101 protein-coding genes, 2 tRNA genes and 2 pseudogenes (1 of these 105 only partly in view) are annotated in these 115,343 nt (G+C 67.3%); 48 read left to right on the top strand and 57 right to left on the bottom strand.

All coding sequences use genetic code 11. The features are described from left to right. Positions 1-45 precede the first annotated feature (45 nt). The 6 genes from NS1_RS11430 to ctaD all read right to left on the bottom strand — a co-directional run bounded on the left by NS1_RS11430 (position 46) and on the right by ctaD (position 5,610). Positions 46-882 carry an ABC transporter ATP-binding protein gene (locus NS1_RS11430; RefSeq protein ID WP_056812283.1) on the bottom strand — a complete coding sequence of 279 codons (837 nt, stop codon included), beginning with the start codon at positions 880-882 and terminating at the stop codon, positions 46-48. Between the two features lie 18 nt (positions 883-900). Next, positions 901-1,059, bottom strand: a complete 159-nt coding sequence (locus NS1_RS39980; RefSeq protein ID WP_157125178.1) for a hypothetical protein — start codon at positions 1,057-1,059, stop codon at positions 901-903. Positions 1,060-1,197: 138 nt separating this feature from the next. Further along, positions 1,198-1,980 (bottom strand): aminoacyl-tRNA hydrolase, encoded by a 783-nt coding sequence (locus NS1_RS11425; RefSeq protein ID WP_062983986.1) that lies wholly within the window; start codon positions 1,978-1,980, stop codon positions 1,198-1,200. A 71-nt stretch (positions 1,981-2,051) separates the two neighbouring features. Further along, positions 2,052-2,477 (bottom strand): protease inhibitor I42 family protein, encoded by a 426-nt coding sequence (locus tag NS1_RS11420; RefSeq protein ID WP_062983984.1) that lies wholly within the window; start codon positions 2,475-2,477, stop codon positions 2,052-2,054. Between the two features lie 79 nt (positions 2,478-2,556). Then, on the bottom strand, positions 2,557-3,786 hold the full coding sequence (gene serB, locus NS1_RS11415) for a phosphoserine phosphatase SerB (protein ID WP_131816594.1): 1,230 nt from the start codon (positions 3,784-3,786) through the stop codon (positions 2,557-2,559). Positions 3,787-3,867: 81 nt separating this feature from the next. Beyond that, positions 3,868-5,610: an aa3-type cytochrome oxidase subunit I gene (ctaD, locus tag NS1_RS11410; protein WP_062983982.1), complete on the bottom strand. Its 1,743-nt coding sequence runs from the start codon at positions 5,608-5,610 to the stop codon at positions 3,868-3,870. A gap of 298 nt (positions 5,611-5,908) precedes the next feature. Between ctaD and NS1_RS11405 the strand changes: the two genes are divergently transcribed. The 9 genes from NS1_RS11405 (at position 5,909) to NS1_RS11365 (ending at position 27,181) form a co-directional block, all read left to right on the top strand. Further along, a complete protein-coding gene (locus NS1_RS11405) occupies positions 5,909-6,712 on the top strand; it encodes a VOC family protein (protein ID WP_062983980.1) in 804 nt (267 codons plus the stop codon). 144 nt (positions 6,713-6,856) lie between these two features. After that, positions 6,857-7,267: an AMP-binding protein gene (locus NS1_RS11400; protein WP_062983978.1), complete on the top strand. Its 411-nt coding sequence runs from the start codon at positions 6,857-6,859 to the stop codon at positions 7,265-7,267. Positions 7,268-7,410: 143 nt separating this feature from the next. Next, positions 7,411-20,628, top strand: a complete 13,218-nt coding sequence (locus tag NS1_RS11395; protein ID WP_062983976.1) for a non-ribosomal peptide synthetase — start codon at positions 7,411-7,413, stop codon at positions 20,626-20,628. Continuing rightward, positions 20,625-21,635, top strand: a complete 1,011-nt coding sequence (locus tag NS1_RS11390) for a daunorubicin/doxorubicin resistance ABC transporter ATP-binding protein DrrA (protein ID WP_062983975.1) — start codon at positions 20,625-20,627, stop codon at positions 21,633-21,635. The genes NS1_RS11395 and NS1_RS11390 overlap by 4 nt, the downstream gene beginning before the upstream one ends. Then, a complete protein-coding gene (locus NS1_RS11385) occupies positions 21,632-22,450 on the top strand; it encodes an ABC transporter permease (RefSeq protein ID WP_056812303.1) in 819 nt (272 codons plus the stop codon). The genes NS1_RS11390 and NS1_RS11385 overlap by 4 nt, the downstream gene beginning before the upstream one ends. Further along, positions 22,450-23,238, top strand: a complete 789-nt coding sequence (locus NS1_RS11380; protein ID WP_062983973.1) for an ABC transporter permease — start codon at positions 22,450-22,452, stop codon at positions 23,236-23,238. Before NS1_RS11385 ends, NS1_RS11380 begins: the two co-directional genes overlap by 1 nt. A gap of 56 nt (positions 23,239-23,294) precedes the next feature. After that, positions 23,295-24,380, top strand: a complete 1,086-nt coding sequence (locus NS1_RS11375; protein ID WP_062983971.1) for an ABC transporter substrate-binding protein — start codon at positions 23,295-23,297, stop codon at positions 24,378-24,380. 89 nt (positions 24,381-24,469) lie between these two features. Further along, a complete protein-coding gene (locus tag NS1_RS11370; protein WP_062983969.1) occupies positions 24,470-25,360 on the top strand; it encodes a dioxygenase family protein in 891 nt (296 codons plus the stop codon). A gap of 93 nt (positions 25,361-25,453) precedes the next feature. Beyond that, positions 25,454-27,181 (top strand): outer membrane protein assembly factor BamB family protein, encoded by a 1,728-nt coding sequence (locus NS1_RS11365; protein WP_084503650.1) that lies wholly within the window; start codon positions 25,454-25,456, stop codon positions 27,179-27,181. A gap of 20 nt (positions 27,182-27,201) precedes the next feature. Here NS1_RS11365 and NS1_RS11360 read toward each other — a convergent pair whose 3' ends face one another. The 3 genes from NS1_RS11360 to NS1_RS11350 all read right to left on the bottom strand — a co-directional run bounded on the left by NS1_RS11360 (position 27,202) and on the right by NS1_RS11350 (position 29,553). Further along, the gene (locus NS1_RS11360) at positions 27,202-28,485 is read right to left on the bottom strand and encodes a type II toxin-antitoxin system HipA family toxin (RefSeq protein WP_062983965.1); all 1,284 of its coding nucleotides are present in this window, start codon (positions 28,483-28,485) and stop codon (positions 27,202-27,204) included. Next, positions 28,482-28,775: a helix-turn-helix domain-containing protein gene (locus tag NS1_RS11355; RefSeq protein WP_056812320.1), complete on the bottom strand. Its 294-nt coding sequence runs from the start codon at positions 28,773-28,775 to the stop codon at positions 28,482-28,484. The genes NS1_RS11360 and NS1_RS11355 overlap by 4 nt, the downstream gene beginning before the upstream one ends. A 100-nt stretch (positions 28,776-28,875) precedes the next feature. Beyond that, complete coding sequence (locus tag NS1_RS11350) at positions 28,876-29,553, bottom strand: TetR/AcrR family transcriptional regulator (RefSeq protein WP_062983963.1); 678 nt, start codon at positions 29,551-29,553, stop codon at positions 28,876-28,878. Between the two features lie 95 nt (positions 29,554-29,648). Here NS1_RS11350 and NS1_RS11345 point away from each other — a divergent pair, with 95 nt between their 5' ends. Beyond that, positions 29,649-30,941 carry a lipase family protein gene (locus tag NS1_RS11345; RefSeq protein WP_062983961.1) on the top strand — a complete coding sequence of 431 codons (1,293 nt, stop codon included), beginning with the start codon at positions 29,649-29,651 and terminating at the stop codon, positions 30,939-30,941. After that, entirely contained in the window at positions 30,935-32,488 is a 1,554-nt protein-coding gene (locus NS1_RS11340) for an AMP-binding protein (protein WP_062983959.1), read from the top strand. The genes NS1_RS11345 and NS1_RS11340 overlap by 7 nt, the downstream gene beginning before the upstream one ends. A 78-nt stretch (positions 32,489-32,566) precedes the next feature. Here the strand turns inward: NS1_RS11340 and NS1_RS11335 are convergent, their stop codons facing one another. Further along, on the bottom strand, positions 32,567-33,724 hold the full coding sequence (locus tag NS1_RS11335; RefSeq protein ID WP_062983957.1) for an epoxide hydrolase family protein: 1,158 nt from the start codon (positions 33,722-33,724) through the stop codon (positions 32,567-32,569). Positions 33,725-33,787: 63 nt separating this feature from the next. On the opposite strand from NS1_RS11335, the pseudogene NS1_RS11330 reads away from it, so the two are divergent. After that, positions 33,788-34,761, top strand: a pseudogene (locus NS1_RS11330) (helix-turn-helix transcriptional regulator). Between the two features lie 29 nt (positions 34,762-34,790). Here NS1_RS11330 and nrdF read toward each other — a convergent pair. Further along, positions 34,791-35,753: a class 1b ribonucleoside-diphosphate reductase subunit beta gene (gene nrdF, locus NS1_RS11325; RefSeq protein WP_056812336.1), complete on the bottom strand. Its 963-nt coding sequence runs from the start codon at positions 35,751-35,753 to the stop codon at positions 34,791-34,793. A 493-nt stretch (positions 35,754-36,246) separates the two neighbouring features. Here nrdF and NS1_RS11320 point away from each other — a divergent pair, with 493 nt between their 5' ends. Beyond that, on the top strand, positions 36,247-37,191 hold the full coding sequence (locus tag NS1_RS11320; protein WP_062983955.1) for a hypothetical protein: 945 nt from the start codon (positions 36,247-36,249) through the stop codon (positions 37,189-37,191). Between the two features lie 114 nt (positions 37,192-37,305). Continuing rightward, entirely contained in the window at positions 37,306-38,286 is a 981-nt protein-coding gene (locus tag NS1_RS11315) for a hypothetical protein (protein ID WP_062983954.1), read from the top strand. On the opposite strand, the gene mgtE is transcribed toward NS1_RS11315, so the two are convergent. Both mgtE and NS1_RS11305 read right to left on the bottom strand, forming a co-directional pair. Next, positions 38,283-39,731, bottom strand: a complete 1,449-nt coding sequence (mgtE, locus tag NS1_RS11310; RefSeq protein WP_255284491.1) for a magnesium transporter — start codon at positions 39,729-39,731, stop codon at positions 38,283-38,285. The two genes, NS1_RS11315 and mgtE, sit on opposite strands and share 4 nt — an antisense overlap. Positions 39,732-40,088: 357 nt before the next feature. Beyond that, complete coding sequence (locus tag NS1_RS11305) at positions 40,089-40,664, bottom strand: TetR/AcrR family transcriptional regulator (protein WP_062983952.1); 576 nt, start codon at positions 40,662-40,664, stop codon at positions 40,089-40,091. An 80-nt stretch (positions 40,665-40,744) separates the two neighbouring features. Between NS1_RS11305 and NS1_RS11300 the strand changes: the two genes are divergently transcribed. Then, on the top strand, positions 40,745-41,431 hold the full coding sequence (locus tag NS1_RS11300) for a DUF899 family protein (RefSeq protein ID WP_062983950.1): 687 nt from the start codon (positions 40,745-40,747) through the stop codon (positions 41,429-41,431). Here NS1_RS11300 and NS1_RS11295 read toward each other — a convergent pair. Then, entirely contained in the window at positions 41,410-41,937 is a 528-nt protein-coding gene (locus NS1_RS11295) for a hypothetical protein (RefSeq protein WP_062983948.1), read from the bottom strand. The two genes, NS1_RS11300 and NS1_RS11295, sit on opposite strands and share 22 nt — an antisense overlap. A gap of 183 nt (positions 41,938-42,120) precedes the next feature. Between NS1_RS11295 and NS1_RS11290 the strand changes: the two genes are divergently transcribed. After that, a complete protein-coding gene (locus NS1_RS11290; protein WP_062983946.1) occupies positions 42,121-43,113 on the top strand; it encodes an LLM class F420-dependent oxidoreductase in 993 nt (330 codons plus the stop codon). Positions 43,114-43,145: 32 nt separating this feature from the next. Here NS1_RS11290 and NS1_RS11285 read toward each other — a convergent pair whose 3' ends face one another. The 3 genes from NS1_RS11285 to pnuC form a co-directional block, all read right to left on the bottom strand. After that, on the bottom strand, positions 43,146-43,640 hold the full coding sequence (locus tag NS1_RS11285) for a DUF3558 family protein (RefSeq protein WP_062983944.1): 495 nt from the start codon (positions 43,638-43,640) through the stop codon (positions 43,146-43,148). Positions 43,641-43,790: 150 nt separating this feature from the next. After that, positions 43,791-44,855, bottom strand: a complete 1,065-nt coding sequence (locus NS1_RS11280; protein ID WP_062983942.1) for an AAA family ATPase — start codon at positions 44,853-44,855, stop codon at positions 43,791-43,793. Then, a complete protein-coding gene (pnuC, locus tag NS1_RS11275) occupies positions 44,852-45,493 on the bottom strand; it encodes a nicotinamide riboside transporter PnuC (RefSeq protein ID WP_062983940.1) in 642 nt (213 codons plus the stop codon). The genes NS1_RS11280 and pnuC overlap by 4 nt, the downstream gene beginning before the upstream one ends. A 127-nt stretch (positions 45,494-45,620) precedes the next feature. Between pnuC and NS1_RS11270 the strand changes: the two genes are divergently transcribed. Then, the gene (locus tag NS1_RS11270; protein WP_062983938.1) at positions 45,621-46,067 is read left to right on the top strand and encodes an RDD family protein; all 447 of its coding nucleotides are present in this window, start codon (positions 45,621-45,623) and stop codon (positions 46,065-46,067) included. A gap of 50 nt (positions 46,068-46,117) precedes the next feature. Here NS1_RS11270 and nrdE read toward each other — a convergent pair whose 3' ends face one another. The 4 genes from nrdE to NS1_RS11250 all read right to left on the bottom strand — a co-directional run bounded on the left by nrdE (position 46,118) and on the right by NS1_RS11250 (position 49,953). After that, positions 46,118-48,199 carry a class 1b ribonucleoside-diphosphate reductase subunit alpha gene (gene nrdE, locus NS1_RS11265; RefSeq protein ID WP_235569462.1) on the bottom strand — a complete coding sequence of 694 codons (2,082 nt, stop codon included), beginning with the start codon at positions 48,197-48,199 and terminating at the stop codon, positions 46,118-46,120. A 59-nt stretch (positions 48,200-48,258) separates the two neighbouring features. Next, positions 48,259-48,732 (bottom strand): class Ib ribonucleoside-diphosphate reductase assembly flavoprotein NrdI, encoded by a 474-nt coding sequence (gene nrdI, locus NS1_RS11260; protein WP_082843882.1) that lies wholly within the window; start codon positions 48,730-48,732, stop codon positions 48,259-48,261. Positions 48,733-48,762: 30 nt separating this feature from the next. Then, positions 48,763-48,996, bottom strand: a complete 234-nt coding sequence (gene nrdH, locus NS1_RS11255; RefSeq protein ID WP_062983937.1) for a glutaredoxin-like protein NrdH — start codon at positions 48,994-48,996, stop codon at positions 48,763-48,765. Positions 48,997-49,383: 387 nt separating this feature from the next. After that, positions 49,384-49,953, bottom strand: coding sequence for an NAD(P)H-dependent oxidoreductase (locus NS1_RS11250; protein ID WP_056812368.1), 570 nt, complete (start codon positions 49,951-49,953; stop codon positions 49,384-49,386). 96 nt (positions 49,954-50,049) lie between these two features. On the opposite strand from NS1_RS11250, the gene NS1_RS11245 reads away from it, so the two are divergent. Together NS1_RS11245 and nadE are read left to right on the top strand one after the other, a co-directional pair. After that, on the top strand, positions 50,050-50,697 hold the full coding sequence (locus NS1_RS11245) for a TetR/AcrR family transcriptional regulator (protein WP_371852075.1): 648 nt from the start codon (positions 50,050-50,052) through the stop codon (positions 50,695-50,697). Positions 50,698-50,703: 6 nt separating this feature from the next. After that, positions 50,704-51,528 (top strand): NAD(+) synthase, encoded by an 825-nt coding sequence (gene nadE / locus NS1_RS11240; protein ID WP_056812371.1) that lies wholly within the window; start codon positions 50,704-50,706, stop codon positions 51,526-51,528. A 29-nt stretch (positions 51,529-51,557) separates the two neighbouring features. Here the strand turns inward: nadE and NS1_RS11235 are convergent, their stop codons facing one another. Genes NS1_RS11235 through moaA form a run of 3 tightly spaced genes read right to left on the bottom strand, consistent with a single transcriptional unit; the run spans position 51,558 to position 53,219 of the window. Then, positions 51,558-51,896 carry an iron chaperone gene (locus tag NS1_RS11235; RefSeq protein ID WP_062983936.1) on the bottom strand — a complete coding sequence of 113 codons (339 nt, stop codon included), beginning with the start codon at positions 51,894-51,896 and terminating at the stop codon, positions 51,558-51,560. Positions 51,897-51,925: 29 nt separating this feature from the next. Next, positions 51,926-52,168 (bottom strand): MoaD/ThiS family protein, encoded by a 243-nt coding sequence (locus tag NS1_RS11230; protein ID WP_062983935.1) that lies wholly within the window; start codon positions 52,166-52,168, stop codon positions 51,926-51,928. Next, positions 52,161-53,219 (bottom strand): GTP 3',8-cyclase MoaA, encoded by a 1,059-nt coding sequence (gene moaA / locus NS1_RS11225; RefSeq protein WP_062983934.1) that lies wholly within the window; start codon positions 53,217-53,219, stop codon positions 52,161-52,163. The genes NS1_RS11230 and moaA overlap by 8 nt, the downstream gene beginning before the upstream one ends. A 142-nt stretch (positions 53,220-53,361) precedes the next feature. Here moaA and NS1_RS11220 point away from each other — a divergent pair, with 142 nt between their 5' ends. Genes NS1_RS11220 through NS1_RS11210 form a run of 3 tightly spaced genes read left to right on the top strand, consistent with a single transcriptional unit; the run spans position 53,362 to position 56,052 of the window. Then, on the top strand, positions 53,362-54,567 hold the full coding sequence (locus NS1_RS11220) for a molybdopterin molybdotransferase MoeA (RefSeq protein ID WP_062983933.1): 1,206 nt from the start codon (positions 53,362-53,364) through the stop codon (positions 54,565-54,567). After that, positions 54,564-55,628 carry a bifunctional molybdenum cofactor biosynthesis protein MoaC/MoaB gene (moaCB, locus tag NS1_RS11215; RefSeq protein ID WP_062983932.1) on the top strand — a complete coding sequence of 355 codons (1,065 nt, stop codon included), beginning with the start codon at positions 54,564-54,566 and terminating at the stop codon, positions 55,626-55,628. The genes NS1_RS11220 and moaCB overlap by 4 nt, the downstream gene beginning before the upstream one ends. Further along, the gene (locus NS1_RS11210; RefSeq protein WP_062983926.1) at positions 55,621-56,052 is read left to right on the top strand and encodes a molybdenum cofactor biosynthesis protein MoaE; all 432 of its coding nucleotides are present in this window, start codon (positions 55,621-55,623) and stop codon (positions 56,050-56,052) included. The genes moaCB and NS1_RS11210 overlap by 8 nt, the downstream gene beginning before the upstream one ends. A gap of 3 nt (positions 56,053-56,055) precedes the next feature. On the opposite strand, the gene NS1_RS11205 is transcribed toward NS1_RS11210, so the two are convergent. From NS1_RS11205 to NS1_RS11195, 3 genes are all read right to left on the bottom strand, one after another. Continuing rightward, a complete protein-coding gene (locus NS1_RS11205) occupies positions 56,056-57,087 on the bottom strand; it encodes a CobW family GTP-binding protein (protein ID WP_062983924.1) in 1,032 nt (343 codons plus the stop codon). Between the two features lie 77 nt (positions 57,088-57,164). Next, the gene (locus NS1_RS42390; RefSeq protein ID WP_062983922.1) at positions 57,165-58,730 is read right to left on the bottom strand and encodes an N-acetylmuramoyl-L-alanine amidase; all 1,566 of its coding nucleotides are present in this window, start codon (positions 58,728-58,730) and stop codon (positions 57,165-57,167) included. A 187-nt stretch (positions 58,731-58,917) separates the two neighbouring features. After that, on the bottom strand, positions 58,918-59,454 hold the full coding sequence (locus NS1_RS11195) for a sigma-70 family RNA polymerase sigma factor (RefSeq protein ID WP_062983921.1): 537 nt from the start codon (positions 59,452-59,454) through the stop codon (positions 58,918-58,920). Between the two features lie 229 nt (positions 59,455-59,683). On the opposite strand from NS1_RS11195, the gene NS1_RS11190 reads away from it, so the two are divergent. Then, positions 59,684-60,019, top strand: a complete 336-nt coding sequence (locus tag NS1_RS11190; RefSeq protein ID WP_062983919.1) for an SUKH-4 family immunity protein — start codon at positions 59,684-59,686, stop codon at positions 60,017-60,019. Here NS1_RS11190 and NS1_RS11185 read toward each other — a convergent pair. From NS1_RS11185 to NS1_RS11175, 3 genes are all read right to left on the bottom strand, one after another. Continuing rightward, positions 60,010-61,512 carry a nitrilase-related carbon-nitrogen hydrolase gene (locus tag NS1_RS11185; protein WP_169812765.1) on the bottom strand — a complete coding sequence of 501 codons (1,503 nt, stop codon included), beginning with the start codon at positions 61,510-61,512 and terminating at the stop codon, positions 60,010-60,012. The genes NS1_RS11190 and NS1_RS11185 overlap by 10 nt on opposite strands. 76 nt (positions 61,513-61,588) lie before the next feature. Further along, a complete protein-coding gene (locus NS1_RS11180; protein ID WP_062983915.1) occupies positions 61,589-62,269 on the bottom strand; it encodes a response regulator in 681 nt (226 codons plus the stop codon). Then, complete coding sequence (locus tag NS1_RS11175) at positions 62,266-63,363, bottom strand: sensor histidine kinase (RefSeq protein WP_218019916.1); 1,098 nt, start codon at positions 63,361-63,363, stop codon at positions 62,266-62,268. The genes NS1_RS11180 and NS1_RS11175 overlap by 4 nt, the downstream gene beginning before the upstream one ends. 214 nt (positions 63,364-63,577) lie before the next feature. Here NS1_RS11175 and NS1_RS11170 point away from each other — a divergent pair, with 214 nt between their 5' ends. Then, a complete protein-coding gene (locus NS1_RS11170) occupies positions 63,578-64,546 on the top strand; it encodes a cation diffusion facilitator family transporter (protein ID WP_062983911.1) in 969 nt (322 codons plus the stop codon). A gap of 511 nt (positions 64,547-65,057) precedes the next feature. Here NS1_RS11170 and NS1_RS11165 read toward each other — a convergent pair. Next, positions 65,058-68,417, bottom strand: a complete 3,360-nt coding sequence (locus NS1_RS11165) for a WD40 repeat domain-containing protein (RefSeq protein ID WP_062983909.1) — start codon at positions 68,415-68,417, stop codon at positions 65,058-65,060. A 98-nt stretch (positions 68,418-68,515) separates the two neighbouring features. Here NS1_RS11165 and NS1_RS11160 point away from each other — a divergent pair, with 98 nt between their 5' ends. The 4 genes from NS1_RS11160 (at position 68,516) to NS1_RS11145 (ending at position 71,412) form a co-directional block, all read left to right on the top strand. Then, entirely contained in the window at positions 68,516-69,013 is a 498-nt protein-coding gene (locus tag NS1_RS11160) for an MTB12 C-terminal domain-containing protein (protein ID WP_062983907.1), read from the top strand. 219 nt (positions 69,014-69,232) lie between these two features. Then, complete coding sequence (locus NS1_RS11155) at positions 69,233-69,883, top strand: hypothetical protein (RefSeq protein WP_157125176.1); 651 nt, start codon at positions 69,233-69,235, stop codon at positions 69,881-69,883. Beyond that, positions 69,883-70,533 carry a hypothetical protein gene (locus NS1_RS11150; protein ID WP_062983903.1) on the top strand — a complete coding sequence of 217 codons (651 nt, stop codon included), beginning with the start codon at positions 69,883-69,885 and terminating at the stop codon, positions 70,531-70,533. Before NS1_RS11155 ends, NS1_RS11150 begins: the two co-directional genes overlap by 1 nt. 315 nt (positions 70,534-70,848) lie before the next feature. Next, positions 70,849-71,412, top strand: coding sequence for a hypothetical protein (locus NS1_RS11145; RefSeq protein WP_157125175.1), 564 nt, complete (start codon positions 70,849-70,851; stop codon positions 71,410-71,412). A gap of 83 nt (positions 71,413-71,495) precedes the next feature. On the opposite strand, the gene NS1_RS11140 is transcribed toward NS1_RS11145, so the two are convergent. Both NS1_RS11140 and NS1_RS11135 read right to left on the bottom strand, forming a co-directional pair. Further along, entirely contained in the window at positions 71,496-72,866 is a 1,371-nt protein-coding gene (locus NS1_RS11140) for a lipase family protein (protein WP_084503648.1), read from the bottom strand. Then, a complete protein-coding gene (locus NS1_RS11135; protein ID WP_062983899.1) occupies positions 72,863-74,011 on the bottom strand; it encodes an esterase/lipase family protein in 1,149 nt (382 codons plus the stop codon). Before NS1_RS11135 ends, NS1_RS11140 begins: the two co-directional genes overlap by 4 nt. A gap of 192 nt (positions 74,012-74,203) precedes the next feature. Between NS1_RS11135 and NS1_RS11130 the strand changes: the two genes are divergently transcribed. Further along, positions 74,204-75,478 carry a PucR family transcriptional regulator gene (locus tag NS1_RS11130; protein ID WP_062983897.1) on the top strand — a complete coding sequence of 425 codons (1,275 nt, stop codon included), beginning with the start codon at positions 74,204-74,206 and terminating at the stop codon, positions 75,476-75,478. A gap of 43 nt (positions 75,479-75,521) precedes the next feature. On the opposite strand, the pseudogene NS1_RS11125 reads toward NS1_RS11130, so the two are convergent. Beyond that, positions 75,522-75,848, bottom strand: a pseudogene (locus NS1_RS11125) (transglycosylase family protein); the annotation flags it as partial. 396 nt (positions 75,849-76,244) lie between these two features. Between NS1_RS11125 and NS1_RS11120 the strand changes: the two are divergent. Beyond that, a complete protein-coding gene (locus NS1_RS11120) occupies positions 76,245-76,739 on the top strand; it encodes a DM13 domain-containing protein (RefSeq protein ID WP_062983893.1) in 495 nt (164 codons plus the stop codon). Positions 76,740-76,753: 14 nt separating this feature from the next. On the opposite strand, the gene NS1_RS11115 is transcribed toward NS1_RS11120, so the two are convergent. Beyond that, positions 76,754-77,386 (bottom strand): response regulator, encoded by a 633-nt coding sequence (locus NS1_RS11115; protein WP_056812442.1) that lies wholly within the window; start codon positions 77,384-77,386, stop codon positions 76,754-76,756. A gap of 20 nt (positions 77,387-77,406) precedes the next feature. After that, positions 77,407-78,582: a sensor histidine kinase gene (locus NS1_RS11110; RefSeq protein WP_062984118.1), complete on the bottom strand. Its 1,176-nt coding sequence runs from the start codon at positions 78,580-78,582 to the stop codon at positions 77,407-77,409. A 316-nt stretch (positions 78,583-78,898) separates the two neighbouring features. Between NS1_RS11110 and NS1_RS11105 the strand changes: the two genes are divergently transcribed. Next, positions 78,899-79,459, top strand: coding sequence for a GlcG/HbpS family heme-binding protein (locus NS1_RS11105; protein WP_062984115.1), 561 nt, complete (start codon positions 78,899-78,901; stop codon positions 79,457-79,459). Between the two features lie 17 nt (positions 79,460-79,476). Here the strand turns inward: NS1_RS11105 and NS1_RS11100 are convergent, their stop codons facing one another. Beyond that, on the bottom strand, positions 79,477-80,430 hold the full coding sequence (locus NS1_RS11100; protein ID WP_062983891.1) for a DNA polymerase domain-containing protein: 954 nt from the start codon (positions 80,428-80,430) through the stop codon (positions 79,477-79,479). A 120-nt stretch (positions 80,431-80,550) separates the two neighbouring features. Here NS1_RS11100 and NS1_RS11095 point away from each other — a divergent pair. The 3 genes from NS1_RS11095 (at position 80,551) to NS1_RS11085 (ending at position 82,517) form a co-directional block, all read left to right on the top strand. After that, positions 80,551-80,623, top strand: a tRNA-Glu gene (locus NS1_RS11095). A 125-nt stretch (positions 80,624-80,748) separates the two neighbouring features. Continuing rightward, entirely contained in the window at positions 80,749-81,354 is a 606-nt protein-coding gene (locus NS1_RS11090) for a QsdR family transcriptional regulator (RefSeq protein WP_082843886.1), read from the top strand. A 17-nt stretch (positions 81,355-81,371) separates the two neighbouring features. Further along, positions 81,372-82,517, top strand: a complete 1,146-nt coding sequence (locus NS1_RS11085; protein WP_062983889.1) for an acyl-CoA dehydrogenase family protein — start codon at positions 81,372-81,374, stop codon at positions 82,515-82,517. A 55-nt stretch (positions 82,518-82,572) separates the two neighbouring features. On the opposite strand, the gene NS1_RS11080 is transcribed toward NS1_RS11085, so the two are convergent. The 8 genes from NS1_RS11080 to NS1_RS11045 all read right to left on the bottom strand — a co-directional run bounded on the left by NS1_RS11080 (position 82,573) and on the right by NS1_RS11045 (position 90,179). Continuing rightward, positions 82,573-83,793 carry a cytochrome P450 family protein gene (locus NS1_RS11080; RefSeq protein WP_062983887.1) on the bottom strand — a complete coding sequence of 407 codons (1,221 nt, stop codon included), beginning with the start codon at positions 83,791-83,793 and terminating at the stop codon, positions 82,573-82,575. Further along, a complete protein-coding gene (locus NS1_RS11075) occupies positions 83,790-85,043 on the bottom strand; it encodes a cytochrome P450 family protein (RefSeq protein WP_062983886.1) in 1,254 nt (417 codons plus the stop codon). The genes NS1_RS11080 and NS1_RS11075 overlap by 4 nt, the downstream gene beginning before the upstream one ends. Beyond that, positions 85,040-85,591 (bottom strand): GTP-binding protein, encoded by a 552-nt coding sequence (locus NS1_RS11070; protein ID WP_056815801.1) that lies wholly within the window; start codon positions 85,589-85,591, stop codon positions 85,040-85,042. The genes NS1_RS11075 and NS1_RS11070 overlap by 4 nt, the downstream gene beginning before the upstream one ends. 43 nt (positions 85,592-85,634) lie before the next feature. Continuing rightward, positions 85,635-85,979 (bottom strand): DUF742 domain-containing protein, encoded by a 345-nt coding sequence (locus NS1_RS11065; protein WP_056812456.1) that lies wholly within the window; start codon positions 85,977-85,979, stop codon positions 85,635-85,637. Further along, a complete protein-coding gene (locus tag NS1_RS11060) occupies positions 85,976-86,386 on the bottom strand; it encodes a roadblock/LC7 domain-containing protein (protein ID WP_056812459.1) in 411 nt (136 codons plus the stop codon). The genes NS1_RS11065 and NS1_RS11060 overlap by 4 nt, the downstream gene beginning before the upstream one ends. Beyond that, positions 86,383-87,777 (bottom strand): sensor histidine kinase, encoded by a 1,395-nt coding sequence (locus NS1_RS11055; RefSeq protein WP_062984113.1) that lies wholly within the window; start codon positions 87,775-87,777, stop codon positions 86,383-86,385. Before NS1_RS11055 ends, NS1_RS11060 begins: the two co-directional genes overlap by 4 nt. Positions 87,778-87,975: 198 nt before the next feature. Further along, a complete protein-coding gene (locus tag NS1_RS11050) occupies positions 87,976-89,181 on the bottom strand; it encodes an SGNH/GDSL hydrolase family protein (protein WP_255284499.1) in 1,206 nt (401 codons plus the stop codon). A gap of 2 nt (positions 89,182-89,183) precedes the next feature. Continuing rightward, the gene (locus tag NS1_RS11045; protein WP_062983884.1) at positions 89,184-90,179 is read right to left on the bottom strand and encodes a saccharopine dehydrogenase NADP-binding domain-containing protein; all 996 of its coding nucleotides are present in this window, start codon (positions 90,177-90,179) and stop codon (positions 89,184-89,186) included. Between the two features lie 118 nt (positions 90,180-90,297). Here NS1_RS11045 and NS1_RS11040 point away from each other — a divergent pair, with 118 nt between their 5' ends. Next, positions 90,298-91,212, top strand: coding sequence for an AraC family transcriptional regulator (locus tag NS1_RS11040; protein WP_062983882.1), 915 nt, complete (start codon positions 90,298-90,300; stop codon positions 91,210-91,212). Positions 91,213-91,215: 3 nt separating this feature from the next. Here the strand turns inward: NS1_RS11040 and NS1_RS11035 are convergent, their stop codons facing one another. Further along, a complete protein-coding gene (locus tag NS1_RS11035) occupies positions 91,216-91,467 on the bottom strand; it encodes a RidA family protein (protein WP_255284490.1) in 252 nt (83 codons plus the stop codon). A gap of 158 nt (positions 91,468-91,625) precedes the next feature. Here NS1_RS11035 and NS1_RS11030 point away from each other — a divergent pair, with 158 nt between their 5' ends. Continuing rightward, positions 91,626-91,958 (top strand): type II toxin-antitoxin system RelE/ParE family toxin, encoded by a 333-nt coding sequence (locus tag NS1_RS11030; RefSeq protein ID WP_062983880.1) that lies wholly within the window; start codon positions 91,626-91,628, stop codon positions 91,956-91,958. Positions 91,959-91,964: 6 nt separating this feature from the next. After that, positions 91,965-92,246 carry a helix-turn-helix domain-containing protein gene (locus NS1_RS11025; protein WP_063816115.1) on the top strand — a complete coding sequence of 94 codons (282 nt, stop codon included), beginning with the start codon at positions 91,965-91,967 and terminating at the stop codon, positions 92,244-92,246. Positions 92,247-92,271: 25 nt separating this feature from the next. On the opposite strand, the gene bla is transcribed toward NS1_RS11025, so the two are convergent. After that, complete coding sequence (bla, locus tag NS1_RS11020; RefSeq protein ID WP_062983879.1) at positions 92,272-93,189, bottom strand: class A beta-lactamase; 918 nt, start codon at positions 93,187-93,189, stop codon at positions 92,272-92,274. A gap of 168 nt (positions 93,190-93,357) precedes the next feature. Between bla and NS1_RS11015 the strand changes: the two genes are divergently transcribed. From NS1_RS11015 to NS1_RS41590, 3 genes are read left to right on the top strand one after another with little or no spacing between them, the layout of a single operon-like run. After that, positions 93,358-94,233 (top strand): LysR family transcriptional regulator, encoded by an 876-nt coding sequence (locus NS1_RS11015; RefSeq protein WP_174562643.1) that lies wholly within the window; start codon positions 93,358-93,360, stop codon positions 94,231-94,233. Continuing rightward, the gene (locus tag NS1_RS11010; protein WP_062983877.1) at positions 94,230-95,165 is read left to right on the top strand and encodes a serine hydrolase; all 936 of its coding nucleotides are present in this window, start codon (positions 94,230-94,232) and stop codon (positions 95,163-95,165) included. Before NS1_RS11015 ends, NS1_RS11010 begins: the two co-directional genes overlap by 4 nt. A gap of 11 nt (positions 95,166-95,176) precedes the next feature. Beyond that, the gene (locus NS1_RS41590) at positions 95,177-99,034 is read left to right on the top strand and encodes an arabinosyltransferase domain-containing protein (RefSeq protein ID WP_255284489.1); all 3,858 of its coding nucleotides are present in this window, start codon (positions 95,177-95,179) and stop codon (positions 99,032-99,034) included. Between the two features lie 88 nt (positions 99,035-99,122). Here the strand turns inward: NS1_RS41590 and NS1_RS11000 are convergent, their stop codons facing one another. Further along, positions 99,123-100,244, bottom strand: coding sequence for an alpha/beta hydrolase (locus tag NS1_RS11000; RefSeq protein ID WP_062983875.1), 1,122 nt, complete (start codon positions 100,242-100,244; stop codon positions 99,123-99,125). 267 nt (positions 100,245-100,511) lie between these two features. On the opposite strand from NS1_RS11000, the gene NS1_RS10995 reads away from it, so the two are divergent. After that, positions 100,512-101,636 (top strand): metallophosphoesterase, encoded by a 1,125-nt coding sequence (locus NS1_RS10995; protein WP_307618838.1) that lies wholly within the window; start codon positions 100,512-100,514, stop codon positions 101,634-101,636. Between the two features lie 39 nt (positions 101,637-101,675). Here NS1_RS10995 and NS1_RS10990 read toward each other — a convergent pair whose 3' ends face one another. Beyond that, positions 101,676-102,383 carry an LppP/LprE family lipoprotein gene (locus NS1_RS10990; protein ID WP_084503646.1) on the bottom strand — a complete coding sequence of 236 codons (708 nt, stop codon included), beginning with the start codon at positions 102,381-102,383 and terminating at the stop codon, positions 101,676-101,678. Between the two features lie 175 nt (positions 102,384-102,558). On the opposite strand from NS1_RS10990, the gene NS1_RS10985 reads away from it, so the two are divergent. The 3 genes from NS1_RS10985 to NS1_RS10975 all read left to right on the top strand — a co-directional run bounded on the left by NS1_RS10985 (position 102,559) and on the right by NS1_RS10975 (position 105,922). Further along, positions 102,559-102,915: a PadR family transcriptional regulator gene (locus tag NS1_RS10985; protein ID WP_062983871.1), complete on the top strand. Its 357-nt coding sequence runs from the start codon at positions 102,559-102,561 to the stop codon at positions 102,913-102,915. Next, entirely contained in the window at positions 102,906-104,249 is a 1,344-nt protein-coding gene (locus tag NS1_RS10980; RefSeq protein WP_062983869.1) for a permease prefix domain 1-containing protein, read from the top strand. Before NS1_RS10985 ends, NS1_RS10980 begins: the two co-directional genes overlap by 10 nt. 182 nt (positions 104,250-104,431) lie before the next feature. Beyond that, the gene (locus NS1_RS10975) at positions 104,432-105,922 is read left to right on the top strand and encodes a DUF4246 domain-containing protein (protein ID WP_062983867.1); all 1,491 of its coding nucleotides are present in this window, start codon (positions 104,432-104,434) and stop codon (positions 105,920-105,922) included. A gap of 19 nt (positions 105,923-105,941) precedes the next feature. On the opposite strand, the gene NS1_RS10970 is transcribed toward NS1_RS10975, so the two are convergent. Together NS1_RS10970 and NS1_RS10965 are read right to left on the bottom strand one after the other, a co-directional pair. After that, positions 105,942-106,631 carry a class I SAM-dependent methyltransferase gene (locus NS1_RS10970; protein ID WP_255284488.1) on the bottom strand — a complete coding sequence of 230 codons (690 nt, stop codon included), beginning with the start codon at positions 106,629-106,631 and terminating at the stop codon, positions 105,942-105,944. A gap of 36 nt (positions 106,632-106,667) precedes the next feature. Beyond that, complete coding sequence (locus NS1_RS10965; RefSeq protein ID WP_062983865.1) at positions 106,668-107,312, bottom strand: dihydrofolate reductase family protein; 645 nt, start codon at positions 107,310-107,312, stop codon at positions 106,668-106,670. 60 nt (positions 107,313-107,372) lie between these two features. Between NS1_RS10965 and NS1_RS10960 the strand changes: the two genes are divergently transcribed. After that, positions 107,373-107,891, top strand: coding sequence for a winged helix-turn-helix transcriptional regulator (locus tag NS1_RS10960; RefSeq protein ID WP_062983863.1), 519 nt, complete (start codon positions 107,373-107,375; stop codon positions 107,889-107,891). Positions 107,892-107,894: 3 nt separating this feature from the next. On the opposite strand, the gene NS1_RS10955 is transcribed toward NS1_RS10960, so the two are convergent. Together NS1_RS10955 and NS1_RS39975 are read right to left on the bottom strand one after the other, a co-directional pair. Then, entirely contained in the window at positions 107,895-108,911 is a 1,017-nt protein-coding gene (locus NS1_RS10955; protein ID WP_255284487.1) for a fatty acid desaturase family protein, read from the bottom strand. A gap of 89 nt (positions 108,912-109,000) precedes the next feature. After that, positions 109,001-109,915 carry a hypothetical protein gene (locus NS1_RS39975; protein ID WP_157125173.1) on the bottom strand — a complete coding sequence of 305 codons (915 nt, stop codon included), beginning with the start codon at positions 109,913-109,915 and terminating at the stop codon, positions 109,001-109,003. 200 nt (positions 109,916-110,115) lie between these two features. Here NS1_RS39975 and NS1_RS10945 point away from each other — a divergent pair, with 200 nt between their 5' ends. Genes NS1_RS10945 through NS1_RS10935 form a run of 3 tightly spaced genes read left to right on the top strand, consistent with a single transcriptional unit; the run spans position 110,116 to position 112,084 of the window. Continuing rightward, positions 110,116-110,454 carry a WXG100 family type VII secretion target gene (locus NS1_RS10945; protein ID WP_157125172.1) on the top strand — a complete coding sequence of 113 codons (339 nt, stop codon included), beginning with the start codon at positions 110,116-110,118 and terminating at the stop codon, positions 110,452-110,454. Further along, positions 110,454-110,756 (top strand): WXG100 family type VII secretion target, encoded by a 303-nt coding sequence (locus NS1_RS10940; RefSeq protein ID WP_062983857.1) that lies wholly within the window; start codon positions 110,454-110,456, stop codon positions 110,754-110,756. Before NS1_RS10945 ends, NS1_RS10940 begins: the two co-directional genes overlap by 1 nt. 5 nt (positions 110,757-110,761) lie before the next feature. Continuing rightward, entirely contained in the window at positions 110,762-112,084 is a 1,323-nt protein-coding gene (locus NS1_RS10935; RefSeq protein WP_062983855.1) for a hypothetical protein, read from the top strand. 818 nt (positions 112,085-112,902) lie between these two features. On the opposite strand, the gene NS1_RS39970 is transcribed toward NS1_RS10935, so the two are convergent. The 4 genes from NS1_RS39970 to NS1_RS10920 all read right to left on the bottom strand — a co-directional run. Further along, the gene (locus tag NS1_RS39970; protein WP_157125171.1) at positions 112,903-113,268 is read right to left on the bottom strand and encodes a hypothetical protein; all 366 of its coding nucleotides are present in this window, start codon (positions 113,266-113,268) and stop codon (positions 112,903-112,905) included. Positions 113,269-113,900: 632 nt separating this feature from the next. Beyond that, a tRNA-Ala gene (locus tag NS1_RS10930) sits at positions 113,901-113,973 on the bottom strand. Between the two features lie 181 nt (positions 113,974-114,154). Beyond that, positions 114,155-114,895 carry a DsbA family protein gene (locus tag NS1_RS10925; protein ID WP_062983853.1) on the bottom strand — a complete coding sequence of 247 codons (741 nt, stop codon included), beginning with the start codon at positions 114,893-114,895 and terminating at the stop codon, positions 114,155-114,157. Positions 114,896-114,960: 65 nt separating this feature from the next. Beyond that, positions 114,961-115,343, bottom strand: the 3' portion of a protein-coding gene (locus NS1_RS10920; protein ID WP_062983851.1) for an MFS transporter. It continues 949 nt past the right edge of the window; the window shows 383 of its 1,332 coding nt (coding positions 950-1,332); its start codon lies off the right edge, out of view; its stop codon occupies positions 114,961-114,963.

The following is a 115,343-nucleotide window of genomic DNA, read 5'->3' as shown; positions in this document are numbered from 1 at the left end:
CTAACGCCCGCTTGGTCGACGGTGCGGAGAGATTCCCCTCAGCGGTCAGTTCCGGCGCCGATGCCCACCCGAACGGCGCGCCCGCCGCGCGAACCAGCGACCGTCGATCCGGTCGAGGGCGATCGACTGACTGAAGGCTCTGCTCAGATTCTCGGCGGTGACCACGTCGCCCAGGAGCCCCTGGCCGACCACCTCACCCTCCTTGAGGAGCAGCGCATGGGTGAAGCCGGGCGGGATCTCCTCGACGTGATGGGTCACCAACACCATCGCGGGCGCGTCGGGGTCGGCGGCGAGATCGCCGAGACGCTCGACGAGTTCCTCGCGCCCACCCAGGTCGAGGCCCGCGGCCGGTTCGTCGAGCAGCAGCAGTTCCGGATCGGTCATCAGTGCGCGCGCGATCAGCACCCGCTTGCGTTCGCCTTCGGACAGGGTGCCGTAGGTGCGGTCGGAAAGATGTTCGGCGCCCAGGGTTTCCAGCATGTCGACGGCGCGTTCGGTATCGATGTCCTCGTAGCGCTCGCGCCAGCGGCCGAGCACCGCGTAGCCGGCCGAGACCACGAGGTCGCTGACCTTCTCGTCCACCGGGATCCGGCTGGCCACCGCCGCCGAGGACAAGCCGATGCGTGGTCGCAGTTCGCTGACGTCGACGCGACCGAGCGTCTCCCCCAACAGATTCGCGTTACCAGAGGTCGGGTGGAGTTCGGCGGCGGCCATTCTCAACAGCGAGGTCTTGCCCGCGCCGTTCGGGCCGAGCACCACCCAGCGTTCGTCGAGCTCTACTTGCCAAGAGACAGGGCCGACCAGGGTTCGGCCCGAGCGGCGGATGGTCACGTCGGAGAAGTCGATGAGCAAATCGGGATCGGGTTGCGACACGCGCTCCATCTTGGCCCACGCGGGCTCTCAGCGCAGCGACCGGCCCGTACGAGATTCGTCGATCCTGGTCGTCAACGGGTCATTCGCATTGCGAACTTCGCTACGCAACATCCGCGCGGCGACAAAAGAGACAGGCACCGACAGCGCGACCCAGACGATCAGGATCACCACAATTGTCGTCATCATCGCGGAACCTCCCTGTACCTCGACGTGCCAAGCTGTCCGTTACGTATACCCCCGGGGCACCCACGCCACACCGCGTTATCGCGGCGAGTCGCGAAAACCGCAACGTAGCTGTCGGATTCGTCTGGTATGCGGCTGCGATCACTCCCGTGAGGGCACCGCGATCACCGTCATCGAGCCCGGCGCCACCTCGGTGAAACCGGCGTCGCGCACAGGCACCGCACGACCCGCCGCCACCTCGGCCACCAAACCCGCCCACTGCTGTTCGTCCGCGTCGCGCACAGCGCACCGGAACCCGCGCCCTGCCCACGCGGCCACCTCGTGCAGCGGCAACGCACCCGCCAGCAACATGCTCGCATGCCCGACCTGCGCGGCCGCCTTGCCCACCGACATCTTCAACGCCGCGTTCACCCACAGAACCGGCAACGTCGGATCCACCGGGCCGGGCTCGTCGTGTTCGAGATCGGTTCCGCCGATCTGGAGTTTGCGGACACGCTGATCGATCTCCCCGACCGGACCGGGGACGAACGCACGAGCCTGCGCGCCGTCCACATCGACAGTCACCCCGTCGACGTCACCCGCGGCCACCCACTGGGCGCCACGCGCGCGCCGGGCGACCTTCCTGATCCGCGACCGCTTCCACGCGAGATACCGCGGCTCCCACTCCCCACCCGGCCCCGACCGTGGGTCGAGGCACACCGCGACGGCCGCGGCGGCCGCGGCTTCCAGCAGGGCGCTGCGGGCGGGCGGATCGACCTTGGGAATGTGCAACACCATCTGCATCGCCTGCACCATCGCCGGATCGTCGGGGTCGCCGATGCCACCGTAGCCCTGTGCCAATTCCGCATGCGCAGCGGCGAATTCGGCCGCCTCGTCGCGAACCGTCGCCTCGGCCTGCTCCTCGGTTTCCAACCCACTACTCATGCCACAACACCCGTTCGATCGACACCGGTCCGCCCGCCAGCCTAATCGCGGGGGGCGTGGCCTTACCGCGTTCAGCTCACCCGGACATCCACCATGAAGGTCGGCTCGGGGCCGATCGACGGTTCGCTGGACGGCCCGTAGGTGAACTGCAGCGCGGTCACGCCCCGCTCGATCGCCCGGAACGGCCACACCGTGGCGTTGCCCTCACTGGTCGGCCCACCGTCGGGGATCAGAATGCCCTTCTCGACGTTGACCAGGCCCCACTCACCGGTCGACGCGGGATCTCGCGGCAGACGCACCAGCAGGCGCTGGCCCACCGTGGCCACGACCGTGCTGCCGTTGGCGGCCAGCTCGATCATCAGCGGTTCGACCGCGGACTGCGGAACGGCGGTCGGCTGGAGGGTGACGTCATAGGGTTCGGTCTCGTCGCCACCGCATCCGGCCGTCAATCCGCCGAGACCCGCCAGGGCGACCAGGACGAGAAATGACCTGCGCACAACAACCTCCCGATGACGAGCGGTGACGACGTGCCTGTGCGGTCACTCTACGTCGGTGAGGTCGCGATTCCGCGTGACGCTACCGGCCGAGCAGTGGAACCCGGCGTACGCCACCGTCACGCGCGTCGGCCGCTTCCACCTCGTCGCGGGTGACGCCGAGGATGAACAGCACCGCGTCCAGGTACGGATGCGACAGCGCCGTGTCGGCCACCTCGCGCAGCGCGGGCTTGGCGTTGAACGCCACGCCTAGCCCGGCCGCGTTGAGCATGTCGATGTCGTTGGCGCCGTCACCGACCGCGACGGTCTGCTCCATCGGCACCCCCGCCTCGGCGGCGAACTTGCGTAGCGCGGTCGCCTTGAACGCCCGGTCGACGATCTCGCCGACGACCCGCCCGGTGAGCTTGCCGTCGATGATCTCCAGGGTGTTGGCCTGCACGAAATCGAGTTCCAGCTCGTGCGCGAGCGGCTCGATCACCTGCCGGAACCCACCGGAGACCACGCCGCAGCGGAAGCCGAGCCTGCGCAGGGTGCGAATCGTGGTGCGCGCGCCCGGGGTGAGCTCGATCCGGTCGGCGACCTCCTCGATCACCGACTCGTCGAGACCTTCGAGGGTGGCCACTCGCTGACGCAGCGATTCGGCGAAGTCGAGCTCGCCGCGCATCGCGGCCTCGGTGACCTCGCGGACCTGGTCCTCCACACCGGCGTGCGCGGCCAGCATCTCGATCACTTCGCCCGTGATCAGGGTGGAGTCGACGTCGAACACGATGAGGCGCTTGGCCCGGCGGGCCAGGCCCGCCCGTTCCACTGCGATGTCGACCCGCTCGGCGACCGCGACCTCGGCCAGGGCCGTGCGCAGCCGCGCGTCGCCTTCGTCGCTGGTGTCGGTCGCGGTGACCATCAGTTCCATGCCGGTCACCGGGTAGTCGGCGATGCCACGGATGGAGTCGATATTGGCGCCGCCGGTGGCCAGTTCCCGCGAGATCGCGCTGAAGGCCTTCGCGGTGACCGGGGCGCCGAGCACCACAACCGCGTGGGTCGACATCGGCGGCTTGCCGATCTGCGCGTCCACGGACACGTCGACCTGCATGCCGACGGTGTTCATGGCCTCTTCGAGCTCGTCCTGCAACGCCTCGGGGTCGTTGGGGCACGACACCAGCACCCCGAGGGTGAGCCGTCCCCTGATGACCACCTGCTCCACGTCCAGCAAACTCACCTGGTGCCGCGACAACGTCGCCAGCAGCACCGATGTGACGCCCGGTCGGTCGGGGCCGGTGACGGTCACGAGAACTGTGGTGTCGGCCAAGTCGATCTGCTCCGTTCGATTACCCACAAAAAGAGTGTGCACCCGCTGGTCACCCAGCAGGTGCACACCCTGTCGTTCGGTGGTGTCCTACTTCTTCGCGAGCGCGCCTTCTGACACGTGCGTGCTGTGCTTACCCGAGCCCCAGCCGACGTGCGCCTCGGACTTCATCCGCTCGACCATGTGCGGGTAGTGCAGCTCGAACGCGGGACGCTCGGACCGGATGCGCGGCAGCTCGTAGAAGTTGTGGCGCGGCGGCGGGCAAGTGGTGGCCCACTCGAGGGAGTTGCCGTAGCCCCACGGATCGTCGACCGTGACGACCTCGCCGTAGCGGAAGCTCTTGAAGACGTTCCAGATGAACGGCAGCATCGACGAGCCCAGGATGAACGCACCGATCGTGGAGATCGTGTTCAGCGTGGTGAAACCGTCGGACGGCAGGTAGTCGGCGTAGCGACGCGGCATGCCCTCGGCGCCCAGCCAGTGCTGGACCAGGAAGGTGGTGTGGAAGCCGACGAAGGTGGTCCAGAAGTGCCACTTGCCCAGACGCTCGTCCATCATGCGGCCGGTGATCTTCGGGAACCAGAAGTAGATACCCGCGAAGGTCGCGAACACGATGGTGCCGAAGAGCACGTAGTGGAAGTGCGCGACGACGAAGTACGAGTCGGTGACCTGGAAGTCCAGCGGCGGCGAGGCCAGGATGACGCCCGACAGACCACCGAAGAGGAAGGTCACCAGGAAGCCGATCGACCACAGCATCGGTGTCTCGAACGTCAACTGACCGCGCCACATGGTGCCGATCCAGTTGAAGAACTTCACACCGGTCGGGACCGCGATGAGGAAGGTCATGAAGGAGAAGTACGGCAGCAGCACCGCGCCGGTGGCGTACATGTGGTGCGCCCACACCGCGATCGACAGCGCCGCGATACCCAGCGTCGCGTAGACCAGCGTGGTGTAACCGAAGATCGGCTTACGGCTGAACACCGGGAAGATCTCCGACACGATGCCGAAGAACGGCAGCGCGATGATGTAGACCTCGGGATGGCCGAAGAACCAGAACAGGTGCTGGTAGAGCAGGATGCCGCCGGTGGCCGGGTCGTAGATGTGACCGCCCAGGTGGCGGTCGTAGGCCAGACCGAACAGCGCCGCGGTGAGCAGCGGGAACGCGAGCAGCACCAGCACGGAGGTGACCGCGATGTTCCAGGTGAAGATCGGCATGCGGAACATGGTCATACCGGGTGCGCGCAGGCAGACCACGGTGGTGAGCATGTTGACGCCACCGAGGATGGTGCCCAGACCCGACACGGCCAGACCCAGGATCCACAGGTCGGTGCCGACACCGGGCGAGTGCAGGATGTCGCTCAGCGGCACGTAGGCCGTCCAGCCGAAGTCCGCCGCGCCGCCGGGGGTCACGAAGCCCGCGGTCGCCATGGAGGCGCCGAACAGGTACAGCCAGTAGCTGAACGCGTTCAGTCGCGGGAAGGCGACATCGGGGGCGCCGATCTGCAGCGGCAGGACGATGTTGGCGAAGCCGAACACGATCGCCGTCGCGTAGAACAGCAGCATGATCGTGCCGTGCATGGTGAACAGCTGGTTGAACTGTTCGGGCGAGAGGAACTGCAGACCCGGACGTGCGAGCTCACCACGCATGAGCAGCGCCATGAGGCCGCCGATCATGAAGAAGCTGATCGCCGTCACCAGGTACATGGTGCCGAGCACCTTGGGGTCGGTGGTGGTGACCGCCTTGTAGAGGAACGAGCCCTTCGGCCCGGTCCGGGCCGGATACGGTCGAGTCGCTTCCAACTGAGGGACTGGCCTGGGCTCTACCGCAGTCACTGATCCTCCTGAAGATGCCTGTACGTCACTCGCAGCGTCGGCCGTGCCTGAAAGGACGGACAGCAGCAGACATGCGTTGGAGTGAATCGTAAACCGTGCTGCCGCAGCATTCCGCGCGGGTCCTACTCTGTGTCGTATTCGGCGCGCCGTAGTTCGCGATCCCGATCTTCCTCCGCAGGTCGCGTGGGTGCAATGGTTGTCGGCGATGACTTTTCGGCGGTCGGCGCGTCATGATCGATGCCGACACACGAACGTGCCAGCGTCTCGATCGAGCTCCCCCTTCAGCCGAGGAGAAGTCATGTCGTTGACCCCGAAACCCGGTGATCCCACCTGGGTCGATCTGTACACCACCGATCTCGACCGCGCGATCGCCTTCTACGGCGAACTGTTCGGTTGGACCGCCGATCGCGGCGGCGAGGAATTCGGCGGCTACACCACCCTGCGCAAGGACGGCCGGGCGGTGGCGGGCGCGATGGGCCGCCACGACGATCCCGGCGACCCCTATCCCGACCGCTGGACCGTCTATCTGAACTCCCCCGATGCGCTGGCGACGACGGCGAAGACGAGCGCGGCGGGCGGCACTGTGATCGTCGAGCCGATGGCGGTCGCCGATCTCGGATCGATGGCGGTGCTCGCCGATGTCGGCGGCATCGGTGTCGGGGTCTGGCAGGCCGACACCTTCGCCGGCTTCGAAGCGGTCGGCATCGTCGCCGACGGCACCTGGACCGACCATGTCGGCGTCCCGTCCTGGTTCGAGCTGACGACCCGCGCCTACGACGAGTCCCTGGTCTTCTACCGCGACGTCTTCGGCTGGGCCGACACCCTGACGATCGCCGACACCGCGGACTTCCGCTACACCACCATTCACGCCGTCCCGCCCATGGGCGGCGGCGTCCTCGACGCGGGCGGCCACCTCGCCGAGGGCATCCCCGGCTCGTGGACGGTCTATTTCGGCGCCGACGACGTCGACAAGTCCGCCGAGCACGCGGTGGCCCTCGGCGGCACCGTCGCCTTCGAACCCATGAACACCCCCTACGGCCGCCTCGCCGGCCTGATCGACCCCACGGGCGCGCATTTCAGCATCGGCGGAAACGCCCGCTGACCGAGGTTCGACCCCCTAGGGGTGGTAATCGGTCCCCCTTGGAGTCGGCCCACCAACGCTGGGGTTGCTGTCGGGTTCCCCTCTCGAAGACGAGATTAGAGGTGTAGCAAAAACACCCGCCGACAAGCCTTCAAGGGGAATCCGATGAGCACCGTGGTCACCGCACCCGCCGACAACGTCATCCAGCTGCGTCGCCGTTCCGACGCGCCGATCGTCGCGGGGCAGCTCGCCGACGCCGATCTGGATCGTTGGGCGAACCGCCTGGCCCGCGTGCTGCTCGGTCGCGGCGCCGAGGCGGGCGACCGGATCTCCGTCGCGGTCGGTCCCCGGATCGAGGCGGTCGTCGCCGAGGCCGCGGTGCGCAAGATCGGTGCGATCCCGGTGTCGCCTGCCCAGGGTGCCGCGACCGGTTTCGGGATCACCACCAAGGCCGATCGGGCCCAGTTCGCCGACAGCGGCAACTGGCTGGTGCTCGACGATCGCTCGACCCTGCAGCGCTATCTGGTCAGTTCCGACGCGCCGCTGGCGGCCACCGAACTGGCCGCAGTCTCCTGAACCCATTCCGATGTGGTCCGCGCTGGTTCAGAATGAACATAGAGCGCAGTACGCAACGGCGAGTACTACCACCCAGGTAGCTACGCGACGGTCGGGACACATCGTGAACACCGAGCTCGAGACATGAGAACGCAGGTTCGCTCATGATCGCACCAGAAGGCCCTTTTCCGCTGTCCGCCGCCCAGCGCGGCATCTGGTTCGCCCAGCACATCGCGGGCGATACGCCCATCTCCATCGCCCAATACGTCGAATTGTCCGGCGAGATCGACCACACGCTGCTCACCGAGGCGGTCCGGCAGACCGGCCGTGAGTTCGGCACCGGCTACCTGCGACTGGTCGACGTCGACGGCCGGCCACATCAGATCGTCGACCTGTCCCTCGACGACGAGATCGCCCGAGTGGATCTGCGCGACCGCCCCGACCCGGAAGCCGCCGCGCACGCCTGGATGCGGGCCGAGTACACCGCACCGCTGGACGTGATGCGCGACCGATTGGTCCGCCTCGCCATGCTGCGGGTCGCCGAGGACCGCTGGTTCTGGTACGCGCGCATGCACCACATCGTGTTGGACGGGATGGGCGCGCTCGCCCTCGTCCAGCGCACCGGCGAGCTCTACAACGCCGCCTTCGACGGCCGCGAGCCGCCGCCGACCAAAGCCGAGCCGTTGCAGAAGATCGTCGAAGCCGATCTGGCCTACCGGACCTCGACCCGCTTCGCGACCGACCGCGAGTACTGGCGCGACCACCTGGCCGACCTGGCCGATCCGGTTACCCTCGCCGGCCGTGACGCCGAGGTCGACGGCCACCCCAACCGGGTCTCGGGCGCCCTGCCCGCGGAGACGACCGCCCTGCTGGATTCCGTTGCCGCCGCGGTGAACTCGGGCGTCGCGCCCACGGTGGTCGCCGCGTTCGGCGCCTATCTCGCCGCGATGACCGGCGCACCGGAGGTGGTCTTGAGCCTGCCGGTGTCCGCGCGGACCTCGGCGACCCTGCGCCGTTCGGGCGGCATGCTCGCCAATGTCGTGCCGCTGCGGGTCACCCTCGATCCCACGACGACCGTCGGCGCGGCGATCCTGGCGGTGCAGGCCGAACTGACCGGCGCGTTGCGGCGTCAGCGATATCGCCAGGAGGACATCGTCCGCGATCTCGGCTGGGCGATGGACGAGGCGGCGTCGTTCGGTCCTGCCGTGAATCTGATGATGGTGGACACCAGGATCGCGCTCGGCCCGGTGGTCGGACGGCTCAATGTGCTCACCTCGGGCCTGATCGACGACCTGTTCGTCAACCTGTACCCCGGCGTGGGCGGCGAGAGCACCCACATCGATCTACAGGGCAACGGCAATCTCTACAGCGACGCCGAGCTGGCGGCCCACCACGCTCGCTTCCTGATGTTCCTGCACCGATTTCTCGTCGCGGGACCCGATGCCCCACTGTCGACGGTGCCGGTCCTCTCGGCCGCCGAGCAGGCGGCCTCGGTGCCCGCGCGTGGCCCGGCCGGGGTCGAGCCGAAGACCCTGCCCGAGATCCTCGCCGCGGGCGCCGCGATCGATCCGGACGCTGTCGCCCTGCGCTGGGGTGCCGACGACACCCTGAGCTACCGCGAAGTAGACGAGTACACGAATCGCCTGGCCCGCCTGCTGATCGCCGCGGGCGCCGGCCCCGAACACGGTGTCGCGCTGTCTATTCCGCGCTCCGCGGAATCGGTGCTCGCCACGATCGCGGTGGCCAAGACGGGCGCGCCGTTCGTCCCGATCGATCCGACCTATCCCGATGACCGGATCGAGCACATGATCGACGACAGCGGTGTCGTCACCGGCTTGACCGTCACCCAGGTCCGTAAGTCCCTGCCCGACAAGGTCGATTGGCTCGCACTCGACGCCGAAACCACTGTCGCGGACCTCGCCGCACAGGACGTCGCCCCGATCACCGATGCCGAGCGAACCGCCGCGATCGGGCTCGATCAGGTCGCCTACATCATCTACACCTCCGGGTCGACCGGGCTGCCCAAGGGCGTCCTGGTCTCGCATCGCGGCCTGGCGAATCTCGCCGCGAGTTCGGGGGCCGGATTCGGCGTCGACGCCGACTCCGTCGTCGCCCACGCGGTGTCGCCGAGCTTCGATATCTCCGTCGAGGAGATCCTGGTGACCCTGGCGGCCGGTGCCACCCTCGCGGTGGTCCCGCCGTCGGCGTACGCGGGTGAGGACATGGCGCAGGTGTTGCGCACGCATCGCGTCACCCATCTCAATGTCACCCCGGCCGTCGTCGGTTCCCTGGACCCGGCGACCCTGCCCGATCTGCGCACGATCGTCGTCGGCGGCGACGCCTGCCCGCCGGAGCTGGTGTCGAAGTGGGCAGGGCGCGCCCTGATCAACGGCTACGGCCCCACCGAAACCACCGTCACCACGACCCTGACCGAACCGCTGGTCCCCGGCGCCCCGGTGACGATCGGCAGCCTCGTCCGTGGCGTGTCGGGTCTGGTGCTCGACTCCTGGCTGCGACCGGTCCCCGCGGGAACCGTGGGCGAGCTGTATCTCGCCGGGCCGGGCGTCGCGCGTGGCTACCACCGGCGCAGCGGCTTGGCCGCGAGCCGGTTCGTCGCGAACCCGCACGCGCCCGGCGAGCGGATGTATCGCACCGGCGATCTGGTGCGGTGGACCGACCGCGACCGGCGATTCACCCTGGAATACCAGGGCCGCAGCGACTTCCAGGTGAAGGTGCGCGGCTACCGGATCGAGCTGGGCGAGATCGACGCCGCGTTGCAGCGACTTCCCGAGATCGATTTCGCGATCACCCTCGGCGTCGAGACCGCCACCGGCGCGACCGCGCTCGTCTCCTACCTCACGACCGAGCCGGGCGCCGAGGTCCATCCCGAAGCGGTGAAAGCCGCTGTCGGTGAACGTCTTCCGGCCTACATGGTGCCCGCCGTGGTGATGGTTCTCGACGAGGTTCCGCTCACCCCCCTCGGCAAGGTGGACCGAAAGGCCTTGCCCGCACCGGATTTCACCGCCCGCACCGTCACGAGCCGCGCGCCGTCCACGCCGCGCGAGCAGACTCTGGCAGCCCTGTTCGCCGAAGTACTCGGACTCGACACCGTCGGGGTCGACGAGAGTTTCTTCGCCCTCGGTGGCGACAGCATCGTTTCCATCCAGCTGGTCTCGCGCGCGAAGGCCGCCGGTATCTCGTTCAGCGCCCGCGATGTCTTCGAACGCAAGACGGTCGCCGCGCTGGCCGCGGTCGCGGACGAGACCGAGGTCGTGGTGGTGGACGAACTGCCGGGTGGCGGCGTCGGCGCGGTGGAGCTCACCCCGATCGTGCACGCGATGGTCGAGCACGGCGACACCTGGGGTCGCTACGGGCAGGCCGTGCTCATCGGGCTGCCCGCCGACTTCGACCGCCCGAGGCTCGCCGCGGCGCTACAGGTCCTGCTCGAACACCACGATCTGCTCCGTTCGTCGCTGCGCCGAACGTCTGATGGCTGGGAATGGATTGTCGCCGAACGTGGTTCGGTCGACGCCGCGACGCTGATCGACGTGGTCCGAGCCGACACCGACGACAGGGTCGACCGGGCCCTCCAGGATGCCGCGGATCGCCTGGATCCCACCGTGGGCGCTGTTGCCCGATTCGTCATGATCGAACGCGCCGACGCCGACCCACTGTGCTGGCTGGTCCTGCACCACCTGGTCACCGATGGCGTCTCGTGGCGAATCCTGCTGCCGGACTTGGCCACCGCGGCCTTCGGCGGCGCACTCGACCCCGTCGGCACCTCCTTCCGCCGCTGGGCGCACGGCCAGGTCGAGAACGCCGCCTCGCGCATCGACGAACTGCCGATCTGGCAGCGAATCCTGGCCACACCCGATCCGTCCTTCGCCCTCGCCTCACAGCCCGCCACCTTCGATCCGGCCGTCGACGTGGTCACCACCATGGCGCAATGGCAGACGACGGTGCCGGCCGACCTCGCACACACCGTGCTGCACGCGGTGCCCGAGCAATTCCATTGCGGCGCGGACGAAGTGCTCCTCGCGGCGCTCGCCATGGCCGTGTGCCGGTGGCGCGAACGCACCGGCGCCCTGCTGACGCTGGAGGGCCACGGCCGCAGTGAATCCCTGCTGCCCGGCGCCGATGTCGCGCGCACCGTCGGCTGGTTCACCAGCGTGTATCCGGTCGCGCTCGACCTGACCGAGATCGATCTCGGCGACGCGTTCGCCGGTGGACGCGCGGCGGGTTCGGCGATCAAGGTGACCAAGGAGCAGTTGCGGTCGGTCCCCGATCGCGGTGTCGGCTTCGGCCTGCTGCGCTATCTCGACGACGAGACCGCCGCGGCGCTGGCGGACGCGCCGACACCCCAGCTGAGCTTCAACTATCTCGGTAGGGCGGTGACCGGCAGCGATCCCTGGGTACCGCAACGCTTCGCCGCGACCAACGACGACCGCGCGCCGCTGGCCGCTGTCGTCGATATCAACGCGGTGCTCACCGATGCCGGATTGGAGGTCACCTGGGCCTACGCGAGCAGGTTGCTCGATGAGGCCGAGGTGCGCGAGTTGGCCGAGCTGTGGTCGCAGGCCCTGCGCGCGCTGGTCACCCACGCCGGATCCGGCGACGCGGGCGGCCGTACCCCCTCGGACTTCGAGCTCGTCATGGTCGATCAGCCACAGATCGAACGCTGGGAGCACACCTACCCGAAGCTCACCGATGTCTGGCCGCTGTCACCGCTGCAATACGGCCTACTCTTCCACGCGCTCTACGACTCCGACACCGCCGACGGCTACACGGTCCAATCGCTGCTCACCCTGGCTGGCACGGTCGACGCCACCCGGCTGCGCGGCGCGGCACAGGCGCTGATCGATCGGCACGAGAATCTGCGCGTGGCCTTCGTCGAGACCGACGACGGACCCCGCCAACTGGTCCTGTCTTCGGCCGAGATCCGCTGGCACGACATCGATCTCACCGAGATCGCCGACGACGAGCAGCGAGCGCGCGAACTCGACCGGGTGATCGAACTCGACGCGCTGACCCGCTTCGACCTGACCAATCCCCCGCTGCTGCGCTTCACGCTGATCAGGACCGCCCCGGAGCACTTCCGGCTCGTGATGACCAATCACCATCTGGTGCTCGACGGTTGGTCGACACCGCTGCTGGTTCGGGAACTGCTCACCCTGTATGTCACCGCGGGCGACGCGTCGATGTTGCCGCCCGCCCGGTCCTACCGCGAATTCCTGTCCTGGCTCGAAGACCAGGACGCCCAAGCCTCGCTGGACGCGTGGAAACTGGCCCTCTCCGGGATCGACACGCCGACCCGAGCCGTCCCCACGCTCGCGGGGATCGAGTCGACCGAGACCGGGATGCTCTCGCACGATCTGTCCGCCGACACGGTCGCGGTCCTCGAGTCGGCCGCCAGGGCAGCGGGTGCGACCGTGAACACCCTGGTCCAGGCCGGCTGGTCGATGCTGCTGGCCATGCTCACCGGCCGCACCGATGTGGTCTTCGGCGCCACGGTGTCCGGTCGGCCGCCGGAACTGCCCGGGGTCGAGGAGATGGTCGGGCTGTTCATCAACACCGTGCCGGTGCGGGTGACACTGGATCCGTCGGAGAGGGTTTCCGATCTGCTCGCACGCGTGCAGGCTGAACAAGCGCGGCTCATGGACCACCAGCACGTCGGCCTCGCCGCCATCCACCGCGCCGTCGGTCTGGCCGAATTGTTCGACACCCTTACCGTTTTCGAGTCCTACCCCATCGATCGCGAGGCGCTGTCCCAAGCCCTGGATATCGCGGGCATGCGAGTGCTCGATATCGAGGGCACCGACGCGACGCCGTACCCGTTGAACCTCATGGTGATTCCGCTGCGCGGCGAGGCCGGTGCCGGCGATGCCCTGCGCATCACGGTGAAGTTCATGGCCGATCAGCTGGAACACACTGCGGCGCAGTCACTCCTCGACCGCTTCATCCGACTCCTCGCCCAACTCGGCGAGAACCCACATGCGATGGTGTCGCAGCTGCGGTCCTGCAGCGATGCCGAAACGGCCACGCTCGCACCGGTTCACGGCCCACCGCCGCTGCCGATGCGCACACTGGCCGACGTCCTCACGGCGGGCGCGCGCATCGACCCCGACGCGATCGCGGTCAGCGCGGGAGAGCTGCGGATGAGCTACGGCGAACTCGACGCCTGGTCCAATCGGTTCGCCCGGGTCCTGCTCCGGCGCGGGATCGGCCCCGAGGTGTTCGTGGTGCTCGCGCTGACCCGGTCACTGGAATCGGTAGTCGCCGTGTGGGCGCTGGCCAAGACCGGTGCGGCGTTCGTTCCGCTGGATCCGAGCTATCCGGTGGAACGGATCGAGCACATGCTCACCGATTCGAAGGCCCCGATCGGCGTCACAGTGACGGCCACCGGCGACGACCTGCCCGGGTCCATCGACTGGCTGCTGCTCGACGACCTGAACACTATGCGCCGCGCCATGCTGGTCTCCGACGCGCCGATCACCGACGACGAACGCGGCGGCGCAATCGATATCGATCACACCGCCTACCTGATCTACACCTCCGGTTCCACCGGCAAGCCCAAGGCGGTGTTGCTCAGCCACCGCGGTATCGCCAATCTCGTCACCGCCCAGCGGGAAACCCTGGCACTCGACCCGTCTGCCAGCGCGTTGCAGGTCGCCTCCCCCAGTTTCGACGCCTCCGTCTTCGAAATGCTGACCGCGCACGCGGCGGGTGGACGCCTGGTCGTGTCGCCGCCGGAGGTCTACGGCGGCGCCGAACTCGAGACGCTGCTGCGCACCGAGCGGGTCACCCACGCGGTGATCACCCCGTCGGCGCTGGCAACGATGGAACCCACCGATCTCACCGATCTGCGGGTGCTGTCGGTGGCCGGCGAGGCGGCCACCCCCGAGCTCATCGAGAAGTGGGCCGAGGGCAGGCGGATGGTGAACCTCTACGGCCCCACCGAGTTCAGCATCTGGGCGACCGGCCCCGCCGAGCTGGTCGCGGGCGAGCCGGTGACCATCGGCGGACCGATTCGTGGTGCGGCGCTGGTGGTCCTGGACAGCTGGTTGCGGCCGGTGCCGATCGGCATCGCGGGCGAGCTGTATCTGGCCGGTCCCGCGCTGGCACGTGGCTACTTCAACCGGTTCGAGATGACCGCGAGCCGGTTTGTCGCCAACCCCTTCGGCATCGCCGGGGAACGCATGTACCGGACCGGTGACATGGTGCGCTGGGTCGCGGGCGACAATGACGTGCTCACCCTGGAATACTTGGGCCGCAGCGACTTCCAGGTCAAGATTCGCGGCCTGCGGATCGAACTCGGTGAGATCGACGCGGTGCTCTCGCGCGTCGACGAGGTGGACTACGCGGTGACGATCGGGCGCGAAGGACCGGCGGGCGCCACCGTGCTCGTGTCCTACGTGCTTCCCGTGCCGACTGTCGAACTCGACACCGAGCGACTGCGCGCGCAGGTGGCGGCGGAACTGCCCGGGTACATGGTGCCCGCCTATGTCGTTGTCCTGGAGGACATCCCGCTCACCCCCGTCGGCAAGCTGGACCGCAAAGCCCTTCCGATACCGGACTTCTCGGTGACCCAGCAGTCCTATCTCGCGCCGCGCACACCGATCGAACAGGCCGTCGCCGAGGTGTTCGCCGAGGTACTCGGCAGCGAGCGGGTGAGCGTCGACCAGTCCTTCTTCGAGCTCGGCGGCAACTCGCTGAGTGCGACAAAGGTGGTGGCCCGGGTCAATTCGGCACTCGGGTCCGGCATCGCCCTGCGTGATCTGTTCGACGCACCGAGCGTCGCCCAGCTGTCCTCGCGGGTCGTCCCCACCGCCGAGGGCAGCGCGGGTCGCCCGGCCCTCGCCCCGCGCCCGCGCCCCGACCGCATCCCGCTGTCCCCCGCCCAGCAGCGGATGTGGGTGCTCAACCAGCTCGACCCGGAGTCGTCGGCCTACAACATCGCGATCGCCCTTCGCCTCACCGGATCACTGGACGTGGAGGCCATGCGCCGAGCACTCGCCGACGTGGTCGAACGCCAGGAAAGCCTGCGCACGCGCTATCCCGCCGACTCCGAAGGCCCACGCCAGGTCGTCGTCGGCATCGACGGCTCCACCCCCGCGATGCCGCTGATCGATACCGAAGACGGTGCGCCACTGCGGGATCGGATCAACGAACTGGCGGGAACCGGATTCGATCTCACCCGTGAGCCCCCGTTGCGGGTCGGCCTGTACCGCCTCACCGGTGCGGCCTCCGCCGGCTCCGCCAACGGCTCCCATGCCGCCCAGCAGCATGTTGTCGTCCTCGTGGTGCACCACATCAGCGCCGACGGCGCGTCGATGGCGCCGTTGGCCACCGACCTGGTGGCCGCGTACTCGGCGCGGGTATCGGGCGCGGCACCCAGCCGACCTGCGCTCGCCGTGCAGTACGCCGACTTCGCCCTGTGGCATCGCGAACTGCTCGGCACCGGCACGGAAGCGGACTCCGTCGCCGCACAGCAGATCCAGTATTGGCGCGAGAACCTCGCCGACGCCCCGGACGCCCTGGAACTGCCCAGCGATCGCCCCCGCCCCGCGGTGCAGTCGATGCGCAGTGACGACGTCGACTTCACCGTCGACGCACCGACCCATCGCGCGTTGATCGACTTCGCCGCCGCGAACAACGTCAGCGTGTTCATGGTGGTCCACGCCGCACTCGCGGTCCTGCTGGCCCGGCTCGGCGGCACCGGCGACGTCGTCATCGGCACCCCGATCGCGGGTCGCGGCGAAGCCGCCCTCGACGACCTCGTCGGCATGTTCGTGAACACCCTGGCCCTGCGCACGCCGGTCGATCCCGGCACCGGCTTCCGGCAACTGCTCGCGACGGTCCGCTCCACCGATCTCGACGCCTTTGCCCACGCCGACGTGCCGTTCGAGCAGCTCGTCGGGGCACTCGACCCCACCCGGTCGACCGCCCACCACCCGCTGTTCCAGGTATCGCTGTCGCTGCAGAACTTCATCGAGCCGGTGCTCGAACTGCCCGGACTCCGCTTCGAAGTCGAGGACTTCGACCGCCGCTCCTCGGCCTTCGACCTCACGCTCGACCTGCGCGAACGGTTCGGCGAAACAGGACCCGAAGGCATCGACGGCGTCCTGACCTACGCGACGGACCTGTTCGACGCGAGCACGGTCGCCGCGTTCGCGACACGATGGCGGCAAGTCCTGTCCACCGTCCTCGCCGACATCGACATCCGCCTCGCCGATATCGACATCCTCGCCGAAGCCGAACGCGCGGAGCTGATTCCGGTCCGCGGTCCCGCCACCGCGGGAACGACCACCCTGGCCGAGCTGCTCACCGCCACCGCCAGCGCGTTCCCCGACCGGCCCGCGCTGGTCACCGGCGCCACCGCGCGGATACCCGGCACCACCACCTACCGCGCGCTGCACGCCCGGTCGAACCAGCTGGCCAGGCTGCTGATCGAGGCGGGGGCCCATACCGAAACCGTGGTAGCGCTCGGCCTGCCCCGCTGCGCCGAGCTGCACACCGGCATCTGGGCAGCGGCGAAGGTGGGCGCGGCCTTCCTGCCGGTCGACCCGAAGCATCCGGCGGACCGCATCGACCACATGCTCACCGATTCCGGTGCCCAGGTCGGGATCACCCTCGCCGAATACCGACCACAGCTTTCCGACACCACCCGCTGGTTGATCCTCGACGACGCCGAGTTCGCCGCGCGCCTGGACGCCACCGATGACGCCGACCTCACCACCGAGGACCTGCCGGTCCCGATCAGGGTCGAGAACCCGGCCTGGATGATCTACACCTCCGGCTCCACCGGCACTCCCAAGGGCGTCACCGTCACCCATCGCGGCCTGGCCGACCTGGTCGCCGCCCAGCGCGCCGACCTCACCCTCGACGAACACGCCCGGGTATTGCAGGTCGCCTCACCGAGTTTCGACGCGTCGATCTTCGAGGCGCTCATGGCATTCGGCGGCGGCGGGGCCTCGGTGATCGCCCCGCCGGAGGTCTTCGGCGGCGCGCCGCTCGCGGAACTGATCGCCGCCGAGTCGGTCACCCACATGGTGATCACGCCGTCGGCACTGGCCACCATCGATTCCGCCGAGGTGTCGAGCCTTCGGGTCCTCGCGGTCGCGGGTGAGGCGGTCGGCCCCGATCTGGTCGCCCGCTGGTGCGACGCGGGCGGTCGCACGATGGTGAACCTGTACGGCCCGACCGAATACACCATCTGGGCAACAGGATCCGAGCCGCTCTCCGCCACCGCACCGGTCACCATCGGCACTCCCGTTCGCGGTGCGGCGGTACTGGTCCTCGACGACCGACTGCGCCCCGTACCGGTCGGCGTCGCGGGCGAGCTGTACCTCGCGGGCACCGCCCTCGCGCGGTGCTACCACGCCCGGCCGAGCTTGACCGCAGCGCGATTCGTCGCCGACCCGTTCGGCGGCTCCGGTGAACTCCTTTATCGCACAGGCGATCTGGTGCGGTGGATTCGCAGGCCCGCCGGATTGGCGCTGGAATACCTCGGTCGCACCGACTTCCAGGTGAAGGTACGTGGCCAGCGCATCGAACTCGGCGAGATCGACGCGGTGCTCGGCGCCATCGATGGTGTCGATCTCGCTGTGACACTGGGCATTCCGGGTCCGACCGGTTCCACCACCCTCGCCGCCTACCTGGTGCGGATGCCCGGCGCCGAGCTCGATATCGCGCACATCCGTGCCACGGCGGCCGACGCCCTGCCCGCCTATATGCTCCCCGCCGCCTTTGTCGTCCTGGACGAGATCCCCATCAACGCGGTCGGCAAGCTCGATCGAAAAGCACTGCCGGAACCGGTGTTCGTCACCGACGACACCCCGTACCGCGCCCCGGAGACGCCGACCGAACTGGTGCTCGCCGAGGTCTTCGCCGAACTGCTCGGCCGCGCGCAGGTCGGCATCGACGACTCCTTCTTCGCCCTCGGCGGCGACAGCATCCTCGCCATCCAGCTGGTCACCCAGGCGAAGCTGCGCGGGGTGCACTGCACACCGCTGCAGGTGTTCGAACACCGCACGGTCGCGGCGCTGGGCGCGGTTGTCGATTCCGCCGAGACGTTCGAGGCACTCGAGGAACTGCCCGGCGGCGGCACCGGCGACCTGCCACTCACCCCGATCGTCCGGTACATGATCGAACGCGGCGGCGATTTCGACCGGTTCGCCCAAACAGCGGTCTTGGAACTGCCGATCGGCATCGACCGCGCGCAACTCGTCACCACACTCACCGCCGCGATCGACCGACACGACATGCTGCGGGCACGCCTGTGGGCAGACGACGACGGCTGGCGGCTACAGGTGGCCGACCCCGGCTCGGTGGACGTCGACGCACTCGTGCACCGCACGGCCTTCGACGCCACCGACTCGATCGACCTGCGCGAATACGCGCAGACCGAACTCGACTCCGCGATGAACCGCCTGCGTCCCGCCGACGGCGTCGTACTCCAATTCGTCTGGCTCGATCCCGTCGGCGACGCCGGTTCACACACCCGACCGGGACGCCTGATCGTCGTCGCACACCACCTCGCGATCGACAGCGTCTCCTGGCGGATTCTGGTGCAGGACTTGATCACCGTCTGGGCCCAGGTAGCGGCGGGCGCCACCCCGGCACTGCCCGAGATCGGCACCTCGATGCGGCGCTGGTCGCATGCGCTGACCGAGCAGGCCCGGTCCGAGGGGCGCCTGGCCGAACTCCCGTACTGGCAACAGGTGGTGAACGGCCCCGACCCGCTGCTCGGTGCCCGCCACCTCGATCCGGCCATCGACCAGGGGCGGACGGTCCGCCGCCTCGACATCGAGGTCGACGAGAACACCACCACAGCTCTGCTCACCACCCTGCCCCGCCTGTTCCACGGCAGCGTCACCGACGCGCTGTTGGCCACTCTGGCACTGGCGCTGGTGCGATGGCGTGCGCGCAGAGGCGTGGACGAACCCTCGGCGCTGCTGCGCCTGGAAGGACATGGCAGGCAGGAGGAAGTCGTGCCCGGCGCCGACCTGTCCCGGACCATCGGCTGGTTCACGAACCTGTACCCGGTACGTCTCGACCTCGCCGACATCGACGTCGAGGACGCCCTGTCCGGCGGACCCGCCATGGGCACGGCCATCCGCCGAGCCAAGCACGACCTCGCCGCGGTTCCGGACAAGGGCATCGGATTCGGTCTGCTGCGCTATCTGAATCCCGAAGCAGCCGAACAACTCCCGGCGCGGCTCCCCGGTCAGATCTGCGTGAACTATCTCGGCAGGCACACCTCGGTCGACACACCCGCCGGACTGGAGGGCTTGGGCTGGCTACCCACCGACGCGCTCGGCGATCTCGAGGCGGCCGAACACCCAGAGGTACCGATCATGTCGGCGATCGATATCAACGCGATGGTGGTCGGCGACCGCCTCCAGGCCGACTTCGGTTACGCGGCTCGGCTTCTGGCCCGCGAAGATGTCGCCGACCTCGCGAATCTGTGGGTCGAGGCGCTCGGCGCGGCAGCACGATTCGCCGAAACCCCTGCTGCCCAGGCCGCTTCGGCCGACGAAGCCGCCGCCATGACCGCGCACACGGCGGCGATCGCGGAGCCGGGGCCGAGCGGCCTCGGCCTCGATGTGCTGCTTCCGATCCGACCGGGCGGGGATCGACCCGCACTGTTCTGCGTCCACTCCTCCTCCGGAATGTCCTGGAGCTACCTGGGATTGGCCGAACAGCTACGGCCGGGGCGACCGATCTACGGACTCCAGGCCCCCGACCTCAGCGGTCGCGAGCCGTCGGCACGCTCGATCGAGGAATTCGCCCAGCGCTACGTGCGCGAGATCCGCGCGGTGCAGCCGAGGGGCCCCTATCACCTGCTCGGTTGGTCGTTCGGCGGTCTCATCGCCCAGGCGATGGCGGTGGAACTGTCCGCCGCGGGCGAGCAGGTGGGGGTCGTCGCGCTCCTGGACACCGACACCGCCGATATCGACGGCGACACCATCGAGCGGTTGTCGGCGGGCGCGTTCATCAACACCTTCGGCGCCGTCTTCGGCATCGACGACGTCCCCGCCGAGTCGAGCGCCGAGGAGGCGGCCGAGCTCATCACCGCCCGGCTCGGCGGGGTCGAACTCGTCGACGCGGCGACGATCGAGCGAATGGCGGGCTCCTACAACGCCTCCGCGGGCACGCGGACCGGATATCAGCGGCCGGTCTACCACGGTGACGTCGTCTATTTCAGCGCCACGGTGGACCCCGCCGAATGGATGGGGCCCGACGGTTGGCGGGCCTACGTCACCGGCGACATCACCAACCACGACGTCGATGTGACCCACGACGAACTGACCAATCCCTATGCACTGTCGGTGATCTCACCATTGCTCGACGACCACTTGGAAGCAGGAGACCGGATATGAGCGTCGAAAACACTCTCGTGCAGAGCAACCCGCGCACCGGTGGTGTCGTGGTCGAAGGGATCGAGAAGTCCTTCGGCGACGTCCACGCCCTACGCGGTGTCGATTTCGAGGCCGCCCCCGGTGAGGTGCTCGGCATCCTCGGTCCCAACGGCGCGGGCAAGACGACCATGGTGAACATCCTGTCCACCCTCGTCACGCCCGACAGCGGTCGGGCGGTGGTGGCCGGCCACGATGTCGTCGACGACCCGGCCGCGGTCCGCAAACGCATCATGCTGACCGGGCAGTACGCCGCGCTCGACGACATGCTCAGCGGCTACGAGAACCTGGTCATGTTCGGCAGACTGATGGGGCTGCGCAAACCGGCGGCGCAGGCCAGGGCCAGAGAACTGCTCGGCGAATTCGACCTGGAGAAGGCGGCGAACCGGCGCGTCGGCACCTACTCGGGCGGCATGCGCCGCCGCATCGACATCGCCTGCGGGCTGGTGGTGCGACCCGATGTCGTCTTCCTCGACGAGCCGACCACCGGACTCGACCCCCGCAGCAGGCAGGGCGTCTGGGACCTGGTGCGCGGCTTCAAGACCGCGGGCATCACCACCCTGCTCACCACCCAGTATCTGGAGGAAGCCGATGCGCTCAGCGATCAGATCATCGTGATCGATCACGGCGTGGTGATCGCCTCCGGCACCGCGGACGAGTTGAAACATCGCACCGGCGGCAGCTACTGCGAGATCGTGCCGCTGGACCTGGAAGGGTTGCCGACCATCGTCGCCGCGCTCGGCTCGCTGCTTCCCGCGGAGAACCTGGCCGCGCTCACTCCCGAATCGGACCGCATCACCATCCCCGCGCCCGACGGTGCCAAAACGCTCGCCGAGGCCCTGCGCCGACTCGACAGCGCCTCGGTCGAACTCGTCGACATCGCCCTGCGCAGGCCCTCGCTCGACGATGTGTTCCTGCAGCTCACCGGTCATCTGGCCTCGAACGAGGACGATTCGAAGGCCACGGCATGACCGCCGCCACCTGGAACACCTCCGCGCGCGCGACACCGGAGACGGTGCAGCAGTGGTGGGTCCTGAGCACCCGGCTGATCGTGCCCTCGATCAAATCCGGCGAGTTCCTCGCCTCGGTACTCGCACCCGCGGCCTTCACGGCCAGCTTCTATATCCCGCTGAAAACCGTGATGACGTTCTCCGGCAACGGTTTCAGCAGCTACGCCCAGTACATGATGCCGCTGGTGATCCTGCAGGCCGCCGCGTTCACCGCCATCTCGGCGGCGTTCCGTTCGGCCACCGATTCCGTGGCCGGCCTCAACCGCCGCTTCGGCGCGATGCCGCTGCGCCCGCTGGTTCCGGTCGCAGCACGGATGTCGGCCAACCTGTTCCGGCTGCTCATCTCGTTGGCCGCGGGGATCGCCGCGGGCTATGTGATCGGTTTCCGGTTCCGGCTCGACGCCATGCACACTCTCGGGTATCTGGCGTTCTCGGTCCTCATCGGACTCGCGTTCACCCTCGGCGCGGATGTGATCGGCACGCTGTCCAAGAGCCCCGAAGCCACCTCGCAGGCACTGCTGCTACCCCCGCTGATCTTCGGTATGCTCTCGACCGGGCTCGCCCCCGCCAGCCAGTTCCCGGAGTGGATCCAGTGGTTCGTCCGCAATCAACCGGTCTCCCAGTTCGCGATCGTGTTGCGCGCGCTGGCCGGTGACACCCTGGGCAATGCCGGGACGGTGACCTGGTCGCTGGTGACCCCGTCGCTGCTGTGGCTTGCCGGGATGCTGGCGATCTGCACGCCGGTGGCCATCCGGCTGAGTTCGAGGAGGGCCTGATGGCGGAACAACTCGAGACCTCGGCGGTGTCGCTGCTGCGGCACACGCTGATCCAGACCGAACGGCTGCTGGTGCGCTGGGCACGCAACCCGGTCACGCTACTGGAGACCCTGTTCATCCCGTGTCTGCTGCTGATGATGCTCAACATCGTGGTGGGCGGACAGATCGAGAAGTTCACCGGTGACGATGCCCTCTACGGCTCGGTCCCGATGGTCGCCCTTGTCGGCGCGCTGTCCGGCGCCGTGGCCAGTGGCGTGCTGCTCGGCCGGGAACGCGACGCCGGCCTGCTGGCCAAATTCTGGGTGCTGCCCGTGCATCGTGCCTCGGGCCTGATCTCGCGCATCCTCGCCGAGGGCTGCCGCATCCTGCTGGGCACCGTGACGGTGCTGATCGTCGGCTATCTGCTGGGCTTCCGCTTCCACCACGGTCCACTGGCCGCCTTGGTATTCCTGGCGATCCCCGTGGTGTTCGGACTCGCCTTCGCCACCATGGTCACCGCCGTCGCCGTCTACAGCGCGAAGGCCTCACTGGTCGAGGGCATCACGATCCTCGCCTCGCTGATGATGTTCTTCAGCACCGGATTCGTGCCGCTCGTCGCCTTCCCGACCTGGATTCAGCCGGTGGTCGCCAACCAGCCGATGTCGGTGGCCGTCGACGCGATGCGCGGCCTGGCCGATGAGGGTCCCATCGCCCGGCCCCTGCTGCTCACCCTCGCCTGGTCCGGCGCGGCCCTGCTGTTGTTCGCCGTGCCCGCGGCCATCGGCTTCCGGCGCGCGAGCCGCCGGTAGTCCGGCCCGCGAACCCGCGGCACTCGCACCTGGAGCAACGCAGTACCCTCGTGCGCATGCCGGTGAGCGCCCGAGACCGCACCCGATTGAGTCGCACCGCCGAGGCTGTCCGCTCGCGCGGTGTCGTCGCGGCTGCCGCGTTGCTGTGTGCCGCACTGCTCGCCACGGGTTGCGCGGACAAGCACGACGACGCGAGCACGATCATCCGCACCACTACGAATATCGCGGGTGCGGGGGTGGTCGGCACCGATCGCGACACCGCGACCGCGTGCCCGCTGCCCAGCGCGCCCGATGCGGGCTCCGGCGCGACCCGCACGGTCACCCATACCGCCGGGGTCTCGCAGGTTCCCGCAGACCCGAAGCGCATCGTCGTCCTCACCACCTCGGCACTCGACGCGGCCTGCGCGCTGGGCCTGTGGGAGCGGGTCGCGGGCGCGGTCACCCTCGACGGCGATCGTTCGCAGCCGATGTACCTGGGCTACGGCGTGGTGAAGGTGCCGAGCGTCGGCCCGATCGGTCAGCCCGATCCGGCGCGGATCGCCGAACTGAAGCCCGACCTGATCCTCGGCGACGTCGCCCCGGCCGCCGGCGGTTACGAGGCACTGAGCAAGATCGCCCCCACCGTCCTGATCGGCGCGGGCGGTAGCTGGCAGTCCGATTTCGCCGCCTACTCCGCGGGCATGAACCGCGACGACGCCGCCGACACCGCCCTGCGGAACTACCTCACCGAGGCCCACGACCTCGGCCCCGCCCTCAACGCGACCCAGTCGCAGGCCTCGGTGCTGCGCTTCACCGCCGACGCCACCCAGGTCCAGGGCTCGGAAACCTTTGCCGCCCAGGTCCTTTCCGATGTCGGGGTGCAACGCCCGACCGCTCAGCGCGGCCGGTCCTTCGACATCACCGAAGCCGACCTCGCCACCAAAGCCGAAGGCGATGTCATCTACGTGATGTTCGACGGCCCCGACGGCGAGGAGCACGGCAAACAGGTCCTGCGCTCGACTCCCTTCGAGGAACTCAGCGCTTCCACCGACAAGCGTGTCTTCGCGGTGGACAACAACGTCTGGCACACGACAGGTCTCACGGCGGCCCGCGCGGTCCTCACCGACCTCCGCAACAGCCTCAACGGCTACGTCACCGATTGACTCGCAGCTAACTCCCAGCGTATTCGCAGTCGCGGCGCGGTCCACGTACTCAGCGTGGTCGACAACACGACAGCGGCGAAGGAGCAGCGATGGGTGAGCACGATCTGGGACTCGGGCACGATCTCCGAGTGATGTCACGCCGACGGGCGTTGAGTTTTCTCGGCGTCGCCGGGGTCGCGGCAGCGGCGGCGGGCTGCGCGACCTCGACCGACAGCAAGGGCTCGAGCTCGGCCGAGGCCACCACCTCCGCGTCTGCGGCGGCGCCGCAGGAAACGGCGGGCCCCTATCCCGGTGACGGTTCCAACGGACCCAATGTCCTGATCGAATCCGGCGTGGTGCGCTCCGACATCACCACCAGCTTCGGCGCGTATTCCGGTACCGCCCAGGGTGTTCCGATGACGCTCACCCTGAACCTGCGCGACCTCGTGAAGAACGCGGCAGGCGCCGGAATGGCGGTGTACGTGTGGCATTGCGACCGCGAGGGCCGCTACTCGCTCTACACCGAGGGAGCCACCGAACAGAACTACCTGCGCGGCGTCCAAGTGGCCGACGACAACGGCACCGTACGGTTCACCTCGATCTTCCCCGCCTGCTACGCCGGCCGCTGGCCCCACATCCACTTCGAGGTCTACGACTCCCTTTCCACCGCGGTCGTCGGCGACAACGCCCGCCTCACCTCCCAGATCGCCCTCCCCCAGGACGCGTGCACCGCGGGCTTCGACGCCGACCCCGGCTACGTGAACAGCACCCGCAACCTGTCCGGCGTCACCCTGTCCTCCGACGGCGTCTTCGGCGACGGCTGGGACGCCGAACTGGCCACGATCACCGGCACACCCACCACCACCATGTCCGTCTCCCTCACCGTCGGCGTAGCAGCGAAATCCCAGAACACCCAGTCCGACAACGGTTTCCCGGGCTCGCCGCCCTCGAGCAACGGCGCACCGGGCGGCCCACCCCCCGGCGGCCCAGCACCCCGCTGAAGAGCCCGCGGGTACTGCCTCCCGAACGGTCGGTAGCCGTGAGCCCGCTATCCTCAGGACGCGACTCTGTCGCGCCATCGCTGGGGAGGGTCGATGAACAACAGCCGGACTACGTCTTTGCCACGGCTACCGGACTATTCGCGGCTGGCAACGATTACCGCAGCCCTCGGTACCGCGGTACTGATCGGTGGTGTCGCTCTCGGCCTCTACAGTCGGTTCCTCGCCGTCGCGAATCCGGCCACGCCACGAGACGATGCTCGAGCCGAGCTACCCGATGCCGTGGGAATGTCCGCCATCGTGGTCGGCGTCGTGGCACTGCTCATCATTGCTGCCGTTCTGCTGTCGGCGCGACGACTGCGCGCAGCGGGTTTCGGCAACCCCGGCACGACGATATATCTGGTCCTGGCCGCCGCCATCGTGCGCACGATGCAACTACACGTCCCGTCCGTCGCTGAGCAGATATTCGAGCACTACGCGGCCTTTCCCCAGCTGCCCACCGCGCTCGCCGCCTGGGTTCTCGTGTGCCTCGGCATCCTTGTCGTCAGCTATCCCCTCACCGCCGCACAACGTTTCACACCGACGGCGCGCACGATCGCGGTGCCTGCCACGATCGGCCTGCTGCTGTGCGCGCTTACCACCGGTGGAGCACTGTGGGTCGGTGACGACGACCGGTTCATCGACCATCGCATCGCCGCCTCGGTAGTCGCGCCGCCGATCCCGAATCGACTCGGGCAGGAGCGATTTCGCATCGCTCTACCGAAGGAGAGCAGGGTGGTCGTCGGCGGACCCGGCTTCATCATCGGCACGCCGACCGGCATCACCGCCTACGACGGAGCAACCGGCAGCGCCCGCTGGCACTACCTACGACCGGACGCAGCCGAAGACGGCGTGCACCACGAGGAAAGCAACTTGCTCTCCATCCCCTCCGAGAACACCGTCCTCACCAGCTGGAACCACCTCGGGTGGATCGCATTCGACGCCACCACTGGCGAAAAGCTCTGGACCGAATCCGAATTCGCCGACGACAGCAGATCCGCGATGCGAGTCGCAAGCGGCTTCGGCGCCTCGAGCGAACCGATGCTGGCCTTGGTCGACGACGAACTCTTCGGCGGTTCGTACGGCAACTTCGCCCGGTATGACGCGCGCACCGGGCGACACATGTGGTCCGAGCCCGCCACACCGGATGGCTGCGACAACATGACGTCGCGGATCGCGATCACCTCCCCTGCGGTCTACCAGGTGCGGGTATGCCGAAACAAGGAGTCCGCGTGGACTACCGTCCTCGCGCTAGATCCAGCCACGGGCGCGGAGACGGCGAAGCGTGATCTCCCTGATCCCGACCCCGATCGCGCACCGAAGGTTTCTGTACAGGAGGACGCGCTGTCGGTTGACTGGGCCTACCGGAACGCACCACTCGACCACCTGGTCGTCTCGGCTCCTGGACTGCTCGGTACTGCCCCCGTCGCAGCCGACTATGTCAAGGTGATCGCCAACGATCCGGCGACCGGCACCCTCGTCACCAACTCCTGGAGTACTGGGATCACGCTGTCGCAGGGCGGAGCGCCAGACCGGTCGCTCACCGACCCCGATGCCAGGCTGGGCGGTGTCTCACCGTTCGACTCGGTACTGCTCACCGACGAATTGATCGCTGTCGGTGATGCGCAATTGCGTACGTGGCGACGCGCCGACCTCGTCGAGAACACGCCCCCGGTACCCCTCGGATCCGGACAGGCCTCCCAGATCATCGCCGCCCCCGGCATCATCCTGATCCCCTTCGACGACAAATCCGCAGGCCTACAGCTGATCGGATTCGCACCCTGACCAACGGCTTTGCACGTCGGTCAGCGCTGAAATCGCGGTCCCGAAACCACCCTGTCGATCCATCGTTCTGTATTGCTGAGAAGTCTCGTGATCGTCGGGCTGTTGTATCGCGCGATGTCGTCTTGCTGGGTAGCAGTCGTCATGGCGTTCATCAACCCGTCGGACTGGCGGTCGATCTCCTCGCGCAACCAATCGGGCTCGACATGAATGGCGGGGGCGAATCGAAGCCAGTCGGTCACGGTCATCTGTTCGGCGCGGAACTGCTCATGCATGCTCATGGACAGGTCGTTGCCCGAGCCGTCAGAGTAAGCAAGGTGCGAGTTCAGGTCGTAGAGCGGTGCGAGTCGTACCGATTCACCGCTGAGCAACAGTGAATAGTTTCTCGCGTGCGCGTCGGTGCCGCAGATCAGCCAATTGAAGACGAGTGCCTGCGCGAAACGGCGGTTGTCCTCCTCAGGGCGATGACTACTGGTGCGGATGAGGTCCGCAATCGTCTCGGCGCCTGGGCCACCCTGACTTTGGTACTTGTGAATCGGCCAGATCGCCATCGCTTGGCACATATCCTCCTGATGGACGCGTTGCCACTGGTCGTTACGCAGAATTCGGTCGTAGCGGGCGACGACGATGGCGCGCTCGTCATCGAACTCCTCGATGGCGCAAGACGCGGCGCGAAGACCGAGGTCGGCCGCAGTTCTCAGAGTGACCGCCTCTGCTAAGTCCTGGTCGAGCATGTTGGGGACGGGAGGTTTGATGATGTGTGTCGACGGGATGGCACCAGCCGGGTCGCTCCAGCCATCGAGGGTCCGGTGGAGGGCGATCTTTGCTTGGGCTCCAGCGAGCGAGAACTTGCCGGACGTGTCGTCAGCGGCCGAGATCGGGAGGTCAGCCTTCGCTCGGCGCAGCATTTCCGCGATCTGAGTCGGCCCCAGTTCACCGAGCTCACCTTGCCGTTCCTGGATGAAGTCGAGCCGGTCCGGTCGGACGAACTGGGCAGCGCCGGCAACGTCCTCGCCGACGTGTCGGAGCAGCGAGAAGGAACTGTTGTCACCGGCGATACCGAATCGACGGCGCCACTGGCGCAAGGTTTCTGGACGGTCCGGAAGCAGCCCTTCCAGCCAAGGTGCCAGGACGCTCTCCCGATAGCGGCCCATGGGACCCCGCATCGACACAGACAGCGGAGTGAATCGGCCTGGCACATGTTCCGCGTAACGGAGCCTCATTCTGCGTTGACTCGAGCGCTGAATATCGCCGATCACCCGGCCGTTCATCACCACATAGAGGACGTGATCGTTCGATTGCGTCATTGGTGCGGGCCGTCGACAAGAGAGTCGAGGTCGATGGGCTCGTCATCGACCTGGAATGAGAGTTCCGGTGCTCGGCGGGACAGCGTCACTGATACACCGAGGGCGGATATCACACGCATGACCATGTCCAGCGGGGCGGAGCCCTTCTGCCCGGCCTCGAACGCATTGAGCCATTGGCGACCGACTCCGGCGATCGAGGCCAGGCCCTGCTGAGTCAGATCTTCGGCAATTCGCGCCTCACGTAAGGCAGGGCCGAGGTCGTCCGCTCGGAATACCTCGATTGTCGCCATATGAAGACAATATCATTTGTCGCCATAAAACGACAAGAGGGCGAACCCTCACCGAAATCGTCCTCCGTGGCGCGGAAAATTTGTCCTCGGGACTGCACCCTCAGCGCCCTGGACCGTTCGCGGCGGCGGCTAGTCCCAGGTGCACGATTTCGATGAAGGCCGTGAGGTCTCTGATCAGCACATCGATGTCGCCTGTCGCACCGGCGTCGGTGTGGAGCCAGTCGGCGACGGTTTCGAACAGGCCGCCGATCGCGGAGACGGCCAGCGCGTGCAGGTCGACGCCGATGCCTTCGGGGGGAACGAATCCGTATTCGCGCCACAGGGTTTCGAGGAACTGGGCGGCCCAGCGGCGGTTGGCCCGGCGCTGCTGTTCGACTTTGGCCGAAATGCCGCTGGCCTCACCGAAAGTCACCTTCGCCACGCGGGGGTCGTCGACCATCGAGTGGGCGAAGGCGCCGATGACGGCGGCGACCACGTCGTCGCGGGCGCCCGAGGAGGCCGACAGCGCGGCGGCGACCCTGTCCTTGGAGAGTTCGCTCTGCTGCTGCAGCAGCGCCAGGTAGCAGTCTTCTTTGCTGTCGAAGAGCTCGTAGAAGGCCTTGTTGCCGACGAAGGCGGTCTGGCAGATCTGCTCGATCGCGGTGTTGACGTAACCGTCGGCGGCGATCAGGTCGAAGGCGGCGGCCAGGATCTGTTCACGCCTGCGCGCACGGCGCTGCTCGGCGTCCAGGCCCTGGATGCGCCGGGAGCGGACTTGGCTCTTGTCGGTCGACGTCACGCAGCTCAGCCTACAGATTGCCAAATAAAAACAAGGACTCTTGTTCTTAACAAGACGTCGTGCTGTAATCAGCATCACCAATCGAAGGAGATGCCATGCAGCGCAGCACGGCCACCTGCCGGTCGCCCCGGCTCCCACGGCTCGGCGCCCGAGCCCTGCCTCTGCTCGCGATAACAGCGCTGGTGGCAGCGGGGCCCGCGAACGCCGAGGATTTCGAACTGCCCCCACTGCCGAACGAGGCGCAGGTGTATCCGGCGGTCGTGCCGATCCCCACACCGAAGCACGACCCCTGGTACGCCGATCCGGTTGATCTCACCGGTTATGCCAACGGCGAGGTGATCCGCAGCCGGGTCGTGCAGACCCACGTGCTCGGCATTCCCGCCCCGGTGCACACCACGCAATTGCTGCTGCGCACCTCCGACGTGCACGACAACCCGATCGCGACCGCGACCACCGTGCTGATACCGGGCATCCCGTGGCTGGGCCCCGGTGCGCGCCCACTGATTTCGTATCAGGAGGCGATCGACAGCCTCGGCCAGCAGTGCAATCCGTCCTACACCCTGCGCGCGGGAATCCAGAAGGAGGTGGCCATCATGGGCCAGTTCCTTTCCGCGGGCGCCGCGGTGGTGATCACCGATTTCGACGGTAAAGAGAACACGATCATGTCGCCCAGCGAGGGCCGGATGGTGCTCGACGGCATCCGCGCGGCCAAGCGCGGCGGACTCGGGCTCGAGGCCGCACCGGTGGGATTGTGGGGCTATTCCGGTGGCGGCAACGCGTCCGCGTCGGCTGCCGAGCAACGCCGCCACTACGCCCCCGAACTCGAGATCAAGGGCAGCGCGCAGGGCGGCATCCCGGGCGACAAGGTCGCCATCGCACCGTTCGCGATCTCGGGCCGGCAGCCGCAAGCCAACTTCACCGGCTGGCTGGCTGTGCTCGGACTGGCCCGCGAATACCCAGAGTTCGAGCGACAACTGCAGCAGTATCTGACTCCGGAGGGCCGCCGGGTGGCAGATGACCTGCGGGAACGCTGTCTCTACACCTCCGTGGCAACCACCCTGCTCCGCCCGATGGCGGAGTACCTGACCGACCCTGACGCCGCACTGGCTGCCGCGCTACCCGCCCTGTCCGCCGCGAGTTTCGGCGCACCGGAGAACACCCCCGATATCCCGCTGCTGATGTGGCATTCGACCACCGATCAGCTGTTGCCCGCCGAACTGGCGATCGACAAGATCTCCGCCGACTACTGCGCGCGCGGCGTGAACATGCGGATGATCCGAGTGCCGTTCTCGGAGCACATCAGCGCCGAGATCGTCCCCGAGCTGGGCACTGTCGCCTGGTTGCTCGCGGTCGCCGCGGGCGCCGACCCGGGGCCGCGAGTATGTTGAGCGCCGCCACGACCTCGCTGCGCCAGATTCGCGCCTTGGCGAGGGCCGGGATCATCGATCCGCGAAACCCCGCACAGATCCTGCGCACCGCCCGCACCATGCGCGCGTTCGGCCCGATCGCCGGTGGGATCAGATCCTCGGCACAGCGCACACCCGACCGCATCGCACTGATCTGCGGCAACGAGCGGATCACCTACCGCGAGCTGGACCAACGCACCGACGCGCTCGCCGCCACCTGGCACGCCGACGGCCTCGGCGCGGACGACACGGTAGGCGTGCTCTGCCCCGATGGGGTGCGACTCGTCGAATCCATGGCTGCCACAGCGAAACTAGGCGCGCGCCTGGTGTTGCTCAATACCGGATTCGGCGCGGCACAGCTGCGTGACGTACTGGAACGCGAAGGCGTCAGGGCTCTCGTGCTCGACCCGGCTTCGGCCGTGGTCGCCGACGATCTGCCCGAACGGATCAAGTTGCTGGACACCATGATTCGACCCACCGCCGCACCGCTGAGTCCGCCCGCACAGCAGGGTGGCTTCGTCCTGCTCACCGGCGGAACGACGGGCACCCCCAAGGGCGCACCGCGACGAGTGGAATCCCCTTTGGCCGCAGCGCAATTCGTGGACCGGGTGCCCCTGCGACGCGGGCAGACAGTGCTGCTGTGCGCGCCACTGTTCCACGGCACCGCGCTGTCCCAGTTCATCCTCTCGCTGAATCTGGGATCGACGATCGTGCTGCACGGCCGGTTCGAAGCCGCCCGCGCGCTCGCCCAGATCGCCGAGCATCGCGCCGACATGGTCGTGCTGGTGCCCACCATGCTGCGTCGCATCCTCGATCTGGACCCGGAGCTGTTGTCCGCCAACGACACCAGCTCCCTGCGGATCGTGTTCACCGCCGGGGCGGCGTTGCCCTCGTCGTTGGGCACCAGGGCGATCGAGACCTTCGGCCCGGTGGTGTACAACTTCTACGGTTGCACCGAAACCGGCACAGCCACCATCGCCACCCCGCAGGACTGGATCGCCGCCCCCGGCACCGTGGGGAAGGCGCCGGTCGGGATCACCGTCGCGCTCTACGACGCCGACGGCGCCCGGATCAGCGGGCCCGGCACGGTCGGCACCGTCTATGTGGGCAACACCATCGCGTTCGACGGCTACTCCGGCGGCGGGTCGAAGCAGATCCGTGGTGGCCTGATGAGCACCGGCGACCTCGGTCACTTCGATTCCAGCGGAAGGCTTTTCATCGACGGACGCGATGACGACATGATCGTCTCCGGTGGGGAGAACGTCTTCCCCGGCGAGATCGAGGACCTGCTCTACCAGCACCCGTCGATCACCGAAGCGGCCGTGATCGGTGTGCCCGACGAGGAATTCGGCCAGCGGCTCGCCGCGTTCGTCGTCGCCGCAGGCGAGCTGGACGCCGACACCGTCCGCACCTACGTGAAAACCCACCTCGCCCGTTTCAAAGCCCCCCGCGATGTGTTGTTCGTCGACGAACTACCGCGCACCCCGACCGGCAAGATCGACCGCCGCGGCCTGGCCGCGCTGGGCTGACCGAACTCGGCGGCGCCGACGAGGGGTCGACGCCGCCCGCTCTGCCGAGAAACCGCGCCGACCCGTCGCTGCGGGCGACTAGCGCAGTCCGCGGAAGAACGCGCGGATGTCGTCGACCAGCAGGTCCGGCACTTCCATCGCCGCGAAGTGGCCACCCTGGTCGAACTCCGACCAGTGCACGATGTCGGTGTCCGCGGAGGCGTAGCGCCGGATCGCGACGTCCTCGGCGAACACAGCGACGCCGGTGGGCGTGGTGAGCGGCGTGGTCTCCCAGGAGCGGACGTGGGTGGCCTCGTAGTACAGCGCGGCCGACGAACCCGCGGTGCCCGTGAGCCAGTAGAGCATCACGTTGGTCAGGAGCCGATCCCGATCCACAGCGTCCTCCGGCAGGCCGGCGGCCGGGAACGTCCACTCCTTGAACTTCTCCACGATCCACGCGAGCTGGCCGATCGGGGAATCGTGCAGGCCGTAGGCCACGGTCTGCGGGCGGGACGCCTGGATCCGGAAGTAGCCGTTGCCCTCGCTCTTGAACTGCGCGAGGCGATCGAGCCGAGCCAGTTCGGACGCGGTCATCGTCGCCTTCTCCTCGTCGGAGACCGGGCCGAACGGGATGAACCCGAAGGTCGCGGCGTTGACGTGCACGCCGATCACCTTGTCGCCGCCCGCGCGTCCCACTTCGGGCGTGACGAACGCACCCCAGTCACCACCCTGCGCACCGTAGCTGTCGTAGCCGAGCCTGTTCATCAACTCGACCCACGCCTTGCCGATGCGGGCCGGATCCCAGCCCTCCTCGGTGACCGGTCCGGAGAACCCGAAGCCGGGCAGCGACGGAATCACCAGGTGGAAGGCGTCGGCCGGATCGCCGCCGTAAGCCGCGGGGTCGGTGAGCGGGCCGATCACATCGAGGAACTCGACGACCGAACCCGGCCAGCCGTGCGTCAGGATCAGCGGCGTGGCATCGGGATTCGCCGATCGAACGTGCAGGAAGTAGATGTGCTGGCCGTCGATCTCGGTGGTGAACTGCGCGAACTTGTTCAGCTCCGCCTCGGCGGCGCGCCAGTCGTAGGAGGTCCGCCAGTATTCGGCCAACTCGCGCAGATACGCGACCGGCACACCGCGACTCCACGCGGCGCCCGGCTGCTCGGCGGGCCAGCGGGCGTCGGTCAGCCGGGCCTGGAGGTAGTCCAGCTCGGACTGCGGGATCTCGATGTGGAACGGGGTGATCTCGTTGCTCATAAGAACAACACTATGAGCACAAGCGGACACCTTCTGTCCTATAGAACTGGCAGAGTCGAATTCGTGAAAGAAACTTCGGCGCGGCTACTTCGGCTGCTCGCACTGCTGCAAACCCGGCGCGAATGGTCCGGCGACGAGCTCGCCGAGCGCCTGGAGGTCAGCACCCGCACGGTGCGCCGCGATGTCGACAAACTGCGCGCGCTGGACTACCCGGTGCGCGCGGTGAAGGGCATCGACGGCGGCTACCACCTCGAGGCGGGCGCGCAGCTGCCGCCGTTGCAGCTCGACGACGAGGAAGCCGTCGCGATGGCGATCGCCCTGCGCACGGCCTCGATCAGCGGGGTGAGCGGCATCGGCGAGACCGCGCTCAGCGCGCTGGTCAAACTCGAGCAGGTGCTGCCGACCCGGTTGCGGCATCGCGTGCACGCCATGCAGGTCTCGACCGTCCAGACCCCCGGCCGGGCCCGCGTCGATGTCGATCCGGCGGTGTTGTCCGCCATCGCGGCCGCGTGCCGCGACCGTCAATGCCTGCGATTCGACTATCGCAGCGGTGGGCGCGAATCCCGTCGCGAACCGAACCGCACGAACTCGTCACCTGGGGCCCACGCTGGTATCTCGTCGCCTGGGATCTCGACCGCGACGACTGGCGCACCTTCCGTGTGGACCGGATGCAGCCCAGAATTCCGGTGGGCCCACGCTTTTCGCCGCGCGAGATCCCCGGCGGCGACGCCGCGGCGCACGTGGCGAACGGTGTCGCCCAGCTGTGGCCCTACCGCGCCGTTGTGCGACTACACGTGCCCGCCGACTCCGAACCCGCCCGCGCCGCGGCCACCTACGGCACCGTCGAACCGATCGACGCCGACACCTGCCGCCTGGAGATCGGCGCCGACAACCCGCGCGGCCTGACCTTCCTGCTCGGCGCCCTCGACACCGATTTCGAGATCGAACACGGCCCCGAACTGGTCGAGCACCTGCGCCTGCTCGCCGCGCGATTCACCCGCGCGACCACCCCGGAACAGCGGAACGGCGGCGGATAACGCTCCGCCGCCGTTCCAGTCGAGTTCGCTCAGAACTCCCAGTCCTCGTCCTCGGTGTTGATCGCCTTGCCGATGACGTAGCTCGAGCCCGAGCCGGAGAAGAAGTCGTGGTTCTCGTCGGCGTTGGGCGACAGGGCCGACAGGATGGCCGGGTTCACCTCGCACTCGTCCTTCGGGAACAGGCCCTCGTAGCCGAGGTTCATCAGCGCCTTGTTGGCGTTGTAGCGCAGGAACTTCTTGACGTCCTCGGTGAGGCCGACCTCGTCGTAGAGGTCCTGGGTGTAGTCGACCTCGTTGTCGTAGAGCTCGAAGAGCAGCTCGAAGGTGTAGTTCTTCAGCTCGTCGCGCTCGGCCTGGGAGACCAGCTCCAGGCCCTTCTGGTACTTGTAGCCGATGTAGTACCCGTGCACGGCCTCGTCGCGAATGATCAGGCGGATCATGTCGGCGGTGTTGGTGAGCTTGGCCCGCGAGGACCAGTGCATGGGCAGGTAGAAGCCGGAGTAGAACAGGAAGCTCTCCAGCAGCGTGGAGGCGACCTTGCGCTTGAGCGGGTCGTCACCGTTGTAGTAGCCCAGGACGATCTCGGCCTTGCGCTGCAGGTTGCGGTTCTCCTCCGACCAGCGGAACGCCTCGTCGATCTCCTTGGTGGAGCACAGGGTGGAGAAGATCGAGCTGTAGCTCTTGGCGTGCACCGACTCCATGAACGCGATGTTGGTGTACACCGCCTGCTCGTGCGGGGTGATCGCGTCGGGGATCAGCGAGACCGCGCCGACGGTGCCCTGGATGGTGTCGAGCAGCGTCAGGCCGGTGAAGACCCGCATGGTGAGCTGCTTCTCGTCCGGGGTGAGAGTGTTCCAGGACGGGATGTCGTTGGACACCGGGACCTTCTCGGGCAACCAGAAGTTGCCGGTCAGCCGATCCCAGACCTCGGCATCCTTCTCATCGGGCACCCGATTCCAATTGATGGCCGACGCCCGATCGATGAGCTTCATTCCGCCTCCACACCTTTCCGCCAGACCTGTTGACCCGCACCCGCCGCCGTGCGCGAAGCCCTTCACCCACGAACACTACTCGTAGTGGGTGACAACCTCGGGGAGCACTACAGCTTGTGTTGCAGCGCGGAGAACTCGACCCGACCGGCCGAACACCCACACCACACACGCGGCCCCCATTGTGCGGCACGATCGCGATCTCACCACCATCGCATCGCCAGTGATTCGCCACATGTGTGCCGGCTCCCACTTCACCGGTGAGCGCCGCCACTGCCCGGCACGCCTGGGCCCGGTGCGGGTGCGGGGCGCCAATTCCGGCACACTGGCATTCGAAGCGGGTCTGCAGGAGCGGGAACTGTCTCGCGCGAGGGGGATTTCCGATGCGATTGCGCGGACTGGACGGCCGGGCCGCCCACGTGGTCGACGGCACGAGCTACACCGTGGTGGTCGGCCCCGAATTTCCCGCCACCTGAACCGGACGAGGAGAACCCCTGTGCGACAGCTCATCCTGCTCTCCGCCGCAGTGCTGACGATGGTCGCCTGCGGGAGCGAACCCGCACCGGACTCCATGCCCAAGGGCGGTTTCTGGTCCACCGCAGCGGTTTCCGATCAGGAGAGGCTCGCGACACTGCGCAAGGTCAGGGCGATCGATGTGTGCGCCCTGCTCCCCCGCGCGGCGCTGGGCGCCCTCGGCACCGTGCGCGATATCGAGAACGTGCATCCGAATCAGTGCCGACTCAGCATCTCCGTACCGGGTCATCTCACCGGCATCGACGCGACCTGGAGTACCGGGGTGATGTTCGAGGGTGAGCCGAGCATGGACGGGCCGGTCGACGAGGAGTCCATGGGGGACGTGCGGGTGCTGTTCAACGACGAGCCGGCGGCGTCGGCTGATCCACAGGTGCGCGGGGCTTGCCAGACTTGGGCGCGGTTCGTGGCGGGGGCCGATCTGTCGTTCAGCGTGCGGGCGCCGCAGGACGCTTGCACGTCGGCGAGGACGCTGGTGCGGATCGCGTTGACCGAGTGGCGCAAGGAGCCCGCGCAGGGTACCTCGCCGGATTCGGACCGGGCGGTGGTCACCGGGGCCGATCCGTGCGCGGTCGCGCCGCTGCTCGGCGTCCGGGTGCCGGTGGCAGATCAGGGTGTCACCACCTGCAAATTGAATGTCGACGGGCGCGATGCGATCGTCACCTACGACTACAACGAGGAACGCTCGATCGTCGACGACACCCCGGCCTTCACCGTGGGTTCCCGCCAGGTGTACCGATTCGATACGGCCCAGGCCGACATGGCGTCGCTGTCGGCCGTCGTCGGCCCCGGCCTCGCGCCAGGGCCGACCGACGCGCTGCTCGGTCGGCGCGTGCCGACGGTTTCGGTCACGGCCCATTCGGCGATCGCGGAGAAGGTCATGCGCGAAACCCTGCCGCTGGTGCGCTGACGACAACGTTCTGAGAACGACCCGGCGCGATGTTTGCACGAATGTTGCCGTCGCGGGCAGACTCGGTGGTCGGGCGCGAGTCCGGGCCCGGATCTGTCGAGGACAGGGGTGCCGATGTATCGCAGGATGGCGCTGGCCGCTGCCGCGTTGCTCGTGTGCGCCGCATGTGGGAGTGACGACGCGGGCAAACCCCCCGACTACGGGGAACTGCCGCCGCCGCCCGCACCGGTGATTCCCGCCCAGCCCCCCGAGTTCTGGTCGAAGGTTCCTCAGGATCCGAACCAGCGCGCCGAGGTAGCGCAGGCGACCCGCCAGGTCGACGTCTGCGCGCTGCTACCGCGCGAGGTCCTGGCGAAGCTCGGCGAGGTCAAGAGCGTGACCGTCGGATTGGATTCGTGCCGGGCCCTTCTCGGCAGCGACAAAGCCGGCGAGGGCTCGACCCTGACCTGGCACGCCACCCTGCTGAGCAGTGTGTCCACGAGCGGCCGAGGCATCATGCGGCAGATCGGCGACGCGACCGTCCGCACGGTTCCCGATCGCGAGACCGGCGAACCACGCGCCTGCGGTGCGACCGCCCAGTTCCCGTCCAGCGCGGCCTTCTACCTCGGCCTTTCCACCCCGGGCAAGAACCCCTGCATCGTCGCCGACGAACTGATGCCAGGCATGGTCGACCGCTGGCGGCAATCACCGCCGCAGGGCACCTCCCCCGACACCGCACCGACCGTGCTGCTCGGCGCCGATCCGTGCACGGTCCGGGGCAAGCTGGCCGGCGCCGTCCCCGACGACGAACAGCGACTCACCCAGTGCCTGTTCGGTTACCGCGGCGAGAAGATCACCGTGAGCTACGAGTACCGCGTGCCCGAATATCTGGCCGCAAACAGCACCGAGGACCGAATCGACGGCCGCACGGTGCACCGCTCGGTCTCGGTGTACGACAGCTCGATCCCGATCTACACCGCGGCTGTCGGCCCGGAACTGCCCGCCGAATCCACCGCGTTCGGCAGGCGTATTCCGGTTGTCGAGGTGGTTGCCGCCACCGACGACGTCGCCAAGGACGTCATGGCGCAGACGCTCACGCTCTTCCCGCAGCGCTAGATTCCCAGCACCAGCTTCGCGGTGGTGAAGTAGATGATCAGCCCGGTCGCGTCGACCAGCGTGGTCACCATCGGCGCGGACACCACCGCGGGGTCGATCCGGAACTTCTTGGCCAGCAACGGCATCGTGCCGCCGATGGTCGCCGCCCAACCGCAGATGACCACCAGGGTGATGGCCACGACGATGGCGATCTTCGGCCCGACGAACACCGTGCCGATCAGCAGGCCCGCGGCGGCCAGCATGGTGCCGAGCACCAGCCCGACCCGGCATTCGCGCCAGATCACCTTGAACAGATCCGAGACGCGCACCTCGCCGACCGCCAGCGCGCGCACGCACGCCGTCGCCGCTTGCGCACCGGCATTGCCGCCCGCCCCGATCAGCAGCGGAATGAACAGCGCCAGGCTCGCGGCCTGTTCGAGGGTCGAGGCGAACATGTCGGTGACGCTCACGGTCAGCGTGGCCGCGAACAGCAGCAGCGTCAGCCACAGCGCCCGGTAGCGCGCCAGCTGGAACACCTTGGCGGCCATGTAATGGCCTTCCCACGGCGCCGAACCGGCCTGCTTGGCGACGTCCTCGCTGTCGGCGGCCTCGAGCACCTCCATCGCGTCGTCGATGGTGAGCAGCCCGACCACTCGATCCTCGCTGTCGACGACCACCAGGTTGATGAGGTTGGTGGAACTCATCAGCCGGGCGGCCTTCTCCGCGGCATCGGTGGCCCGCACGAACGGCGGCTCGGTGACGACGAGTTCGGACACCATCGCGTCCGGGGAGTGCAGCACCAGCTCGCGCAGTTCGACGATGCCGGTGAGACGACGGCCGCGATCGACCACGGGCAGCGTGTACACCGTCTCGGCGTTGCCGCCCTTGGCGCGCACACAACCCAGCGCCTGCGCGACGGTCAGATTGTCCGGCAGCGCAACGACTTCGGGCGTCATGTACAGCCCGACCGAGCCCTCGGGGTAGCCGAGCAGCGTGGCCGTCATCCGGCGCTCGCGCGGGCTCAGTCCGGCGAGTACCTTCTTGGCGACCTTGGCGGGCGCTTCGTGCAGCATGCGGGCGCGGTCGTCGGGGTCCATCGCCTCGACGAGATCGCGAAAGCTCTTCTCGCGCAGTCCCTGCAGGATCTGCTGCTGGTCGACCGGCTCGAGCTCCTCGAACACACTGAGCGCGCGCTCCTTGTCGAGCAACCGGAACACGACACCGGCCTGCACGGCGTCCATGCGCGCCAGCGCGTCGGCGATGACGTGCGGCGGACGGTTGTCGAGCCAGTCGAGGCCGCTACAGACCCGGTGGGTCGCGACGATGTCGCGCACCGACTCGGACAGGATTTCGAGCGCCTCGGTGACCGCATGGTCTTCGACGGCCCTGCGGCGCGGCGAAATCACTTCGGGCACAACGGTTTCGGCGGGTACATGACGGGCGGTAACGAGATCGACGTTCGACATGATCGAGTCCTCTGGCGTGACAGCGCACACGCCTGCGGCACAGCTACAGGATGTGCGAGAAGTGGAACGAGTGACGGTGGTTCACACCGCGGGGCGTCCACCGCCGAGGCCGACACGCACAGACCGGACCGAACAGGTCAGGATGTGTGGTGCAAGGACGAAGGGGCGACGCCGCGCGGCCTTCGACTGGGAGGTTCGTTGCGCATAGCAACCCCACCTCCTCGCAGTCGCCGCGGGTGATCTCTCCGCGAATCGCTTGGAGTACCCACACGGGCACACCCTTCCACTTATGAGACTACATGCGAGCCCCACTTGTTTCATCTTCAGCTCGCGTACCACTGGCCACAGTGACACCGATCACACTGCTCGCGGCAGCCCCGCGATGACGGTGTCGACGGCCTGTTCGGCGAGCGGCCACAGCTGCGCGCGGTCCAGGTGCCGCAACGGCCCGCGCAACGCCAGTTCCGCGAATCCGTGCACGGTGGACCAGCAACTCCAGGTCGCGCCGGGGCGCGCCACGGGAGCGAGGTCGCCGACGTGCACCATCATGTCGAGCGCGTCGGCGAGGGCGAGGTAGGCGGGCGAGTCGACCACCGACTCCGGCGAGATGTCACCGGCGCCGAAGAACGCGACCGCGAACCAGCCCGGTTCGAGCAGCGCGAAGCCGATGTAGCCGAGCCCGACCGCGCGCAGACTCGCACGCGGCGCCGCCGGGCTGCGCTCCATACCCTCGGCCATCCTGGACTCGATCGCGGCCGAGACCGCGCGCAACAGCGCTCGCCGGTCGGGAAAGTGCCGGTAGGCGGCATTCGGCGTGACGCCGACCCGGCGGGTGACTTCGCGGATCGTCAGCGCGTCGGGACCGCCGGACCGGGTGAGCTCCAGCCCGGCCTCGACCAATGCCGCCGCGAGGTCACCGTGGTGATAGGCCAACCCTTGAACTCCCTTTCGATGAAGTATACGGTGTGAACATACCAAATGTGCACGTCGTACACATCGAAGGGTGGCCCGTCATGACCGCATTGCCCACCATCGTCGAGCACGACGCCTGGCAGACCGAACTCGATCAGCTCAGGATTCGGGAGAAGGCCGCGACGCGCGAACTCGACGCCGTCGCCGCCCAGCGCCGCCGCATGCCCGCCGTCCGGCTGCCCGGCTACACACTGAAAGCCGAAGACGGCCGCGATGTCTCACTCGCCGAGGTCTTCGACGGACACTCGCAGCTGATCACCTATCACCACATGTGGACGCCGGGGAACACCTGGCAGTGCCCCGGCTGCACCGGCCTCACCGCGCAGTACGCACGACTGGATTTCCTCGCCGGCTACGACGCGCGCTTCGTCATCGTGACCCAGGGGCCGATGGACGAGGTACTCAGCTACAAGAAGCGCGTCGGCAACGCGATGACCTGGTATTCGACCGCCGACAGCCCGTTCGGCGCCGACATGGGCGCCGGCCCCGACGCGGGCTTCGCCGTGAACACCTTCCTGCGCGACGGCGACACCGTCTACCGCAGCTGGCACACCGACGGCCGTGGCACCGAACAACTCGCCTACAGCTTCGGACTCATCGACGCACTCCCCTACGGCCGCCAGGAGGAATGGCAGGACAGCCCCGAAGGCTGGCCGCAGTCGCCCACCTACAGCGGCTGGCCGAGCAGCAAGGACATCGCCGCCTCCTACGGCGACCCGAGCGCCTGACCTGCGAGATCCGCACCGACCGCACGTTCGACCGCGGGCCAGTCGGGGGTGTGGGTCACCCAGTCCGGGATCGGCCCGGCCTGCGCGCCGAACAGGTACCGCCGGGGCACCAGATCGCGCAGGATCGTGTGCACGTCGAGCCGGTCGTCGATCATGTGCGTGATGCCGAGTTCGGCGCAATGCGGGGCCTTGCCGGCGCGAGTTCTGCAGAAGCGCAAGTGTTCTCGGGGTATTCCGGTGCGGGCGGCGAAGTCGTGATGGTCGAGCCATTGCCGGGTACGTTGCTCGATCCGCGGACCACACTTCGAGATCACCCAGACATTGCCGTCGAAGCGGGTGACCAGCCGATCGAGCACTTCGAACGCGTCACGACTCGGCGGAGTACTCATCGCTTCGTCGAAGCCGCCCGACAGGAACACGGTGTCCGCGGCGCCCGGTGTGAGCGCGGCTCCCTGGATCACTCGGCCGAAGTCGACGCCGAGGCGGGGTGGAGAAATATTGTTCATACAGCTGCCAGCATGCCCGGGTTCACCCCGCGTGCCAACCGAATTTCGGTGCATAACGGCCGGTCCAGGGTTCAGCGCGGTGCGCGCACAATAGTTGCCTGAGCGCGCAGAAGTGGAACAGTGGTTCTCGACACCCGCGGCGTGTGGCGCCGCTCGAGTTCTACTCAATCCAGGAGAAAACCTGTGCGCTTCGGCATCTTCGTTCCCCAGGGCTGGCGGCTGGATCTGGTCGGTATCGAACCGGCCGACCAGTGGTCGGTGATGCGCGAGCTGGCCCAGCGGTTCGACACCGGCACCGACTGGGAGTCGATCTGGGTCTACGACCACTTCCACACCACGCCCGTTCCCACCGACGAGGCCACCCATGAGGCGTGGTCGTTGATGGCGGCGTTCGCGGCCACCACCTCGCGCGTGCGGCTGGGGCAGATGTGTACTGCCATGAGCTACCGCAACCCCGCCTACCTGGCCAAGGTGGCCGCGACCGTCGACCTCATCTCGGGCGGCCGGGTGGAGATGGGCATCGGCGGCGGCTGGTACGAACACGAATGGCGCGCTTACGGTTACGGCTTCCCGTCCGCCGGTGAACGTCTCGGTCGCCTCGACGAGGGCGTGCAGATCTTCCGCCAGGCGTGGCAGTCCGGCCGGGCAACGTTGAACGGCAAGTACTACGAGGTCGATGACGCCATCGTGCACCCACGACCGTTGCAGGAGAACGGCATCCCGATCTGGATCGCCGGTGGCGGCGAGAAGAAGACCCTGCGCATCGCCGCGAAATACGCCGACTACACCAACTTCAGCGGCGACCCCGACGAGTTCGCCCGCAAGTCCGACATCCTGCGCCAGCACTGCGAGGAGGTCGGCACCGATTTCTCCGCCATCACCCGTAGCTCGAACTTCAACGCCATCGTCGGCACCACCGAAACCGAAGTGCAGGAACGGCTCTCGACGATCGTCGACCGCTTCACCCCCTTCCTCGGCGCCGATGTGGCCAAAGCCCGTGTGCACGAACAGTTCGCCACCAGTGCGGCCGTCGGCACCCCGGAGCAGATCGTCGAACGCCTCACGAAGGTCAAGGATCTCGGCCTCGCCTACACCATCGCCAACTTTCCCGAAGCCGCCTACGACACCTCCGGCATCGAACTCTTCGAACGCGAGGTGATCCCCGCATTGGCGTAACGGTCGACCCGATGACCCGACTTCTCGCTGGTTCAGGCGGGAAAGGTCGGCACGATCGATTCGCCCATCTGCCGTAGGGTCGCACAGGCGTCGTCGCTCTGGTGGGCGGGGTTGTTCACTACGACCATGCGGATTACGCCCTGATCAGCGGAGAAGAGGACGTCGCAGGAGCCGGAAGTGGGAGCGCCACCGAGGCGACGGCCGGTGCGGCCTGCGACGGTGTAGTCGGCGAAAGCTGTTTCACCCGATTCGGATTCGAATTCCCCGAGGGTTCGCGAGGTGGAGAACACTCGCAGGTAGGCGGTGTCGCCGGTCCACTCACAGGTCTGCCAGCCTGCAGCCACCGCGCCGGCGGCGACCTTCGTCGCGGGGTCGACACCGGCCTTGTGCAGAGCATCCGCGGTTACTCCGGTACACGGTTCGAACAACGCTGTCGTTGCCGTCGGCTCCTGCCCCTCGCTCGAACATCCGACGAGCGCCGCCAACGCCAATCCCCCGGTCGCCATCGTCATGAGCGCGCGCTTCATCCGTGTTCCCTCTCACCGTGCATCGCAAAACGCGGCCACGGTAACAAGGTTCGCGGCCGCCCCGAGCCGTCGTTCGCCAAGCCTGGGCCGATCACCACAACCCCGCACCCGATGCTGTGACGAACTCGCACGTTGCGCTCGGTCTGCGTTCTAGGTGCACGCCCGTTCGGTTGTGGCGCGCTCCGGCAGCGGGTCCGCGATGTCCCAGCCTTCGGCCAGCAGCGCGTCGACAGCGGCTACGGCGGTGGCGAGGCGCTGTTCGGGTGGCCCGGTCAGCATCGTGAATCGCCGGCCGGTGCGGGTGAGTTCGGTGCGGAAACGCTCGGTCATCCACGGCCGCAGGTGCTCGCCGTCGCGCAGACCGTCGTCTTCGAACGCGACGCCGACATGGTCGGTGAGCAGCCACAGGTGCTGGCGGTGCTCGGCGACGATGCCGGGATGGGTATAGCCGAGATAGCGTTCGTGCCAGATGGTCGTGGCGAAGGCATCGGTATCGCAGACGAGTACCGGGCCGGTTTCGCGGGCCGCGCGATCCTCGCCCGCCTGCTGGTGCGCGGCGATCAGCGGGAATTCGGGCGAGGTGAATTCGATATCGGACCAGTGCCCGCCCGGACCGAGTGCGGCCAGCTTTCGTTCGCTGTATTCGCGGCCGTACTCGGGGACGTAGCGGGCGCCGTAGTGCGCGGCGAGCGCCTGCGCGACGGTCGTGGTTCCGGTCGATTCCGCACCGAGCACCACCACCCGCTTGGTCATCGCGGCGCGGACCGGCGGGGACAGGAAGTCCCAGTGGGCGAGGGGATTTCGGCGGATGTCGGTCGCTGAGATCGGGTGGCGCAGGCGCTGCGGGTCGACACAGATCGCGTCGGCGCCGAAGCGCCGGCCCAGCTCGTCGCCGTAAGCCTCCGAGGTGAAGACCGCGTCGACGGGGTCTGCGACAGCGGCGAAGAACACCGCCATGTGGGCGTCCCAGATGGCGGGGTCGGTGATGTCCATCGGCACGTCGTCAACGGCGCCGACGACGGAAATAGCTGGATCAGAATGCATTTCGCGCATCCAGGCCACACGGTCGGCGAGCGGGATCGACTCCACCGACGACGCGCAGACCAGCACGGTCAGCCGCTCACAGCGGGCGGCGGCGGTGCGAACCAGGTGGTGATGACCCGCGTGCGGCGGATAGAACTTGCCGAGAACCAACCCGTGCCCATACCGCGTCATGCCGCGACCGCCACCGGGGCCTCGACCACATCACGGCGCCAAGCGATCAACCCCCGAACGCACAGTACGAGGAATCCGAGGTACAACAGCGCCGTCAGGTACAGCCCCTTGTAGGCATACAGCGGGATGTAGACGATGTCCGCCGCGATCCACAACCACCACGACTCCAGCCGTTTACGGCACTGCCCATAGGTCGCCATCAGCGACAGCGCGGTGGTGAGCGCGTCCCAGAACGGCACGGTGGACTCGGTGGCCGTGTCGAGCAGCACGGTGATCGCGGCGGTACCGAGCACCCCGCACGCCGCGAGCCACAGCCATTCGACCCGCGTCGTCCGACGCACCGGCAGTGGCTCGGTGCGCGAGGACCCGTGCACCCACGTCCACCACCCGTACCCGGCCAGCGCGATGAACACCACCTGCAACCCCGCGTCGGCGAAAAGCTCGGCCTGGGTGAACAACAGAATGAAGAGCACATTGTTGGCGATGCCGATCGGCCAGTTCGCGATGTGCTGGCGAGCGACCAACCACACGCACAGCGCTCCGCTGCCGAACCCGAGCACCTCAGTCCAGCTCACCGCCGTACCGAGCACCGTGAACAACGGCTGCTGCAGTGCGGCAACCAGATCCAGCACGTCCATCTCCCACCCCCACTATTAGTCATATAGACCATAATTCATGCGAGGCACCGCCGCAAGAGACGCGGTGATCAGGTCGACAAGGTCGGCAGCGGGTGGTTGTTAAGCGGTGTCGACCACGCTGAGCCCCATGAGCAACGCAGCACCGCCCCGGCACGCGACGAGGAACAGCGGATACGCCCGCGGCGCCGATGTGCGACCGAGGCGCATCGCTGCCGAGACACGTCGGCGCCCGACGGACGAATTCCCGCTCACCGGAAGCACTTCCAGCGGCGACGAGACCGGCGTGATACCCGCGTTCCTCATCGATATGGCGCTGCACGCCGCGATCGGCGCCACCGCCTGGTACATCGCGTCCGGCACGACGGCCGTTCTGTACGGCATCCTCGCCTGGCTCGGCGCGTCCTTCCTGCACCGCACGATCGTCCAACGGCTCACCCGGACGACGATCGGCAAATGCTCGTACGGGCTCCGACTGCGGTACGCCGACGGCACCTACCCGTCGACCTGGCAGCTGATCGGCCAGTGGTTCCGCGGCGGCTGGTCCTGCTTCGACCTCTTCGACAGTGCCCCCTGACGCGAAAAGGGCGGTCTCCCAGAGAGACCGCCCTTTATCGTTAGCTCAGCTCACAACATGCACGACACGCAACCCTCGACTTCGGTCCCCTCGAGGGCCATCTGGCGCAGGCGGATGTAGTAGAGCGTCTTGATGCCCTTGCGCCACGCGTAGATCTGCGCCTTGTTCAGGTCGCGGGTGGTGGCGGTGTCCTTGAAGAACAGCGTCAGCGACAAGCCCTGGTCCACGTGCTGGGTGGCCGCGGCGTAGGTGTCGATGATCTTCTCGTAGCCGATTTCGTAAGCGTCGTCGTAGTACTCGAGATTGTCGTTGTCCAGGTAAGGGGCCGGGTAGTAGACGCGGCCGATCTTGCCTTCCTTGCGGATCTCGATCTTCGACGCCACCGGGTGGATCGAGCTGGTGGAGTGGTTGATGTAGGAGATCGAACCCGTCGGCGGCACGGCCTGCAGGTTCTGGTTGTAGATGCCGTATTCCTGCACCGAGGCCTTCAGCAGACGCCAGTCGTCCTGGGTGGGGATGCGCACGCCGGCCTCGGCGAACATCTGCGCCACCTTGTCGGTCTTGGGCACCCACGCCTGCTCGGTGTACTTGTCGAAGTACTCGCCGCTGGCGTACTTGGATTCGGCGAACCCACCGAACGAGGAGCCGCGCTCCTTGGCGATCAGGTTCGAGGACCGAATCGCGTGGTAGACCACGGTGTAGAAGTAGATGTTGGTGAAATCCACACCTTCTTCGGAGCCGTAGTGGACCCGCTCACGCGCCAGGTATCCGTGCAGGTTCATCTGTCCGAGGCCGATGGCGTGGGACTCGTTGTTGCCCTGCTCGATCGAGGGCACCGAGAAGATGTGGGTCTGATCCGAGACAGCGGTGAGCGCGCGGATCGAGGTCTCGATGGTCTGACCGAAGTCGGGCGAGTCCATCGCCTTGGCGATGTTGAGCGAACCGAGGTTGCACGAAATGTCCTTGCCCACCTTGGAATACGACAGATCGTCGTTGAATTCCGAGGGGGTGGAGACCTGCAGGATCTCCGAGCACAGGTTCGAGTGGGTGATCTTGCCCTTGATCGGGTTGGCCCGGTTCACCGTGTCCTCGAACATGATGTAGGGGTAGCCCGACTCGAACTGCAGCTCGGCGATGGTCTGGAAGAACTCGCGCGCCTTGATCTTCGACTTACGGATGCGCTTGTCGTCGACCATCTCGTAGTACTTCTCGGTGACGTTCACATCGGCGAACGGCACACCGTAGATGCGCTCGACGTCGTACGGCGAGAACAGGTACATGTCCTCGTTCTTCTTCGCCAGCTCGAAGGTGATGTCGGGGATCACCACACCCAGCGACAGCGTCTTGATGCGGATCTTCTCGTCGGCGTTCTCGCGCTTGGTGTCGAGGAAGCGGTAGATGTCGGGGTGGTGCGCGTGCAGGTACACCGCGCCCGCGCCCTGACGCGCACCCAACTGGTTGGCGTAGGAGAACGAGTCCTCGAGCAGCTTCATGATCGGGATGACACCCGAGCTCTGGTTCTCGATCTTCTTGATCGGGGCGCCGTGCTCACGAATGTTGCTCAGCAGCAGGGCGACGCCGCCGCCGCGCTTGGACAGCTGCAGCGCGGAGTTGATGGAGCGCCCGATGGACTCCATGTTGTCCTCGATGCGCAGCAGGAAGCAGGACACGGGCTCGCCGCGCTGCTTCTTGCCGGAGTTGAGGAAGGTGGGGGTGGCGGGCTGGAAGCGGCCGTCGATGATCTCGTCGACCAGGTTGCTCGCGAGCACCTCGTCACCGGCGGCCAGCGTCAGCGCGACCATGCAGACACGATCTTCGAACCGCTCCAGGTAGCGCTTACCGTCGAAGGTCTTGAGCGTGTACGAGGTGTAGTACTTGAACGCGCCGAGGAAGGTCGGGAACCGGAACTTCTTGGCGTAGGCCTGCTGGAACAGCTGCTTGACGAAGGCGCGACCGTACTGGTCGAGCACCTCGGTCTCGTAGTAGTTCTCCTTGACCAGGTAGTCCAGCTTCTCGTCCAGGTTGTGGAAGAAGACCGTGTTCTGGTTCACGTGCTGGAGGAAATACTGGTTCGCGGCCTCTCGATCCTTGTCGAACTGGATCTCACCGTTGGGGCCGTACAGGTTCAACATCGCGTTGAGAGCGTGGTAGTCGAGCACCTCGCCCGCCTCGCCGCGCACCGCCGACTGCTCTAGGCGTGCTGACTTGCCTGCCGGTGCTGTGGTTGCTGTTGCCAAAACAATCCCAATCCCTCTCGGACGCGCGCGACGTCCTCAGCGGTTCCCATGAGTTCGAAGCGATACAGATACGGCACCCCGCATTTTTGCGAGATGATGTCTCCTGCAACGCAATAGGTATCGCCGAAGTTCGTGTTGCCGGCCGCGATCACCCCGCGCAGCAGCGCGCGGTTGTGTGGGTCGTTGAGGAACTTGGCGACTTGCCGCGGAACGAGGTCCTTGTCGGGACGCTGTCCACCCATGACGTGCCGACCACCGCCATAGGTGGGGGTGATCAGCACGTAGGGTTCGTCGATCCGCGGCGGATCAGATGATGTGTGCAGTGGAAGTCGAGTAGCCGGGAGACCGAGCTTCTCGACGAAACGATGGGTGTTCTCCGAGGCGCTGGAGAAGTAGACCAGCCCGCCCGGAGACATCTGCTCGGGCATGGCGCCTCCTTACCGGCGAACCGGCGCGAACTAGGCAGCCGCGACGGCGAGCGACTTGATGCGGTCGGGACGGAAGCCCGACCAGTGATCCTCACCCGCGACGACGACCGGCGCCTGCAGGTAGCCCAGTGCCATGACGAAATCACGCGCCTCGTCGTTCTCCGAGATGTCGATGACTTCGTAGTCCACCCCGACCTTGTCGAGCGCCTTGTAGGTGGCGTTGCACTGCACGCAAGCGGGCTTGGTGTACACGGTGATGGTCATGATGGAAGTCCCTCTCTCCTATGCCTGATCCACAGCCTGTGATCCGTATGCAATGCACGAACGGGTGATGCTGCGCAAACTCCTGGATCTAGCGAAGAAAGCCCTGCTCGCAACCCCTTCCCTTGGGCCCGATCAGTGGTGGCTTCACACCGTCTTCCAGTACGACAGACACTACACCTAGTGTCCGACAGATGGGAACAACACAAGGTGTTGCGAGTCGCACGGATGTAATTCCCACGCGGTAAGTCCCAGGACGGGCCACCGGCCAGCAGGGAAAACAGTGGTTCAGATCACGATTTCATCTACCGGCGAGTCTTCAGCAAACCCCGTGGACAGCCGAAGGGCGTCGCATCCGTGACGGATGCGACGCCCTGCCGAACGCCCAGCTTACGCCGAGACCAAAGTGCCGTTCACCGCGGCGACCAACTCGTGGACGGTCGCGCCGAGCTGGGTCAGCGCCTCGGCGTCCTCAGTCGGATGAGTCTGCGCGAAACGCTCGCCGATGGTCGCGAACTGCGCGTGCGCCGACTCGACGACGACGCCGCCCGCCACGCCCACGGACTTGACGGTGTCGCCGTGCGCCCACGCCGCGGCGTTCGGGCTGATCGACGCGCTCACCACGGCGACCGGCTTACCCTTGATCGAGCCGGCGCCGTACGGACGCGAGGCCCAGTCGATGGCGTTCTTCAGCACGGCGGGCAGGGTGCCGTTGTATTCGGGAGTGACCAGCAGGACGGCATCGGCCGCGGCGACGGCGGCACGCAGCGCGGCGGCCTGCGCGGGCACGGCGTCGGGCACATCGAGGTCTTCGTTGTAGAACGGGATCTCGCCGAGACCCTCGTAGATGGTGATGTCGACGTCGGCGGGCGCGGTCTGCACGGCAGCCTCGGCCAGGCGGCGATTGATGGAGCCCGCGCGCAGGCTTCCGACGAGAGTAAGGATGCGGGTCTCGCTCATTGCGACTCCTGGTGTACTCAGTGGAATGATCCAAGTTTCATCCGACAATAACCGGACCTCGGTCCGATTACTTCCCGCGGAGGACGTGTGAGCGGCGTGAGCTACGGCACACCCAGATCCGACGAACCGCCCCTGCTGGGGATCGGACAGCCGCTGCCCGGCAGCGCGGAACCCGTCGAACGTGCCGATGCCGCGCGCAATCGCGCCCTGCTGCTCGACGCGGCCCAGCAGTTGGTGCGTGAGCACGGCGTCGACGGTCTGACGATGGACGCCCTGGCCAAGCGCGCGGGAGTGGGCAAGGGCACGGTCTTTCGCCGATTCGGCAATCGCACCGGGCTGATGCTGGCGCTGCTGGATCATTCCGAGCAGAAGTTCCAGGCCGCGTTCATGTTCGGCCCGGCGCCGCTCGGCCCCGAAGCGAACCCGGTCGAGCGGCTGATCGCGTTCGGGCGGACTCGGCTGCTCGATGTCGAGGTCGAGGGCGATCTGCATCGGGCCGCCGAGGAGAACGGGCGTTTCGGCGGCGGGCCGTACGCCCTGCACAAGGCGCACGTCACGCTGCTGCTGCGCGCGGCCGGGGTCGACGGTGAAGTCGCGCTGATCGCCGACTCGCTGCTGTCCACGCTGTCGGCGGCGCTGATCATCCACCAGGTCGAGGTGCTGGGTTACTCGCGCGAGCAGATCGGCGACAACTGGGAATGGCTGGTTCGCCGGGTCATTTCCCCTGCCCCACAAGTAGAGTGAGACGGCATGGGGACACTGCGTGAACAGATCATTGCCGAATTGGGTGTACAGCCCGAGATCGAGCCGAAGCAGGAGGTCCGGCAGCGCGTCGACTTCCTGAAGGACTACCTGGCCACCACCCCGGCCAAAGGGTTCGCCCTAGGGATCAGTGGCGGACAGGACAGCGCGCTGGCCGGTCGGCTGTGCCAGCTCGCCGTCGAGGAGCTGCGGGCCGAGGGCGTCGAGGCGAAATTCCTGGCGGTACGGCTGCCCTACGGCATGCAGGCCGACGAGCACGACGCGCAGATCGCGTTGAACTTCGTCGACCCCGATCGCACGGTCGTGGTGAACATCCGCCCCAGCGCCGACGCCGTGGGCATCGAGGTCGCGGGCGCGCTGGATCACGAGCGGTTGCGCGACTTCGTGCGCGGCAACATCAAGGCGCGCGAGCGGATGGTCGCCCAGTACGCCCTCGCGGGCCAGGAAAGCCTGCTGGTGGTCGGCACCGATCACGCGGCCGAAGCGGTCACCGGATTCTTCACCAAGTTCGGCGACGGCGGTGTCGACCTGACTCCCCTCACCGGTCTCACCAAGCGTCAGGGCGCGGCCCTGCTGCAAGAACTCGGCGCCCCGTCGAGCATCTGGTCCAAGGTCCCCACCGCCGACCTCGAGGACGACCGTCCCGCCCTCGCCGACGAGGACGCGCTCGGCCTGCGCTACGCCGAGATCGACGACTACCTCGAAGGCAAGGACGTCACCCCCGAGGTGGCCACGCGGGTGGAGTCGATCTTCACCAACACCCGCCACAAGCGCACCGTCCCGGTCACCCCGCTCGACACCTGGTGGCGCTAGCCGAATGCACCGAACCGGCGCCCACTAGATCAACAGATCGCCGCGCCCTCACCGGATGCGGTGGCGCGCAACAGGTCCCGAATGAGTTCGTAGTCCGGTTCCTTGCGGAAGCGCAGGCATCCCTTGCCCATGTCCTGGCTCGCGAGGCGATCGGCGAAGGCCGCACGCACGTCGAAGCGAAGCAGGTAGAACGAGATGTACTGCTTCTGACCGGCGAAGGCGACCTCGCCGATGCCGTCGCGCTCGTAGGCGGGCATGCCGTAGGACATCACCTCGCTGAAGCCGGTCAGCTCCGCCAGGCACAGCGCACGCAGCCTGGTCAGCGCCCCGCGCCGGTGGGCGGGGAGTTCGGCGAGGTAGGTCGCCACATCGGGGCCTTGCTCTGGACCATGCGCGACTAGCCCCCGGCGAACGGGGGCAGTACGTCGACGCGGTCGCGCAGCATGGCCGACGGGTCGCGCGTGAGTTCGTCACCGATGAGGAAGGCGCAGACGCCGACCAGGCCGTCGACGTCGGAACCGTAGGTGGCGGCGAGGGTCGCCCGTAGGTCGGCGACGGTGGCGCCGTCGGGTAGGTCCAGGGATTCGGTGTTCTTGCCGACCGCGTCGGCGATGGCGGCGAAATAGCGGACCTCAACCACCAATGGCTCCCATCGTGCGTTCCGGGGGGACGAAACCGGCGGCGTCGATACCGTGACCGGCCCATTTCTGCCACATCGCGCCACGCCACAGCTCGGCGACCTCGTCGTCGTCGGCGCCTGCTCGCAGCACGGACCGCACGTCGAACTCCTGGTCGCTGAACAGGCACGAGCGCAGCATGCCATCGGCGGTGAGCCGGGTACGGTCGCAGCTGTCGCAGAACTTGCGGGTGACCGTGGCGATGATGCCGACGGTCGCCGGTCCGCCGTCGACCAGCCATTTCTCGGCCGGAGCCGAGGGGTCGACGCGGGTGGTGGGAGTCAGGGTGAAGCGCTCGCCGAGGACATCGAGGAGGTCGGCGGCGGTCACCATGTGATCGCGAGCCCACTCGTGGTCGGCGTCGAGGGGCATTTCCTCGATGAAGCGCAGCTCGCACTGTTCGGCCAGGCACCACGCGAGCAGGTCGGCCGCGCCCGCCAGATTCTGGCGCATCAGCACGGCGTTGACCTTCACCGGCGCCATGCCCGCGTCGCGCGCGGCCCGGATGCCGTTGAGCACCGATTCCAGGCGGTCGCGGCGGGTGAGACGGGTGAAATCCTCCCGGTCGACGGTGTCGAGGGAGACATTGACTCTGGTCAGGCCTGCCGCCGCGAGCTTGTGGATGCGGTGTTCGAGGCCGACGCCGTTGGTGGTCATGGCCAGCGGGGTGCCGGGCACCGCCGCATGACAGCCCGCGATGATCTGTTCCAGCTCGCGGCGCATCAGCGGTTCGCCGCCGGTGAACCGCACCTCCCGCACACCCAGCTCGCGCACGGCCAGCGACACCAGCCGCACGATCTCGTCGGCGGTGAGCAGTTCCTGGCGCGGAATCGGCGGGAGGCCCTCCTCCGGCATGCAATAGGTGCAGCGCAGCGAGCATTTCTCGGTGATGGACACGCGTAGGTCGCGGGCGATCCGGCCGAAACGGTCGACGAGGAACGGCGTCTCGGGCCTGCCGTCCAGGGACGGCCGCTCCGATCGCACGGCGGGTATCCCCATCTCGACCAGCGTCATCTCTACAGTATGACCCGTAAGGCCCGTCACATTCCCTGCGCCGGGCCGATTCTTCGCGAACTCGTCAGCTCACCACAGGCAAGCCCCCACCGTGAGCAATGCGACCCCGACCGGCCCGGACGGCGGAGATTAAGCTGGCAGCATGACTCCCCGGCCCGCTACCGCGTCGGCACGCAGCGTCGACGAGTACCGCGACACCGTCGCCGCGCTGCTGGCCCCGCTCGCCGACCGCCCCGATGAACAGGTGGCGGTGCCCGACGCGCTCGGCCGCACGCTGTCGGCCGATGTGGTGTCGCCGATCGACCTGCCGGTGTTCCGTAACTCGGCGATGGACGGATACGCGGTGCGCGCGGCCGATGTGGCCGTCACGCCGGTCACGCTGCCCGTTGTCGGCGTGGTGGCGGCGGGTAAGCCGGGCACCGACGCGCTGCCCGTCGGCTCGGCGGTGAAGGTGATGACCGGTGCGCCGATGCCGCCCGGTGCCGATTGTGTGGTGCCGGTCGAGGATGTGCAGGCCGGTGACGGGCGGATCGTGGTCGAACGTGGACGTGGGCGCGGCGAATTCGTGCGCGAAGCCGGCACCGATGTGCGGACCGGTGAGCTCGTCGCGCGGGCGGGCACGGTGCTCGCCCCCCGCCATATCGCGGCGCTGGCCGCTGTCGGCCTGGCTACTGTGCCGGTGCTGAGTCGATTACGTGCGGTCTGCATCACGACCGGTGACGAACTCCAGCCCGCGGGCAGCGTGTTGGCGCCGGGACAGATCTACAACTCGAACGGCATCGCCCTGGCCGCGGCACTGCGGGCCGACGGTGTCGAGGTGGTCGAGGTCGCGCACAGCACCGACGACCCCGCGGTGTTCACCTCGGTGCTGAACGCCGCGACCGCCGCCGCCGACGTGGTCTTCACCTCCGGCGGCGTGTCCAAGGGCGACTTCGAGGTCGTCAAGGATGTGCTGGGTCCGCTCGGCGGGACGTTCGGCTCGGTCGCGGTGCAACCCGGCGGACCGCAGGGCTACACGGTGGTCGACGAGGTCCCCGTGCTCAGTTTCCCCGGCAATCCGGTGAGCACGATGGTGTCGTACGCGGTGTTCGCGCGCCCCGCCGTGCGCGCGCTGTCCGGACTGCCGGAACTCGTGAGCGGCGAAACGACCCTGCGCACGCCGCTGCGCTCCCCTGCCGGTCGTCGCCAATATTTGCGCGGCCTGTTGACCGAGGACGGGGTCGAAGTGATCTCGGGGCCCGGCTCACACCTCATCGCGGCGATGGCCTGGGCCGATGTGCTCGTCGATGTTCCCGCCGAGGTCACCTCGCTGGCCGCCGGTGTCCCTGTGCGAATCTTGTCGTTATGAGCGAGTTGTCCCACGTCGACCGCGAGGGTCGCGCGCGCATGGTCGATGTCAGCGCGAAAGCCGACACCACCCGGATCGCTGTCGCCGCAGGCGAATTGCAGACCACCGCCGAGGTGATCGCGTTGGTGCGGGCCGAGGGCATGCCGAAGGCCGATGTGTTGTCGACTGCGCGGTTGGCCGGAATCGCCGGTGCGAAAAAGACTTCCGAGCTGATCCCGCTGTGTCATCAGCTGGCGCTGTCGTCGGTGAAGGTGGAGTTCGGTTTCACCGAGACGACCATCACCGTCGAGGCGACCGCCAAGACGAAGGGTCCGACCGGCGTCGAGATGGAAGCGCTGACGGCGGTGGCCGTCGCGGGGCTCACCTTGCACGACATGGTGAAGGCGGTGGACCCCGCCGCGGTGATGAACGGGGTCCGGCTCGTCACCAAAGAGGGTGGAAAGCACGGGCATTGGGTGCGGCCGGAGAGTCGTTCCGACACCGGCGCACCGGCGCTCGACCGGTTGGCGCAGGTGAACGCGGGTGGTGGTGTCGAGACCCCGATGTCGACGCCCAGGGCGACGGAATCAGCTGACGCCCAGACCTTTTCACGGACAGCAGTCGTGGTCGTCGCGTCCACCGGCACCGCGGCGGGAACCCGCACCGACACCACCGGCCCCGTCCTCGTCGATTGGCTGACCGCACAAGGGTTTTCGGTCCGTGGGCCGCTGGTCTACGCCGATGCGGAGATCGCCGCCGGGCTGGCCGACGCGCTGAGCGCGGCGCCCGCGCTGGTGGTGACCACCGGCGGCACCGGCGCCTCCCCCACCGATGCGACGCCCGAGGCCACCCGCGCCGTGCTCGATCGTGAGCTGCCGGGTGTCGCCGATGCGATCCGGCAGCGCGGGACCGCGAAGTTCCCCCTGGCCGCACTGAGTCGCGGCGTCGCCGGGCTGGCCGGTCGCACCGTTGTCGTGAACCTGCCCGGTTCGCCCGGCGGGGTGAAAGACGGGATCGCGGTGCTGGAACCGCTGTTGGATCATCTGCTCGCGCAAGTAGCCGGAGGCGGCAACCATGAGTGACTTCGGTGCCGTTCGGCTGGCGACCATCAGCGATCAGGACCTCGACCCCCTCACCGTCGAAAACGCAGTCGACGGACCGGAATTCGGCGCGGTGGTGGTGTTCACCGGCAAGGTGCGCAACCACGACGGTGGCCAGGCGGTGACGTCGCTGGAGTACTCCGCGCACCCCCAGGCCGAGCGCTTCCTCCACGCGATCTGCGCGGAAGTGGCGCAGGCGAGCGGACTTCCGGTCGCGGCGACACATCGGATCGGGTCGCTCACGATCGGCGGGTTGGCGATCGTCGTCGCGGTGGCCGCGCCGCATCGGGCCGAGGCGTTCACGGTGTGCGCCGAGCTCGTCGATCGGATCAAGCACGAGGTGCCGATCTGGAAGCGGCAGTTGTTCGCAGACGGACTTTCGGAGTGGGTCAACGCCTGCGGCTGACGGTCACTGCACGGTATAACGCCATACGCCGAGCATCTCCTGCTCGTCCAAGAGCGTCTCACCGTCGAAGACGGTGTCGTGCAGGCGTTTCAGCGCCCCGTCCGCGTCGAGCCCCGCGCCGATCAGCACCAGGTTCGAGACCCGCTGCTCGCCGCGCGCCCAGCTGCCGGGGGTGAAGACCACGTGTCTGCCGACCAGGTGGACTTCGAACTTGCGTCGCTCGCCCGCCACCGCGAACGTCACATAACCCTTGGCGCGGAACAGACCTGGCGGCGGATCCTCCAGAAAGCCCACCAGCGCACGGGGATTCAAGGCAACTTCGCTCGTGAACGACACCGAGACGTAGTCATCATGGAGATGCCGGTGGTCGGGATCATCGTGGTCGTGCTCGTCGAGCAGTGCGTCGAAACTCAGCTGCTCGGCCACCTTCGGCTGATCGGGCGCCCGATCGTCGAACAGCAGGCCCGGATCGATACGGCCGTGCGTCGTCGCATAGACCGGCACCTGCCCGACCCAGTCGGCCAACTGCGCCCGCAGACCGGCCAGCGCCTCGGGTCCGACGCGGTCCGCCTTGTTCACCAGCACCAGATCCGCCATCCGCAGATGGGTCACCAGCTCCGGATGCTGCGCGCTGGTGGCGGTGAACTGCTCGGCATCGACCACTTCGACCAATCCGCCGTAGGCGATACGCGGGTTCGGGTTGGCGATCACCATGCGGATCAGGTTGCGAGGCTCGGCCAGTCCGCTCGCCTCCACCACGATCACATCCACCGCACTGCGCGGTTGCGCCAGCTGCGCGAACAGATCGTCGAGTTCGGACACGTCCACCGCGCAGCACACGCACCCGTTGCCGAGCGACACCATCGCGTCGACCTGCCCCGCCACCAGCATCGCGTCGATGTTCACGGCCCCGAAGTCGTTGACCACCACCCCGATCCGGGTTCCCCGATTGTTGCGCAGCAGGTAGTTGAGCAGGGTCGTCTTCCCTGAACCGAGAAACCCAGCAACGATCACGACAGGAATCACCGCACCCATGGTGCCACCTGCCCCCAGTCGCACAGCACGCCGCCCACCCCTGGATCAGGAGTGGGCGGCGTGGGTGCGGTGAACTGTCAGGACGGACCGAAAACCATGCCCACCAGGGTGTACACCAGATTGATCAGCTGGCCGGGAATGGTTGATTCGTCCATGCCGAGGGCCTGGGCCAAAGGCATGAGCAGCGTCATGACGGTGGTGATCGGGCCGCCGAGGGTGCTCAGATCGAGCTCGGACTCTTCGGGCGCCGCCTCGGTTTTGGGTGTGGTGCCGCGCTTCTTCGGAGCGGGTGCGGCGGGCGCCTGGGGTGACGTCGTGCGGGGCGGGTCGCCGGGGGCCGCGGTGCGGACGGGGGCCACCGGTACCGGATCGGCGATCGGGGATCGTGCGGGGATCGGTGCGCCGGTCGCGGGACCGTTGGCGTCGGCAGGGGCCGGATCCTGGGTCGGCGCCGTCTGGTCGCTCGCGCCACTGGGCAGCGCGGGCGGATCAGCCGGTGCCTGCTCGGGTGCGGGAACCTGCGCCGGGGCGACCGCGTGCGGGGCCGCTGTCGTCGAGGTCGGAGCCGACGTCTGGGACTCCGGGGTCGACCCCGTGGTCCCTCCGGGCTTCTTCGAGGGCTGCGAAGAGTCAGCCGGGGCGGTGGTGGTGGGCGCCGAAGCCCCATTCGTGCCCTCGGCGGGCGTTCCCGCACCACTGGGGTCCCCGTCAGGGACGGACGCGCCGTTTTGGTTCGCGGCCGGCGGCGCGGGTGCGTCAGTGGTCGGCGCTGGGTCGACAGCGGGTGCGCGCTTGGGTGTCTGTGTGGTGGTCGCGACCGGCACCCGCCCAGGGGCGGCGGCGTAGGCGGGGATCGGCTTGTTCAGCAGGAACCCGACGACGCCGGTCGCGATGGCGACCGCGTGCTCGAGCTGACCTTCGCGCGATTCCAGCCGAGCGGCATCGCCGACATTGGCGCCGTTGCCCATCTCGACGAACACCAGCGGCACCTGCGTCAGCGCCGGGCCTGCCACATCCTCGCGGGTCTGCAGACCCCCTTTGACGCCCGCGTAGTTCGCGGGCGAGAAGCCCGCTGCCAGGTAGGCGTCACGGACCGCGCTCGACACGAGTCGCCCGCCGCCGGACTGCGCCTTGTCGGCGATCGAGTCGGGGATGGGGAGCTGCGGCACGATCATGTGGAATCCGTGCTGGTCGGGGCCCGCGCTGTCGGCGTGAATGCTCACCGCCACGTCGGCGCCGGACTGGTTGGCGGCGCGGGCGCGATCGTCGACGCAGCCGCCCCACCCGGTGTCGTCGGCACGGCTCAGCACCACTTCGGCGCCCAGCGCCTCCAGGGACGCCCGCACGAGCTGGGCCACGTCCCAGTTGATGGTGTGCTCGGGGATGCCGTTGAGCGAGGTCATGCCGGTGGTCTGGCAGTCCTTGGTGCCGCCGCGGCCGTTGTCGACCTGGCGGCTCAGGTCCTCCGAATGCGCCGACCCCTGGTGACCGGGGTCGAGGAAGATCGTCTTACCGGCGAGCTGCGCGCTGGTCGCCGGTTCAGGAGCGGCGTGGGCGGTCACGGGGATCAATCCCGACAGCGACACCACCACCGCGGCGGAGACGGTAGAGCAGATTCCGGCCTTGATGATGTTTGGTTGCATGTTCGGTCGGTGCTCCGGGACCGGAGCACCCCTCCCTTCCCATTGGTAACACCTGGTAACACCAAACCCAGTGGTTCACTCTTGCAACGTTGGCAACCACAGGGCAAGCACAGTTACCGAAATGTAACTGGATGGAAGCATGAAAAGACGCTGTTCGGATGCCCAGATGAGCGCTCAGTGACGATTCTCAGGCAACTTCTGGCAATTGCCGCAGGGACCGCAACGCGTAGTGCACCCGGGTCTTCACGGTGCCGACCGGAACACCGAAATCCGCGGCGACCTCCCGGTACCCGCGGTCGTGCAGAATCACCTCGGTCACCGCCGCGCGCTGCGGTTCCGGGAGCCTGGCCAGCAGGTCATCGACGAGCAGCCCGTCGACCAGTCCGTCGGCGAAATCCGGTCTGCCACAGACCGATACCTCGGTGATGTCGTCCCAGCCCACATCACCGGGCCGAATGGCTCGGGCCCGCAGGATGTCGATGATGACGTTGCGTTCGATCGCCAGCAGCCAGGTCCGCACGCTGCCTTTGCGATCGTCGAAGTCTCGACAGGAACGCCAACCGCGCAGCAGGGTCTCCTGCACCGCGTGCTCGGCCAGGCCCGCATCGCCGAGACTGCGCACAGCCCGCCAGTGCAGCAGACCGCGATCGGTGGCAAGCACCTCGGCCAGCCCGTCCCTGGTACACAGGCGCGCACAGTGCGCACCGCAGGAGTTGTCCTTCATATGGGGATATCGCCGTGGACCCCGTCGATGACAACGCCGCGCGTTAAGCGACTCTTCAGGATCCTGCTGGGCCGGTACCGGAGAGTAGTTCTTGCGAGCCCGGCAGGGCCTGCTCCAGGAGGGGGGAGCAGGGACGCCGGGCTCGTTCTATTTTCCGGGCTCGCGCATTCGAGCGAAGTCGAGCACGATCGCACCAGGGCGACGACAATCGCCACGAGGAGCGAACAACGTGGACATCCATGCATATCCGACCGACGCGCAGACGCCGGTCGACCGAGCCGAGGCCACCCGCCTCGCGGCCGAACACCTCCCCGCCGAGCAACCGGGGCACGATCGGCAGATCGTCGAATTCGCGGACGGATTCACCGTTTTCGCGATCGCGCCGCTGCACGCGCCCTCGGATCGGCCGATCCCGATCGGCGGATCGGTGTACGTCATCGACAAGGCGACCGGGGCGGTGTCGTTCTGGCCGACCTATCCGTCCGGTGTGGTCGCCGAGTACTACGCGCTGATCCTGGCGGCGGGCAAGTTGATCGTCGCCGATACCTGGCCCGATCAGGACTGATCGACCGATTCCCGAGGTCTCCTCGGTCGAGCGACCGGACGACGGAGGGCAGCGAGTCCACCGGCCACGGCGAGCATGATCGACAATCCTGCGAACCAGTCGCCCCAGCGAACGTAAGGCGTGCGATCCCCGGCGGTGCGGATGTCGGCGAGCGCCATGCGGGTTTCGGTGAGGTCGGTGCGGACCGACGCCTGCACGGTGCCCTGTGCGTCGACGGCGACCAGTTCGCCGAGCTGGGCGGGGCGGGCGATGGCGATGCCCGACTCGGCGGCTCGTAGTACTGCCATTCGGCTGTGTAACCAGTGGTCGACGGTGAAATCCAGTGCGGGAGCGAGGATCAGCGTCGCGCCCTCGGTGCGGTTCTGGCGGACGAGGGCAGGGCGATCGAGGTCGAAGCAGATCGCCAGCGCCCAGGAACGACCAGGAATCCGGACCGAGGTCGTTCCTGGCTGGAGCGAGGATTCGAGGCCAGGGACGAGAAAGCGCTTCGCGTAGACAGTTTCGCCTGGATAGGCGATGGCGGCGTTGACAGTGCCGTTGGGTTGTTCGAGTTCCAGACCTACGACCACATGGACGCCACGGCGAGCAGCAACGGCGCTGAGTGGGTCGCGCAACAACCAGAGCTCGGATTGTCTCGCATGCCAGGCCTTCTCGGTGAAGACGATGACTTCGGCGCCCTGGTCGGCGAGCTGGTCGACGGCGGCGACCGCTTCGGTGATCATCCGCGCACCATCGGGCGTGGCGACCGGAACGTACATCGGCGGCTGCGCGACGGCGACCAACCCCACCCTCGTCACCGGGCCGCCGCTTGCCGCCTCGGAACACCACTGACCTGCACCGATGGCGACGATCATCGCTCCCGCCGCCACACCGACCACCGTCAACCCGCGTGCCGTTCGGATTCCGGGGGCCATCAGCGCGGCAACGGCGCCGGGCACCGCAAGGAGCAGGAAGCTGATCCCCCACACGCCGGTGATCGATGCGACGCGCACGATCGCCGCCACCTCGGCCTGGGAGTACGCGATGCTCCACCACGCGCCGATCCCGCCGACCATGCTGACCAGGAACTCCACCGAGGTCCACAGGGCGGGTAGGGCGAGCACGGCCCATCCAAACCTGCCCTGTATCAGCAGCTTTCGAAAGAGGGCGATGCACGCCCCGAAGGTCAGTGCGCCGCCGACAAGCAGAATTACCGGGATCGTCGCAGGTTGGTCCAGGGTATCGATGAAGTAGGACCAGTACCTCGCGTTTCCGCCGAACCACGACAGCGCCGCTGCCGCGTACACCGCCGGCGCGGATTGCCGCGGGGCCAGCCACAACACCGGAAGTGGGGCGAGCAGGGCGATTCCGGGAATCGGATGCAGGCCGGTGCCGATACTCCACAACACCGCCGAGCCGATGGTGGCGATCAACCAGATCGTCGACGGCCCGAGCCATCGATGTTCGATTCGCCCGGAGAACCTCTCGCGCACAGCCTCTTCAGTAGATGTCACCCCTTGATCGTCGCGGTGGGGGCGGCTCCAGCACATCGCCCGTACGAGCGGACCCACCTCCCTCACGCGAGTGAGATCACCTCACACCGCCCGGCAATTGGTTGTCCCCCCGAGCCACCATCCCGGATTCATAGGCGAAGACCACCGCTTGGGCCCGATCGCGGAGACCCAGCTTCGAAAGAACGGAACTGACATGGGTTTTCACGGTGTGTTCGGTGACGACCAGCCGGGCCGCGAGTTCGGTATTCGAGCGACCCGCGGCGAGTTCTCGCAGGATGTCGCGTTCCCGCGGGGTCAGCATGGCCAACTGCGCGGATGCTTCCGGATGCGGACACGCGCGCGCGGCGACCTCGGCGATCAGCCGCCGCGTCACCGAGGGGGCCAGCAGCGCGTCACCGGCGGCGACAACCCTGACCCCGCCGATCAATTCGGCCCTGCGCGCGTCCTTGAGCAGGAATCCGCTCGCACCCGCCCGCAGTGCGGCGTAGACGTACTCATCGATGTCGAACATGGTGAGCACCAGCACCTTTGCCGCCGTCTCCGCGCAGATCCGCGCGGTGGCCCCCACTCCGTCCAGCCGCGGCATCCGCACGTCCATCACCACCACATCGGGGGTGAGCCGCCGGGCCGCCGTCACCGCTTCCACACCATCGCAAGCCTCCCCCACCACCTCGATGTCGGGTTCGGATTCCAGGATGAGCCGAAACCCGGTGCGGAACAGTTCCTGGTCGTCGACGACGAGCACTCGCATCGTCAACTCCCCTGTACCAGCGGCAGATCGGCGGATACCACGAACCCCGAACGCGTGGGCTCCACCCGCAACACGCCACCGCACGCGTGCACCCGTTCTCGCATCCCGACCAAACCGAAGCCCGTCGGGTCGCCGTCACCCACCCGACCGCCTTCCACCGCGGTGCCGTCGTCGGCGATTCGTACCCCGAGCCGACCCGATGACCAGTTCAGCGCCACGTCGACCCGCGTCGCCTTCGCATGCTTGCCCGTATTGGTCAGCGCCTCCTGCACGATTCGATAGGCGGCGGCGTCAGCCTGCGGTGAGATCGGCTCGCGGGCTCCGTGTTCGGTGAAACGGGCGGCCAGACCCCGATGATCGGCGAGCGCGACAAGATCGGCGATGGCGGCCACCCCTGGTTGATGCGGCGGATCGTCCTCGCGCAGCGCACCGATACTGTGGCGCAGTTCCCGCAGGGCAGCACGCCCACCGTCGGCGATCGCCGCGAACGCCACGTCGGCATCGGCCCGATCGAGCAGCGGACCGGTCTCGGCGCGCACGATCATCGCACCGACCGTGTGGGCGAGCCCGTCGTGCATATCCCGGGCGATCCGCAACCGCTCGCGAACCACGGCGGCCTCGCGTTCGTCGTCGAGGCGTCGCGTCCGTTCGGCGAGTGCGTCGATCTGCGCCTGCTTCGCACGGACCCCCGACCCGAGTGCCCATGCCGTCATGAACGACATCGCGGCATAGGCGTACGAGTCGGCGGTCTCGCGTGGCACCAGTAGTGACACCAGAATTCCCACCACGACCAGCACAAAGGTCGTACGTCGTTGCCGCGCGGAACAGTACGCCGCGATCGTGTACACACAGACGACCGTGCCGAACGGCAGGATCGGCAACGCGTGCACACAGCCGAGCGCGGTGATCGCCGGACCGACCACGAACAGCACACCCACCGGAGCCCTACGCCGCCACAACACCGGCACCGACGCGAGGACCGACAGCTCGACGATCCACCACGAGGCTCCGACAGCGAGCGCGGGCAATACCGTCGCGGCCGTCACCATGGCGGCGATCAGCGCGTCGAGCGGTGATGGATGTTCCCGAGGTAGTCCCACGACGTGCCAGTCTGTCCGGAAACAGTCCACCGCACCTCACTCTCGAGAGTGATTCGGCGCGCCTTACCGCGCCCGTACGCTCAGACATAGGCTGGAATCGGACGCGGCAACATCCAGTGACCAGCGACGATCACTCCCAACCAAGAACGAATTGCATACATAGCGATGTGTGCATATGATTGCGACCGATCGAACCGCACAAGAGGGGAACGCGATGGGCGCAGGGCACGGGCACGACCACGGGGTATCGGCCGACAGCGATCGACGCTGGCTGGCGGGCGCCTTGGCGGTGATCGTCACCTTCTTGATCGGCGAGGTGATCGTCGGCATCATCGCCGATTCGCTCGCACTGCTCTCCGATGCGGCGCATATGACCACCGATGCCGCCTCGATCGCGCTGGCGCTGTGGGCCATTCGGCTCGCGGCGCGACCGGCGAGCGGGCGCATGACGTTCGGCTGGAAGCGGGCCGAGATCCTGTCGGCCCAGGCCAACGGGCTGACGCTGCTGCTGCTGGCACTCTGGCTCGGCTACGAGGCGATCCGCCGACTGTTCGAGCCGCCGGAGGTGCACGGCTGGCTGGTGCTGATCACCGCGCTGGTCGGCATCGTCGTGAACGTGCTCGCCACCTGGATGATCAGCCGCGCCGATCGCACCAGCCTCAATGTCGAAGGCGCCTACCAGCACATCCTCAACGACCTGTTCGCGTTCATCGCCACCGCCGTGGCCGGTCTGATCATCGTCCTCACCGGCTGGGTCCAGGCCGACGTGGTCGCCACGCTGATCGTGGTGGTGCTGATGATCAAGGCCGGGATCGGCCTGATCAAGGCGTCGAGCCGGATCTTCCTCGAGGCCGCGCCCGAAAACCTCGACCCCGCGCAGATCGGCCGCGACATGGCCGCGCGCGAGGGCGTCACCGAGGTTCACGACCTGCACATCTGGGAAATCACCTCCGGCTCCCCCGCCCTGTCGGCCCATGTTCTCGTGCAGCCCGGTCGCGATTGCCACGCGGTCCGCGAGGACATCGCGCACATGCTCGACCACGACCACCACATCGAGCACGTCACCCTGCAGGTCGACCACGCCAGCCCGGAACTCCTCGACATCGGCAACCGTGACTCCCACCCGTGCGCCGACTCGCACGGCCCGAAGCATGTGCCCGAACGGGCCCCCCACACCCACTGACGAGGGAAGGCCCCACACCGTCCGGTGCGAGGCCTTCTCGTCGGTCACGCGCTAGCGAGGACCAGGTCGTTTCATCGACCTATGGGGCTGTATCAGCCGCCGAAGGAACCGGTCCACAGGGTGTCGACCAGCCCCTGCAGTGCTGCGCCGAAGGTATTGAAGAGGCCGCCCAGGGCAGCGCTACCGGTGTCGATGATAACGGGGATCATAGTAATTCCTCTGTTTCTCGCATAGGCCCAGCCGGAGCTGGCTTACGAATGGCATATCGACGCCTGAACATCGCGGGTTACGGATTTCTCGATTTAGTGACACTGGTAACAGTTCGGCCACAACGCCGCCCCTAGCTGGCATTTTCGCGCGATACCCACTGTTTCTTAATTAATTCTGAGAACTCGATGAGAATTGTATCGCGGCATCCGATAAGACTACATTTCTATTGCCCCAAGAAATAGGGGCACCGCTACATACTGTCACAGACAAATGCGAAAACCGCCGGTAGAGCTGCTATGGATCAGCGCGCAGGGCAGGTGTTCACATAGGCGTGGCCGGGAAGAGCGCCTGCCCATTCCTCGCGGGTGATCGGGGTGGTGCCGCTGGCACAGATCCGGTCGGCCTCGACGGCGGCGTCGGTGCGCCATCGACGCAGGGTGCCGTCGACGGCGGATTCGGTGAGGACGGCCCCGTTCGCGGCGAATGCCAGCATCGTGGGTTGGCGGTGGCGTTGACCGCGAGTGATCGTGGCGTAAGCGGTGGGGTTCGCGGGGTCGCTGTAGTCCCAGAGCAGAATGGTTCCGCTGAGGATGTCGTCGACGGCGAGTCGGGTTCCGCCCGGATCGAAGGCCACCGAACCCGCCGAGCCGTTGGCGCCGACCGGAACGGTGAGGGCGCGCGGCGAACGACCCGGCTTGCCGATCTCGTAGACGAACGCGCCGGTGAGAGTGCCGACAGCGAGGGTATTGCGCGAGCTCAGGGCCAACGACATGGTCTGGCCCGGGGTTCGCAGATCGGATAGTTCCGCGATCAGCGGCGCGGCGGGTGTGGTCGCGAAGACGCTGACGTTGCCGGTGCGGTGGCTGCCGACGGCGAGCATGCTGCCGTCCGGACTGAAGGCGAGCGAGGTCGGGTAGCCGCGGCCGAATCGGATACTCGACAGCAATCGGGGTTCGCCGGAGACATCGAGGATCTCGACGGTCTGAGTCATGCTGCGACCGATGGCCAAGGCACCGTCAGGGCTGAACGTGATGGCGCGGATGTCGACGCCTGCCGCGCTGAGCGGCGCGCCGACGCGGCGCGGATTCACCGGGTCGGCGATGTCCCAGACCTGGATCGTGGATTCGGTTCTGGTCACCGCCCGTGTCCCGTCCGGGGCGATCGCGACGACGTCGATCAGCCCGGCGGGGTCGCCGTCGAGCAACGTTCGATCGGTGGCGAAGGGCGTTCTGGCCAGCATTCGAAGGTGCGGGAACAACTCCTGTGGCAGGACGGGCTGGTCGAGCGGAAACCGGAACAGCGTGAGCGGGCTGGTCGGCACGACCGGACCCGGCAGTGCGAAAACATGCACGGCATGGTCGAAACTCGTTGTCACCAGCGATCTTCCACCGCGCAGGAAGCGGGCGTGCGCGACCATATCGATCGGGAGCGTGACCAGCTCCACGCCGGTGTCCAGGTCGCGGATGCGCGCCCGGGAGTCCCCGCCGACGATCACGGCCGACCGACCGTCTTCGGTCAGCGACACGTCGAGGTATTCGTTGGCGCCCCTCATCACGGCGGGCATCGGCTCGAAGGTGCTCGCGCCGATGCGCCAGCGCGCGACCTCACCCGGATTGAGAGCGACGGCCAGCACGGCGCCGTCGCCGGTGAACTCGACCGACCTCGCCTCCGCGCCGCCGGGCCGTTCGAGGCGACGGTCGAACACCGGTGTCTGATCGTGGTCGAGGGTCTCGGTGTTCCAGCCGCGCACCGTGGTCGTCCAGACGCCGCCGAACAACGACGGCACCGCCGCGACCAGCGTGCGATCGCTCAGGGCGACCTCGGCACGCTGGCCCGAGACCGACTGCGTCGGTAGGGCGACCGGGTGCGCGGGATCGTCGCCGAGTCGCCAGGTGGACACCGTCGCACTGTGGGTGCCGATGGCGACGAACGCGAGGTCGGGACTCAGCGCGACCGACGAGGGCAACCGACCGGCGAGGGGGAACTGGGTCACCAGGCGCGGTGCGCCGGGGTCGGCGATATTCCACAACGCCGATCGCAGATCGCCCGCGACCACCAGCCATTCGTGATCCGCGCTGATCGCGACGCCGCGGATGTGGCCGCTGCCGGTGGCGAACCGTGGCCAGCGGTCGACGCCGAACTCGGTCACCCGCACCAATTCCACCGAACCGTCGCCTTCGCCGATCGCGATCACGTCGCCCTGCGGGGTGGTCGCGATACGCGGCGCGTCGGGATCGAAGACCACGCCACGGCCGAGCACGACACCCGGGCTGATTCGGATGGGCGCGTTCGTCGCGGTGTTCTCCAACAGTGCCGATCGCGCCTCCTCGGTCGGAGCGATTCGATAGGCGGCCAGCGCGATCTGTTGGGACAGTGCGGGATTGAGGTTGCCTCCGCCGCGCGCGACACCGGCGAACAGACGCGAATTCGATTCCGCGCGCGCGGCCGCGTTCTCGATGCGCAGCTGGACCAGTTCGGTCACCGACCCCACCGCCAGCAGCACGGCCAGCCCGGCCGCGACGGAAACCATCCATAGCGCGAGGTTCGCCCTGGTGCGGGTCCTCGCGATCGCTTCGGACACCGTGCGGGCGGCCGAGATGCGGTCGGCGTAGTTCTGTGGCGCCTCGTCGGCGGCTGCCCGGTAGGCCTCCGACGCGACCACCACGCGAAGCGACGAGCGTTGCGCGGCAGTCAGTTTGCCCGCGTAGCCGCCGACGGCCGTCAGGTTCGCGCCCGACAGCCCTGCGGTGACCGCGCACTCGGGGTCGAGCCGGCGGGGCCGCAGGCGACGCAGCAGCGCGTGCCGCGGGGCGAGGTCGTCGAGGGCGACCGCGAACGCCGCGCCCATCGACGCGCCGTTCATGTCGTTGGCCGGCGAGCTGCCGTGCGTCGAGACCGACCACCGCACACACGCGTCGGTGCCGGCCAATCTGCTGATTCGCCAGGCTCTTTCGAGGCTGTCGGTGAATTCGCGATCGGCCTGCAGGAAGCCCATCCGCGCCGGGTCGGGATGCAGGCCGCTCGGTCCGCCACGAACCTGGTCGAGGCGCAGCACGCCCACCTCGCCGCCACCGCCGAAGCTCGAGAACAGCACGCTGATCCGGCTGCTGCGCACGACCGCCAGGGTCTGCCCGGCCAGCTCGAGCGCGGCCATGATGGCGTATCCGCGCCCCGCCCGACCGCCCTGCCCGAGCAGATGACGCACGATCTCGCCGAGCGGGGCATTCGCGCTGGTGATCGGAATACCCGCGGGCAGCAACTGGGTACCGACCGAGATCAACCCGGCGCGCTCGGCGTGATCGAGGAAGGCCTCACACGCGTCGTCGGTGTCGATCGAACCGGTCAGCGCCTGCGCCAGCACCGCCATCGCGCGGGCCGCCGACAGATCCGCGGTGATCCGGCGGTCTTGCGCGTCGGGATCCTCTGACTCTTCCTCGAGCAGATCCTCGTCCGCCGCGAGATCCTTCCACCGGGCCAGCGACTGCCGGGCCAGCACACCGGTCTCCCGCCGGTGCTCCAGTAGCCGGCGCGCGGCATCCGGCCCGGCGGCAACGGCATCGCGACACAGGGCCAGCCACCGTTGCGGCGCACCGGTCAGCTCGATCAGCACCGCGTCATCGGTCGACAGCGCGCCCGACTGATCCGTCGATTCGACCGCCATGTCTCCCCCGTCTCCCCGCCGGGCATCACCCGACCCTCCCGAGAACGCCCCGATACGATTGAATTCCAGCACACCATCGATCGACCCGAGGGACCACGTTGCCGAGACGACACAGCGCCGGACGCACCACGACCGTCGCGGCCCTACTCGCCGTGATCGCGGTATCGGCGAGCTGTTCGGCCGCCGAGGACACCACCACCGAGCCGGCGAAAGTCGTAGCGCGCGAGATCTCCGCGCCGCTACCACTACCGAGTGCCGACGACGTCGGGGCGCTGATGCAGCGACTGCTAGACCCGGCGGTGTCCAACGCCGAGAAGATCGAACTCATCCAGGGCATCGAGAGCGACCCCGAACTGCCGAACCGAGTCGCCGACGCCCCCCGACAGGGCGGCGCCACCATCGCGATCACCATCGCGGGCACCAGAACCGCACCACCCGGCATGCTCGCCGACGGCACCGCGTCGATCAACGGCAGTCCGCCGTACCCGCTCATCGTCAACTTCGTCGCCGAGGACGGGAAGTGGAAGGTCGAAAAGGCCTGGTACTGCCAGATCGCGTTCTCGTTCATGGTCGCCTCCCCGGCCTGCCCCGCCTGATCACGCGGGTCTGGGCGTCGGTGACGCGAACCGCTCGGGGCGGCAACCGCATCTGTGTAGGAGCCGATCGACCCGACAGGAGGCTCCGCGATGGGACATGTTCGATCCCACACCGCGCTCCGCTGTCTCCCGTCGGCCCGGCCTGCGGCGCAGGTAGCATCGACGGCGACGAGAAAACGAGCCGTGGTGTGCCCGTCGCCGGCCGAGTGGGGGTATCAGTTGAGTTCTGAGCCCTTGGACCAGTGGCTCGGCGCCGCGTGGAGCGAGGTCCCCGAACGCCTGCGTCCCGCGGTCGTCGACCACATCTTCGGCGCCGATCTGGTCACCATGTCGAGCTACGCGGCGACCAAGGCGCGCTACGTCCTGGATCGGCTCGACCCGGATATGCGCAGCGACTTCGAAGATGTCGCCCAGGACACGATGGTCGAGCTCACCGCGACGCTGCCCACCGAGCGGATCCGGCACTGGAAAGCGTTGGTGCTCAAGAAGCTTCAGTGGCAGGTGCTGCAGGACCGGCGCAGTCGCACAGCCGAGAAACGTCACCCGGGTCACCGGGTCGACTACGAGTCGACCGTGCTGGTACTCGAGGATCATCGGTGCGCCGATGCCGAGAACCGGCTCGCCGACCGCGCCATCCTGCGTGACGCGCTGGATTCGATCGCGCACGCGGAGACCGCGGCCGTGCTCCGGGCGACCTTCGTGATCGCCACGGACGGCAGCTATGCCGATGTGCAGACCACCGGCGAGGTGGCCCGAGACCTGCAGTTCAGCCAGGAGAAGGTCAAGCGGTTACGCGCGGCGGGCGCCAAGTTGCTGCGTGCGGCAGTGCGCGCGCAACTCGATGCCAGGGACAACGAGGAGACATCCTGATGGCGCCCGATCATGACGCGGACCGCCTGAGTCTGCCTGTCGATATCGATGTGCTGATCGCCTTCGCCGAGGCCGACAGCCCGGAGGTCGACGCGGAGTCGGCCGCCGCCGGGGCACGGATCGCGGCGCGACTGTTACGCGGCGGTTCGGCCGCCGTCGGCGACCTCGACGCGATGGCGGTGCCGGGCTGGACCGTGCAACCGCTCGCCGCGTCGTCCGAGGGCGAGACGACGACCCGCGCGGTGCAGAAACAGCTCGACCGGGAGTTGGGTATCGAGTTCACCCGCTCGCCCGCGGGCGCGGAGCAGACGCGAATCTCGGTGCACTCGTTCGGCGCTCGGGCCGCGGCGGGCGATATCGTGCGAGTGGCGGTATGCCTCGGCGCCGAGCGCACCGAACTGCTCGTTGTCCTCTACGCCGATACCGACGGCACGCTCACCGGTCAGGTCGTCACCAGGGCGCTCACCATGTCCGAGGATCTCGAGATCTCGCTGTTGCCGGGTGCCGCGCTCGGCAGCACGCATACATCGGCGGTCACCGACGCGGTGCGCTGCTCGCTCACGGCCGGGCGCAACGCGTGGCGCAGGGTGGCCAAGGGGCTGCCCGCCGGTGATCCGGTGCGGGCGGCGATCGTCGCCGGCTTGAGCTGATCGTCACTGTCGCGGCGCGGAATACGAACCCCGATTACCGGAAACGTTCGTCCGGCAATCGGGTTCGGATGCGCCCCGGGAGGGCGCACCACCGACCCGCGTGGAACCCCCCTGCGGCTCCACTCGGCGCGCGGCGGCGCGGCCGTCACCCCCAGGGGCAGCAGTACTTCACCGACGCCGCCGCGGTGAGGCGACGACGTCGGTGAAACCCCTCACCGACACTGATGCCGTACGGGGTACGAACGGTTCGCGGCGAACCGCTCTCGGGTCGTGGCGCATCTATGTTCTCGACGACCGGTAGTGAGGAACGCGGGGATGACACCTTCGAGAAGCGACGCATCGCGCCGGCTCACTGTCGCCGCGGCGATCTTGTTCCAGGTGAGCGCGCATGCCAGGACGGGGTTGCGGACTACGGCCGAGTCTTTCGAAGCCCAGGCGCGATTGCTGCTCGCCGAGGGTGAGGCGAAGCATCACGACAGCGTGCGAGACGCCTACGCCCGCGCCGAGGAGCTCACCGCGACAGCCGAGGCCGAAACGGCTCGGCGACAACGCGACAGCGAGGTCGATGGGGCGGATCGGCGACGACACTCCCTGATCGCCGCCATCGCCCGTCATCGACTCGACGAGGACGCCCGCAACCGCCGCCGCGCCACGGCGATCGACAAGCAGGAGCGGGCCGCGGAACGCATGCTGATCGAGGCGAACCGCGGCGACCTGTGCGCCTACCGGCCGACCGTGACGTCGCCCGCCGGTGTGACGATCGACGAGCTGGTGGCCGCACAGGAATTGGCCGTGCACGAGCTGCGACGCCGCCTCGACCTCTACCTCGCCGCGGTCGAGGCGCACCCCGAAGATGACAGATACGTGGCGGACCTGTGAGCTCGACCGATGAGTTCACTGTCGGCACCACCGCTGCCGTGGCACCACGACCGATCACCCACCTCCGCGAGAGCACGGACTCATCACCGGACAGCGATCGAGGCATCATCGACAACGTACGAATGTTCGGAGTCGCCGCCACCCAAGCGGGGTCGTTCAGGTGACGCCCCCGTCTCCGTCCCGCCGATCGGCATTCCGCCGAGCATGCGCAGCACCGTCCGCACGAACGCGAGATGTGTACGTAGGGCTCGCGGCGAACGCGCGACGGAGGCGACGGTGCACGTCCCGGTCGGCGCGGGATCGCCGGCGAATCGGTCGGTGAGCCAGTCGAGAATCACAGGCACGATGAGGAATTCGAGTGACAGGTGCGAACCGCGGCGCACGCGCAGATAGCGCACCGTCGCCCCGGCCCGCTGATAACGGCGCACGTGCGCGTCGATATCGGCGACCGCGATCACCTCGTCGTTCACCCCCTGGACGATGAGCAACGGTGCCGCGGGCGCGCAAGTGCCGGGTTCGATGTCGGCGAGAATGCGGCGCAGGGCGGGTTCGGCGAGCAACTCCGCCATGCCGCCACGCAGATGCCCGGTGACATCGCGACGCGCGAACCGCAGCAACAACGCGAAGGTGCTGCGTTCCTCGGCTTCACCGAGCAGACCGCGGTATCTCGCGTCGAGATGATCGTGCAGCACCGCACCGAGTTCGGGATAGGCCTGCCGCAATCCCGCGATGAACGCCGCGGGGAACCCGGCGAACCACCCGCCGTTGAGCCGCTCGAAGGCGGCGGCCGGGTCGCCCACCGGTGAACCCGCCGCCGCACCCACGATATTCAGCTCCGGCGCGTACTCGGCGGCCAGTTCCGCGGCCCACGCCGTCGCCAGCCCGCCGCCCGAATAGCCCCACAGGGCAACAGAAGTGGTCGGCGTCAACGCCATCGGGGCGAAGTCGAGGGCCGCCCTGATCCCGTCCAGCGCACGGTATCCGGGCTCACGCGCCGCACCGAAACGACCACCCAGGCCCTCGTGATCGGGCACCGACACCGCCCAGCCCCGCTCCAACGCCATCGCGATGATCGGCAGCTCGAGCGGCGCGATCGAACCGATCGTCCACGCGCCGCGCCGCAACACATACGACGGAAAGCATTGCGGGGCAACGGCATCGATTGCGCATTGGAACGACACCAGCGGTCGGGGCCGCGCCGAAGCACCCCACGGCAGCAGCACCGTCGTCACCGAGACTTCCGGCGCACCGTCGAGATCGCAGGTGCGATACAGCAATTGCCACGCGGTGATCCGCTGCCGGATCACCCCGAACAGCGCGAGCTCCACCGGCCGCGATCGCACCACCGTCCCCGGCGCGAGCGCGGCGATGCCGAGCGGGGTGTCATAGAACGGGTCGTCGGGCGGCAGCACAGGCGCGTCGTGCCGGGTCGCTGCCGGAGCGTCGACGGTCATAGGCTGCCGCCGCCACCGAAGAACCAGGGGTTGAACGTACAGGCCAAGGCGGGACTGCCTTCCGGATCGAGAGCACGCAGCGCGATCGAGGTGGCGCGCGGCGAATACATCATGGTCAGATGGTCGGAGACGTCCTGCTCGCAGCCGTTCTGCAGGGTGATGTTGTCGACGGTCGCGTTCGGCCCGGCCCGCAGGAACCCGAGGTCGATGGGGTTCATCACCTCGTCGTAGCGGGAACCGACGGCGGTGTAGGCGACGCCGGGCACCGTGTCACCGGTGGCGTTGAGGGCGGTGTAGAACGGTGAGCCGATGGCCTGTTCGACATTGGCCGCGCCGATGATCGGCCGGTAGAAGCCCAGGATGTCGATGCCCGCGTTGTTGATCATGCGACCGAGCGTGGCGATCCCGAGCAGCGAGGTGCCGTGGTGAGTGGCGCCGAAACTGACCAGCTTGCCGACCTTGCCCTGACCGCCCTCGAACTTCAGATAGTGATTGGCGATGGTGCCACCCTGGGAGTGGCCGACGATGTCGACCTGGTCCGAGCCGGTCGCCGCGCGTACCCGCTCGATGAAGGCGGCGACCTGGCGCGAGGAGTCGACCATCGGGCCGACCCCGTAGCGGCCCGGCAGCACGGCGCCGAGTCCACCGGCCTCGAGCAGCCCGGATTTGCCGAAGTTCAGGGTGAATACGCAGTATCCGGCCTTCGCCAGCTGCGGCGAGAGGTAGGAGAAGGTGTCGTAGGCGTTGAGCCAGGTGCCGTGCAGCAGTACCACCGGGCGCGGGTGCTGAGCCGAGGGCTTGCAGTCCCAGCGGTTGGCGCCGGGCGGCGCCGCGTCGGGGTGGAGCAGGCCGTAGGCGAAGGCGGGCAGGTACGCCGACATCTCGGGGCCCTCGCCGACGGCGTCGGAGGCGCGGCTGCCCGCCGAACCCGAACTACTGCCGGAGGCGCTGCCGGTGTCTGCGATGGCGGTGGGGGTGCGGCCGTCGGCGGCGGGCACCGTGCCCGCGTTCACGTACTCGGCCAATGAGGCGATCGTCGGCTCCAGCGCGGGAGCCGCGGTGGCCGGGCAGGCTGCCGCGGTCAACACCGCGGCGATGCCGATTCCGCACAGTGCGCGGCGAAGGGAATGCGTCGTTGCAGTCATGGTTTCACTTCCGTAGATCCGCGTCGACGAACAGGTAGCTCGGACGCGCTCTGCGAATCTATGACCCAGCACACAGTGATGTCACTGCACCGGGCAACGAGAAACTCTGGACGTGATTGGCGCGGGAGCCAAGTTCTGTTCGTTCTCGATCGGATCGTCCTGCACCGGCCTGTCGTCGGACACAATCGAGTCATGCTCGCTGAACACCCCATCTCCGAACTTCCCGCACTGCCCGCGCTGACCGCACGTCTGTTGACGCGATGGCCACAGATTTCCGAGCGCATGCTCGCCGCCGGTCTCGGCGCCAACGCGCCCGCCGAACTTCCCGACGGCCACTTCACCGCGGAGGTGCTGCCGACCATCTACGCGTGCGGGCGGGCCGTGCTCGAGGCGATCGGCGCCGACCGGGAGTTCACCTACGCCGAGGTCGCGGCGTTCGTCGCCCCGGTCGCCGAGCGACACGCGGAGGACCGGCTGCCGTTGCCGATGCTGATCGGCGCGATCCACGGGTCGGCGCAGTCGGTGTTCGCGGAGGCGTTGTCGCTGGCCCTGCCCACCGAGACCGCGGAGATGGCCCGGGTCGGCAACCGCCTGCTCGATCTGCTGCGCCACATCAATATGACGGTCGTGGAGACCTACACCGAGGTCGAGCAGTCGATCTATCACGCCGAACGCGAGGCGCGCCGGGAGCTGTGTTCGGCGCTGGTCCGCGGCCTACCCGCCGAGGAACTCGCGGCCCGCGCCGACATGATCCTCGCCGACCAGTACACGGTGCTGGCGGTTCACCTGAGCGAGCCGCCCCGCGTCGGCACCGCGGCCAACCTGGTGACCAGGCGACGGATCCGTGTGCTGCAACGCGCGTTGGACGAACTCACCGGCACCACCACCCCGGCCACCTTCGACGGCACCCATGGCATCGCGTTGCTGAGTCACAGTTCCGAAACCGACATCCTGGAAGCGGCGAAGTTCGACCAACTCGCCGACCGACTGCGCACACAGTTCGGCGTCCCGGTGTATCTGGCCGAATTCTCCGGCATCAGCCGCGACGCGATTCCGGCCGCGGCCGAGGACGCGACCGAACTGACCGAGCTGGCGCGACTACGCGGCAAGCCCGGTGGCTGCTACCGGCTCGACGATCTGCTGCTCGAATACCAACTCACCCGGCCGGGTCCGGCCCGAGAACGCCTGGCGCAGCGGGTGATTCCGCTCCTGAGTAGTCCGCACCTGATCGACGCGCTGGAAGCGCATCTCGTCCACGGCGGCGACCGCAAAACAGCGTCACGTTTGATTCACGTACACCCGAATACATTTACCTATCGGCTGCGCAGAATTGCCGAGCTCACCGGCCTCGACCCGTCCGATCCGTCGGATTCACGCATGCTCGCGGCATCGCTCACGGTATATCGATTGGATTCTCCGGACAACGAAAAAACCCGCTATTCGACGTGTGCTTCGAATAGCGGGTAATTCGTTTCCCGACAAGGAAAGTCTTACTTGTCAGCGCTCTTTACAGGTAGGCGCTGCACACGGGCCAGGCGCCGGGGCCCTGCGCGGCCAGCACGTTCTCGGCCACGCGGATCTGCTCTTCACGGCTGGCGTTGTCGGCGGAGCCCGCGCCACCGTAGGCTTCCCAGGTGCTCTGCGAGAACTGCAGGCCGCCGTAGTAGCCGTTACCGGTGTTGATGTTCCAGTTGCCCGTGCTCTCGCACTGCGCCACGGCGTCCCAGTTGTTCGCCGAGGCGGTTGCGGTGGTCAGACCGGCCGGAACGGCGATCATCGCGCCGGCAACAGCGGCAAGACCAAGGGCACGGGTGGTGAACTTGCGATTCAAAGACATAAAGTATTTCCTGCCTGCGTCCACCGACTCGGTGATGGAAACTACCGCGTCCCTGCCCCTCAGTCATGTCGGGGATCCTCGAATCGCGGGGCAGGCTTTCTGGCGTTCTGCGATTCGATTCGGCTCGGGTTGTTGTTCAAGCCGTGACCGAATGTAGCCGGAATGCGCGCCGAGATCACGTACCGATCACGGACGTGTTTGTAGCGGATATTGTCCAAAGGAACACTGTTCACCGCTGGTCGGCCGTAATAAATCCGTAATCACATTACTGTCGTTATAGTGCCGTAATGTGACTGGGCTCATAGGGATTTCGAGACCCCGGTCACGTTTTCTTTCCGGCAATTCGGGCAGTCAGCCCGCGTCGGGACAGGGGATGATGGGTGAAAAGGAGGCGCAATGAGCACTCGCCGGACCCTGTTCACCGTCATCGCCGTCGGCCTGGTCGCGGCCGTGACCGTGGGCCTCTACCTGTTCCAGCCGTGGCGGCTGTTCACCACGGTGACCGTCGACGAGGCGCCGATCGCCGCGGTGGACGGCGCGCCACCGCCGGTGATCGCCGAGGGCGCCTTCCTCTCCCATGAGCACGACACCTCCGGCACCGCGCAGCTCCAGCGCACGTCAGAGGGCACCATTGTGCTGCGGATCGTCGACCTGAACACCTCCGACGGGCCTGCCCTGCACGTCTGGCTCACCGATCAGCCGGTGATCGTCGACGACTGGCACAACTTCGACGACGGCAGCCACATCGACCTCGGCTCGCTGAAGGGAAACGAGGGCAGCCAGAACTATGAGCTGCCCGCGGGCACCGATCTGTCGACGGTGAAGTCGGTCAGCATCTGGTGCGAGCGCTTCCGGGTGTCCTTCGGCGCCGCCACCCTGGCGCCCGCTTAGGACCGCCAGACGGCTCAGGCGAGCAAGCGCCGCTCGGTTGCCACCGCGACCGCCGCCGCGCGGGTGTCGACGTCGAGTTTGTCGTAGATGCGGCCCAGGTGGGTTTTCACCGTCGCCTCGCTGATGTGCAGAGCGCGGGCGATCTCCCGGTTGCCGAGGCCGTGGGCGAGTTGGCCGAGGATGTCACGCTCGCGGGCGGTGAGCGTGGGGCCGGGATTGCGCATCTTGGCCATCACCTTGGCGGCGACCGGCGCGGACAAGGCGGTCTGCCCGCTCGCGGCGGCGTGGATCGCGGCGAACAGTTCCTCCGGCCGTTCGGCCTTGAGGAGATAACCGGTGGCGCCCGCCTCGATCGCGCGGGTGATGTCGGCGTCGGTGTCGTAGGTGGTCAGCACCAGCACGTGCGGGGTCGGCGCGGGCTGGGCGGTGATCCGGCGGGTCGCTTCGACACCGTCCATGTCCTTGCCGAGCTGCAGATCCATCAGCACCACATCGGGGTACAGACTCGCGGCCAGCGTGACCGCGGTCGGTCCGTCGGCGGCCTCCCCGATGACCTCGATATCGGGGGCGCTCGACAGCAGCGCGTGCAGTCCGGCGCGGACGACAGCGTGATCGTCGCAGATCAACAGGCGCACGGTGGTGGTCACAGGTGCCGATGGTAGTGCGGCTACGTCGGGCCGGTGGCGAGCGGAACGGCGGCGGAGAGCACGGTGCCGTCGCCGGGCGCGGACTCCACGGTGCAGGTGCCGCCGAGCTGGCGGACCCGCGCCCGAATCGCGGGTAGACCGTGGCCGCGATGTCGCGCGGGGTCGACCCGTGCGTCGGGGTCGAAGCCGCGGCCGTCGTCGGCGACGTCGAGCACGATCTGGTCATCGAGACTGGTCAGCGTGATCGTCGCGGTGGTGGCCGCCGCGTGTTCGCGCACATTGGCCAGCGCGCCCTGGGCGATGCGCAGCAGGGTGGCCTCCACCCGCTGGGGCAACTGGCCCGGCGTTCCTTCTATATGGAGACCCACGGTCAGGGAGTCGCTCGTCTCCCGTTCGGCGAGTGCGGCCAGCGCGGCGGGCAACGATCCGCCCACGGCGAGGTCGGCCGGAGCCAGGTCGTGGACGAACCGGCGCGCCTCGGTCAGGTCGTGTTCGGCGATGGCGGCGGCCGAGCGCAGATGCGTGCGCGCGAGATCCGGATCGCTGTCCCACACCAGGTCGGCGGCTTGGAGCAGCATGCGCTGGCTCGACAGCCCCTGGGCCAGGGTGTCGTGGATTTCCATGGCGAGCCGTTGCCGTTCGGCAAGGGTGCCCGCCCTGCGTTCGGTGGCCGCCAGTTCCTGCCTGGTCCGCACCAGGTCGTCGATGAGCGCGGCCTGACGTTCCGCCTGACGGCGCATACCGACGAACAGCGCCGTGGTCACCGCGGCCACCGCGGGCGGGGCCAGCACCAGATTCGGATCCAGCCATCCGGCGATGCGCACCTGACTCGACACCACCAACACGGTGAGCGCCACGACCAGAATCACCGCCACGCGCTCCGACAGAATCCGCAGTCCCGTGTACACCAGCGGCACCGCGCACCAGGCGAAGCTCGGTGCGAGCACCACCAGCACCGACCAGTTCACCACCAGCAGCGCGAACCATTCCAGCCGATGCGACTGTCGCAGTTCACTCAGCGCGTACAGCACCGCGAGGAGCAGGGCGAGCACGACGATCAACGGTGTGGAGCGGGTCTCGCTGTGCCGGATCAGCCATCGCATCAACGAAGCGGCCAGCAGGACATAGAAGGCACTGTGGACGATGACAGCAAGCAGTCGCGTGTCGTCTCGCTGCTGCCCGAGTAGCTGAGTCAAAGGAACCACCTCTGTTCTGCGGACGGTGGCGTCGCTGCGCCAACGAAGATCAGTTCTCGGCCGCCTCGATCTGGACTGACCGGAGGGTGCGACGAAGGAGTGCCCGGAGGGAGGGAAGATCGAGGCTAATAGGCCGAGAACACGCGGCGCCAGCCGCCAAGAATACGGGTCATCCGATCGGTTGACCCGGGTGTCGGCCGATCCGTACCCGGAGTGCAGCCGGTACGCCGATCCGCGCGAGCCACTGCGCGAACAGGATGGATATCACCAGGCCACGGCAGACCGCCGGACGGCCGAGATCCACGCAGGAGCAGTCATGACCGCCAAGTCCACCACCCGCAATCGCCTCATCATCGCCGGCGCCACCGCCGGTGTCGTCGCCGCCGGTGTGGTCGGCGTCGTGACCGTCCAGGCGCAGGATCAGGACCCGGCGGCCCGTACCCCGGTAGTCGTCGACGCCGCCGATGCCAACCTGGCCCAATCCACCCACCTGTCGATCGCCGCCGCCACCAAAGCCGCGCAGACCGCCCTCGACGCCGCCGCCAGGGAGAACCAGCGCGTGAGCGTCGCCGTGGTCGATCGCAACGGCAATGTCATCGTCACCCTGCGCGGCGACGGCGCGGGCCCGCAGTCCTACGACGCCGCCCAGCAGAAGGCCTTCACCGCCGTCTCCTGGAACGCCCCCACCACCGAACTGGCCAAGCGCCTCGAGTCGGCCCCGCACCTGGCCGACATCGACGGCACCCTCTTCCTCGGTGGCGGCGCCCCGGTGAAGGCGAACAACGCCCCGATCGCGGGCATCGGCGTGGCAGGCGCTCCGAGCGGCGACCTCGACGAGAAGTTCGCCCAGGCGGGCGTCGCGTCGCTGGGCGGCTGATCAACCTCTGGCAGTGCTCATTCGGCGCGGCGGGCGCGGGCCCGGCGTTTGCCCTCGTGCATGGCCTGGACCCGGGCGATCGGGATGGTGTGGCCTTCGGCGATCAGGTCAGCCGGGAGTGCTTGCGGTGCGGGCATTTCCGTGGCCCACGGGTCGGTATCACCGAGCAGATCCGGGGCGGTGCGCAGGGTGAAGTCGGCGGGGGTCACCGACTCGATGTCGTTCCAGCGCAAGGGAAAAGACACCGGGACTCCCGGTCGGATCCGCGGGCTGTATGCCGCGATCACCGTCGCGCCGCCCGCTCGGGTGGAGTCGAGGAAAACCTTTCCCGCTCGGTCCTCGCGAATGAACGCGGTGGTTCCGACGGTGGGATCGATGCGCTCGGCTCTGGCCGCGACGGCCCGGGTCGCCGCGGCGGCGTCCTCGATCGCGACGCCGGGCTCGATCGGCACGTAGACGTGTAATCCCTTGGCGCCGCTGGTCTTCACCGCACCGGCGAGCCCGTCGGCTTCCAGCGCGGCCCGGATCAGCTGCGCGCCCGCCGCCGCATCGCGAAACGTCTGCCCCGGTGAGGGATCCAGATCGAGCACCAGGTGCGTCGGCCCCGCGCTGTGGTCGACCGGCAACAGCAGCGGGTGGTACTCCACCGCGCGCTGGTTGCCGAACCACAGCAGCGTGCGCACGTCGTCACCGAGCGCGTAGGTGACCTCGCGATGTGAGCTCTCCGCCCACACCGTCGCGCGCGGCACCCATTCCGGGGTGTATTTCGGCAGATTCTTCTGCATGAACGGCGGCTGCCCCGGCCGGACCCGCACCACCGACAGCACCCGCCCCCGCAACACCCGAACGAGCCGCTCCCCCACGAACTCGAGGTAGTCGACCAGATCCCGCTTGGTCGCCTCGGCCCCGTCGAACAGCGGCTGATCGAGATTGCTCATCTCCACCCCACCGCGCAGCTCTTTGCTGGTCATGGCCCCACTGTGCCCCGCCGCCAAGGGGCGGTCAACCGGGGCGACCACCCGTTTTGGTCGATCACCAGGTCGTCGGTTATCGTATGTTCCGCGCGGCTCACCCCGGTGAGCTGTTGTTCTGGCCCCGTCGTCTAGCGGCCTAGGACGCCGCCCTCTCAAGGCGGTAGCGCGGGTTCGAATCCCGTCGGGGCTACAACGAGAACTCCTCGGTCATGGTGACCGGGGAGTTTTTTTGTGCCCGTTCTTGTGCCCGGAGTGCAACATATTGACAGACGTTGCACAGTTCATACACTGTAGGAAACGGTGCATGGAGGTGACGTGATCGAGCAGACGGCCCTGGAGAAACGCCTCCAGGACGCGGCGGCGCGCCCCGATGCCGTGAGCGCGTTCCGCGCCGCCAGGGCCGTATTCCTGGCCGGGCACCGACTGGAGATGAAGGAACTCGCCGTCGCGCTCGGGGTGAACCGGGCAACGCTGTTCCGATGGGTCGGTGGGCGCGACGAACTGCTCGCCGAGGTCATCTGGTCGGTCGCCGAGCCCACCTTGCGTCGCGCGGCCGCCGCGGCTCCGGGTCACGGCGCGTACCGCATCGCGACCATCCTCGGCGATTTCGCCCAGGCCACCAACACCTCCCACGCCTTCCGCCAATTCCTGTTGCGCGAACCCGAACGGTCGCTGCGACTGCTCACCACGCGCGCGGGAACGGTGCAGCATCGCATCGTCGCGATCGTGGAAGAACTACTCGCCGAAGAGATTTCGGCCGATGCTCTCGATCCGCTGCTGCCGGTGCCCGAGTTGGCGCTGCTGCTGGTGCGGATCACCGAGACCTTCATCTACACCGATGTGATCAGCGGTGAGGAACCCGACGCGGCCAGAGTTGTCCGGGCGTCTTTGGTTCTGCTGGGCGAACGGCCCGAACAGTAAGTCAGCGAAAGGACACCATGAAGCGCTCCATCTTTACCGAGGACCACGACGCCTTCCGCGCGTCGGTCGCCGAGTTCGTCAAGCGCTCGATCGCGCCGAATGCCGAACGCTTCGTCGAAGAACGGGCGATCGACCGCGAAACCTGGCTCGCGGCAGGTGAACTGGGCTACCTCGGCCTCGGCGTGCCCGAGGAGTTCGGTGGCAGCGACGCGGGCGACTACCGCTTCAACGCGGTGTTCGGCGAGGAACTGTCGAAGGCGAGCGCCGCGATCGCGTCCTCGTTCGGCATCCACTACGACGTGTGCGCGCCCTACATGGTCGAGCTCACCAACGACGAACAGAAGCGGCGCTGGCTCCCGAAGTTCTGCACCGGCGAGATCATCACGGCCATCGGCATGACCGAGCCGTCGGGCGGTTCCGACCTGGCCGCGCTGAAGACCACCGCCGTGCGTGACGGCGACGACTGGATCATCAACGGCTCGAAGACGTTCATCACCAACGGTTTCAACGCCGACCTCGTGATCGTCGCCGCCCGCACCAGCCCGGAGAAGAAGGCCAAGGGCATCACGCTGTTCGTCATCGAGACCGGGATGGACGGCTTCACTCGCGGGCGCAAGCTCGACAAGGTCGGTCAGCCCGAATCCGATACCGCCGAACTGTTCTTCGACAATGTGCGTGTCCCCGACGCCAACCGGCTCGGCGAGGTCGACCGTGGCTTCATCGCCATGATGGAGCGGCTGCCGCAGGAACGCATCGGCGCGGCGATCTCCAACCTCGCCCATGCCTCGGCGATCCTGGACGAGACGCTGCAGTATGCCAAGGAGCGCAAGGCATTCGGGCAGCAGATCGGCAGCTTCCAGTACAACAAGTTCCTGTTCGCCGAGCTGGTCACCAAAATCGAAGTGACACAGGCATTCGTCGATCAGGGCATCGTCGCCCATGCTGCCGGTGAGCTGTCCGCGGTCGACGCGGCGAAGGCCAAGTGGTGGTCGGCGCAGGTGCAGAACGACGTGCTCGACGCGTGTGTGCAGTTGCACGGCGGCTACGGCTACATGCGTGAATACCGGGTCGCGCGGGCGTGGATGGACGCCAGGGTGACCAAGATCTGGGCGGGCTCCAACGAGATCATGAAGGAACTGATCGGCCGCGATCTGGGTCTGTAGCGCACGGATAGCGTCGCGCCCGGCGTAGGAACCACCGGGCGCGACGCGTCGCCGGTCAGCTCAGGATGATCGGCAGCGCGGCCAGATCGTTCTGCGTGAGCACCGGCAGGTTGCCGATCTCACTGTCGGGCACGGCAAGGCGCAGCTTCGGGAAGCGGGCGAACAGCGCGGGCAGCGCGATCGCGGCTTCCAGACGCGACAGCGCGGCGCCGGGGCAGATGTGCGGGCCGTAGCCGAAGGCCAAGTGGCGGTTGGCGGTCGAGCGCGTCACGTCGAACTCGTCGGCGGTCTCGCCGTGCACCGCGGTGTCGCGGCCGACGGCACGGTAGGACATCACCACGCCATCGCCCTTGGCGATCACGGTGTCGCCGACAACGATGTCCTCGGTGGCGAAGCGCATCAGCAGGTGCGAGACCGGGCCGTCCCAGCGCAGCGATTCCTCGATGACCTGCTTCCACTCCACGTCCCCGGCAAGGACTTTCGCCAGCTGCTCGGGTTCGGCGAGCAGCGCGCGCACGGTGTTGATGATCAGGCTGACGGTGGTCTCGTGTCCTGCCGCGACGAGGGCCTTGATGTTGCCGATCGCCTCTTCCTCGGTGAGCGGCTCGCCGCCCTCGTCGGCGGTGACGAACGCCGAGGTCAGATCATCGGCCGGGTCCGCGATCTTCTGCCGGACCAGGTCGGTGAAGTACACATCGAGGCCGCTCATCACCTCGAGGCGCTCGTCCTGCGGGGTCATCACCGAGAAGAACTTCTTGTACCACTCGAGCAGCTGCGCGTGGTCTTCGCGCGCGACGCCCATCAGGTCGCCGACCACGCGCATCGGCAGCGGATAGGCGAAAACCTCCTTGAGGTCCACCGCAGCGCCATCGGCGCCGGCGGCCTCGAGGTCGTCGAGCAGGTCGGCGGTCAGCTGTTCGACCACCGGGCGCAGCTCCTCCAGCCGCCGCGGGGCCAGTGCCTGGGCTGTCTTGAGCCGCAACCGGCGGTGCTCGGCGCCGTCGACGCTGAACATCGAACGGTCGACGAGGACCATCCCGATCAGCGGCCACTGGGTGGTCACCACGCCGTCGGCATACAGCGACCACGCGTTGATGTCCTTGACCAGCCGGGTGTCGGTGGTCAGCTGACGTGCGACGGCGTGATCGGTGACGGTCCAGGCGGGCACACCGAGCAGGTCGATCCGGGTGATCGGACCGAGTGCTCGAAGGCGGGCGGTTTCCCCGTTGAGGTCACCGACCATGGGGTCGATGGCGAAAGGGCATGGCGAGCTCACGAAAAACCTCCGACGGGTCGAACTGGTGTGAAACGAACGGGCAGTGCGGTCATGCCCCGAAGGAAAGCCGAAGGCCGCCGGGTGAGCTGGTCGGCGGGCACCCCGAGATCGACATCGGGAAGCCGGTCGAGCAGCACCTCGATCCCGGTCCTGGCGATGATCTCCGCGATCTGCTGCGCCGGGAAAGGGCAGCGGTATTCGCCGTAGCTGAACGCGAAATGGGCGCTGTTACCGGTGGGTACGGAGCCGCCCTCGGTAAACGATTGGCGCACATGCGGATCGAGATTGGCGGCCGCGAGACCGAGCAGCAGGAGGTCACCCGCCCGAATCGTCTTGTCGGCGAGACGGGTGTCGCGCGCTGCCCACCGGCCCGCCAGAATCGAGGTGGGCCCCTCTTCCCAGAGCACCTCGTTCATGGCCTCGCCGACACTGCGCCTGCCGCCGCCGAGCGCGTTCGCGAATCGGTCGTCGGTGAGCATCAGCCGCATCGAACTGCCGAGCCAGTCCGCGGTGGTGAGGTGACCCGCGGCAGCGATCGCCATCAGGTCGTTCATGTATTCCTCGTCGGTGAACGGCTCGGGGTCTGCCAGCATCATCGAGGCCAGATCCCCAGCGGGACGAGCCCGCTTCACCGCGACCAGCCGCGCCATGTGTTCGGCGAAGCGGGCGTGCCCGGACTGGGCGTCGGCGCCACCGTCGGCGAGCTGCTTCATCGTCAGGGCGAGGTCTGCCGCATCGTTGTCGGGCAGACCGAGGATGCGCGCCAGGGCGAGAGCGGGCAGCGGTACCGCGAACTCGGCGATCAGGTCGGCGCTGCCACGACCGCAGAACCCGTCGACCAGGCGGTCGGCGAGTTCCTCACAGGCCCTGCGCAATTCGAAGTGGTCGACCGCGTCCAGTGCCGGTTCCACCATCGCCAGGTGCCTGCGATGTTCGGCGCCCGCGGTGAAGTAGATCGAGGGCATCGGTTGCCCGATCATGGGCAGCAGCGGCCAGTCCTCCGGCACCCGGCCCCACTGATTCCACAGCGACACGTCACGCGGGAAGAGCAGCGGATCACTGGTCACCTGGTGCAGTTCGCGGTAACCGATGATCAGCCACGCCGGGAACCCGCCGGGCAACTCGACCTGCACGACGGGACCGTGATCGCGGCGCATCCGCCGATAGACCTCGTGCGGTTCGATGTGGAACTCGGGACCGCTCAACGGCACCGCGCCGGTGATCGGGCACGCGCCGGTCGGTGTGCTCATGAAACGGTTTCTCCCTGTGGGACAGCGGAATACAGGTGCTCGACCAGTGCGATCAGCACCTGCTTGCTCGATTCGCGCGAGCGCGCGTCACACATCACCAGCGGCACAGCCGGATCGAGATCGAGTGCGTCCCGCACCGCGCCCGCCGAATGGGAGTCACCGAAGTCGTTGCAGGCCACCACGAACGGAGTGCCCTGGTGTTCGAGGCGGTCGATCGCGTACCAGGAGTCACTGATCCGGCGCTGGTCGACCAGCACGATCGCGCCGAGCGCGCCCGTGAACAGCCGGTCCCACAGGAACCAGAACCGTTGCTGCCCAGGGGCTCCGAACAGGTAGAGCACGTGTTCGTCGTCGAGAGTGATACGGCCGAAGTCGAAGGCGACGGTGGTGGTCGACTTGCCGGGCACACCGGTGGTGTCGTCGACGCCCGTCCCGACATCGGTCATGGTGGCCTCGGTGTCGAGTGGCCGGATCTCGCTCACCGAGCGCACCAACGTCGTTTTGCCGACACCGAATCCGCCGATGACCACGATCTTCAACCCGTGCATTGCCGTGCTGTGCAGCGGCGCTTTCGCCCGCTCGGGCACGTTCTCAGAGCTTGCGAAGTCCAACGAGCACCTTCTCGAGGGTGGAAGCATCCAGCGACATCGCCGCGGACAGCGGTGGGCGCACCGTGATCTTGCCCGCGGCCAGCAGGTCCGACAGGACAACCGTGGTGACACCGACGGGCAGCCGCAGCTCGGCAGCGATCTCCACCACCGCGGTGGGCGCCCGGCAGATGTCGAGGACCGCGACCTGTTCCGAGGACATCCCCGGGGTGGCTGCCGACTCGCTGACCACCAGGGTGACCAGGTCGAAGTCCTCGGTGACGGGAGCTCGGCCGCCGGTCAGGGTATAGAAGCGGTCGGGATCGTCGTCGCGACCGGCCCTGGTCAATCGATCGCTCCGCGTCTGGGCTGGGCCGCCATGTGCTCGCCGAGCTGTTCGACCAACTCGTGCATCGTGTGCCCGACCAGACCGGCATCGGCGTCCTCGGCGGCGACCACCGCCAGGTGCGCGCCGCGCCCCGCTTCGACCACGAACAGGATGCCGCCGTAGAACTCGGTCATCGACTGGCGAACTCCGCCACGCCCGTCACCGAACTCGACGGAAGCCCCGTGCGACAGGCTCTGGAACCCCGCGGCGATGGCAGCCAACTGATCAGCGCGGTCGACGTCGAGTTCTGGTGTGTGGCAGATCTTCAGCCCGTCACCAGACAGGAGCAAGGCGTGCCTGGCACGCGGGGTGCGGGCGAGCAGCTTCTCGAGCAGCCAGCCGAGGTTCGCGGGGGCGGTGGTGGTCATCGGTCCTCCAGTGGGTCGGGAGCCGCAGCGGCGCTGCCCGGATCGTGGCTTGCAATGGTGCGGCCCGGCGCGGAACGCTGGAAGGCACCGAGGGCGGTGGGTTCGGCCGGTGGCGCCTTGGCGGCGGGCGTGGCGGCGAGGCCTTCGGGGTGGACCTGCGCCAGCGTGTCGCCCCTGCGACGTTTCGGCAGCATGGGCGAGGAGGCCGGGGCACCGTCGGTCTCTGGTTGCGCGTGTTCGCCGACAGGCTCGCTGAAATCCATGGTGCCGGTGTCGGTTCTGCGCGGGATCGGGCTGTCGAACTGGCTCAGTGTGGCCGGCTCGGCGAAGCGCGGCGGGGCCACCACATTGCGACTGCGACGTTCGGCGCGCGCGGTGAGCTCTCGCGGAACGACGACGACGACTGCGGTGCCGCCGATCGCCGACGGCCGATACGAGACGGTGAGTTCGTGTTTGCGCGCCAGGTACCCGACCACGGCGAGCCCGAGCCTGGTCCCCGACAACGAGGCCAGGTCGGCGCCCTTGCCCTTGTGATCGCGTCCGGACACGGCGGCTTCGGCGCGGCGCAGCGCGGAATCGCTCATGATCAGGCCGCTGTCCTCGATCGTGATCACCACGCCCGCGGGCACTTCCGCGGCATAGACGTGCACCTCGGTGGTGGGCGGCGAGAAGTTGCAGGCATTGTCGAGGAGTTCGGCGAGCGTGTGCATCACGCCTTCGGCGGCATGCCCGGCGACACCGACCTCGGCGATCGCCCGCAGCCGCACGCGCTGATACCCGGCGACCCGACCCATCGCGCCGCGCAGAATCGATTCCATCGCAATGGGTTTCGCCCAGCGACGGCCGGTGCGCGCACCCGACAGCACCGCGATGCTGTCGGCGAGGCGCCCCGCCTGGGCGGTGCGGTGGTCGATGTGGAGCAGGTCGGTGAGCACCCGGGGGTCGGCGTGGCGGTGTTCCATCTCCCGCAGCTCGGCCAGCATCGAGGTGGTCATCGCCTGGATACGGCCCGCGGCGCCGGCGAACGCGGCCAGTGCCGCCGCGCCCCGCCGCGAATTCTCCTGGGCTTCCCAGGCGTAGGCGGCGGTGTGCTCGTCGGCCTGGGTCAGCCGTGCGCTCGCCTCGGCCACGGTGGCAGCCAGTTGCTGTTCGGCCCGCTGGGCGGCGGCCAGACTCGCGCGCGCCTGCGCGCGCTGACGCAGCGCGAACCACACCGCAGGGCAGCCGATCAGTGCCGCGGCGACAGCGGCGGTGAGCACCGGGATACCGACGGCCTGCGGCGCGAACACCGCGGTCACGGCGGCGATCGCCACCACCGCCACGCCGGCGCCGAGCACCACAGATCCAGCGCTGTCACCGGACGCCTTCGGCGCAGCTACTGTCTGTGCCATCGGCAGTACGTCCGCAGTACTCACAGGCCCCCTGCCATCAGTGGTCGATCAAACACGCAGCAAGGCAGCCTGTTTCGAAGTCGGAGTCGAGCATATCGAGCCCCCGCCCTACCTGCCACTCGACGGATCAGGGTTCACCGGCCGTTGGGCTACGGGTCAGCATCCGGCCTGGTCACGGCAGGTGGGGCGAGACGGCGGTCACGCGGCGAGAGCAGGCGCGATGACCGTGGCCATGGCCCGATAGCCGGAATCATTGGGATGCAGGTGATCACCGCTGTCGAAACCGTCGGCGAGACGGGTGCGATCACCGGGAGTGGCCAACGCCTGTTCGAGATCGACCACCTTGTCGAAGGCGCCCGACTCCCGAATCCAAGTGTTCACCTCGGTGCGCAACCGCTCCCGCTCGGGCGAGTAGTACGCCGACCCGGCGAACGGCAGAATGGTCGCGCCGACGATGCGCACACCCGCCGCGCGCGCCTGCGCGATCAACGCGCGATATCCGGTGATGAGCTGGTCGGCCGAAACCGGTGGGAAGACAACCCCGTCCGGGCCCACGCTGTCCGACAGACCGATGTCGTTGATCCCGATCAGGACGACGACGGTACCGACGCCCGGTTGGTCGAGAACATCGCGACGGAACCGGGCCAGCGCGCTGTCGCCGAGCGCGGTCGAGTCGGTGAGCAGCCTGTTGCCACTGATTCCGGCGTTGATCACCGGGCCGTGGTGGCCTACCGCCGCGAGCTGGTCGGGGTAGCGCAGGTCGGCGTCGAGTGTCGAGCGGTAGCCGTCGGTGATCGAATCGCCGAAGGCCACGGTGACGTCGCCGCTGCTCGACCGCAGCGTCTCGATACCTGCCACGTAGTACCAGGACTGCGAGGTGTCGGTGAACGGTGCCGCCGACGGGTCGTCGGCGTGATCGCCCTGCGCACGGTAGCTGGTGGCCAGCGACTGGCCGTGCTGCGTCGCGGGGCCGGTGGGTCGGTCGAAATAGAGAGTGACCGCGATCGATGCCCCCACGGTGCGCACCGCGTCGCTGATCACCTCGGCCCCCGGCGCGATCACGAAGGTGGACTGCCCACCGACGCTCAACCCCCGCACCGATTCCGGGACGATCGCCGCGCCCCCCGCACTGGCGGCCACCGTCGCCGCCGACACGGGCAGGGGGTACTCGCCGAAGCGGTTCGACAACCGAATCCTGACCTGCGGCCCCTCCTGCGACAGGCGAAACACCTGTCGCACAGTCTGGTCGTCGAAACCCATCGCCGACCAGTTCTGGTAGACCGGGTACTGCACCGCGGTCGTCCAGGCACTCGACCAGGTGGTTTCGGTGTCGCGGACACCGAACGCCACCAGGACCAGCGCGGCCACGGCAGCGACGGGGGCGGCGATCCACCGTAGCCGCACCGTCAACGCAGCGACCATGTCATGCCGAACGGCGCGAGAGCGTCGAGGAATTCGACCGGCTCGAACAGCTCCGCGGGTGACTGCGCACCCGGCTTGCCCGCACCCGTCGCGATGCGCGTCGCGACCTCGACCGCGAGTTGGGCGCTGTTGCGGTAGGCGTCGGGGCCGCTGCCGATGCCACGTAGGGCCCGGCCATCGCGGTGGATGTCGACGACCATCGAGTACGCGGCCGGGGCCGACGGCGTTTCGGGCGCGGCGTCCAGATCAGCTTCGGTGACCGTGCCGACGATCTCGAAGATCGACTTCGCGAGGACGCCCTCCGAGCGCACCGTGGTGTGGCGCGGAATCGTCACCACGGAGGGTTGCGGAAACTTCATCACTGCAATGGGTTCCGTCTCGTCAGGAAGCAGGAAGGTGGTCCGGCGGGGCTGGGGGCCGGTCTGGAATTCGCCGTCGGACCATGACAGGCCGCCACTGGTGAAGACATCTAGATTCTGGAAGACGGTGCGCATACTTCCGCGCGAGCCCTCGCCGCCGGGCGTGGCGACATGGCTCAGGACGATCTCGTCAGCGCCGCCGAGTCGCTCGGCGCCGAGGTGAGCGAGCAGGTCGCCGAAGATCCCCGCTTCGGTGGTCGCGGTCGAGAGCGTCACCCCGGCTTCGGCCGCGAGCGGGCCGAATTCGGCGAAGACCTTCTCGACGAAGAGCTGTTCGCCCGCGACGTCGACGTAATGGACGCCGGCGGCGATGGCGGCGCGCAGCACTCCCTCGCCGCGACCGGTGTAGTCGGGCAGCGTACTGATCACGGCGTCGACGTCGGCGAACGCGGCGACGAGCGCGGTGTGGTCGTCGGCCTCGGCAACGCGGACCTCGACGTCGAATCCGGCGAGCCGTGCGGCGTTGCGGCCGACGACCACGGCCTCGATACCGCGCTCGCGCAGTTCCCGCACCGCGAATGTTCCGACGTGGCCACTGGCTCCGTAGACGGCGATCTTCATGTCGTGCTCCTTGTGTTCATCGGGCTGATGAGCACAGCGTATGAGCCATTTATGAGACAGGAAATCATCCAGAATCTTTCCTGCATATCTGATCGTCTCTACGAGTATCGTTTCGAACATGGATTTGCTGAGCGATGTCCTGGCCACCGCGAAGACCGGCAGCCCGGCCTCCGGGATGTTCGTGCGGCACGCACCGTGGGGTCGGGCGTATCCGCGCATCGAGAGCGCGGGTTTCCATGTGGTTCTGCAGGGTTCGTGCTGGCTGACGCGACCCGATGCGGAGCCGCTGGCATTGGGCGCCGGTGACGCGGTCTTCATGCCGCGCGGGATCGGCCACGATCTGCTCGACCAGCTCGACAGCCCGGTGACCGAAACCGCGGGCCCCGACGATGTCCGGATCGTGGCGGGACCGGGCGTTCCCGCGACCCTGCTGTGCGGTTCCTACCAGCTCGCCGCCGACCGAACCCATCCGCTGCTGACGGAGCTGCCCGAGGTGGTCCACGTTCCGGCCCGGCTCGGCACGCACCCGTCGCTGCGCGCCGCGGTCGACCTGCTGGCCGACGAGCTCACCGACACCCACCCCGGCGCCGACGCGGCGATACCCCCGCTGCTGGACTTGCTGCTGCTCTATCTCCTGCGCGCCCAGCTCGCAGACTCCGCCGAGACGACCGGCTGGGCCGCCGCGGTCGCCGACCCGGACATCTCCCGCTCCCTGCGCGCCGTCCACGACGACCCCGCCCACGGCTGGACGGTCGAATCACTGGGCGCCCGAGCAGGTCTCAGCCGCGCCGCCTTCGCCAAACGCTTCACCACCCTGGTCGGCGAACCCCCACTGACCTACCTCACCCGCTGGCGCATGCTCACCGCCGCCCGCCTGCTCCGCGACACCGACCACCCACTCTCGACCGTCGCGCGGCACACCGGATACGGCTCCGAGTACGCCTTCGGCAAGGCCTTCAAACGCGAATTCGGCACGGCCCCGGGCCGCTACCGCTCGACGCCGACCGAGGTCCTGATGGCGGGCGCGCGGTAATCCTCAGTCGAGCACCGCCGTAGCCTCCACCTCGATGAGCAGATCCGGCTCACCGAGCGCGGCCACCCCGATCAACGTGATCGGCTTGACCGGATCCACACCGAGCTTCGCCGCCGCCCTGGCGATACCTTCACCGAGCAGCGGATACTTCTCCGCACTCCAGTCGACGACATAGATCGTCAGCTTCGCGACATCGTCGAACGAGCCACCGATCGCCGCCAGCGCGGTACCGATATTGAGGTACGCCTGCTCCACCTGCGCCGCGAAGTCCCCGAGAGTTGCCGATACACCTCGGGCTTGGGCAGCCCGTCCGGATTCACCAGTTCCACCGTCATGCCAACCCCATCGTTCGAATGCCCGTTCGAACTACTGTAGGCGATCAAATGTATACATGTCATCTGTATACTCAGGGCATGAAAGAGCTCCGGTGGGTCGGCGACGCGCTGGACCGGCTGCGCGAGTTGCCACAGCCGGTCCAGCGTGGCCTCGGCTACGGCCTACACCGGGTACAGACCGGCCAAACGCCATTGGATTTCAAACCGATGCCGACTGTCGGGTCCGGCGCATTCGAACTTCGATTCCGCGACCGGACCGGCGCTTACCGCATGTTCTACGTCGCGAGATTCGGCGATGTCGTTTACGTGCTCCACGCCTTTACCAAGAAGACAGAGAAGACCGCGCCCGGCGACTTGTCCGTCGGCCGCGACCGCTATCGCGCGGCGGAAGCGGATGCACGGAAAGGATAGGAAGCCATGAGAATTCAGCGAACGTCCGATGTGTGGGAAGCGATCACGGACTCCCCGGAAGAGGCGGAACGGCTTCGGGTTTGGGCCGACGCGCTGGACGCTGTGCTCGCACGGATCGATGAGTTGGAACTCACGCCTGCCCAGGCTGCCGAGCGACTCGGTGTTTCCAGGTCGCGGATCTATGAGATGCGCGCCGGCAAGCAGGGGGTGTACAGCCTGGAGCGATTGATCGGGTTCGGCGCGCGCCTCGGCTTGCATACGCACCTCAGCATGCGAAAGACCGCGTGACAGGTCCGCTCCTCGACACGCGCGATCAGTTGAGCTGGGCTACAGCGGCTTTCGTTGCCTCCGCGACGAGGTCGTTGGAAGGTTCAGCGTTCTGATCCGGCTTGGTGGTGAGGACGGCGAGGACGAGCGGGGCCCGGTTGGGGGGCCAGGCGATCGCTACGTCGAGGGCGGAGCCGTAGGCGGGACTGCCGGTTTTGTCGCCGACGATCCAGTCCGTGGGCAGACCTGCCTTGATGCGTTTGGCGCCGGTCTTGCTCGCCTTCAGCCACGTGGCGAGTTGGTCGCGTTCGGGTTCGGGGAGGGCGGTGCCGACGACCAGGGCGCGGTAGTTCGCCACCAGAGCGGCGGCGGTGGTGGTGTCGCGTTCGTCGCCGGGGATCGCGGTGTTGAGCTCGGGCTCCCAGCGATCGAGACGGGACACGGTGTCGCCCAGGGTGCGCAGGAAGGCGGTGAAACCTTCTGGGCCGCCGAGCAATCGGAGCAGCATGTTGCCCGCGGTGTTGTCGGACTGGGTGATCGCCGCGTCGCAGAGGGCGGTGACGGTCATGCCGGTGTCGATGTGTTTCTCCGTCTCCGGCGAGTTCACGACGATGTCGGCCGCGGTGTAGCGGATGACCTGGTCGAAATAGCCGGTGGACAGCGGATGCGCTTGCAGGAGAGCGCCGCACGCCAGACCCTTGAAAGTCGAGGCCATCGGGAAGCGCTCACCTTCCCGGTAGTCGACGGTCGCTCCGCTTCCGGTATCGACCACCGAGAGTCCGAGCCGGGCACCGTATTTCGTCTCCATATCGGCGAACGTCGCGGTGGCCGGCACGGTGGCCGATGTACTCGATGCCGGTTCGGCGTCGCTGCTCGAGCAGGCGGTGAACGTCACGGTCGAGATCGCCAGCGCTACGGCGGCGATCCGGGTGCGGAGGCGGGGCGTCAGTGTGGAGGAAGTCACCGGTGCACGCAATCATCGCGGACCGGTTCGAAGCCAATATCGGACAGCGGGCTGGACGAGTCGCACCCGATATCACCGCAGGTGGACAGCGGTAAGGCGACAGGGAAGACCGATACCGACCAGCTCGTCACCGCAGATCGCCCGAGTCGCGGCAAGAGCGCTGGTTCAATGGCCGATATGGATCTGATCCGCCACCTCCGGTTCTTCGTCTCTGTCGCGGACGAGGGCCATTTCGGGCGGGCAGCAGCGGCACTCGACATGACCCAACCTCCCCTGTCGCAGGGGTTGCGCCGCCTCGAACAACATCTCGACGTCGAACTCATCCACCGCACCAGCCAGGGCGCACTACTCACCACCGCGGGCAAGCACCTACTCCCGCGTGCCCGGCTGCTCGTCGACGACGCCGACCGATTGCTCGCCGAATCACAGCGGATCGCGCAGCTCAGCGGGACCGTGCGATTCGCCGCGACGACCGCGCTGCCCGATCGTCTGGTCACCGCGTGTGTCACGGGCTTGCGCGCCGCCGGTGGCAGCGTGGCGACGACACTGGCCACGACCGTCGATCTCGTCGCCGAGGTGCGCGCGGGCGTGTGCGATGTGGCGGTGATCGAACATCCGGCGCTGGTCGACGGGGTGGAGGCCGGACCGGTGGTGAAGATACCGCGGTGGTTGGTGGTGCCCGCCGAGCACCGCACCACCACCGCCGAACGACCGACCTTCCCGATGCTCGCCGGACTGAACTTCGCCCATCCACCGCGCGCCGCGAACCCGCCTGCCTTCGACAGCATCATCGATCTGCTGCGCGAACGTGGACTGGACGCACCGCCGCTCGCGGCTCCCGACGATCGAGCGGTGATGGCCGCCGTGGCCGCGGGCACGAGCTTCGGCGTCACCGCCACCACGCCGACGCCGACACCGGGGGTGGCATGGCTCACGTTGGCGCCGCAGTCGATTGCCCTGCGGGTCAGGGTGATTCGCCGAGCGGACGCGGGCGCGCATGCCGATGCGTTGGATCGGGTGCTGTACCGGGAGCGGCTGCGATGAGCGTGTTCGACACGGCGAGGAACGGCGGTGCCGGCGGTCCGGAATCGGCGAGTGCCCGGATCCGTGCCGTGTTCGCCGACGCGGGCTGCGTCGGGTGGTTGCACGCCCGGCGCTGCGATGGGTCCGCCGGCGAGGTCTCCGTCGGTGGGCACGACCGCGTGGTGGTCGCGTCGGTCTACAAACTGCTGCTGTTGGCTGCGTTCTTGCGACAGGTCGACCACGGCCTGATCGACCCCGCGGGTCGGCTCACCATCGATCCCGCCGACTGCACTCCCGGCCCTACCGGCCTTGCGGCACTGCTGGATCCGGTCACCCTGAGCCGCCGCGATCTGGCGACATCGATGATGACCGTGTCCGACAATGCCGCCGCCGATGTCCTGCTCGGCGAGGTCGGCCTCGCCGCCGTGGGCGAGCTCCTCCAAGAACTGGGCCTCACGGATACCCGCATCGTCGGCGGCACGGCCGACCAGCACCTCAGCCTGGTCCGCGACACCGACACCCACAGCACCGCAGAGGCTTTCGCGGCGCTGGCCGACAACGACGAGGCGTGGACTGTCTCTGCCTACGACCCCTCCTACGCCAGCGCGACCACGCCCGAGGAGATGACCCGGTTCCTGTGGAAGCTGTGGTCGGGCGACATAGTGTCCACCGCGAGCACCGAATTCGCGCGCACGGTGATGAGCAAGCAGATCTGGCCGCACCGCATCGCCGCCGGATTCCCCCATCGCGGGGTGCTCGTCGCGGGAAAGACCGGCACCATCGGGGTGATCCGCAACGAGGTCGCTGTCATCGAGTTCCCCGGCGAAACACCGGTAGCGGTTGCGGTTTTCACCCGTGCAGCACGCGCGGATCCGATGCTGCCGGTGGTCGACGCCGCGATCGGTGAGGCGGCGAGGATCGCCGTCACCGAACTGCGCCGCCCACGGGGCTAGCATCGTCGTTTGTGGGTGGAGATTCTTCCGGCTTCGGCCGTGTGCAGAAAATCGGGATCGCGGCGGGGGCGCTGGGTGTGGTGCTGGCGGTGGCGACTCCGCTACTGCCGGTTCAGCAGCAGCGCGCGAGTCTTGATTGGCCGCAGCCGCAGTCGATGCAACTCAGCGCGCCGCTCGTGGACTATGTGCCGCTATCGCTCGATGTGAGCATTCCGTGCACGGCATTGCGCGATACGACAGGCGGGACCGTGCTGTCCACCGTTCCCGCCCAGGCGCCGCGAGCAGGGTCGAAAGGCTTGGTCGCGCGCATCGAGGACCGCCCGGGAGCCGGGCGCACGTTGTCGGTGGTGCTGCGCGACAAGCTGCTGTTGAGCGCGCCGATCGCGGATATCGCGGGGAATGCTCCCGCGAAAGAGGGCTCGGTCGCCGACGATCGCAATGGCACCCAACCTCCGCCTACCGACGCGAACCGGCCACCTGTCCCCGCTGGCGCACAATCTCCCGACAGCACTCCCCCCAACGGCGCGCCGTCCCCCGGCAGCGCTCCCCCTTCGGGCGCGGTTCCGCCGAACGGGCCGAGCAGCGCACCGCCATCGACTGCGAAGCCACCGACCGGTGCGAATGGCGGGCCCGGCGGGCCGGGAGCAGCCGTTCCCGAGAGTGCACAAGATGCTCGATGTGGTGCGTTGACGGTGGTGTCCACGGCGACGAGCACGACCGCCGAGCTCACAGGGATGGCCCGGGCCGATGGGTCGCCGATGAAGACGACCGTCGACACTGATGTGCGCCCGCAGGTGGTCGGGGTCTTCACCGAATTGGATCGCGGACGGATGGGAGACGCGCGGCTGCATGCCGAGATCGATGCGCGGTTCTCGTCGAGTCCGACCGGCTGGAAACTGGCGGCGATCATCGGGGCGGTGTTGTGCGCGCTGCTGGCGTTGATCGGCCTGCACCGCAGCGACACTCGTGACGGTCGCCGTACGCGCCGCATCCTGCCCGCGCGCTGGTGGCGGTTCACCGGTCTCGACGCGGTGGTCGCGGGCACGTTGGTCGTGTGGCATGTGGTCGGCGCCAACAGCTCTGACGACGGCTACATCCTCACGATGGCGCGCGCGTCGAAGGAGGCCGGCTACACCGCCAACTACTATCGGTGGTTCCAGGTCGCCGAGGCCCCGTTCGGGTGGCCCTACGAGGTACTCGCGCAGATGACCCGGGTCAGCGAGACCGGGCTGTGGATGCGATTGCCCGCCTTGCTCGCAGGGTTCGTGTGCTGGCTGGTCCTCAGCCGGGAAGTGCTGCCGCGCCTGGGTTCCGGCGTGAGTTCGAGCCGAATGGCGCGCTGGACAGCGGCACTGGTGTTCCTCTCGATCTGGCTGCCCTACAACAACGGACTGCGCCCGGAACCCCTGATCGCCGTCGGTGCCCTGCTCACCTGGTGCTCGATGGAACGGGCGATCGCCACCCACCGCCTGCTGCCCGCCGCCGTCGCGGTGCTGATCGCCGCGTTCTCCCTCGCGGCCGGTCCCACCGGATTGATCTGCGTGGCTGCACTATTGGCCGGTTCGCGACCGGTGATCCAGACGATCATCGCGCGCGCCACACCGGATTCGGGCGCCAGCCGAGGAGCCGTTTTCCTCCGGTACACCGCGCTCGTGGCCCCGATCCTCGCCGCGGGCACTCTCGTGCTGGTCGTCGTCTTCGCCGACCAGACCTTCTCGACCGTCCTCGAAGCTACCCGCGTGCGCCAACTGGTCGGTCCCGACATGTCCTGGTTCGAGGAGCGCACCCGCTGGGATTCCCTGCTGTCGGTCAACCCCGACGGCTCCCTGGCCCGTCGCTTCGGCGTCCTCGCCATGCTCCTGTGTCTCGCGGTCGGCATCGTCGCGACCTTGCGCCGCGGTCGCATCCCGGCGACCGCCCGTGGTCCGGTGACCCGAATCCTCGCCGTCGTCTTCATGGCCCTGCTGCTGATGATGTTCACCCCCACCAAGTGGACCCACCACTTCGGTGTCTACGCGGGCCTGGCGGCCGCACTCGCCGCGATCACGGCGGTGGCTCTGGTCCGCCTCGGCCAGAACTATCTGCGAACCCTGTTCGCGGCCGCAGTGCTGTTCCTGCTCGCCGTGAGCTTCACCGGCTCCAACGGCTGGTGGTACGTCTCCGGCTACGGAGTCCCCTGGCCCGACCGCGCACCCACCCTCGGCGGCATCGAGGTGTCGACGCTCTTCCTCGCCGCAACGGCCGCGACCTTCCTCGCGGCGCTGTTCCAGTATTACCGCGCAGGCATCGAGGCCTCGTCGGTCGGCGACGGTGACCTCCGAGACCTGAGCGATGACGACGGTGGCACCGGCGATGACGGAACCGACAACGATGCCGCAGTTCCAGCTGGCTCCGACCTGAGTCACGTACTCGAACGCGCCAGCGGCGGACAGCTGAAGTCCGGTGGCTATCGCGCTCGGCGCAGCCGGCCCGATCGCAAATCCCCGGCTGTCGCGCCGCTGACCGTTGCCGCAGCGGCCATGGTCCTGTTCGAGGTGGGATCGCTTGCCGTGGCAGCTGTTTCGCAGTACCCGGCGTACTCGGTCGGACTGTCGAATCTGCGCGCGCTGACGGGTGACCAGTGCGCGATGGCCGATGACGTTCTCGTCGAGACGAATACCGCGGACTCACTGCTCACGCCCTACAGCGGCACCGTCGCCGAGGGCCTGGCCGCCGAGAACACAGGCTTCACCCCGAACGGTGTCGGCAGCCTCGCCCCCGATCCCGGACCCGGCCAATCCTCGGCCCCACCGTCAGGTTCAGGACCTGGCCCCAGCGGACCCGGCCCCGGTGGAGGCGCACCCGGGGGCTCTGGTCCCGGTGGAGGCGCACCCGGCAACTCTGGCGGCGGTGGAGGTGTGCCCGGCGGCGCGGCACCAACCGGGGGCGCTACTCCTGGCGGCACGAACGGCTCCGCACCAGGTGGTTCCACTGGGGCACCGCCGAGCGGTCCGAACGCGGGACCGCCGGGAGCACCTGGTGCGTCCGGCCCCGCCGTGGCCGGTGTGAACGGGAGCACGGCGGCATTGCCGTTCGGGCTTGCCCCGGAACGGACGCCGGTGCTCGGTAGTTATTCGACTGGCGAGCCCCAGCGGACGCAGCTGACCACGCAGTGGTATCGGATGGATCTCGCTGCCGCACAGCAGAACCCGGCGTACAGAGTGCTGATCCTGACAGTGGCCGGACGAATCGAGTCGACCGCGCCCGATGGTTCGCGCATGCCGGGTCAGCGGTTGCGGGTGGAGTTCGCGCGTCGTGACGGCGACGGAACCATCACTGCCCTGGGCGATTCGACCCCGCCATCAGTCGGCGGCGCTCCGGGCTGGCGCAACATCCCGGTCGCCCTGGACCGAATTCCCGCAGACACCACAGCTATTCGACTGGTCGTCGACGCAGCGGAGCCCGACCCTATGCAGTGGCTGGCGATCACCCCACCCCGCCTGCCGAAACTGTCGAGCCTGAACACCGTGGTCGGCAGCACCGACCCGATCCTCGCGGATTGGCATGTGGGACTGGCCTTCCCGTGCCAGCGCCCGTTCGACCACCACAACGGTGTCGCGGAGATGCCGATCTGGCGAATCCAACCCGACAAACTCAACGCCCAGGTCTCCGAAACCTGGCAGGGCGACACCGGCGGCGGCCCCCTCGGCTGGACCGGCATGCTCATGCAGCCACGCACCATCCCCGCCTACCTGGCCGACGACTGGACCCGCGATTGGGGCGAACTCCAACGCCTCACCCGCACCGTCGCCGCACCACCCGCCGAGATCGGCCACCGTTCGAGCACCATATGGGGCTGGTCGAACGAGAGTCTGATCAGAACGAACTGATCGTCGCAACACTGACCGACCGATCTCCGAGAGCGCGAAACCGCCACTACCCGAATGTGGGTAGCGGCGGTTTCGTTGGTGTCAAAAGCTACTTCGGTGGTTCGCCACCAGCGGGCGGACCACCGGCCGGAGGTCCGCCGGCGGGCGGTGCACCACCGGCGGGCGGCGTGGCGCCCGCGGGCAAGGGCTTGCCGATATTGCGTGCCATGTCCGGCATCAGGCGGATGGCGACCTGTTCCCAGGTGCCCCAGTTGTGGATACCGATGTCGGGGAAGTCGTAGCTGACATTCTCGTAACCCAGTGCGGTCACGCGCTTTTCGAACGAGCGGGTGTTGGCTAGGGCGATCGCTTCCAATGGCATGCCCTGGGTGATCGCGTCGACCGAGGACAGGTCCTGATCGGCGGGCTTGGCGCTACCGGCGGAGACATAGAGACGGGTGTTGTTGGCGATCAGCTTCTCGACGAACCCGTACGGGTCCATCCGCTTCCACTTCTCGCTGCCCGCGGGCGCCATCGCCTCGATGTTGTATCCACCGCTGGCGATCATCGCCCCGCCGAGCGCCTCACGCATGCCGGGCATCGACATGTGTAGGTAGCCCGACAGCGAGCCCGCGTAGGTGAACTGCTCCGGGTAGTAGGCCGCCATCAACATCGCCGCGCTACCACCACTGGACAGGCCGACCACACCGTTGCGGGTCGAGCTGAAGCCGAGCCGGGACTTCATGGCGTCCGGCAGGGTCTTGGTGATGAAGGTTTCCCACTGGTAGGTGTTGGTCTTGCCCTGGGTGTCCTCCCACCCGCCGATCGCCGAACCGGAGTCCGCGCTCGGCAGCAACGATCCGTCGGGGTTGACGCCGAAGAAGTTGCTCGGCTGCTCCCAGTCGGCGTAGAAGCTGGACTGTCCACCGACCGGCATCACGACATTGATGTTGAACTTCGCGATCTGCGCCGGGATGGTGGTGTGCTTCTCCCAGCCGTTCAGGTCGTCCTCGGCACGTTCGCCGTCGAGCAGGTAGACCACCCGATCGGTGTTGCCGTCGGCCGCGCGGATGATCCTGGTGTTGATCTCCCCCATCGACGTCTCCACCCGGAAGTCGATCGCGGACGGGTCGGCATCGGCGGCCGCGGGCGCGACCGACGCGCCGAACGGCAGCACCGCCACCACGGCGCCTGCCACGACCCCCCGAAAAAGCTTGTTTACCCCACGCATGATCGGTGTACTGACCTTCCCGTTGTGCGGCCACGCCGCTTCCCCACTCGACCCGCCGCGGTGCGAAACCTGCGCGCGGGGCCCTGCCGGGCAGCATAGCGCGCCCTCGATCCCCGGGGAACCTCGAATTGTGAAGTGGGGCAGCCCGCTTCGTAGATATGCCCGGAACTGCGGATTCGCGGCGAAGGGGGCGCCCGGCCGGAGGGCTACCCTGGGAGGTCGACTCGTGGCCGCGCCCGGCCGCCCCCTGCCGAGAACGGGACCGCTGTGAAGATCGCCGTACGCCTGATGATGTTGTCGCTGGTCCTCGCCTTGCTGTTCGGGATGCCCTGGTGGACGTTGGTCTCGTCGCCGACCGGCGGCAGCGGGACGCTGTTCTGGATCGGAACGGCCGTCTGTGTGGCCGCCCTCGTGTGCCTGCCCCTCACGATGTTCCTCGGGCACGGACCCGCGCAGTCCGATCCGGCGGTGATCGTCGGCGACACCCTGCTCGGGGTCCTGTGGGTGGTGTTCTCCTGGTCCGTGATCGGGTTGTTCGTGCGTGGCGCGCTGGCCGTCGGCGGGGTCGACAGTGCGCGCATCGTGGCGGCGGGGGTACTGGTCACCTCGGCGGTGCTGGTCGGCTGGGGCGTGTATGAGGCGCGTCGGGTGCCGCGAGTGCGCACGGTCGATGTCGCGATCCGTGGGCTGGCGCAGGGGCTCGACGGGTTGCGGGTCGTAGTCGTCACCGACACCCACTACGCGGCGCTGAACCGGCTGCGCTGGTCGGAGCGCGTGGTCGAGGTGGTCAACGCCCAGCGGCCCGATATCGCCTGTCACGCCGGTGATCTCGCAGACGGTTCGGTCGCGAAACGCCAGGCGCAGGTCGATCCGCTCGGCAAGGTCGAGGCGCCGCTGGGCCGGTTCTACATCACCGGCAATCACGAGTACTTCGGGGACGCCCAGGGCTGGATCGACTACATGGCCTCGCTCGGCTGGCAGCCGCTGCACAACCAGCACAGCGTGCTCACCCGCGACGGCGACCGGCTCGTCATCGCAGGCATCGACGACCCGACCGGCGTCGGCCTGCCAGGTCACGGCCCCGATCTGCCCGCCGCGCTCGCGGGCGCCGACCCCTCGCTGCCGGTCGTTCTACTGGCCCACCAGCCCAAACAGATCGCCGACAGCGCCGCGGCAGGAGTAGCACTGCAGATCTCCGGTCACACCCACGGTGGGCAGATCTGGCCGTTCCACTATCTCGTCCGGCTCGACCAGCCGGTCGTCGCGGGCCTGAGCAGGCACGCGAACAACACCCAGCTCTACACCAGCCGTGGCACCGGCTTCTGGGGTCCGCAGCTGCGGGTCTTCGCACCCAGCGAGATCACCGTGTTGGTGCTACACCCGCACAACTGAACCCCCACCTGCCCGGCGCACAGGGCATCCGAGATCGGATCAGCGGTGTGGCTGGGTGACTTCGGTCGGCAGCGTGCCGCCCATCACCACCTTCGAACCGTTCCACGAGTAGGTGATCGTCGCGGGGCCGCCCTGGGGTGCGGCAAAGGGTTCGTCACCGGCGAGCCAGCGGTAGTCGACGGTGACCGCGTTGTTGCTCGACCCGACGACGGTGGTGAAGGCATACGGCTCGGAAGTGCCTGTGCCCAGGTACTTTCCATTGCGGAAGAACAGGATGTGGATCGGCGCACCCGCGGAATTGCCGCCGATAGCGCGCACATACAACAGCTGACCACAGCTGCCCGGTTGATCAGTGGAAGCCTGTCCGGCGACCCAGCTTCCCTCGAGGCTCGCGAGGGCGTTCTGCACACCGGTCGAGGCCGGGTCTACGCACCGACCCGGTCCACTGATGTTGTCAGCGGGGGCGGGAGCGGTGGTGTCGGGCGCCGGGATCAGCGTGGGAGCTTGTGTGACCGGCGGTGTTTCAGGCTCCGGCTCGGTGGTGGCGCCGGGCTGGGGTGCGGCCGTCTCCTCGGGCGCGGTCGCCCCTGGAGCCTGGGTGCCCGGCGCGGGCGCGCGCGTCGTCGACGAGACGGCCGTCGCGCGGGAAGTGGAAGTGGTTGTCCCTGAACCACTCTCGTCAGTGCAGCCTGCGACCAACGCCGCGGCGACGGCGATCAGCGCACCCATCCGAACTGCGTTCTTCATGATTCCTCGATTCTGTGTCCCCTACGCGCTGTAGCGCGTATATGCAGACTTCATCGGGGCCCTCCACACGGTCGTTAGGCGATTCAACGAAATCCTCACCCAAGGGTGCGACATTCACCCCTATATACCTAGATCTGCTAGGTTATGACATAGATCTTCTAGGTATAGGAGTGCGATGCGGATAGACAAAGACCTGGTGGCAGCCTCGGCGACGCCGCTGGTGCTCGGAATTCTGGCCGAGGGCGAGTCGTACGGATACGCCATCCTCGAGCAGGTCAACCAGCTCTCGCGCGGGCGGATGCAGTGGACCGACGGGATGCTGTATCCGCTGCTGCACCGACTGGAACGACTCGGGCACGTGTCGTCGACATGGCGGGTGTCCGAGGGCGGACGTCGGCGCAAGCACTACTTGATCACCGATTCCGGCCGAGCCGCGCTCGCCGAACGACAAGCCCAGTGGAGCGTGGTCGCCGAGGCACTCGAACAGGTCTGGCGCAGCGCGACCAGACCGGTCGAGAAGGGATGGGCGTGATGGAGACCGAATTGCAAGCCCATATCGATCAGTGGCGCGGGTACGTCCAGCGCCATCGTGCGATTTCACTCGCCGATGTCGACGAGATGGAAGACCATCTGCGCGAACAGATCTCCACCCTGCAGGCCGGTGGCCTGTCCGGCGACGAGGCCTTTCTCGTCGCGGTGAAGCGGATGGGCAGCATGGACGCTGTCTCGCGCGAGTTCGCGCTCGAGCATTCCGAAAGACTTTGGAAGCAGCTCGTTCTGGTGCCGGAGGAGTCCGAGGGCGGTGCGGGCAATCGAGAGCTGATGGTGGTTCTCGCCCTCGCCGTAGGAGCGGCGCTAACGGTGAAGGCCGGCTTCACCTGGCTGGACGGCCCCGCGCTCGGCCGCAACCTCAGCCTGCTCGTATTACCCTTCCTCGCCGCATATTTCGCGTGGAAGCGCCAGGTTTCCGCACGGGTGGCCGCCGTGCTGCTCGTGCCGTTCGCACTCACCGCGCTGGTCCTGAACCTCTATCCGTTCGAGCCCGAGGGGGCGACCGAGATCATCGCCGCCATCCACGCGCCGATCCTGCTGTGGTTGGCGGTCGGGCTCGCCTACGCGGGCGGCGACTGGCGATCCGGGCGGCGGCGGATGGATTTCATCCGGTTCACCGGGGAATGGTTCGTCTACCTGACATTGCTGGCGCTCGGCGGCGGCGTCCTGATCGGACTGACGGTCGGCGCGTTCGGGACCCTCGACTTCGACATCGAGCCGGTGATCGAGGACTGGGTGCTGCCCTTCGGCATCGCGGGCGCGGTGATCGTCGCCGCCTGGCTGGTCGAGGCCAAGCAGAACGTCGTGGAGAACATCGCGCCGGTGCTCACGAGGGTCTTCACCCCGCTCACCATCGTCATGCTGTTCGCGCTGCTCGCCGCCCTCGCGACCACCCACAGCCTGACCGCGATCGACCGCGATCTGCTCATCCTGATGGACCTGATCCTCGTGCTGGTCCTGGGCCTGCTCCTCTACACGATCTCCGCCCGCGATCCGCTGACCCCACCCGCCTTCTTCGACCGCCTGCAACTACTCCTCGTCGTGACCGCACTGGTCGTCGACGTCGTGATGCTGGCCGCCATGCTCACCCGGATCGCCGAATTCGGTTCCACTCCGAACAAGGTGGTCGCGCTCGGACTGAACGTGGTGCTGCTGGTGAACCTCATCTGGTCGGGCCACCTCGGTTTCGGGTTCGTACGCGGCACGAAGACCTTCGCCGCTGTCGAACGCTGGCAGACCGACTACCTGCCCGTGTACGGCGTGTGGGCGGCTGCCACGATCGTCGCCATCCCGCCGTCGTTCGATTTCGGATGATCTGACAACACAGTGAAACCGCTGGCGACCGACCTCGGATACCTCGTGGTCGGACACCACGGGTCCGCACTCGGGCGCTATGTCAACGATCCGCCGTACGTGGCGGCGAGCCTGCTGTCGGTTAGTGTCGTCTGCGGCATTCGCCTCGTTTCGCTCGCCAGAACTGTTGAGAGAATAGAGAATTGACCCAGCTCGCGCCGTTTCCCTTGCCCTTTCGTGTCGCTTATCTGGCGGCTGTCGCGCCGGTCCGGTCGGTGCGCGAGCTGGAGATGATGCGATTGAGCGGCGCAATCCGGGCGAAATCGCAGTGGCATCAGAAGATCGACGACGCCGACATCGTCGCCCGATGGACTCGGGAAGCGGCCGAGCTCGGCCTGACGGAAGCCCAAATCCGCTATGTGCTCGATGAACTCGCGTACTACGCCGGGCTGCGCGACGAGACGACCGGGATCGAGGTATCCGCCGTCGATGGGGTGTGGCAGTCGGACACGCTGATCGACGAGGCGTTGCGTGCTCGACTGGGTGAGGCGGCGCGGGTATTGGAGGATGTCCCCGCGGCCGAACAAGATTGGCATCCTGGTTCGAACGGTCAGGTGCGCAATCTCGTCCACCCGTCGTTGTATTGCCTGGTACACGGTGTCAGCCGTCCCGCCGACGCACCGTGGCCCAGCCCGGCGACCAACGATGCCAAGTACGCGTACTCGAAGAAGTTCCAATGGCTGCCCACCGACGTCGACGTCACCGACGGTGGCGACGTGGCCTTCCGTTCCTACGTCAACAACGTCGACCCGGCTCGCCATCACGCACTCGAATCCGTACTGCCGGAACTCTTCGCGCGCATGCTCCCCCTGTTGGCGAATGTACTCACCGACCTTCGGCAACCACGGCCCGTGCGCATCGACGTGAACCCGTTCACCTGGTACGACGACAGCGAACCCATCCAGCCGACCGGGGAGAGCGACGAAGCCGAGGAAGCCTACGAAGAGGCCTGGAACCACTGGTGGGAAAACCGCCGACCGGCCATCCCCGACGCCCCCGTCTTCGAGCCGCCGACGCCCGCCGACGACACCGTCCGAGTCGACCTCAACGGCCGCCGGTTGCAGGTCATCGTCAAACTCGCCAACATTCACCTCACACCCGGCAAGCCGGAATACCCGGGCGGTTCGTGGCACGTCGAAGCAATGCTCAACGAGCGCATCGTCGCCACCGGAATCTACTACTGGGACAACGAGAACATCACCGACAGCGTGCTCGGTTTCCGCGCCGCCGTCGACGACCCTGAGTACCAGCAGAACGACGAGACCGGAATGCGCGAGGTCTTCGGTCTCGCCGACGAGGACATCCTCAATCAGGACTTGGGATCAGTCCAGGCCACCGCAGGTCGCTGCGTGGCCTTCCCGAACATCCTCCAACACCGCGTCGCCCCGTTCCGACTCCAGGACCCCACCCGAAACGGCCACCGCAAAATCCTGGCCTTCTTCCTGGTAGACCCGTCGATCACCATCGTCTCGACCTCCGACATCCCGCCACAACAACCGTGGTCACCCACGTCGACGATGACGGCAGCCCAAGCCGAGGAATTCCGCGAAGAACTGATGCGAGAGCGGAAGTTCTTCATCGACGAACACAACGACGAACTGTACGAACGAGAATTCTCCCTCTGCGAGCATTGACAGACTCTTCGGCGGGGAATCACCAGTCGTAGTAGGAGACCACCGAGGGCTGGCCGGTATAGCCGGGGCCTGCCGCCGGGTCGGCGCCGAGGTAGGTGGCGGTGAACTCAGGGCGGCCGTGGCCGTGGATCCGGTGGCGGTTGAAGGTCAGGCCTGCCGCTCGCAGCGTTTCGATGACTGCCTCGGCGGCCGGTGAGCCGGTGGGGTGGCGGATTTCGGCTGGGTCGAAGTCGGCGGCGAAGAGGCCGGTGGGAGCGAGCCAATTTGTCATCGATTCGATGAGGGCCAGCTTGTCGCCGATGTAGTGCAAACCGTGTACGCAGGTCACGAGGTCCGCCTTGTGAGGTGGGGTCCAGGTTGTTGCCGAGGTGGTGAGCAGGTGCAGACGGGGGGTGCGGGGTTTGTTCAGGAAGAAGTCGACGAGGTCGAGGCCGATGATGGTGAGGTCGGCGTCGGGGAATTCTCGGTCGAAGCGTTCCTCTGCCTCGAGCAGCGCGCGACCCGAACCGCAGCAGACGTCGACCCACGTGACCCGAGCCGTAGAGTCGGCGCGCAGGCGTTCGGCAAGCATCTCGTAGGGGTCGAAACCGAGCTCTCGGGTGTAGCTGTTGACGCCGGACAGTCCTCGGCCGCGATTCATCGCGTTGTTCGCGACTACCGAGGACTGTTCCAGCGTCAGGTTGTCGAGCAGCACGGGATCTGTTGGCACCACACTATTATCGCCGCTGCTCAGGTCAGGCGGTAGTTATCGGCGCCAGAAGAAGTGGTGTACCACTCCGCTCGGGCTGGGGATCTGCTCGTGGTGGAAGCGGTCGTCGTATTCGTTCGAGCTTTCCCACAGTCGTTCGCCCGCACCGATTTCCACTGGTGCGACGGCGATGTGCATCGCGTCGATGAGATCGGCGGCGAGGAACTCGCGGACCGTGGCGACGCCGCCGCCGATGCGAACGTCCTTGCCGTCGGCGGCGTCGAGAGCCTTGGCCAGTGCGTCCTTCGGGGTAGCGTCGATGAAGTGGAAAGTGGTGTCGGCCAAGGTGAATGACGGGCGCTCGTGGTGGGTGAGGACGAAGACCGGGGTGTGGAACGGCGGGTTGTCGCCCCACCAGCCCTGCCAGTCGTAGTTCTCCCACGGGCCACGGAATGGCCCGAACTTGTTGCGGCCCATGATTTCCGCGCCGATGTTGAAGGCGAAATCGCGGGTGATGTAGTCGTCGAGGCCGTAGGTGCCGCCGGGATCGGTGCGGTTGGGCCAGTGCGCGGTGGCGCCCGCCCAGGACATGAAGTCAGCGGGGTCGGCGTGCCCGAAGGGCCGGTCGAGACTCTGCCCCTCCCCCGCGCCGTACCCGTCGCTGGAAATGCTGAAGTTCTGAACGCGAACCATCTGAGCCATCGAGGTGCCCTTTCTGATTGCACTGTGCAAGCAGTGACGAACGTATCCTAGACTGATCCTATGCCGCAACCAGTTGCCCAAGGAAAGTTGCCCGTACCGCCGGGCAAGTCGGGCTGCCCGATCAATCTGACGGTCGAGCTGCTCGGCGACCGCTGGAGCCTGATCATCCTGCGCGACATCATGTTCGGTGGGCAGACGCACTTCCGGGAATTGCTCACCGGGTCCGTCGAGGGCATCGCGTCGAACATCCTGGCCGCGCGCCTGACCAAACTCGTCTCCGCGGGTCTCCTCACTCGCGACGACGACCCGAGCCATCGACAGAAGGTCGAATATCACCTCACCGAGGCCGCGATTCAGCTCGTTCCGGTGCTGGCCGCATTGGGTGCGTGGGGTGCGCGGTGGTTGCACACGACCCCGGAGCTGACCGTGCGCGCGGAGTTGCTCGCCGCGGGCGGGCCACCGATGTGGGACCGATTCATGGATGAACTGCGCGCCACCCACCTGCGTGGCGCGCCGCTTCCCGATGATGGCGTGCTCGCCGAACTCACCGCCGCCTACAACGAGGCGGTCGGTCAGTAGGCGTTATTGCACAGTCTGGCGGCCGACCTCGTTGAGGTGGGCCATCGCCTGCCGATAGGACTCGAACAGGCCGGTCTCGCAGTAGGGAACGCCGATCTCGGCGCAGAACTGGGCGACCATCGGCTGAGCGAGACGCAGGTTGGCACGGGGCATCGACGGGAACAGGTGGTGCTCGATCTGGTAGTTCAGACCGCCCATCGCGGTATCGACGAGGAAGCTGCCGCGCACATTGCGTGAGGTGAGCACCTGTCTGCGCAGGAAGTCGGTGTTGTCGCCTTCGGGCAGAACTTCCATGCCCTTGTGGTTCGGGGCGAAGGTGGAGCCCATGTACAGACCGAACAGGCCCTGCTGAACCGCGATGAACACCAACGCTTTACCCGGCGACAGCACCAGGAACGCCGCCGAGAGCACACCGATGAAGTGGGCGGCGAGCAGCGCGCCCTCCCAAACGCGGTTCGGGATCGGCCAGCGGAACACCGCGACGATGCTCTTCCAGTGCAGGCTGCCGCCTTCGAGCAGCAGCAGCGGGAAGAACAGCCACGCCTGGTAGCGGAAAATGAAGCGCCGCCAACCCTTTCCGGCCCGCGCGCGGTCGCCGGAGAACGCGAGCACACCCATCGCGTCCGGGTCCATGCCCTCGGTATTGGGGTGGGCGTGATGGCGGTTGTGGTTGCTGGTCCACCATCCGATGCTCAGCCCGATGGCGAGATTGCCCGCGATGAGCCCGTACAGGTAGTTGGCCCGCCGCCCGGCGAAGATCTGCTTGTGCCCGGCATCGTGGCCGAGGAACGCGATCTGCGAGAACACCGCGGCCAGGAACACCCCGACCACCAGCGTCCACCACGAGTCACCGATGGCGAAAAATGCCGCCCAACCAGCAACGAAGGCGGTCGCGGTCAGCGCGCTCTTCCACCCGTAGTACCCCACTTGCCGGTCGAGCAGGTCCGCCTCCCGGACACGGCGCAACAGGACCGAGTACTCACTGCCACGCACGGGGACGACATCAGACGCGATAACCACAGGACAAGCATGGCGCATGCAGGCCACGGGTGGGTGAACGGGTTGCAGATCGATGACATCCTGACCCGGCCGCCGCCGTCACCGCGCGATCACCTCGGCGCGTTGCCGGCAGCGGTGATCGCGGCGGCCAGCTGACCGCTGACGTCGAGCAGAAGCCGGAACACGTCGACCGGGACGGGTTTTCCGTTGCACCACAGAATATTGCAGGCGCTGGAGGCGTAGGGACCGACACCGAGAAGGATGCTCGCGGCAGTGACCGGGTCGATCACCTCGATCAGATCATCGAGGTTACGGATGGGCAAGCGTGAGCTCTCGGTGGCGTACGGGTTCACATACGGCTCGGCAGGGATGTCGGTTACCGCCGCGCTGATGCGCTGGTACAGCTCCCTGTTGTCGGGGTTGCCACTGCCAGTGAGTATCGCGACCGGATTGGCGGGGTCGATGCGCATCGGGACACCCATCCGGATGATGACCATGTCACGGCTGGGAACGATGGTGACGACAACCCAACCAGCGGTCTTACGGCCTGGCGCGGCGCTGGCCGCTGCGGGGTAGTCCCGGCAACCAGGCGCCAAGCTGGAGTTTCTCGTATGGTGAGAAACGCCCGCCTTGTCGATGGTGGTTATCTCGGCGTTGTTGGGCTCGATCGACAAGGTCAGTGACCCAGGGTTGTCGACCTCATACCGCACCGCAAGACCTCCGTGGCCCGGCTCGCCGCCCGCTTCCAGGCAGGCCCCTGGCAGCGCGACAACCTCGTAGATGATCAGCGTTGCTACGGCCCGCCCATCATCAGCGCGCGCGAAACTGAATAACACTCCTAGGCCTCGGGTCGACGGCTTGCCAGTCGTTGTCGTACTCGGCGCCGAGGCTGCGGGCGTGCCCGCATCGACGAACCGGAGCGTGACAGCGGCGATCCCGACAATCGCGGCGACACCGAGCACGATTGCGATATTGATCACTCCACGTTGAGACCGGTTGCGCCCCTTGATATCCCCTGCATTCACGCGCGCGATCCTTGCATGCCTGGCCTGAGTCCGCGACGAACCACCCGGCTGCAGATGGCAGGCGAGTGTCGGGATCTGGCCGGACGCTTGCCGATCGGACGTGGGGAGTTGGGGGAGCACCCGCAGGTCAACACCTTTGCTGTTGCGTTCCGTGCCCGAGTGTCGCTACGTTGGTCTCGATATATGAGGAGGGGGCTCGCGTGTCGACTGAGTCGGGTACGCCCGGAACAGATTTCGCGATGGTTCCAGGCGAGGTGACTGATGCCGGTGCCTACATCCAGCAAGTCGCAGATTCTCTGATCAACGGACTGAATTCGCTTGACCGCGAGGTATCAGGCGTCCTTGACAATTGGAACGGCGCCGCGGCAGATGCATTCGGGGACGGCTGGACGGGAACCAAGAAGGGCGCAGCCGACGTGTTGAACGCCCTCAACACCATGGGTGGACTCTTGGGTGTCGCAAGCAAAACCATTGCCAATCAAGACATCTCGAATTCCATCAACCTGAGTTCGCTCGACCTACCGGAACTGAACATGTGATGGTCGACAACTCTCGTGACTTCACTTTCGACATCGATGAGCTGGACCAGCTCGTCACCCGCGCCAATGGATTCATTGGGTTTCTCACCGAAAGTCTCGACGGAATCAACCACCGAATCGCGACCATCCAACAAAACTGGCAGGGAGCCGCTGCCACCGCCCAGGAGGAAGCCTACCGCGAATGGGCAACCGGGGCAGCCGCAGTGGTTGAAGGAATCACTGAGATGTACAACGCCGCAGTCACCGCCCGCGACGCCTACAGTGCGGCAGCGGAGATTAATTTGAGAATGAGCGGTGGCTGAACTCAGTGGGCTCAATCTCCCCGCAGTCCTATGAGAGCGCGGCCAAGGAATGCTACGACCTGTCGGAGAAATTCCAAACCGTCTACAACTCACTGCAAACCGTCCTTTTAGAAACCAGCGCTATGGCCGGCGGCTACCAGGCGGTCAAAACGTGGTCGAAGGCCTACGACGAACACGCCGCCGCAGTGACGCTGGTAGCAACCAGCTTCGCGCAGGCCCTGCAACACTTCGGGGACATATTGACCGCGGCCGGCTACAACTGGAAGTGCGGGGAGTACAAAGCCAACCGCGACCCCAAAAAGGGTGAGCCGCCGGCTTTGCCCAGTGGCTTCCCCTCGGAAGTACCCTATGATGCGAGCGCAGTTACCGGCGTCGCATCATCGGGGACCAACAGTCGCGGACTCGAGACGGACTGGACCGAACTGCAGGACAAAGTCACCGCACTTGTCGCTGGTGGCGAAGTCCCTGACGGGGACACCGACAAGCTCGCGCGCGCCGCAACCGCATGGAAGACCTTCGCTCAGTCGGACCCGGTATACGGCGGCAAGGGACGACTATTAGTGGTCGCCTCCGGACTGGAGAGTGGCTACGGATCCAAGGTCCCGGAAGACATCCCCAACCATGCAGGCCACCTTCGCACGCTCGCTACGAGCGTCGGCGAGATCGAAGCTGCCGCCCGAGACATCGCTGCCGCAGTTGACGCCCACAAGGTTGCTTTGACAACAATGCGCTCGGACATGAACACCCAGCTCGCCATGGTGGTGGTCGTCACCGCTATTCAGATCGGGACTTCGACGGTGCGGGTCAAAGAGCCACCAACGAAGCAAAAGTCACCAAGCAAGCAACAGACACCTAGCGACCGCCAAGAGGACAGCGACTTCCTGAACCAGGCTGCCGGAGCTTTGGCTGGTCCCGCCAACACATTCCTCGCCGCGCTTAGCGGCTTCACCTTCACCATCGCTGTGCTGACAACACGTGGACTGCCGACTATTGCCGAGTTGCCGATTCTGATAACCTCAATTGATGACGGCGCCCTCGGAGGGACCGATCCTGTCACGAAGGAAATCGCAACTAAGATTGCCGAACACGCGAATGGGCGCGCGGAACAAGGCGATGGGTCGCATTACGTCGCCGGCGTTCCAGCTACCGGGTTAGCTGAGTACGTGCGCAAGGTTCTTGACGGCGAAATATCGACTGAGCAGAGATATCTCAGCAATGGCCGGACTGCCTACTGGGACAACGAAAGGGGTGCGCTGATAATCGAGGACCCGCCTGCTGGAACTGTATTCACACCGGCGGAAGGTCGAGAGAAGTTTGACACAATGTAAGTAGACGTAGCGAGGATATAATTACCATGCAACCGAGTGTAAATTTTGTCATCGATGGTCCAACATTCGAGATTATCCGACAGGTTACGACCGAAATTCCCAATTTCCGGGGACCGCTGATGTCCGAGCAGGGTTGGACCTACGAAATCGATCGTTTTCTGTGCGGTTTAGTACGGTCGCTCCCACGGGATCTCAATTCAGGATCCTGGGTAAGAATTTCGATCGTTGAGGAAACTGACCTCTTGCCGGAGGTGCCTCCCAAGCCTGAACTGCCACTCGGAGCAGGCGAGGAAGCGGTGCGATACGTTCCAAGGAATATCTGCGAACTGTGGCCACGCCTTCTCAATGTCGCATGGGTAGGATTGGGCCCACTAGAAGCTCGCTACCGCACTGGGTACCGTGAGCCGGAGATAACCGACGCATTAGCGACCTTCACCGACGGCATCAATTCGGCACTAAAAGGGTGATAGCGTCAGACTCAGTTGTGTAAGTCAGCCCTCGCATGTCTTCGTAGGGCGGCGGCAGGGGCGCGTGTTCATCATTGCCTCGGTGCAGCGCAAGCAGTTTGGCCTGCTCCGGCCGATCAGCTCGCAGAAGCCGTCACCTACTTGCTCTTTATCCAACGGACTGTTCGGTGACTATCGCCGCACCCTAGTTGAAGGTTACGCCCCCGCCATGTCCTTGGTTTCCGATTGCGTCCAGGCGAATGGCGTACGCCCGAGAGCCAGCAAAGTCCGAGCGTGTCGCGGCCGAGTTGAGGACGGTCACCGCCTAATCCCGGTGTTTGTCCATCGAATGACCCCGGTTGTGGCGTTCTCTCAGCAGGCTTCGCCGATGAAGGCGCGATCTCCGGCGTCGGGTATCTCGAGCGCGACCGCCTCGGCATCGTCGACACGGTCGCGGTCGTAGACTTGCCACCCCGAACGCTCTGCCGGCACAGCGATCGCCAACAGGCCGACGACCAGTGTCGCGCGCCGAGTACCCGAGCCGCGCGGGGGCGGCGGGGTCGTCTGATCGTTCGCGGTGTCGGCGGCTCGTCTACGAGCAGGTCCGGCTGTCGATTCGCCTGCCGTCCAAAGGTTTTCGTAACATTCTTGTCCGCTGTCTGCCCGCATACGTTCGCGGGCCTGGAAGACCTCGACGCATGCGGGCTGACCAATCATGTTCTCATCGTCACCTGCCACCAGACGACGCCTGATGACGTGGCCCGACTCAATCGGCTTCGGCGAGTCAAGTGACTCTGCTGTTTACGTTTTCGGGTATCGACAACAAGCAGATGAGCCGTACGCGTCGCATGTTGCCGCCGCGTCGCCGGAGCTGATGAGCGCGCGCTGCGCCGGTACCGAACCATCTCGTATTGGCGTCCACTGGCGCCATGCCCGAACGACTCGGACAAGCCACCCGTGAACACGGCATCGCCCCTCAGCCCACGTCGAATTCATTTCGACCACTGCTGGCCAGAGTAGGTCACCAGGTCGCCCGCGTTCTCATGCTCGACGTGCCCCACCACGGGCCCACCGAACAAGGGAACGCGGTACCACTGTGTCGCGATCGTTTGGTCCTGCTCGACAGCCGACAAAGCCCGAGCACCGCTCATCGACTGTTCCGTCGCAGCCGCGCGGCATCCATGGCGATTGGCCAAAGCAATTTGCTACCGAACGTGACAGCCCAATCGCGGTGGACATAGGAGACAACCCGACCGCGTAGGCAGCACCGGCAAAACAGGATCTAAGACCAAAACGGGGGGTAACCGGCGGGCTAGACACAATAAACAGGTCAGGCCCGGTCTGAGACCGGGCCTGACCTGCTATTTCTGTGGAGCTAAGGGGACTCGAACCCCTGACCCCCACACTGCCAGTGTGGTGCGCTACCAGCTGCGCCATAGCCCCGTGTTCAGTTGTTTCAGCGGCTCTCGCTGCTGCCTGAATGAAGTTACACCATGCGTCTGAGAGAGAACAAATCGGCTGGTAGACGGCGAAAATGTGGGGTTACGGGCGGGGGTGCAGTGGCCCGTGGGGCGGGAAGGATCGGCTGGTCAGGGGTAGAATGTGCCGAACCTCACGCGGGAGCTCATGGGGCCAGGTTCACTACCCAGTTCTCGTCTTGCCAGTTGATCTTGGTGGTGCCGTCGTAGATCGCGGGAGTGGCGGCCTTGTTGTCGGTGCGGGCGTCGAGATCGGCGAGGTTCTTCGCGGCGGCGGACTTGGCGGCTTCGGACTGGGTGCCGTTGTTGATGCAGGCGGCCACGGATTCGGGGGCGCCGGATTCTGTGGCGATGGTAGCGAGGGCCGGGTTGCTCAGGTCGGAGCCGCCTTCGTCGGGCTGCTTGTTCGTGAACAGGGTCTCGTGGAATTTGCTGTAGGTGGGGCCCGAACCCGCTTGGGCGACACAGAGATTCGCGGCTGTCGCGCGGGTGGAGTAGTCCTTGCTCTTGGACTGGGGATCGAGGAAGGTGACGAGGTGGTAGTTCACCGCGAGCTTGCCTTCGTCGATCTTCTGGGCCAGTTCCTGACCGTAGGCGGTTTCCATCGCGCCGCAGGCGGGGCAGATGGGGTCCTCGAAGATGTCGACGGTCTTGGGAGCGTCGGGGCGGCCGAGGCGGATGACACCTTCGGGGGTGGTGGTGACCTGCACGGCGGCCTCGCGGACCGGGCCGTAGCCGTCGTTGCGTACGGCGGGCGGCGGTTCCGCGCTCCACTTGTAGGCGGCGAACACGATCAACCCGATGATGACGACCGCCACCGCGGCCAGCGCGTAGGTGGTGTTGCTGGAAACGGGGCGCGGATTGTGCGAAGAACCGGCTGTGCTCACCCGTCCACTCTGCCTCGAGTCGACGGCGGCTCGCCGCCCGGGCACGCCGAAATGACGCTGACCTGCTACTGGGGCTTGTGGTAGTCGCTGGGTCGCCCGGCGGGAACCATGCCGTCACGCACCACCGGCTTACCGTCGGGGCTGCCATCGCAGGCGCATTGCGGGTCGATGCCGTCACCCGCGTGATCGGGGCGCTCCGGATCTTCGGGGTGCTCGATCTGCGAGGGATCGGGCGTGAACACCCACACTGCCGCCGACACCGCCAGCACCGCACCGGTCACGGCCATACTCACCCCGAACGACGTGCGTTCGGCCAACCAGCCGATGACGATCGGGCCGAGCACGGTGCCCAGATCGGCCGACATCTGGAACGCGGCCAGTACCGGACCGCCGCGGGCGCGCGACCCGATCACATCCGCCAATGCCGCCTGCTGCACGGGACTGAACA

Source organism: Nocardia salmonicida NBRC 13393 (assembly GCF_001613085.1).
Lineage (GTDB): Bacteria > Actinomycetota > Actinomycetes > Mycobacteriales > Mycobacteriaceae > Nocardia > Nocardia salmonicida.
This window is presented reverse-complemented; position numbering and strand designations above follow the sequence as displayed.

Coding starts and splice junctions, on each gene's coding strand:
- NS1_RS11220 (WP_062983933.1), top strand. CDS start 53,362: ATGACTCCCCGGCCCGCTACCGCGTCGGCACGCAGCGTCGACGAGTAC.
- NS1_RS10990 (WP_084503646.1), bottom strand. CDS start 102,383: ATGAAGAACGCAGTTCGGATGGGTGCGCTGATCGCCGTCGCCGCGGCG.
- NS1_RS11270 (WP_062983938.1), top strand. CDS start 45,621: ATGAGCAACGCAGCACCGCCCCGGCACGCGACGAGGAACAGCGGATAC.
- NS1_RS11195 (WP_062983921.1), bottom strand. CDS start 59,454: ATGAAGGACAACTCCTGCGGTGCGCACTGTGCGCGCCTGTGTACCAGG.
- NS1_RS11425 (WP_062983986.1), bottom strand. CDS start 1,980: ATGAGTAGTGGGTTGGAAACCGAGGAGCAGGCCGAGGCGACGGTTCGC.
- NS1_RS11055 (WP_062984113.1), bottom strand. CDS start 87,777: ATGGCACAGACAGTAGCTGCGCCGAAGGCGTCCGGTGACAGCGCTGGA.
- NS1_RS11375 (WP_062983971.1), top strand. CDS start 23,295: ATGCCGGTGAGCGCCCGAGACCGCACCCGATTGAGTCGCACCGCCGAG.
- NS1_RS11165 (WP_062983909.1), bottom strand. CDS start 68,417: ATGGCGGTCGAATCGACGGATCAGTCGGGCGCGCTGTCGACCGATGAC.
- NS1_RS11010 (WP_062983877.1), top strand. CDS start 94,230: ATGAGCGTGTTCGACACGGCGAGGAACGGCGGTGCCGGCGGTCCGGAA.
- NS1_RS11045 (WP_062983884.1), bottom strand. CDS start 90,179: ATGAAGATCGCCGTCTACGGAGCCAGTGGCCACGTCGGAACATTCGCG.
- mgtE (WP_255284491.1), bottom strand. CDS start 39,731: ATGTCGAACGTCGATCTCGTTACCGCCCGTCATGTACCCGCCGAAACC.
- nadE (WP_056812371.1), top strand. CDS start 50,704: ATGGGGACACTGCGTGAACAGATCATTGCCGAATTGGGTGTACAGCCC.
- NS1_RS11000 (WP_062983875.1), bottom strand. CDS start 100,244: ATGCGTGGGGTAAACAAGCTTTTTCGGGGGGTCGTGGCAGGCGCCGTG.
- NS1_RS10980 (WP_062983869.1), top strand. CDS start 102,906: ATGGGCGTGATGGAGACCGAATTGCAAGCCCATATCGATCAGTGGCGC.
- nrdF (WP_056812336.1), bottom strand. CDS start 35,753: ATGAAGCTCATCGATCGGGCGTCGGCCATCAATTGGAATCGGGTGCCC.
- moaCB (WP_062983932.1), top strand. CDS start 54,564: ATGAGCGAGTTGTCCCACGTCGACCGCGAGGGTCGCGCGCGCATGGTC.
- NS1_RS39980 (WP_157125178.1), bottom strand. CDS start 1,059: ATGATGACGACAATTGTGGTGATCCTGATCGTCTGGGTCGCGCTGTCG.
- NS1_RS11030 (WP_062983880.1), top strand. CDS start 91,626: ATGAAAGAGCTCCGGTGGGTCGGCGACGCGCTGGACCGGCTGCGCGAG.
- NS1_RS11015 (WP_174562643.1), top strand. CDS start 93,358: ATGGCCGATATGGATCTGATCCGCCACCTCCGGTTCTTCGTCTCTGTC.
- NS1_RS11395 (WP_062983976.1), top strand. CDS start 7,411: ATGATCGCACCAGAAGGCCCTTTTCCGCTGTCCGCCGCCCAGCGCGGC.
- NS1_RS11285 (WP_062983944.1), bottom strand. CDS start 43,640: ATGAAGCGCGCGCTCATGACGATGGCGACCGGGGGATTGGCGTTGGCG.
- NS1_RS11100 (WP_062983891.1), bottom strand. CDS start 80,430: ATGACCAGCAAAGAGCTGCGCGGTGGGGTGGAGATGAGCAATCTCGAT.
- NS1_RS42390 (WP_062983922.1), bottom strand. CDS start 58,730: ATGCAACCAAACATCATCAAGGCCGGAATCTGCTCTACCGTCTCCGCC.
- NS1_RS11390 (WP_062983975.1), top strand. CDS start 20,625: ATGAGCGTCGAAAACACTCTCGTGCAGAGCAACCCGCGCACCGGTGGT.
- nrdI (WP_082843882.1), bottom strand. CDS start 48,732: ATGCCCGAGCAGATGTCTCCGGGCGGGCTGGTCTACTTCTCCAGCGCC.
- NS1_RS11150 (WP_062983903.1), top strand. CDS start 69,883: ATGGCGCCCGATCATGACGCGGACCGCCTGAGTCTGCCTGTCGATATC.
- NS1_RS11120 (WP_062983893.1), top strand. CDS start 76,245: ATGAGCACTCGCCGGACCCTGTTCACCGTCATCGCCGTCGGCCTGGTC.
- NS1_RS11355 (WP_056812320.1), bottom strand. CDS start 28,775: ATGGCGACAATCGAGGTATTCCGAGCGGACGACCTCGGCCCTGCCTTA.
- NS1_RS11295 (WP_062983948.1), bottom strand. CDS start 41,937: ATGAACAATATTTCTCCACCCCGCCTCGGCGTCGACTTCGGCCGAGTG.
- NS1_RS11405 (WP_062983980.1), top strand. CDS start 5,909: ATGTCGTTGACCCCGAAACCCGGTGATCCCACCTGGGTCGATCTGTAC.
- NS1_RS10940 (WP_062983857.1), top strand. CDS start 110,454: ATGGTCGACAACTCTCGTGACTTCACTTTCGACATCGATGAGCTGGAC.
- NS1_RS11135 (WP_062983899.1), bottom strand. CDS start 74,011: ATGACTGCAACGACGCATTCCCTTCGCCGCGCACTGTGCGGAATCGGC.
- NS1_RS11205 (WP_062983924.1), bottom strand. CDS start 57,087: ATGGGTGCGGTGATTCCTGTCGTGATCGTTGCTGGGTTTCTCGGTTCA.
- NS1_RS11210 (WP_062983926.1), top strand. CDS start 55,621: ATGAGTGACTTCGGTGCCGTTCGGCTGGCGACCATCAGCGATCAGGAC.
- NS1_RS11250 (WP_056812368.1), bottom strand. CDS start 49,953: ATGAGCGAGACCCGCATCCTTACTCTCGTCGGAAGCCTGCGCGCGGGC.
- NS1_RS11315 (WP_062983954.1), top strand. CDS start 37,306: ATGTATCGCAGGATGGCGCTGGCCGCTGCCGCGTTGCTCGTGTGCGCC.
- nrdH (WP_062983937.1), bottom strand. CDS start 48,996: ATGACCATCACCGTGTACACCAAGCCCGCTTGCGTGCAGTGCAACGCC.
- NS1_RS11430 (WP_056812283.1), bottom strand. CDS start 882: ATGGAGCGCGTGTCGCAACCCGATCCCGATTTGCTCATCGACTTCTCC.
- NS1_RS11070 (WP_056815801.1), bottom strand. CDS start 85,591: ATGCACGGGTTGAAGATCGTGGTCATCGGCGGATTCGGTGTCGGCAAA.
- NS1_RS11025 (WP_063816115.1), top strand. CDS start 91,965: ATGAGAATTCAGCGAACGTCCGATGTGTGGGAAGCGATCACGGACTCC.
- NS1_RS11140 (WP_084503648.1), bottom strand. CDS start 72,866: ATGACCGTCGACGCTCCGGCAGCGACCCGGCACGACGCGCCTGTGCTG.
- NS1_RS10985 (WP_062983871.1), top strand. CDS start 102,559: ATGCGGATAGACAAAGACCTGGTGGCAGCCTCGGCGACGCCGCTGGTG.
- NS1_RS11130 (WP_062983897.1), top strand. CDS start 74,204: ATGCTCGCTGAACACCCCATCTCCGAACTTCCCGCACTGCCCGCGCTG.
- NS1_RS11385 (WP_056812303.1), top strand. CDS start 21,632: ATGACCGCCGCCACCTGGAACACCTCCGCGCGCGCGACACCGGAGACG.
- NS1_RS10960 (WP_062983863.1), top strand. CDS start 107,373: ATGCCGCAACCAGTTGCCCAAGGAAAGTTGCCCGTACCGCCGGGCAAG.
- NS1_RS11365 (WP_084503650.1), top strand. CDS start 25,454: ATGAACAACAGCCGGACTACGTCTTTGCCACGGCTACCGGACTATTCG.
- NS1_RS11340 (WP_062983959.1), top strand. CDS start 30,935: ATGTTGAGCGCCGCCACGACCTCGCTGCGCCAGATTCGCGCCTTGGCG.
- NS1_RS11380 (WP_062983973.1), top strand. CDS start 22,450: ATGGCGGAACAACTCGAGACCTCGGCGGTGTCGCTGCTGCGGCACACG.
- NS1_RS10965 (WP_062983865.1), bottom strand. CDS start 107,312: ATGGCTCAGATGGTTCGCGTTCAGAACTTCAGCATTTCCAGCGACGGG.
- moaA (WP_062983934.1), bottom strand. CDS start 53,219: ATGACGCTGGTCGAGATGGGGATACCCGCCGTGCGATCGGAGCGGCCG.
- NS1_RS11300 (WP_062983950.1), top strand. CDS start 40,745: ATGACCGCATTGCCCACCATCGTCGAGCACGACGCCTGGCAGACCGAA.
- NS1_RS11370 (WP_062983969.1), top strand. CDS start 24,470: ATGGGTGAGCACGATCTGGGACTCGGGCACGATCTCCGAGTGATGTCA.
- NS1_RS11075 (WP_062983886.1), bottom strand. CDS start 85,043: ATGAGCACACCGACCGGCGCGTGCCCGATCACCGGCGCGGTGCCGTTG.
- NS1_RS11060 (WP_056812459.1), bottom strand. CDS start 86,386: ATGACCACCACCGCCCCCGCGAACCTCGGCTGGCTGCTCGAGAAGCTG.
- pnuC (WP_062983940.1), bottom strand. CDS start 45,493: ATGGACGTGCTGGATCTGGTTGCCGCACTGCAGCAGCCGTTGTTCACG.
- NS1_RS11360 (WP_062983965.1), bottom strand. CDS start 28,485: ATGACGCAATCGAACGATCACGTCCTCTATGTGGTGATGAACGGCCGG.
- NS1_RS11345 (WP_062983961.1), top strand. CDS start 29,649: ATGCAGCGCAGCACGGCCACCTGCCGGTCGCCCCGGCTCCCACGGCTC.
- NS1_RS11400 (WP_062983978.1), top strand. CDS start 6,857: ATGAGCACCGTGGTCACCGCACCCGCCGACAACGTCATCCAGCTGCGT.
- NS1_RS11040 (WP_062983882.1), top strand. CDS start 90,298: ATGGATTTGCTGAGCGATGTCCTGGCCACCGCGAAGACCGGCAGCCCG.
- NS1_RS11280 (WP_062983942.1), bottom strand. CDS start 44,855: ATGACGCGGTATGGGCACGGGTTGGTTCTCGGCAAGTTCTATCCGCCG.
- NS1_RS11085 (WP_062983889.1), top strand. CDS start 81,372: ATGAAGCGCTCCATCTTTACCGAGGACCACGACGCCTTCCGCGCGTCG.
- NS1_RS11170 (WP_062983911.1), top strand. CDS start 63,578: ATGGGCGCAGGGCACGGGCACGACCACGGGGTATCGGCCGACAGCGAT.
- nrdE (WP_235569462.1), bottom strand. CDS start 48,199: ATGTTGAACCTGTACGGCCCCAACGGTGAGATCCAGTTCGACAAGGAT.
- NS1_RS11335 (WP_062983957.1), bottom strand. CDS start 33,724: ATGAGCAACGAGATCACCCCGTTCCACATCGAGATCCCGCAGTCCGAG.
- NS1_RS11105 (WP_062984115.1), top strand. CDS start 78,899: ATGACCGCCAAGTCCACCACCCGCAATCGCCTCATCATCGCCGGCGCC.
- NS1_RS11145 (WP_157125175.1), top strand. CDS start 70,849: ATGACACCTTCGAGAAGCGACGCATCGCGCCGGCTCACTGTCGCCGCG.